Below are 115,343 nucleotides of genomic sequence, written 5' to 3' on the forward strand. Positions count from 1 at the left end.
TCACGGCGCGGCGGCCGGAGAAATACGGCAGTTCGGAGGACCAGTCCTGTCCGAATGCGACCACCACGCCCTGCGCCGTCGTACCGGCGCGGATGGCATCGGCGATCTGCGAAACCGGTGTCTGCTGGCGTGCTTCCTTGATGTCCTTCAGCGACTTCACCAGGCCAAAGCCCACCGACAGCACGCACAGGAAGATCGCCAGCGCGACGCCACGGCCCGGCTTGCCCGCCGCTTGGGCCGCCAGCACCGTCGACCACAGCACCAGGCCGATGATCGAAGTGGCGAACACGATGTTGGCCGCCTGGTAGTAGGGATGGGCGATGTGCAGGTTGGTGAAGACCAGGAACGGCGCCAGGTAGGCCAGCAGCAGGATGCCCACCGCCGCGCGCGTGCGCTTCTGCCACAGCCCGGCGATGACGAAGATCAGGAAGATCCAGTTGGAGCCGATCGCACCGGAGAAGCGCTTCTTGAACACGGTGCCCCACCAGGTGGCCGGATCCAGGCGCTGCTGCAGGGTGCCGTAATTCCACGCGGACAGCGCATCGGAGGTGATCTGCCGGCCCAGCGCCGACTGCGCCTTCAGCGCGTCGGCATGCTGCAGCCACAGGCTGAGCGTGGCCAGCACGGCAAGCGCGGACAGGCCACCCCAGAACATCAGGCGCCAATGCTGCTGCAGCCACTGCGGACGCCAGCCATGCTCGCGCAGGGCCAGCCACAGGAAGGCCAGCGCAACGAACGCGGCAAAGCCGAAGAACGAGGTGACCTTGATGGCCGCCGACAGCACCGCTGCGACAATGGCGACCAGGCCCACCCAGACGCGCGGCTGGCTGCGCAGGCGCGCCATCGCCCAGACAAAGAGCAGGCCGAAGAACACGGCGCTGGACTCCATCATCACCGAGCGCCCCCAGAACTGCGCGTACGGCGAGACGGCAAAGGCGCCGGCCACGCACAGCGCCAGCGTGCGGTCGGGGCGCCACGCCAGCAGTGTGCGGTAGACCAGCCAGACGCAGCCGACGTGGAAGACGGTGGAAACCAGCCGCCCGCTGTTGTCGGCACTCATGCCGGTGAGGCTGGACAGCAGCGCCGCCAACCACTGGTAGAACGGGAACTCGAAGGGAATCGACCAGGGCGCGCCCAGCACCGGGGTCACGTAGTCCAGCCAGGGGCCACCGCGCAGCAACCAGTCGATCGACAGTGCAGTCTGCGTCTGCCGGAAACCGGAAGCATCGACCGGTGGCATCGACCAGCTGCAGACCAGCAGGATCAGCAGCGCGATCGCCGAAAACCACAACAGGATCTTGCCCGGCAACAGGCCGCGGTCTGGGTTGCTTTCCTGGGTCACGCCTGTTGCTCCTGACTGTGGCCGCCCACGACAGGGCGCGCTTCACGGGCGCGCAGTGTCTGTGTTGACGCACGCGAGTGCAAGCCGCTGCGCGCGACTGCGGCTCAGCCCTGCGGTGGCAGCGACGCCTTCAGCGGCGCGGCGTGGATGGCTTCGGTGGCCGCTACCGGTGCGGACTCGCCCTCGCCCGCCGGTTCCTGCTCCACCGGATCGACGTCGAATGGTGTGCGGAACACCAGCGACGGCAGCAGCGTGGTCAGTGCGGCGTACAGCAGCAGCGCGCCGAACAGTACCGCCGGAATCTGGAAACGCTCGCGCATGATCGCCGCCAGCACCAGGGTGAAGATCAGGGTCGGGGCCAGCGCCAGCGAGACCCGCAGGCTGCTGCGGAAGCTCTCGCCGAACATCACCCGGCGTTGCAGCCAGACCACGCCGATGCGCAGCGGCAGCACCACCAGGGTGATCACGATGCCCAGCCCCAGCGCCTCGAAGCTCAGTGCTTCGCTGGGCACCTTGGTGCCGGCGTTGAAGAAGTAGAACGGCACGAAGAACGAGGCGAACAGGCGCAGCGCGTGCAGGTTCTCATGCGAGGCCAGCAGCGGCATGCGCTGGTGCAGCAGGCGCGCGACCAGGCCGGCAATGAACGCACCGACCAGGTAGTACACGCCCAGCAGGTAGGTGATGTAGGCCGCCACCATGCCGACCATCACCAGCAGCGAGAACTCCGAGCCCGGCGCGTGCGGCGCCACCCAACGGCCCAGCGCAATGAACAGCAGCGGCAGGCCGACCATCATCGCCAGCAGCGCCAGGCTGGACAGCGCCATGTGCCCCGGATCGCCCGCCTGCAGCACGATGAACAAGGCGGCCAGCGCCAGCAGTTCACCGGCGATGGCCTTGCTGGTGACCCAGAACCGTTCATCCTCGCTCAGGCCCAGACGCGACAGCGAATCCATGATGAAACCGGTGGACGGCGTCAGAAGCGCCAACGCCAGCAGCCCGGCGGCCTGCCACGGCAATCCCGCGTAGCGCCAGGCCAACCAGCCGACGCCGAACAGTGTGGCGCTGCGGATCACCAGATGCGCCAGCAGCGGCCACATGCCACGCCGCAGCGCCTGCAGGTCCACTTCCAGGCCGGCGAACAGGAACAATGAGGAAATCCCCAGCGTGGCCAGCAGGCCGATCACCGCGTCGTGCGCCTGGTCGCCCAGCCACAGCATGCCGATGATGCCGAACAGCAGGCAGGTCAGCGGCGCAGGCAGGCTGAAGCGCTGCAGCGCGCGCGGGATCACCAGCAGCGCGAAGATCAGCAGCAGGTAGATCAACTCATGGCTCATCGGGGTCTTCCGTGGGGTTCGAACGCGCGCAGGATGCGCGCGCCGAACCGATCCGGCAAGCCGTTTCCGGATGACTCCCGGTTACCTCATCCGATCAGGCGGTCGGCGATGCGCCCGACCTGTGCCAGTACCACGGCACGCTGTTCGTTGCTGATCGCCCCGGCCTGCAGGTAGGCGGTCAGCACCCATGGCGCGCCGCCGGCCAGTGGCCACAGCACCGCGATGTCGTTGCGCGCGTCCTCACCGTTGCTGCCGGTCTTGTCGCCCACCCGCCAGCGCTTGCCGAGGCCCGCACGCAGGCAGGCATCACCGGTTTCATTGTCGATCAGCCAGTCGGCCAGCTGCTGCCGCGAGGCCGGTTGCAGTACCTCGCCCAGCACTACGCGCTGCAGGGTCGTGGCCATTGCCGCCGGCGTGGTGGTATCGCGCGGATCGCCCTCGGCGAAGCTGTTCAATTCCGGCTCCAGGCGGTCACTGCGGCTCACCGGATCGCCGCTGGCACGCAGGAACGCGGTTACTGCCGGCGGACCGCCGACCACACCGAACAGCAGGTTGGCGGCGGTGTTGTCACTGGTGATCAGCGTGGCCCGGCACAGGTCACGCACGGTCATGTCCTTGCCGGCGTGGCGACGGGTCACCGGTGCGTGCGAGAGCAGATCGGCGTCGCGCACCGGCACGCGCGTATCCAGCAATGCCGGCGCGCGCTCGGCCTGGCTGAGCACGGTGGCCGCCAGCATGCTCTTGAAGGTGCTGCACATCGGGAAGCGCTCGTCCTGGCGATGACCGAAACGACGGCCGCTGGCGGTGTCGAGCAGGGTCACGCCAAGGCGGCCGGCACAGGCCTTCTCCAGCGCTGCGAAATCGCTGGCAGCAGTGATGGCAGCCTCGGTCGGCGTGGCCGCGCTGGCCTTGCCTGCTGCACGTGCCAGCAACGGCAGCGCAAGCGAGGAAGCGACGGCGGCACCACTGAACTGCAGGAATCGGCGACGGGCGAGCATGCGGGTTCTCCTGAGGGACGGCTCGATTATCGGGGCCTCCCATGGAGTCGACCAGCGCAAAAAATCAGCATCAGGCATCAATTTAATTCATGCCTGTCGCATTCAACTCCTTATTTTCCCTAAGTTATGCGTTGACGGGTTAGGATCATCCATCATTCCAGCTCACGACTTCGCGATGCTGCACCCTACCCTGCCACTGAACGCGCTGCGTGCCTTCGAAGCGGCTGCGCGCCACCAGAACTTCACCCGTGCCGCGCTCGAGCTGTGCGTCAGCCAGGCCGCGCTGAGCCACCAGATCCGGGGCCTGGAAGACCGGCTCGGGATCCGCCTGTTCCATCGCCTGCCGCGCGGCGTGGCGCTGACCGACGAAGGCGCGGCGCTGTATCCGGTGCTCAACGAATCGTTCGAGCGCATCTCGGCCAGCATTGCGCGCTACACCGGCGGGCCGGCCCGCGAAGTACTGACGCTGGGGGTGGTCGGCACCTTCGCCACCGGCTGGCTGCTGCCACGGCTGGCCGCATTCGAGGCGGCGCATCCGGACATCGAGCTGCGCCTGCAGACCCACAACAACCGCATCGACCTCGCTGGCGAAGGGCTGGACCTGGCGATCCGATTCGGTGATGGCGACTGGCAGGGCCAGGCCTGCACGGCGATCCTCGATGCGCCTTTCGCACCACTGTGCGCACCGGCATTGGCGCGACGGCTGAAGCAGCCGCGCGACCTCGCCACATTGCCGTTGTTGCGCTCCTACCGCAGCGACGAATGGCCGCGCTGGCTGCAGGCAGCCGGCGTCAGCGGCGTGGAAGCCCGCGGGCCGGTGTTCGATTCCTCGCTGACGGTGGCGATGGCCGCCGCCGGTGGTGCCGGCGTGGCCTTGCTGCCCTTGCGCATGTTCGAGCAGGAACTGGCCGAAGGCCGCCTGCTGCAGCCCTTCGGCACCACGCTGGAGCTGGGCCGCTACTGGCTCACGCGACTGCGCTCGCGCGCCGAACGCGAGCCGGCCAAGCGCTTCCGCGAGTGGCTGCAGGCGCAGGCATGAAAAAAGGGGACGGAGGGGATTAAGTCGTTTGTGCACAAACGACTTAATCCCCTCCGTCCCCTTTTTTCGCGTCCCCTTTTTTCGCGGAGTCAGGACTCCAGCAGCTCCATCCAGGCGGCTTCGGCCTTTTCCAGCTGCGCGGCGACGGTTTCGCGGTCGCGGCCGATCACTGCCATGCGGGTGGCGTCGGCGTAGTTGGCCGGGTCGGCGAGTTGGCGGTCGAGCTCGGCCACTGCGCCTTCCAGCTCGGCCACCTTGGCTTCGGCGGCAGCCAGCTTGTGCGGGTTCACCGGCTTCTTCTGCACCACCTGCACCACCGGGGCGGTCTTGACCACCACCGGCTCTTCCACCTGTTCCATGCGCGCCTTGGTGCCCTGCGCCTGCGGACGGGTACGCAGCCACGCGGCGTACGCATCCAGGTCGCCGTCGAACGGCTCGACCACGCCATCGGCCACGCGCCAGTAGGTATCGCAGACCAGGCCGATCAGATGGCGGTCATGCGAGACCATCACGATCGCGCCTTCGAAGGTGGCCAGTGCTTCGGCCAGCGCTTCGCGCATTTCCAGGTCAAGGTGGTTGGTCGGTTCGTCCAGCAGCAGCACGTTCGGCTGCTGCCAGGCGATCAGCGCCAGCGCCAGGCGCGCGCGCTCGCCACCGGAGAACCCATCAACCGGCTCGAATGCGCGGTCGCCCGGGAAGTTCCACTTGCCCAGGAAATCGCGGAACGACTGATTCCGTGCGTCCGGGGCGATCTCGCGGAAATGCTCCATCGGCGACTGGCCCTCGTGCAGCGACTCCACCGTGTGCTGGGCGAAGTAGCCGATTTTCAGGTCCGGATGCGCCATGCGCTCGCCGACGATCGGCGCCAGTTCGCCCACCAGGGTCTTCACCAGGGTGGTCTTACCCGCACCGTTCGGGCCGAGCAGGCCGATGCGCTGGCCCGCTTCCAGGCCGAAGCCGACGTTGTGCAGGATCACCGCGTCCTTGCCGTAGCCGGCCTCGACGTGGTTCAGGCGGATCAGCGAGAACGGCAGCTTGGCCGGCGGTGCGAACTCGATACGGAACTCGCGCTCGGCACGCACCGCTTCGGTACCGGCCAGCTTGGCCAGGCGCTTCATGCGGCTCTGCGCCTGCGCCGCCTTGCTGGCCTGCGCCTTGAAGCGGTCGATGAAGCTCTGCAGGTGGGCGCGCTCGGCCTGCTCCTTCTCGTGCGCGATCTGCTGCTGGCGCAGCTGTTCGGCACGCTGGCGCTCGAAGTCGGTGTAGCCGCCCGGGTAGAGCTTGGCGCCGCCACCATGCAGGTGCAGGGTGTGGGTGGCCACGTTGTCGAGGAACTCGCGATCATGCGAGATCAGCAGCAGGGTGCCCGGATACTTCAGCAGCCACTGTTCCAGCCAGTACACCGCGTCCAGATCCAGGTGGTTGGTCGGTTCGTCCAGCAGCAGCAGGTCGCTGGGCATCATCAGCGCGCGCGCCAGGTTCAGGCGCACGCGCCAGCCGCCGGAGAACGAGGACACCGCACGGTGGTGGGTCTCTGCCGGGAAACCGAGGCCGTGCAGCAGCTTGCCGGCGCGCGCTTCGGCGTCGTAGGCATTGAGCTCGGCCATCTTGGTGTGCGCCTCGGCCACCGCCTCCCAGTCTTCGCGGGCGGTCGCCTCGGCCTCGGCGGCCAGCACCGCGGCCACCTCGATGTCACCGCCGAGCACGAAGCTCAGCGCCGGGTCGGGCAGCGACGGGGTTTCTTGGGCAACGCTGGCGATGCGCACCTTGCCGGGCAGGTCGACATCGCCCTTGTCCGCCTCCAGCTCGCCCTTCACCGCCGCGAACAGGCTGGACTTGCCAGCACCGTTGCGGCCGACCACACCCACCCGGTAACCGGCATGCAGGGTCAGGTCGACATTGGACAACAGCAGCCGCTCGCCGCGGCGCAAGGCGAAATTACGAAGCGAAATCATGGGGGAAGGCGTCCATATAACCGAATGGAATGTGCTGGTGAGCACTGTTCCTGCGACGCAATTCTAGCGTTAACGAATACTTGACGCGCCCCGGGATGCGCGGCGGCCGGCGTTCCTCTCTCCCACGTCCTCGCCGCGCGCCTCCCGGGCCCCCTCCCCACGAGTGCCGATCCGGGCTAAATGGTTGCTGCTGCAACGTTTTTCCCGATGACCGGCATTTGACAGACACTGAATATCCCGTTAATTCCTGCTTTGCGCACCGCAACAACCGCCGTCCGCCTCACCCCCGTGATGTCGATTCCGGTGCCGCCCCCGCCAACCGGAGCCCCATCCCGATGACCCGCAAGACCAGCCTGATCGCCGCCGCCGTCGCTGTCGCACTCGGTGGCTCTCCGTTCGTCGCCGCTGCCCAGCAAGCCGGCACCGCCGCCAATACCCTGGACACGGTGATCGTCACCGGCACCCGCGTGGCCGACCGTACGGTCGCCGAATCGCAGTCGCCGATCGACATCATCACCCCCGAAGCCCTGCAGTCCACCGGCACCAGCGAACTGGCCACCGCGCTGTCGCGCGCGCTGCCCTCGCTGAACTTCCCGCGCCCGGCCCTGACCGACGGCACCAGCGGCGTGCGCCCGGCGCAGCTGCGTGGCCTGTCGCCGGACCAGGTGCTGGTGCTGGTCAATGGCAAGCGCCGCCACACCTCGGCGATGATCAACGTCAACGGCAGCATTGGCCGTGGCTCGTCGGCAGTGGACATCAACGCGATCCCGATCGCCGCCATCGAGCGCGTGGAAGTGCTGCGCGACGGCGCGTCGGCGCAGTACGGCTCGGACGCCATCGCCGGCGTCATCAACATCGTGCTCAAGGGCAGTGGCAGTGGCGGCAGCCTGGCGGTGGACTACGGCCAGTACTCGGCCGGTGACGGCAACAAGTACCAGCTCTCCGGCGATACCGGCGTCGAGTTCGGCAACGGCCGTGGCCGCGTGCACGTGGCCGGCCAGATCAGCCAGCAGGATGAAAGCAACCGCGCCGGCCCGTACCGCGGCACCACGCCGAACACCGGCAACTACCCGAGCATCGGTGAGAAGACCTTCATCGTCGGCGACCCGCGCGTGGATGCCACGGCCGCCTCGGTCAATGCCAGCTTCGACTTCAGCGACCGCGTGACCGGCTACGCCAGCGCGCTGCTCAGCAACCGCGACATCACCTCCTTTGCGTTCTACCGCTCGCGCAACCACAACGGGCAGAGCGCGCTGCTGGCGCAGACCTACCCGGACGGCTTCGTGCCGGAGATCAACCAGTACTCCAAGGACCGCTCGCTGGTGGCCGGGGTCAAGGGCAACACCGACAACGGCTGGACCTGGGACCTGAGCCTGAACCATGGCGAGAACACCCTGGACTTCCACACCCGCAACAGCATCAACTACAGCCTGGGCGCGACCAGCCCGCGCTCGTTCTACGACGGCACGCTGAAGTACCAGCAGGACATCTTCAATGCCGACCTGACCAAGTCGCTGGACTGGGGCCTGGCCTACCCTGTCACGCTGTCCTTCGGCGGTGAGTACCGCAAGGAGAAGTGGGACCAGAAGCCGGGCGAACTGAACTCGTACACCGGCAGCGGCGCACAGGGCTTCGGCGGCTTCACCCCGACCAACGAAGTGCATGCCGACCGCCACAACTACGCGGTCTACGCCGGCCTGGAAGCGGACCTGACCGAGAAGTTCTCGGCCGGCATCACCGGCCGCTACGAGGACTACTCGGACTTCGGCGACCGCTTCTCCGGCAAGCTGTCGGCGCGCTACGCGTTTACGGACAAGGTCGCGCTGCGGGCCACCGCCTCCAGCGGCTTCCGTGCACCGTCGCTGGCGCAGCAGGGCTACCAGGCGGTGACCAGCCAGTTCACCAACGGCGTGTTCGTCGAGCGCGGTACCTTCCCGACCACCAGCCAGGCCGCGCAGGCACTGGGCGCCTCGCCGCTGAAGGCCGAGACCTCCACCTCCTACAGCGTGGGTCTGGTGCTGCAGCCTGTCGACCGCCTGTACATCACCGTCGACGCCTACCAGATCGACATCGATGACCGCATCGCACTGTCGTCCAGCATCACCACCAATGCGGCCAGCAGCGCGCTGCTGACCAGCTTGGGCCTGCCGCAGGTGACTGCGTTCTCGTACTTCACCAACGGCCTGGATACGCGCACCCGTGGCGTCGACTTCGTCTCCAGCTACACGGTGCCGTTCAGTGCCAGCAGCCTGGAGCTGACCGCTGCGTACAGCTACAACGACACAGAAGTGCGCCGCGTCGGCGGCACGCCGGCGGTGTTCGGCTCGCTGGGCCTGAACCAGTCGCTGATCGGTCGCGATGAAATCGGCCGCATCGAGGACAGCTACCCGCGTGACAAGACCATCCTGAGCGGCACCTGGCGTTCGGATCACTGGGAACTGGGCCTGGCCGCAACCCGCTACGGCAAGTTCACCGTGCGCAACTCGGCCACCGCGCTGCGCGACCAGACCTACGGCGACAAGTGGGTGCTGGATGCCTCGGCCAGCTACAAGCCGAGCAGCAACTGGACGCTGACCGTGGGTGCCGACAACCTGCTGAACGAGTACCCGGACCGCACCGAAGACCTGCAGAACTCCACCTTCGGCATGCTGCCGTACAGCAACTACTCGCCGTTCGGCTTCAACGGCGCGTATGTGTACGGGCGGGTCAAGTACACCTGGTAAGCGGTAGCGCTGGCCGCTGGCCGGCTGTGCTCTGGTAGTGCCGGCCGCTGGCCGGCAACTCCGGGCGGGGTCAGATCCCTTTTCCTGCGGGAAAAGGGATCTGACCCCATTCGCATTTAAAGGTTTGCCGTATCTGGCCTCATCGGTGAAAATCGGGATACCCCCGATTTCCTGCGAGTGCCGATGCACCATGACACCGACCTGATCAACATCGTGGCCGTTGGCCTGGGGCTCGCCTTCATCTTCGGCGCGCTGGCCAACAAGCTCCGCTTGTCTCCCTTGGTCGGTTACCTGGTTGCTGGCATCTGCGTAGGCCCGTTCACCCCCGGCTTCGTCGCCGACCAGGCGCTGGCCAACCAGCTGGCCGAGCTGGGCGTGATGCTGCTGATGTTCGGCGTCGGCCTGCACTTCTCGCTGAAGGACCTGATGGCGGTCAAGGCCATCGCCATCCCCGGTGCCATCGGCCAGATCGCGGTCGCCACCCTGCTCGGCTGGGGCGTGGCCTCGCTGATGGGCTGGCCGGCCATCCATGGCGTCATCTTCGGTTTCTCGCTGGCCACCGCCAGCACCGTGGTGCTGCTGCGGGCGATGGAGGAACGCCGCCTGCTGGAAACGATGCGCGGCAAGATCGCGGTCGGCTGGCTGATCGTGGAAGACCTGGCCTGTGTGCTGGCACTGGTGATGATGCCGGTGATGGCCGGTGTGTTCGGCCCCGACGCGGCCAAGGAATCGCACTCGCTGGGCAGCGTGCTGGCCGACATCGGCTGGACCTTCGTGCAGCTGGGCCTGTTCGTGGCGGTGATGCTGGTGGTCGGGCGCCGGGTCATCCCGTGGATCCTGGAACGTATCGCCGGTACCGGTTCGCGCGAGCTGTTCACCCTCTCGGTGCTGGCGATCGCGCTGGGCGTGGCGTTCGGCTCGGCCATGTTGTTCGGCGTCTCGTTCGCACTGGGCGCGTTCTTCGCCGGCATGCTGCTCAACGAATCGGAACTGAGCCACAAGGCCGCACACGATTCGCTGCCGCTGCGTGATGCGTTCGCAGTACTGTTCTTCGTCTCGGTCGGCATGCTGTTCGACCCGAACATCCTCATCCAGCACCCGTGGCAGGTGCTGGCCACCGTGCTGATCATCATGTTCGGCAAATCGGCCGCCGCGTTCTTCATCGTGCGCGCGTTCGGGCACCCGACCAGCACTGCACTGACCATCTCTGCCAGCCTGGCGCAGATCGGCGAGTTCGCCTTCATCATCGCCGGCCTCGGCGTGGCGCTGCAGATCCTGCCGAAGGAAGGCCAGTCGCTGGTCCTGGCCGGTGCGCTGGTGTCGATCATGCTCAACCCGCTGGTATTCGGCCTGCTCGACCGTTGGCAGGCCAAGCAGGAGCAGTCGCCCCAGGCCGCCGAGCCCGAAGAGGCCACCGGTCCCTCGCGTGACCTGCATGACCACGCCATCGTCATTGGTTACGGCCGGGTCGGCAGCGAGCTTGCGCAGGTACTGCGCGACCGTGGCGTGCCGGTGCTGGTGATCGATGACAACAAGGAACACGTCGAGCAGGCGCACGCCAAGGGCCTGGCGGCGATCCGCGGCAGCGCCGCCGCCGACCGGGTACTGGCCGAGGCCCATCCGGAGCGCGCCAAGATCGCGGTGCTGGCGATTCCGCAGCCGCTGGAAGCCGGTGAGGCGCTGGCCAAGCTGCGGGCGATCAACCCGGACCTGACCCTGCTGGCGCGTGCACACAGCGATGCGGAAGTGAAGCATCTGCTGGAACACGGTGCGGATGGCACGGTGATGGCCGAACGTGAGCTGGCGTATTCGCTGGCGGAGATGGTGATGGCCACGCCGCCGTATCGCGGGTTGGGTCAGCACAGTATTCCGGTGGTGTGAGGGGTGTGCGTGCGGCAGGGCTTGCAGCCCTGCCCCTGCCGAAACAACGGCAACGGCAACGGCAAAAGCTGGCATAGCGTGGGATGGCGGGGTGGGTCCGGTTGCGGGGGCCGCTGCAAGTACGTCCATGTAAGCTCGGTCGCCGCATCCATGCGGCTCCCGCCCCCGCAACCGGCCCCCCCCCGCCTTCGACAGATTCCTGCGATCTGTCGGAACGGCGCCCTGCTCTGGTAGGTGTCGACCTTGGTCGACACGGCGACGCATGGGGTCAGATCCGTTTTCCACAGGAAATCGGATCTGACCCCGGAAACAAAAAATCCCCGGTCGACCCGCATCGACCGGGGATCTGGATCGCCACGTTGCCACGCCTTGGAGAGGCAGTTCCACCGTAGCGCATCGCGGCGCCGGTGGTGATCGCCTGTGGCGATGACGACCAAGCGCGTGGCTATCAGGCGCCGGCCAGGGCCTGCTCCAGGTCCGCGCGCAGGTCGCCGATGTGTTCGATGCCGATCGACAGCCGCACGGTGTCCTCGCTGACGCCGGCCTTGGCCAGCTCCGCAGCATCCAGCTGGCGATGGGTGGTCGAGGCCGGATGGGTGGCCAGTGACTTCGCATCGCCCAGGTTGACCAGGCGGGTGAACAGCTTCAGTGCATCGAGGAAGCGCGCGCCGGCCTCGCGCCCACCCGGCAGGCCGAAGGTCAACACGCCCGAGCCGTGCCCACCCAGGTAGCGCTGCGCGGCGGCATGCTCCGGGTCGTCGGCCAGTCCGGCGTAGCGCACCCAGGCCACCTTGGCATGCGCCTTCAGGAACTGCGCGACGGCCAGCGCATTGGCATTGATGCGTTCCATGCGCAGGGCCAGGGTCTCGATGCCCTGCAGGATCAGGAAGGCATTGAACGGCGACAGCGCCGCGCCGGTATTGCGCAGTGGCACCACGCGCGCGCGGCCGATGTAGGCCGCCGGTCCCAGTGCTTCGGTATAGACCACGCCGTGGTAACTGGGGTCTGGCTGGTTGAGGCGCGCGAAGCGGTTGGGTTGCGCGGCCCAGTCGAAGCGGCCGGAATCGATGATCGCGCCGCCCAGGCTGGTGCCGTGGCCGCCGAGGTACTTGGTCAGCGAATGCACCACGATGTCGGCACCGTGCTCGAACGGGCGCAGCAGGAACGGGGTGGCCACCGTGTTGTCGACGATCAGTGGCACGCCGGCGGCATGCGCGACCTCGGCGATGGCCGCGATGTCGGTGACGTTGCCGCGCGGGTTGCCGATCGATTCGACGAACACCGCCTTGGTGCGGTCGTCGATCAGCGCGGCGAACGCAGCTGGATCGGCAGGATCGGCGAAACGCGCCTGGATGCCGTACTGCGGCAGCGTGTGCGCCAGCAGGTTGAGGCTGCCGCCGTACAGCGCGCTGGAGGCGACGATGTTGTCGCCGGCTTCGGCGATGGTCTGGATGGCATAGGTGATCGCGGCCTGTCCCGAGGCCAGCGCCAGCGCGCCGATGCCGCCTTCCAGCGCGGCAAGGCGCTGCTCCAGCACGTCGGTAGTGGGGTTCATGATGCGGGTGTAGATGTTGCCCGGCACCTTCAGGTCGAACAGGTCGGCGCCGTGTTGGGTGTCATCGAACGCATACGCCACGGTCTGGTAGATCGGCACCGCCACCGCGCGCGTGGTCGGGTCGGGACGGTAGCCGCCGTGCACGGCCAGGGTTTCCAGTTGCCACTGCGGGTCGCTCATTGCACCAGGCTCCATCCGGGGAAACCGCCACCATAGGCCAGCCGGGGCCGGACGCTGAAAGCCGCTGGCGATGACGTCCGTACCCGCGGTTATCAGGTTGGCCGCGATTCAGGCAGCCGTCATGGGCCGTTGCTAGGCTTCGCCGCCGGGCGCTCCTGCCCGGGCACGGAGGCCCCACGCATGCAGCCATCCCCCTGGACTCCCCCTGCCAGCAGTTCGCCCACGTCGGTCCTGCTGGTGGAGGACGACCGTCGCCTGGCCGAACTGGTGAGCGACTACCTGCACGAACATGGCTTCGCCGTGCAGCACGTGCCCCGTGGTGACCTTGCCGGTGCGGCCTGCCGCCAGCATGCCCCGGAACTGGTGGTGCTGGACCTGATGCTGCCCGGCCTCGGGGGCATCGATGTGTGCCGGCAGATCCGCAGCTTCTCCGATGTGCCGATCCTGATGCTGACCGCTTGCGAGGACGACATCGAACAGGTGCTGGGCCTGGAATCGGGTGCCGATGACTATGTGCACAAGCCGATCGAACCACGCCTGCTGCTGGCCCGCCTGCGCGCCCTGCTGCGCCGCCGCCATGGCAGCAGCAACACCGGCACGCCCAGCCGGCTGATGCATGGGCAACTGCTGATCGATCGCATGCAGCGTGAAGTGCATCTGCACGGTGCGGCGGTGGACGTGGGCACCACCGAATTCGAGATCCTGTGGCTGCTGGCCAGCCAACCCGGGCAGATCCTGTCGCGTGACCAGATCCTGCAGTCGGTGCGCGGCATCGGCTTCGACGGTCTGGACCGCAGCGTTGACGTCTGCATCGGCAAGCTGCGCCGCAAGCTCGGCGACGATGCGCGCGAACCACGACGGATCAAGACCGTGTGGGGCCGTGGCTACCAGTTCAATCCGTCGGCCTGGACGGCATGAAGCGGCTGTTCCTGTGGTTGTGGTTCGTCACCGGCGCCTGCTTCCTGGCCTCGGTGTTCTTCCTCAACCACATCCTGGATGGCATCTACACGCCCGTGCAGGATCGCGTGTTCGTGGAGCAGGTACGCGGGCAGGTGTACGCCCTGCGCAGGGACCTTGCGGGCCTGGACGCCGGCCAGCAGCGTGAGCGCCTGCAGCAGTTGCAACCACACTACGGCATCACCCTGACCCTGCTCGACAATCCTCCCGCGCTCGACCGGCAGGAACAGGCGGCCGTGCAGGCCGATGGCTTCATCGTGCGCGATCAGTACCAGCAGGTCCTGCTGCCCATCGAGGGCATCGGCGGCCGCTGGCTGCACCTGCGCCTGCCCGGCGCGGTGCAGATGACGATGTACATGACCATCGCGGCCTACCTCAGCATCCTGCTGCTGGTCGGCGCCAGCCTGTATGCCTGGGTGCGCCTGCTGTGGCGCGACCTCGAGGCATTGCGCCGGCACGCCGACCGCATCGGTGCCGGTGATCTGCAGGCACGCGCGCAGGTTTCGCCTCGCTCGCAGATCCGGGTCATCGTCGACCACTCCAACCGCATGGCCGCACGCGTGGCCGAGCTGGTGCAGCGTCAGCGCGACCTCACCCATGCCATTTCGCACGAACTGCGCACGCCCATCGCGCGCGTGGCCTTCGGCCTGGACCTGATGCAGGACAGCGATGACGCCGAGCGCCGCGCGCGCCTGGCGCAAGGCCTGCACGGTGACCTCGCCGAGCTCAATCGGCTGGTCAGCGAACTGCTGGCCTACGAACGGCTGGAGCATCCCAGCGAGGGCGAACCGATGCAGCGGATGGAAGCCAACGACTGGCTGCAGGCCTGCCTGGCCGATGCCCGCCGCGATGCCGAACGTGCCGGCCTGGTGCTGCGCGTGCAGCCCAGTGCCCTGCCGCGGGTGGATGCCGAGCCACGCCTGCTGCAGCTGGCACTGAGCAACCTGGTTGGCAATGCACTGCGCCACGCCCGCTCGCAGGTGGAAGTGTCGCTGGTGGGCGTGGGCGGGCGCGCCTGCCTGCGGGTGGACGACGACGGACCCGGCATCGCCGAGGCTGACCGCGAGAAGGTGGTCCGCCCGTTCACCCGCCTGGATGACAGCCGCAGCCGTGACACCGGCGGCTTCGGCCTGGGCCTGGCGATCGTCGGCCGCATTGCCGCACGCCACCACGGCGAGCTGCGCATCAGTCGCGCCACGCTGGGCGGCGCACGCCTGGAAATGCACTGGCCGCTGGCTGCCAGCTGAACGCGCTGGGCCGCGATTACAGTTGATTACAACTCCCGCACAACTGCGGACGGATCGGTCGCCGGCGTATCGCCACGCTGGCGACCCTGCAGCACTCGCCGGATGCGCGCGCTGCTTTCCTTCCTTTGTCGAGAGTCTCCATGTCCAAGCTTCGCCGTTCCCCCGCCCTGCTCTGCCTGGCCCTGTTGCCGCTGTTCGCCGCACCGATCGCCCACGCCAAGGATGACCACTGGACCTTCGAGCTCGCCGCCGGTGGTGGCGTGACGCCTCGCTACAGCGGCAGCGAGGAGTACCGAGCGACGCCTTCGCTGTCCTTCGATGTCACCTCGCCGGGGGGCTGGTTTCTGGGCACCAGTGGCATCGGCTGGGGCACGACCCTCGGCGAGCACACCCGCGTGCGGGCCTATGTCGGTGCCAGCGGCATCCGCAAGGACAAGGATTCGCTGCTCGGCGGTTCGGACTTCCTGCGCGGCATGGGCGATATCGATACCCGTCCCCTGGTCGGTGTCTCGGCTGGATATACGCTGGGCGAAGCCGTGCTGAGCGGCTCCTGGCAGTTCACCCGCAAGGACGAGGACAAGGCTGAGAACGGACTGGCTACCCAGCAGATCCACCTGAACCTGACCCTGCCGCTGTTCGACCTGGCCGGTGGCGTTGTCAGCGGCAGCGTCTCCACCGACTACGGCAACCGTGGCTACATGCAGACCTGGTACGGCGTCAGTCCGGAACAGGCCGCGCGCACCGGCTTTGCCGAGCACAAACCGAAGGCCGGCCTGGTCAGCGCCGGTGTGGGCCTGAAGTGGAGCCACCGCGCGGGCCGCAACGGCAACTGGTACATCTCTGCCGAAGGCACGCGCCTGCTCGGCGATGCGGCCAACAGCCCGATCGTTCAGAAACCCAACCAGTTCGGGCTGATGAGCGGGTATACGCACCGCTTCTGACTGATCGCCGGGCATATCCCGGCGTACCTCGCAGGAAACGGGGCGCTGCGGACATGCAGCGCCCCGTGAGGACTCACGCCTTGGCGAACACCAGATGGCCACCGTCGTTGCCGACTTCGATGGTGTCGCCGTTGACGAAGGCGCCGGACAGGATCTTCTGCGCCAACGGATTCTCCAGCTGTGCCTGGATCGCCCGCTTCAACGGGCGCGCGCCATACACCGGATCGAAGCCAACGTTGCCGAGCAGGTCGAACGCTGCATCGGACACCGCCAGCTTCAGCCCGCGCTCGCCCAGGCGCTTTTCCAGACCACGCATCTGGATGCGTGCGATCTGCTTGATCTGCTGCTTGTCCAGCGGGTGGAACACCACGATGTCGTCCAGGCGGTTGATGAACTCCGGGCGGAAGTGCGCCTGCACCACGCCCATCACCGCCGCCTTCATCTGCGTGTAGGCCTCCGGGCTGTCGTCGGCGCTCATGTCCTGGATCTGGTGCGAGCCCAGGTTCGAGGTCATCACGATGACAGTGTTGCGGAAGTCCACGGTACGGCCCTGGCCATCGGTCAGGCGGCCATCGTCCAGCACCTGCAGCAGGATGTTGAACACATCCGGATGCGCCTTCTCCACTTCGTCCAGCAGGATCAGCGAATACGGACGGCGACGCACCGCCTCGGTCAGGTAGCCACCCTCTTCGTAACCGACGTAGCCCGGGGGCGCACCGATCAGGCGGGCGACGCTGTGCTTCTCCATGAACTCGCTCATGTCGATGCGGATCATCGCGTCGGCACTGTCGAACAGGAACTCGGCCAGCGACTTGCACAGCTCGGTCTTGCCGACGCCGGTCGGGCCGAGGAACAGGAACGAACCGGCCGGGCGATTCGGATCGGACAGGCCCGCACGCGAACGACGCACGGCATCGGAGACCACCTTGATCGCTTCCTCCTGGCCGACCACGCGGTTGTGCAGCACCTCTTCCATGCGCAGCAGCTTGTCGCGCTCACCTTCGAGCATCTTGTTGACCGGAATGCCGGTCCAGCGCGAGACGACCTCGGCGATCTCCTCGTCGGTGACCCGGTCCTGCACCAGCTTGAAGTCCTTGTGTTCGGCTTCCTGGGCGGCGGCCAGCTGCTTTTCCAGCTGCGGCAGCAGGCCGTACTGGATCTCGCTCATGCGCGCGAAATCCTGGCGGCGCTGCGCGGCTTCCAGTTCCAGCTTGGCCTGCTCGACCTGCTCCTTGATCTTCGTCGCGCCCTGCAGCGTGGCCTTCTCCGACTTCCAGATTTCATTGAGGTCGGAGAACTCGCGCTCCAGCGCATCGATGTCGTTCTCCAGATCGGCCAGGCGTTGCCGCGAGGCTTCGTCCTTTTCCTTCTTCAGCATCTCGCGCTGGATCTTCAACTGGATCACACGACGTTCCAGGCGGTCCAGTTCCTCCGGCTTGGAGTCGATCTCCATGCGCAGGCGCGAGGCCGCCTCGTCCATCAGGTCGATGGCCTTGTCCGGCAGCTGGCGATCGGTGATGTAGCGGTTGGACAGCGTCGCCGCGGCCACGATGGCCGGGTCGGTGATCTCCACCCCGTGGTGCACCGCATACTTTTCCTTCAGCCCGCGCAGGATCGCGATGGTGTCCTCCACCGACGGCTCACCCACGAACACCTTCTGGAAGCGGCGCTCCAGCGCAGCATCCTTTTCGATGTACTTGCGGTACTCATCCAGCGTGGTGGCGCCCACGCAGTGCAGTTCGCCACGTGCCAGCGCCGGCTTGAGCATGTTGCCGGCATCCATCGCGCCGTCGGCCTTGCCGGCGCCAACCATGGTGTGCAGCTCATCGATGAACAGGATGATCTGCCCTTCGCTCTTGGCGAGGTCGTTGAGCACGCCCTTCAGGCGTTCCTCGAATTCGCCACGGAACTTGGCGCCAGCGATCAGCGCGCCCATGTCCAGCGACAGCACGCGCTTGCCGCGCAGGCCCTCGGGCACTTCGTCGTTGATGATGCGCTGGGCCAGGCCTTCGACGATCGCGGTCTTGCCAACGCCAGGTTCGCCGATCAGCACCGGGTTGTTCTTGGTCCGGCGCTGCAGCACCTGGATCGTGCGGCGGATTTCCTCGTCACGGCCGATCACCGGATCGAGCTTGCCGCTCTCGGCGCGCGCGGTCAGGTCGATGGTGTACTTCTCCAGCGCCTGCCGCTGTTCCTCGGCGTTCTCCGACTGCACGTTCTCGCCGCCACGCAGCTTGTCGATCGCAGCCTGCAGGCGGGTCTTGTCGGCACCGGCAGCGCGCAGCGCCATGCCCAGCGTGCCGCCGTCGTCCAGCGCCGCCAGCACGAACCACTCGCTGGCAATGAAGGCATCGCCATTCTGCTGGGCCAGCTTGTCGGTCTGGTTCAGCAGGCGCCCCAGGTCATTGCCCATCGAGACGTTGCCGGCCTGGCCGGACACCTTCGGCAGTGCATCCAGCGCCTCGGTCAGGCGCTCGCGCAGCACCGGCACGTTCACCCCGGCCTGGGCCAGCAGCGGGCGCGTGCTGCCGCCCTGCTGGTCCAGCAGGGCGCTGAACAGGTGAACCGGTTCGATGATGCTGTTGTCGCGGCCCACGGCCAGCGACTGTGCGTCTGCCAGCGCCTGCTGGAAACGCGAGGTGAGCTTGTCCATCCGCATTGCGAATCCTCATCGGTCATCAGGGCCGGCCCGCGCCGGCGATGCTGGAAAGATGCGGTTGCCCCCCCCCGTTTCAAGGGTGGCTGCGACTGCACCCCGAGGCCAGTCAGCCTGCGGCCAGCATGCCGGAGCGGGTGTGGTCGGCGCGTTGATCCCGATCAGTTCCGCGCAATGGGCGGACTCAGCGGGTGATCGCGCTGCGGATCGCCCGCAGCTGCTGCTTGACCGCCCGCGCCTGCGCCGGGTCCATGCGCAGCAGGGCCTTCTGCCCGATCGAGCGTGACTGCAGGGTGGGATCGACGAATCGATAGCGGCCGCGTTCATCGCGCTGCACCAGTGGCGCCTGGGCCAGTTCCGGGGTCTCCAGCAGGTGGTCGATCACCGTGACCAGGCGGTCGTTGAAATAGCCCTCGGGCCGCCCAAGGTCGACATAGGCCTGCTGGATCAGCGGATAGAAGCGTTTGTAAGCGGTAGCCGTTGCTGCCGGGTCCAGCGCAGTGAACGCCTGCACGTAGGGCGCATAGCGCGCCGCGTTGCTGGCGGCGATGTGTTCGCCACCCTCGCCCAGCTCGACCTGCAGGTTGCCCGGCAGCGGGCGCGCGGCCAACGCGGTCGGCGGCACGCTGGGCTTGTCCAGGTTGTCGACCTGGGTGACCAGGCGCTGGATCAGATGATCACGCAGCAGCAGGGTCAGCGGCCCCTCGCCCTGGAACAGCTGGCCCAGCGCACCCCAGGCCGCGGCATCGCTGTCAGCCAGCTTCGGCAGCGCCGGATCGGCCGCGGCCTCGGTATCCAGCGGATGCCTGATCGGCGGTGGTGCCGGCACGGGTTCCGCAGCCGCCTTCGGCTGTGGCGGTGCGCCGGTACTGGCGGGGGTCGATTGCACCGGCACCGAAACACCGTCTGCCAGGCTCTTCAGCTGATCGCGGAACAACCAACCACCCGCGCCACCAATCACCACCACGCCCAACACCCAGGGCCAAACCGCCTTTCCACTCTGCATGATGCAGCACCTCGTTTCACACGCATGGAGAAGGTGTGACCCCACCGATTGCAGCCGGTTCCCCGCCTGTTCCGCTGCCGTTCGGGTTCAGGCCTGCATGAAAGCCCCGCTCACGCCTGCTTTGCATGCCGCGCGCGAGGCTGTGGACCTTGTCCTGCGGAGACACTGTCATGCAGTACGCGTTGTATTACTGGACCGGCATCCAGGGTCGTGGCGAGTTCGTGCGGCTGGCGCTGGAAGACGCCGGCGCCGACTACATCGACATGGCGCGGGTGCACGGCGATGCGGTGATGCAGCCATTCCTGGATGGGAGCAGCGAGGGCGCGCAGCCCTTCGCACCCCCATTCCTGAAGGCGGGCCGGCAGGTCATCGCACAGGTCGCGACGATCCTGGATTTCCTCGGCCCAACCTTGGACCTGGTGCCGCAGGCAGCCTCGCGGCGAATGCAGGCGTTGCAGCTGCAGCTGACCATCGCCGACCTGGTGGCCGAGGTGCATGACACCCACCATCCGATCGCTGCATCGAAGTACTACGAAGAGCAGAAGACCGAAGCCAAGGCCCGGGCCATGTCGCTGCGCAGCGAGCGGCTGCCGAAGTTCCTCGGTTACTTCGAGCAGGTACTGGCCGCCAATGGTGGCCGCCATGCACTGCGCGAGCATTCGTACGTGGATCTGTCACTGTTCCAGCTGCTGAGCGGGCTGGACTACATGTTCCCGCGCCGCATGCAGGCGCTCGGCCCCACCCTGCCCCTGCTGCGCGGGCTGCAGGAGCGGGTGGCGAAGCGGCCGAACATCGCCGCCTATCTGGGCTCGGAACGGCGCCTGGCGTTCAACACGAATGGCATCTTCCGCCATTACCCGGAGCTGGACGCCGAACGGTAGTGCCGGCGGCTGGCCGGCAGCTGCACGATCCAACCGAAGCCCATGAGGATGCCGGCCAGCGGCCGGCACTACCACGGGTCAGCTGTTTTCACCCAGCGGCTGCACCGGCTGCTTCTGCAGCGACAGCAAGCCCAGCAGTAGCGCCAGTGCCACGTAGGCACCGGCGAACTGCAAACTGATGATGCGCGCCAGGCCGTCAAGGTCCCACGGCAGGTAGATGCCGCCGCGCGGATCCACCGAGTGGATCAACCCGAACAGGGTCAGCACCGCCGCCACCAGCAGGAAGCCGCAGGCACGGCGCAGGCGCCCATCGACCATCGCCGCCACCGCCGAAATCCACAGCATCGAGGTGATGATGAAGCCGTTGCCGAGCGTGAAGATCACCGCCAGCTCAGGCAGGCCGTGGCCGTCGAGCTTGGTCAGCAGCTGCGGCAGCTGGTCCGGTGCAATCCAGCCGGGTGCCTTGATCGCCAGCAGGTAGGCCACCGACGGCAGGAAGCCGAACACCATCGCGCCGGTATGGTGGCGCGGCGTGGCCTGGAATGCCTGCGTGGTGATGTCGATGGCCACGTACACGATGATCGGTGCCAGCACCGCCAGCGGCAGCCATTGCACCAGCCCGGAGATGATGCCGAGCATGCCGCCAATGCCGACGAACAGGCCGGTCAGCAGCGTGTAGCCGCTGCGCGCGCCCATGTGCTTGTAGGCCGGCTGGCCGATGTAGGGCGTGGTCTGCGCCACGCCGCCACAGACACCCGCCACCAGCGTGGCCACCGCTTCCACCAGCAGGATGTCGCGGGTGCGGTAGTCATCACCGGCCGCGCGCGCACTTTCAGACACGTTGATGCCACCGACCACCATCAGCAGGCCGAACGGCAACAGCAGCGGCAGGTAGGTCATCGCGGTGGGCAGGCCGTCGAGGAAGCCCAGCGTCGGCAGCGGCAGCACCACCTGCGGCGGCACCCACTCCGGTACATGGAAGCCGGGTGCGCCCAGCCCGGCCAGGCCAAGGCCGTAATACAGCACGGTGCCGAACACGAAGGCCAGCAGCACGCCCGGGCCACGCACCGGCAGCTTGCCCTTGGCGATCAGCACATACAGCAGCAGGCCCAGCGTGGTGAAGCCGACCAGCGGCGAGCGCAGCGTTTCCAGCAACGGCAGCAGGCCCATCAGCACCAGCGCGATGCCGGCGATGGAACCCAGCAGCGCGGCACGCGGCAGCGCGCGGGTGACCGCTTCGCCGAAGAACGACAGCACGAACTTGAGCACGCCCATGATGACCAGCGCCGCCATGCCCAGCTGCCAGGTGGCGATGCCCGCAGCGTGCGGGTCCATGCCCTGCTGCTTGAACGCGATGAAGGCCGGGCCGAGCACCAGCAGCGCCATGCCGATGCTGGTCGGTGCATCCAGGCCCAGCGGCATGGCGGTGACGTCGTCGCGGCCGGTACGTGCCGCCAGCCGGCGCGCCATCAGGGTGTACAGCAGGTTGCCGACCAGCACGCCGAAGGCGGTGCCGGGGAACATGCGGCCGAACACCACGTCGGCGGGGAACTGGAAGATCCCGACCAGGGCCATGGCGATGAAGCCGAGGATGGAGAGGTTGTCGACGACCAGGCCGAAGAAGCCGTTGAAGTCGCCGGCGACGAACCAGCGACGCGGTGCGGCGGAAGCGGGAGCGGACATGGAAGGGGCGGTGGGGGTGGGGACCGCCGATGGTAGGCCCAGCGGGGCCGGCGCGCCAATTCCGTCGTGGAATGATGGGTTCCAGCCAACGGCGGGGCCCCTCGTGGCTGGGTTGGTCGCGGACAGCGGGTTTATCGGAGTGGGCCGGGCGGGATGGGCTGTGCAGGACACGCCGTAAACCCGTCCATGGGGGCTCGATGGCGCCATCCATGGCGCCAACGGTCCTGCGCAGCCCATCCCGACCGGCCCCTGACAATTTCCTGCGCGTGCCAGCCACGGAAGAGAATCAAAAGATCAAAAGCAAAGGCAGGCGCTCGTTGTTGCGCCAAGCCCATGCTCGGCTGCTGTACGCGAGGCATCTGAGCCGAGCATGGCTCGGCTCTACAGGAGATCATTCCGATCATTCTTTCGTTCATCCACGCATGGCGTGGATCTACTGCAGATCGCAGGAGTCTGTCGAAGGCGGGGTGGGGCCGGTTGCGGGGGCGTGAGCCGCATGGATGCGGCGACCGAGCTTACATGGACGTACTTGCAGCGCCCCCCCGCAACCGGCCCCACCCCGCCATCCCCCAGGAAAGCAGCTTCTGCTCTGGGTCTGGCTCGTAGCGGGTGCAGGGCGCAGCCCTGCATCGACCAACCCCCTACTTCTTCAGGAAGTTGTCCACCAGCAGATGCTTCACGTCGTCGAAGCGGCCGTTCAACACGGCCTTGGCTGCGTACAACGCCGTACCGGCCACCTGCTTGGCCTCGATCTGCGGCGGCATCACCAGTTCGGCGCGGCTGGTATGCACGTCCAGCAGTGCCGGGCCGCGTTGGGACAGGAAGTCCAGCACCGCTTCCTCCAGGTCCTCGCTGCGCGTCACCGTGCGGCCGTGGAAGCCGATCACTTCGGCCAGGCGGCCAAAGTCCGGGTTCTTCAGGTCGGTGTAGTTGTCCAGCAGGCCCTCCACCTTCTGCTCCAGCTCGACGAAATTCAGCGAGCCGTTGTTGAACACCACCACCTTGATCGGCAGATTCTCCTGTACCGCCGTCAGCAGGTCGCCCAACAGCATCGCCAGGCCACCGTCACCGGACAGCGAAATCACCTGTCGGCCGGGGAACGCCTTCTGCAGGCCGAGTGCCTGCGGCATCGCGTTGGCCATCGTGCCGTGCAGCAGGCTGGTCAGCGTACGGCGGCGACCGTTGACGCGGATATGCCGCAGCACCCATACCATCGGCGAGCCGCCGTCGGCGGTGAACAGCGCATCGTCGCTGGCGTGCTTCGACAGCAGCGCGGTCAGGTGCTGCGGATGGATCAATTCGCCTTCGCCCGGTTGTTCTTCCTGCTCGCGCTTCTTCAGTGCCTTGTCGCGACGCCCGATGCACTCGTCCAGGAAGCTGCTGTCCTCGCGCGGCGGCAGCATCGGCAGCAACGCATCCAGCGTCGGTGTGATATCACCGACCACGCCAAGATTCACCGGGTGGCGGCGGCCGAGATGGCTGCCATCGCGGTCGACCTGGATGATCGTGGCCTTGTCCGGATAGAACTGGCCCCAGGCGAAATCGGCGCCGAGCAGCAGCAGCGTGTCGCACTCCATCAACGTGTGGAAGCCGGACTCGATGCCGAAGATGCCGGTCATGCCCATGTTGTACGGGTTGTCCGGCTCGACGAAGTCCTTCGCGCGCGAGGTGTGCGCGATCGGTGCCTGCAGGCGCCGGGCCAGTTCCAGCAACTGCGCGTGCGCGCCCTGGCAACCGGCGCCGGCATAGATGCCGATGCGCTTGCCCTGCCCCAGCAGCTCGGCGATGCGCTGCAGTTCAGCGTCGGAAGGACGCAGCACCGGCTGGGTGTAGTGCACCGAGAACGGCACATCGTGCTTCACCTCGGCCTGGCTGATATCGGCCGGCAGGATCACCACCGCCACGCCGCGGCGGCTGATCGCCGCCTGGCAGGCCAACGTGACCACGCGGCGGGCCTGTTCGGCGCTGTGCACCTGCTCGCAGAACACCGAACAACTGGCGTACACCGCCTTGAAGTCCACTTCCTGCGGGAATTCCATGCCCAGTTCGCTGGTCACCACCTGGCTGGCGATCAGCACCATCGGCGCGCGGTTGCGGTTGCTCTCGAACACGCCGTTGATGAAATGCAGGCTGCCGGGGCCGCAGGAACCGGCGCAGGCGGTCAGCTCGCCGCTCACCAGTGAATCGGCGCCGGCGGCGAATGCGGCCACTTCCTCATGGCGCACGTGCACCCAGGCAATCTCGCTGCCATGCATCGCATCGGTCACATGGTTGAGCGTATCGCCCACGATGCCGTAGCAACGGCGGACACCGGCCTGCTGCAGGGCGTCCACCACGATTTCGGCCACGCGCTTGCTCATCGGATACATCCTCGAACGGGGGAACATCAGAGGCTAGACCCGATGAAGTGATGCCTCCGCAAAAAAAAGGGGACGGAGGGAATTAAGTCGTTTGCGGCACATACGACTTAATTCCCTCCGTCCCCTTTTTCAATCGTTGACGTTGATCCAGCCCTCCACTGCGCCGCTTTTCGGGTTGCGGTAGCGCAGCTTCACCCAACCGTCCTGTTCATCCAGCATTTCCACGCGGTCGCCCTGCACCAGGTAACGCTTGGTGCTGGACGCACCGGGCCGATCAAACAGGAACAGCCGCGCGGGCACCACGGTGGTCTGCTGTCCGCGCAGCGGCCCGTCCGGCGGTGCGCCCAGGCCATCGGCGATGGCACTTTCCAGCACACGGCCGGCGGGATCATAGGTACGCCAGACCGCCAACGGGCCCTGCTCGTCGGTCTGTTCCCAATGCAGGGCGGCATTCAGCGTATCGCCCAGCATCAGCACGCTCTCGGCGCGGTACAGATAGAGTTCCGCGCCTGCAAACCGGTACTGGTCGGCGTACCACATCGGGCCGCTGCGGCAGCTGCTGGTCAGGGTGCGGCTCGGACGGTCGACGCTCAGCCCCATCAGGTCACCGCAGCTGTCCTTGCCATGGGTGTCGGCCTGCAGCGCGCGGAACCCGGCACTGGCCGGATCGAAGCGGTACACCGCCACCGCCTCGTTGACCATGCCTACCGAGGCGCGCGCGACCAGTTCCGGGTAGCCATCGAAATCGACGTCTTCCAGCGACCATTGCGAATTGCCGTCGGCGTCCGCCGCACCCGCCAGCGTCTGGCGCTTGCCCGACGGTGACAGCTGCACCACGATGCTGCCGTCCTGCTGGGGATCCGCGTGCGCCTGCACGTGAGCGGCCACCTGGAACCGCAGCGTTTCGCCGTCATCCCCACTTGCCTGCGCCGACGGTGCCAGCACGCCGGCCAACACGAGGCCCAGCAGGCATTCCCTGTAATTCATCATTGCTCCCTGCGGCACCGCGGCGGCACCTTCATCTCAGAACGATACCTCGACCGGCTGCCGCGACCACAGCACCGACTGATGCTTGGTCTGCTGCTTCCACGCCAGGCGGATCGCTTCGATGTCGGCGCGGCGCTGCGGGGTGTCCTCGTGCAGCACCACCAGCACCTTGGTGCGCAGGCGATTGGGCGCGGCGTCACCACGGAACAGCCACTGGCCGTAGGCATCGAACACGGTCAGGCCATCCGGGAAGCGCGGAGTCACTTCCTTGTCCAGGAAGGTGCGCCACTGCGCCTCGCTGATGGTGTCGGCCTGCGGGCGGTTGCCGGCGCCCTGTTCCTCGCCCACGCCGAAATACAGCTCGCTGCGCACCCAGCCATGGCCGGCGGACGGGCGTGCGGCATCGCCCTTCAGTTCGGCGGTGGTGGCCGTGGCATAGGCGCTGGGCGCCTGCGAAGAGAGGCTGGCGCAGCCGCTGGTGGCCAGCAGCACGGCGAAGACGAGGCCAAGGTGTTTCATCGGTACAGCTCCGGGGAAGGGGGACAAGGCGAGCCGGCAGCGTACAGCGCCACCGGCCCGGCGTGCTGATGCCAGCAAGGCATCAACTCATGCCGGACCGGCAGGGGCTTGCATCCGCACCGGTCGTCACGCGAAGATAATATATCGCTTCATCCGGATGGATGTAAGTGAAACTATCTCCCCCTTCCCCGTCGTCGTTGTTGCTGGAGCCCCCATGTCCGCCCGCCTGCCTGCGTCGCCGCTCGGCCTCGCCATTGCCCTCTCGCTTTCCTCCGCTGCCGTCCCGGCCCTCGCCCAGGACGCCACCAACCTGGACACGGTGATCGTCACCGGCACCCGTGCCGCCGACCGCACCGTGCTCGAATCCACCTCGCCGGTAGACGTGCTCAGCGCCGAGGACATCCGCAAGGCCGGCGTGGTCAACGGTGAGCTGGGCAGCGCGCTGCAGGCGCTGCTGCCGTCGTTCAACTTCCCGCGCCAGTCCAACTCCGGTGGCGCCGACCATGTGCGCGCCGCACAGTTGCGCGGCCTGTCGCCGGACCAGGTACTGGTGCTGGTCAACGGCAAGCGCCGCCACCACACCGCGCTGGTCAACACCGACAGCAAGATCGGCAAGGGCACCACGCCGGTCGATTTCAATTCGATCCCGGTCAGCGCGATCAAGCGCATCGAAGTGCTGCGCGACGGCGCCGGCGCGCTGTACGGCTCGGACGCGGTGGCCGGTGTGATCAACGTGATCCTCGACAACGGCGGCGACGGCGGTGAGATCGAGGCCAGCTACGGTGCCAATCACACCGACCTCAAGCCGATCGGGCGTACCCTCACCGACGGCCAGACCGGCAACATCAGCGCCAAGGTCGGTACCTCGCTGGGCGAGGACGGTGGCTTCCTGCGCGTGGGCCTGGAGTACAAGCACCGCAATGGCACCAACCGCGCCGGCTTCGACCAGATTCCGCCGTGGGACCAGACCCCGGACAACCTGGCGCTGCAGGGCAAGCGCAACTATGTGCTGGGCGATGGCAAGAGCAAGGACATCAATCTGTGGCTGAACACCGAGATCCCGGTGGGCCAGACCTCGACGTTCTACGCGTTCGGTACCTTCAACCAGCGGGATACCGAAGGCGCGAACTACTTCCGCTATCCCGATGGCGATGCCAACTGGAAGCAGGTCTATCCGAACGGCTACCGGCCGATCTCCGAAGGCGAGAACCGCGACGTGCAGACCGTGGCCGGCGTGCGCGGGCAGTGGGGCGAGTGGAGCTACGACGGCAGCCTGGACTACGGCCAGAACGACTTCACCTACCGCCTGCGTGATTCGCTCAACGCGTCGCTGGGCCCGACCAGCCCTACCCGCTTCAAGACCGCTGACTACGAATACGCGCAGACCGTGGGCAACCTCGACCTGAGCCGCGTGTTCACCCAGAGCGACAGCATCAGCCACACCCTGGGCCTGGGCGCGGAAGCACGCCACGAGCGCTACCAGACCCGTCCCGGCGATCCGGCCAGCTATGCCGCCGGCCCCTACACCGACCGTCCGACCGGCTCGCAGGCCGGTGGCGGCCTGACCCCGCAGGACGCGGCGCGCCTGTCGCGCGACGTGGCCAGCGCCTATGCCAGCCTGTCCAGCCAGTTCGGCGAGAAGTTCTCCACCGATCTGGCCGCGCGCTACGAGCACAACGACGACTTCGGCGGTGAACTGACCGGCAAGCTCGGCCTGCGCTACGAATTCACCCCGGCGTTCGCGCTGCGCGGAGCCATCTCCAACAACTTCCGTGCGCCGTCGCTGGCACAGATCGGCTACGAGTCCACCTCCACCGGCTACAACGCCGGCGGCCAGCTGGTGCAGGGCCGCCTGCTGTCGGTCAATAATCCCATCGCGCGTGGCCTGGGTTCGCAGAATCTGAAGCCGGAGAAATCGCTGAATACCTCGCTGGGCTTCACCAGCCGCATCGGCGAGCATTTCGACCTGTCGCTGGACTTCTTCCAGATCGACATCGACGACCGCATCGCGCTGTCGGAAAGCATCACCGGTGATGCGCTCACCGATTACGTGGCGGCCAACTACGGCGTCAGCGGCCTGCAAAGCGCCAGCTTCTTCGTCAACGCGGCCGATACCCGCACCCGTGGCGCCGAGCTGGTGAGCAACTGGCGCCAATCGCTGGGCGATGGCCAGCTGCTGCTGACTGGCACCTACGCCTACACCAAGACCACGCTGAAGAACGTACTGGCCACACCGGCGCAGCTGCGCGCGCTGAACCCGGACTACGTGCTGTTCGGCATCGAAGAGACCAACACGCTTACCGATGCCACGCCGCGCACGCGTGGCAGCTTCTCGGCCGCCTGGAGCAACGACCGCTGGTCGCTGAGCACCCGCGTGAACCGCTATGGCAGCGCCACCCGCGTGTTCAACTTCGGTGATGGCTACATCCCGCGCCAGACCTACCAGGCCGAATGGCAGCTGGATGCGGAAGTGGAGTACCGCATTACCCCGCGCTGGAGCGTGGCCATCGGCGGCCAGAACCTGACCGACAACTACCCGGATCGATCCAACAGCGATATCCACTACTTCGGCAATCTGCCGTACGACGTGTTGTCGCCGATCGGCAGCAACGGCGCGTACTACTACGGTCGGGTCCGCTATACGTTCTGATTTCGCCAGTCCGGTAGTGCCGGCCGCTGGCCGGCAACCTCAGGGTGCATCCGGGGACCATGACGTTGCCGGCCAGCGGCCGGCACTATCCAATCCGTAGCCTGCCCTCGACCCCACGTACACGCCCACGCTGGCAAGCTGGGCGTCATGGCTGAACCGCTCCCCCTGCGTCCGCCACCGCCATTGCTGGACGACGCCTGCGCGTTGTTCCTCGATGTCGACGGCACCCTGATCGAATTCGCTGCACGCCCGGATGCCGTGCAGCTGCTGCCGGATGTGCGCGAAGTCATCGGCCGCATCAGCGACCGTCTGGAAGGTGCCGTGGCACTGGTCAGTGGTCGCCCACTTGAACAGCTGGATCAACTGTTCGCGCCTTTGAAGCTGCCCGCCGCCGGCCTGCATGGCCACGAACTGCGCGGCCACGATGGGCGTGTGCTGCGCGACGAACACGACGACGACACCGCCGAGTGGCTGCACGCACTGCACCAGCAGGCGATGCGCTTCGCCCACGGCCATCCCGGCGTGCTGGTGGAAGACAAGGGCGTCGGCCTGGCCCTGCACTGGCGCGGCGCGCCGCATGCCGCCAGCGATGTCCGCGCCTTCGCCGACCGCCACGTGCGCGGTCGTGCCAGCTACCGCCTGCAACCCGGCGACCATGTGGTCGAGTTCGTGCCCGTCGGCACCGACAAAGGTCGTGCCGTGCGCCGGATGATGCAGTACCTGCCCTTCCGCGGCCGCCTTCCCGTGTTCCTCGGCGATGACCTCACCGATGAATTCGGCTTCGACGCTGCCAACGTCCAGCATGGCTGGAGCGTGCTGGTGGGTGAACGTGAACCGAGCGCGGCGGTGTTCGCGCTGCCCGACATACGCAGCGTGCACGCCTGGCTGCGTGAGAATGCCTATTGACCCGGCCAACCCCCACGGCCGCAACCGAGATGTACCGCGTGATGACCCAACCCGATCTTGATCTGGGCGTGGTCGGCAACGGCAGCTTCGGCGCCCTGGTCGACAAACATGCCCGCGTTGTCTGGAGCTGCCTGCCCACCTTCGACGGCGACCCCACCTTCTGTGCCCTGCTCGGCCCCAACCAGCAGACCGGTGGCGACTTCGCCATCGAGCTGGAGGACTTCGCCGGCAGCGAACAGGAGTACCTCACCAACACGGCGATCCTGCGCACCGTACTGCGCGACGCGCACGGCGGCGAACTGGAAATCCTCGATTTCGCCCCACGCTGGCGGCAGAACGACCGCTTCTACCGCCCGGTCAGCCTGATCCGCCAGGTGCGTCCGCTGGCCGGCAGTCCACGCATCACCGTGCGCGCACGGCCGCTGGCGGACTGGGGCGCGCGCGTGCCGGAGTCCACCTGGGGCAGCAACCATGTGCGCTGGATCCTGCCCGAGCACGTGCTGCGGCTGACCACCGATGTGCCGGTGCGCTTCATCCGCGATGGCCTGCCGTTCGTGCTCAACCACCCCATCCACCTGATCCTGGGCGTGGATGAATCGCTCAACCGTTCGATCAGTGGCTACGTGCAGGAAGCCTTCCAGCGCACCCGCGATTACTGGCGCGAATGGGTGCGCTACCTGTCCATTCCGCTGGAATGGCAGGACGCGGTGATCCGCAGTGCGATCACCCTGAAGCTGTGCCAGTACGAGGACAGCGGCGCGATCATCGCGGCAATGACCACCTCCATCCCGGAAGCTCCCGGCAGCGTGCGCAACTGGGACTACCGTTACTGTTGGCTGCGTGATGCGGCGTTCGTGGTGCGTGCGCTGAACCGCCTCGGCGCAACGCGCACGATGGAACAGTTCCTAGGCTACATCTTCAACCTGGCCACCACCGACGGCACGCTGCAGCCGCTGTATGGCATCGGCTTTGAAGCCAAGCTGGACGAAGACGAAGTGCCCAGCCTGTCCGGCTATCGCGGCATGGGCCCGGTGCGCCGCGGCAATCTGGCCTGGGTGCAACGCCAGCACGATGTCTACGGCAGCGTGGTGCTGGCGTCCACGCAGTTGTTCTTCGACCGGCGCCTGCAGGACCCGGGTGATGCGCACACCTTCGCCCGCCTCGAACCCCTCGGCGAACAGGCCTTCGCCCTGCACGACGTACCCGATGCCGGCCTGTGGGAGTTCCGCGGCCGCACCGAAGTGCACACCTACACCAGTGCGATGTGCTGGGCCGCCTGCGACCGCCTGTGCAAGATCGCCGTGCGCCTCAAGCGCGACGACCGCGCACGCTACTGGCGCGAGCGCGCCGACACCATCCACGCGCGCATCATGGCCGAATCCTGGAGCGAAGAACGAGGTCACTTCACCGATACGTTCGGCGGTCAGCGACTGGATGCCTCGCTGCTGCTGCTGGCCGACATCGGCTTCATCGATGCGCTGGACGCGCGCTTCATCGCCACCGTCGAAGCCATCGGCCGTGACCTCAAGCATGGCAATTCGCTGTACCGCTACGTTGCTCCGGATGACTTCGGCGAACCGGAAACCAGCTTCACCATCTGCACCTTCTGGTACATCGACGCACTGGCCGCCATCGGGCACATGGACGAAGCACGCGGGATGTTCGAACTGCTGTTGAAGCAGCGCAACCACCTGGGCCTGCTGTCGGAGGATCTGGCCTTCGACACTGGCGAAGCCTGGGGCAATTTCCCGCAGACCTATTCGCACGTCGGCCTGATCACCGCCGCGATGCGCCTGTCGCGGTCCTGGCAGGAGGCATCGTGAGTCGTCTGGTCGTGGTTTCAAACCGGGTGGCCGTGCCGGGCGAGAATCGTGCGGGCGGCCTGGCCGTCGGTCTGCTCGCTGCGCTGAAGGAACGTGGCGGCATGTGGTTCGGCTGGAGTGGAAAAAGCGTGCGTGACGGCAGCGGCACGCTGCACCGGCAGCAGGATGGCGACATCGAGTTCGTCACCCTCGACCTGAGCAAGCGCGAGGTCGATGGCTACTACAACGGCTTCGCCAATCGCACCTTGTGGCCGCTGCTGCACTTCCGCCTGGACCTGGTCGACTACGACCGTGGCACCCGCGAGACCTACCACAAGGTCAACGCGCTGTTCGCCGACAAGCTCGCGCCGCTGCTGCGCGAGGATGACATCGTCTGGATCCACGACTACCACCTGATCCCGCTCGGCGCACTGCTGCGCGAGCGGGGCATCGGCTGCCGCATCGGCTTCTTCCTGCACATCCCGATGCCGTCGGCCGACCTGCTGCAGGCCATGCCCGACCATCTGCGGCTGTTCTCCGCGCTGTACGCCTACGACCTGGTCGGCTTCCAGACCCAGCGCGACACCGATCGCTTCCAGACCTACCTGCGCCTGTTCGGGGGCGGACGCGTGCTCGACAACGGCGAGCTGGAAGCACCGGGTGGGCGCCGTTTCCGCGCGGCGGCCTTCCCGATCGGCATCGACACCGAACTGATCGCGCGCCAGGCCGGCACCGCCGCCACGAAGGCCGCGGTGAAGAATCTGCGCAACAGCCTGCGTGACCGCCAGCTGGCGATCGGCGTCGACCGCCTGGATTATTCCAAGGGCCTGCCCGAGCGCTTCCTCGGCTTCGAGCGCTACCTGCAGCGCCACCCGGACCAGCGCGGCTCGCTGACCTACCTGCAGATCGCGCCGGTCTCGCGCGGCGATGTCACCGAGTACCGGCAACTGCGCAGCCAGCTGGAGCAGATCGCCGGCCACATCAACGGCGGCCACGCCGAGCCGGACTGGACACCACTGCGCTACGTCAATCAGAACTTCACCCATGCCACCCTCACCGGCTTCTACCGGGCGGCGGCGGTCGGCCTGGTTACGCCACTACGCGATGGCATGAACCTGGTGGCCAAGGAATACGTGGCCTCGCAGGACCCGGAGGATCCCGGCGTGCTGGTGCTGTCACTGCTGGCCGGCGCTGCCGACGAACTCAAGCAGGCACTGCTGGTGAACCCGCACGACCTGGATGGCGTAGCCGACGCCATCGCCACCGCAGCCACGATGTCGCTGCGCAGGCGCAAGGAGCGCTGGCACGCGATGATGGAGCACCTGCGCACCTACGACATCAACCACTGGCGCCGCAGCTACCTCGACGCACTCGAAGGCTGACGAAAAAGGGGACGGAGGGGATTAAGTCGTTTATGCATAAGCGACTTAATCCCCTCCGTCCCCTTTTTCGTCAATCCAGGAACCGCGCGGCCTGTTCCGGTGCGGGCAGATGGCAGGCGTCATGCCGCCCGAACCAGCGGTAGCGGTTGCGCGCCAGCGCGCGGTACGCCGCATCACGCCAGCCGCGCGGCACCGTCCGCAGCACGCCGGTCAGGCGCCAGACGCCACCCAGCCCAGCCAGTACGCGCAGAATCGCATCGGTATCGGTCCAGGCGCCCTGTGCGTCCAGCAGCAGGAACGACATTGGGTCCTGCGGGTCCAGCCCGTGCGCGCGCAACATCGCGCTGCCCTGCTGCCCCTGCATCGCCGCAAAGCGGTAGCGCCCCCTGCGGTCGAAACGCAGCAGGAAGCGCACCCAGCGGTTGCACAGCGCGCATACGCCATCGAACACGATCACCGCGCTGCCCGCCTCGGCGGCAGCCTCACTGCGGTTCGAGCCAGCCTTCATAGCGGATCAGGGCTCCGGCCCAGGGCAGCGTCACATCGACCAGGAAAGTGTAACGCTCGCCCTGCCAGGCTTCACGGCAGCGCACACCGCCAAACCAGCGCGTCGGCAGCGGCAGCAGCCCGAAGGCCCAGACCCGCCGCACCGACCAGTCGATGCCACCGTCGCGGGCCTGCAGGTCGAACTCGAAGCGCACCGCGCCCAGTTGCTCGCGCAGATGCCCTTCATGCGCCCACAGCCGCGACACCATCGGCCAGCGGCCAAACCGCCGCGCCCATTGCTCGCCCTGCCCGCGTGCACTGAACGCCACTTCGGTGGGCAGCGCGTCACCGTCCTTCGGCAACCGCGCCAGCGCGGCCAGCAGCGGCACCAGCCAGTGCCGCCCCCTCACGATGCGGGCCTGCCCCACGTAGCGGCAGGGCAACGGCGCGGCGTGCAGCGCCTGCACCGGCCCTGCCAGGGTGGCGAAGGCCGGCCCCAGCACGCGCGCGAACAGCGGCGTAGTCAGGGCGCGATCCAGGCCAGGGTCGCCATGCGCCCGGTGCGACGGTCGCGCCGGTGCGAATACAGGTCAGGATCGGCCATGGTCGACACCGTGCCGCCATACACCTGCGCCGGGTCCATCCCCGCCGCCTGCAATCGCTGCCGCGCCAGCGCGAACAGGTCGACCTTCCAGTGGCCTGCGCGGGTGGCCACGAACGCCGCCTCAGCGGCCGGATCATGGCCGACGAAGGCGTGGTAGACCTCCTCGCCGATCTCATAGTCGGCCGGCCCGGCGGCCGGGCCCAGCCAGGCCCGCAGCTGCGCCGGCGGCGTCTGCATGGCGGCCACCGTGGCCTCCAGCATGCCGTCGGCCAGCCCACGCCAGCCGGCATGGGCCGCGCCCACCTCGCTGCCATCGGCCGCGGCAAACACCACGGGCAGGCAGTCAGCGGTCAGGATCGCCAGCACCACGCCCGGCACCGGGGTCACTGCGGCGTCGGCCACCGGTTCGCTGGCGCCAGGCACCGGCGGCGCGGTGAAGCGCAGCACGGTGCTGCTATGCACCTGGCGCAGCCAGTGCGGTGCCGAGGGCAGTGCCAGCCCCTGCTGCAGCAGCTGGCGGTTGTGCTCCACGTTGGCCGGGGTATCACCATCGGCCGCGTGCCGGTTGCCCAGATTGAACTGCGCGAACGGCGCCGGCGAGATGCCCGCGCCATGCCGGCGCGTGGTCAGCGCATGGACGCCTGCCGGCGCCGGCCAGTCCGCCTGCAGCAACGGCAGCGCGGCGGCCATCACCAGCGATCCCGCTCGCGGGCGGCGAAGGCGTCGCTGTCTTCGCGCAGCACCTTCATCAGGTGCAGCATGTCCTCCGGCACCGGCGCGGTATTGCGCACCGGCTCACCGGTGATCGGATGCATGAACTCCAGGGTCTCGGCGTGCAGGGCCTGTCGCTTGAAGCCGCGCAGCGCAGCCACCAGCTCGTCGCTGGCGCCCTTGGGCAGCTTCAGCGCGCCGCCGTACAGCGGGTCGCCGATGATCGGATGGCGCACGTGCGCCATGTGCACGCGGATCTGGTGAGTACGGCCGGTTTCCAGGCGGCACTCCAGCGCGGTGTGCGCACGGAAGCGCTCGCGCAGGCGGTAATGGGTCACCGCTTCCTTGCCGTCTTCGCGCACCGCCATCTTCAGGCGGTCGCGCGGGTGGCGATCGATCGGGGCATCGGCGGTACCGCCCGCCACCAGCGCACCCATCACGATGGCCAGGTACTGGCGGTGCACGTCGCGTGCGGCCAGCTGCTCGACCAGCGCGGTCTGCGCTTCCAGGGTCTTGGCCACCACCATCACACCGCTGGTGTCCTTGTCCAGGCGGTGCACGATGCCCGCGCGCGGCAGCACCGCCACCGACGGGTCGCGGAACAGCAGGGCGTTCACCAGGGTGCCGCTGTGGTTGCCGGCACCGGGGTGGACCACCAGGCCGACCGGCTTGTTGATCACCAGCACGTGCTCGTCCTCGAACAGCACGTCCAGCGGAATGTCCTCCGGCTGGGCATCGGTCTGGGTTTCAAGCACCACGGTGAGGGTGACCACCTCGCCGCCGCGCAGCGGATCGCGCGGGCGCGCCTGGGCGCCGTCCAGCAGCACATCGCCGGACTTGATCCACTCGGTCAGGCGTGAACGCGAGTATTCGGGGAACAGTTCGGCCACGACGGCGTCGAAACGACGGCCGGCAGCGGTGTCGGGGACGATGGCCTGGCGGGCCGATTCAGAGGGTTGTTCAGACATGGCAGGGGGCATTCTTTGAAATTTTGGGGTCCCGGCGGCCGGTTTCAGTCGCTGGACAGGACACTAGGCTATCATCGACCCTTCGTATTCCAGCCGCGTCCCGCCTCGACCCCATGATCCGACGCTCCGCCATGCTCTCCGCGCCCGTCCGCCTCACCGCCCTGCTGCTGGTGCTGGTCATCGCCGCAACCGGCTGCCATCGCGGCGCCAAGAAGGGTGATCGCCCCGATGAAGGGACGCCGGTCGAACAGCTGTACGAGAAAAGCCACAAGCTGATGCAGGGCGGCAACTGGAGCGGCGCCGAAGCCAGCTTCCGCCGCCTGGTGGCCCAGTATCCCTACGGTCCCTACACCGAGCAGGCGATGATCGAAACCGCCTACGCCCAGTACAAGGCCGGCAAGCACGATGACGCGGTGTCCAGCATCGACCGCTTCATCCGTACCTACCCGACGCACCGCAACATCGCCTACCTGTACTACCTGCGCGGCCTGGCCAACTCCAACCGCAGTACGGTTTTCCTGCGCCGCGTATGGTCGTTGGATGCCAGCCGCCGCGATCTGTCCACGCCGCACCAGGCGTACTCGGACTTCAACATCGTGGTTGATCGTTATCCGAACAGCCGCTACGCCGCCGATGCGCGCCAGCGCATGCTGGAGCTGCGTGACGTATTCGCCCAGCACGAGCTGGACAACGCCCTGTACTACATGCGCCGCGGCGCCTGGGTCTCGGCCGTGGGCCGCGCCAACTACCTGCTGGAAACCTACCCGCAGAGCGCCTTCCAGTACGACGCCGTGGCCGTCCTGGCCGATTCCTACACCCACCTGGGCAACAAGACCCTGGCCGACGACGCCCGTCGCGTCCTGCAGCTGAACCAGCCGGACCACCCGTGGCTGGAAGGCAAGTGGCCGAAGTACCCATGGATGGTCCGCAAGCTGAACCCATTCGCCGGCGAGAAGTCCGCCAGCACCGGCCAGCGCAACGCGCGACTGGAAAAGAAGTAAGAGAGGGCCCCGAAAGGGGCCCTTCTTCATTTGTAGCGGTAGTGCCGGCCGCTGGCCGGCAGACCGGCAGCCTGTCCGGGGGCCGAAACAGCCGGCCAGCGGCCGGCTCTACCGTAGATCCACGCCATGCGTGGTGAGCGCCAAGGGGAGCCAAGCCCCCCGGTAGCGGCGGGCCACAAGGCCCACCGCTGCCTCAGCCCTTGTAGCCGTTGCTGATCGGGTAGCGGCGCTCGCGGCCAAAGGCGCGGCGCGAGACCTTCGGCCCCGGCGCGGCCTGGTGTCGCTTCCACTCGCTGATGCGCACCAGGCGCAGCACACGGTCGACCACGGCCGCGTCGTAGCCGGCAGCCACGATCTCCCCGCGCGACTGCTCCTGGTCGATGTAGCGGTACAGGATGCCGTCCAGCACGTCGTAGGCCGGCAGCGAGTCCTGGTCCAGCTGGTTCTCGCGCAGCTCGGCCGACGGCGGGCGGCTGATCACCGCCGGCGGGATCACCGGCGCGCCGCCCACCGTGTTGCGCCACTTGGACAGGCCGAACACCTCGGTCTTGTACAGATCCTTCAGCGGCGCGTAGCCACCGCACATGTCGCCGTAGATGGTGGCGTAGCCGACCGCGTACTCGCTCTTGTTGCCGGTGGTCAGCAGCAGGCCGCCGAACTTGTTGGCCAGCGCCATCAGGATCACGCCACGGCTGCGCGACTGCAGGTTCTCTTCGGTCACGTCCGGCGCGGTGCCTTCGAACATCGGCGCCAATGCTTCCATCAGCCCCTTGAATGCCGGCTCGATCGACACTGCCTCCAGCTTCACGCCCAACGCCTGGCACTGCTCGGCCGCCAGGTCGTTGGACAGGCCCGCGGTATAGCGCGACGGCAGGCGCACGGCGGTCACGTTCTCCGCGCCCATCGCGTCCACCGCCATGGCCAGCACGATCGCCGAGTCGATGCCGCCGGACAGGCCCAGCCACACCTTCTTGAAGCCGTTCTTGCGGCAGTAGTCCTGGATGCCACGGGTTACCGCACGCCAGGCCAGCGCGTCCATGCTCTCGTCGCCGTCGTCCATCCACACGTGCGGCATGAAGCGGCGGGTTTCACCGTCGTACTCCACCACCAGCCACTGGTCGACGAAGGCAGCAGCGGCCGGGTGCACCGTGCCGTCACCGTCGGCCACCACCGAAGCGCCGTCGAACACCAGCGCATCCTGGCCGCCAACCACGTTGAGGTAGGCGATGGCCGCCCCGCTCTCGCGGGTCCGTGCAGCCAGCACGGCGTCGCGCTGGGCATGCTTGCCACGCTCGTAGGGCGAGGCATTCGGCACCACCACCAGCTGCGCACCGGCGCGCATGGTGTCGGCCAGCGGCTCGGCAAACCACAGGTCCTCGCAGATCAGCAGGCCGACCGGAATGCCATTGACCTCGAACACGCAGCTGCCACCGTCCGGATCGACATCGAAATAGCGGCGCTCGTCGAACACCGCGTAGTTGGGCAGTTCGCGCTTGCGGTAGGTCTGCTCGACCAGGCCGTCACGCAGCACGCTGGCGGCGTTGTAGACCACCGCGCCGGCGGCCTGCGGCCAACCAACCACGGCGGTGATGCCGCGGCAGGCGGTGGCGATGCGGGCCATCGCCTGCTCGCACTCGTACAGGAAGCCCGGGCGCAGCAGCAGGTCCTCCGGCGGGTAGCCGCTCACCGCCAACTCGGGGAACATCACCAGCTCGGCGCCGTACTCGTCGCGCGCCTGGCCGATCATCTCGATGATGCGCTCGGTGTTGCCGGCGACATCGCCGACCGGGAAGTCGAACTGCGCCATCGCGATGCGGATCGAAGCCATGGGAATCCAGCCTGTGGTTGCAATGCCGCCATTGTAGCGCCGCGCCATGCGCTCGCCGGGCGCACGCACTGCATGGACAGCCCCGGCTCAGTAGATCCACGCCATGCGTGGATGGGGTTGCCAGGACGGCCAGGGCACCAGACGCAGAAAGGCCGCCCGGAGGCGGCCTTTCTGTTTCAGCAGCCGGCCAGCGGCCGGCTCTACAGCATCGTCTGCCGGAGGCAGTCGATCTTATTTCACCAGCTTGGCGATGGCAGCGCCCAGGTCGCCCGGCGAACGGACGGTGACCACGCCAGCGGCTTCCATCGCGGCGAACTTGCCTTCCGCGGTGCCCTTGCCGCCCGAGGCGATCGCGCCCGCGTGGCCCATGCGCTTGCCGGCCGGAGCCGACGCACCGGCGATGAAACCGACGACCGGCTTCTTCACGTGGTTCTTGATGTACTCGGCGCCGGCTTCTTCAGCGTCACCGCCGATTTCGCCAACCATGATGATGCCTTCGGTCTGCGGATCTTCGTTGAACAGCTTCAGGCAGTCGACGAAGTTCAGGCCGTTGATCGGGTCACCACCGATGCCGATGCAGGTGGACTGGCCCAGGCCGACTTCCGTGGTCTGCTTGACCGCTTCATAGGTCAGGGTGCCCGAACGCGACACGATGCCGATCTTGCCCGGCTGGTGGATGTGGCCCGGCATGATGCCGATCTTGCACTCACCCGGGGTGATGACGCCCGGGCAGTTCGGCCCGATCAGCACGGTGTCCGGATGCGAACGGGTCAGCACGTTCTTGACGCGCAGCATGTCCAGCACCGGGATGCCTTCGGTGATGCAGACGATGACCTTGATGCCGGCAGCAGCGGCTTCCAGGATCGCGTCGGCCGCGTACGGCGGCGGCACGTAGATGACCGAAGCGTTGGCGCCGGTGCTCTGCACGGCGTCGGCAACGGTGTTGAAGACCGGCAGGTCGATGTGGGTGGTGCCACCCTTGCCCGGGGTCACGCCGCCAACAACCTGGGTGCCGTACTCGATCATCTGAGTGGCGTGGAAGGTGCCCTGCTGGCCGGTGAAGCCCTGCACGATCACCTTGGTGTTCTTGTTAATCAAAACAGACATGGGAATTCCTTGGTGTCGAATCAGGCAGCGTTCTTGACAGCTTCAACGATCTTCTTGGCGCCATCGTTGATGTTGTCAGCCGGGATGATGGCCATGCCGCTGTCGCGCAGCAGCTGCTTGCCTTCTTCCACGTTGGTGCCTTCCAGGCGCACCACGACCGGAACCTTGACGCCCACTTCCTTCACGGCGGCGATGATGCCTTCGGCAATCATGTCGCAGCGGACGATGCCGCCGAAGATGTTGACGAAGATGCCTTCAACCTTGTCCGAGGACAGGATCAGCTTGAACGCTTCGATGACGCGCTGCTTGTTGGCACCGCCGCCCACGTCCAGGAAGTTCGCCGGCTCGCCGCCGTTGAGCTTGATGACGTCCATGGTGGCCATGGCCAGGCCGGCGCCGTTCACCATGCAGCCGATGTTGCCGTCCATGGTGACGTAGTTGATGTCCAGCTCCGAAGCGATCACTTCGGTCGGATCTTCCTGGGTCTTGTCGCGCATGGCGACCAGGGCCTTCTGGCGGAACGCGGCGTTGTCGTCGCTGTCGAACTTGCCGTCCAGCGCGTACAGGTTGCCGTCGTCCAGGATGGCCAGCGGGTTGATTTCAACCAGGGCCAGGTCCTTTTCGTTGAACAGGCGGTACAGGTTCACCATGATGCTGGCGAACTGGCCGGCCTGCTTGGCGGTCAGGCCCAGCTTGAAGCCGAAATCACGGCCGTGGTAACCCTGCACGCCTTCGACGAAGTCGACGTTCAGCGAGTGGATCAGCTCCGGGGTTTCAGCAGCAACCTGCTCGATTTCCACGCCGCCTTCCGAAGAGGCGATGTAGGTGATGGTCTTGGTGCCACGGTCGACCAGCACCGACAGGTACAGTTCCTTGACGATCTCGCCGGCGGTGGTCACCAGCACCAGGTTGACCGGCAGTTCAACGCCTGCGGTCTGGTAGGTGGCCATCTTGGTGCCGAGCATCTTGGCCGCAGCGGCCTTCACGTCGTCGGTGGTCTTGCAGAACTTGACGCCGCCAGCCTTGCCGCGGCCGCCAGCGTGGATCTGCGCCTTGACCATCCAGGGGCCCTGGCCCAGGGAGTTGGCAGCGGCAACCGCTTCGTCCGGGGTCGCAGCGACCTTGCCGGCCGGGACCGGGATGCCGTACTCGGCAAGCAGTTGTTTTGACTGGTATTCGTGGAAATTCATGCGTCACCGTGGGAATAGGAACGACCGCACGCAATTCCTCAGGGCCCCGGCGGGGCGCCGGCATGGACCGCGGCGGGCCCACTATTGTGGCCGAGCCAGCGCCGGGGCGCAAAGAAGTCTGTACAAAACGCCAGACCCGGCCAGATTTCCACCGCCATTCAGGCAGTTGCGCCCGGGGGCGCACTGGCCACCGGTATCCATCCCGGGCCAAATGCGCGATCCGGGCCGCTCCGGCGGCGCCGGGCCGGGCGCCCTATACTGGTCAACCAAGGTGTGTAGAGTCGGGTGTGCTCGACGGCTTCCACCGCAGGCCACATCGAAGCGACGTGCCGGACCGGCTTCAGGGGACGCCGAGCAGGCCCGCCGCAGATTCCAGACCCAGGCAGCCAGAAGGGGAGTTCCGGCGTGTCACCCAGTGCTTCATTGATCGACCGCATCGAATCGATTCCGCGGCGTGAGCTGTATTTCTTCGCGCTGTACCGGGTGCTGATCGCCTCGGTCATCGCCGCCCTGCTCTACAGCCCCCTGTCGGCCATGGTCGGCGAAGCCCACCATCCACGGCTCGCCGACACCGTCGCCGCCATCTACCTGGTGCTCTCGCTGCTGGCCCTGGTGATCGGCCGCAACGAACGCTGGCTGCGCCCGATCGTGGTCAGCGGCGTGCTGGTGGACATCGTCGCCGCCACCCTGTTGTCGCATGCCCTGCCGGGTGCCAGCGCCGGCATCTCGATGTCACTGCTGTTCAACATCGCCGCCGCCGCCACCCTGCTGCCGCTCAGCCTGGGGCTGGGCCTGGCGCTGGCCGCCAGCCTCGCCACCGGCGTGGAATACACCTGGAAGCTGCTGGAAGGTGGTGACCCCACCCGTACCCTGGCCGAACTGGCGATGTTCGCCACCAGCTACCTGGCGCTGGCCTTCATCAGCTACCAGGTCGGCAGCCGCGCGCGCCGCAACCAGCAGCTGGCCAACCAGCGCGGCGATGAAGTGGCCAACCTGTTCCAGATCAACGAGTTGATCATCCGCCGCATGCGTACCGGCGTGCTGGTGGTCGACGCCGACAACCGCGTCACCCTGGCCAACGAAGCTGCCTCGATGCTGCTCGGTGACAGCGACGGCAGCGGCGAAAGCGGCCGCCTGGACCTGGCCAGCGCCGCCCCGGAGCTCGCCCGTCGCCTGCAGCGCTGGCGCAACGGCTGGGCGCAGGACGAACTGCCGCTGCAGCTCAACCCCGACCAGCCTGAAGTGCAGCCGCGCTTTGCACGCCTGCTGGCCGGCAGCGACCTGGCCCTGGTGTTCCTGGACGATTCCAGCGTGGTCTCGCGTCGCGCCGAATCGCTCACCCTGTCGGCGATGGGGCGCTTCTCGGCCAGTCTCGCCCACGAGATCCGCAATCCGCTGGCCGCGATCAACTACGCGGTGCAGCTGCTGGAGGAAGGGACCGGCTTCAACGAAAGCGACCGCCGCCTGCTGCAGATCATCCGCCAGCAGTGCCAGCGCACCAACGGCATCGTCGAAAGCGTGCTGGGCCTGGCCCGGCGCGAGCGCGCCACGCCCGAGAACGTCGACCTGGCCGCCTTCGTGCGCCGCTTCGTGCTGGAGTACAAGCAGGGGCAGACGCTGGAGACCGACAGCATCGAACCGATCATCAACGACACCTCGGTGCTGGCCCAGGTCGACACCAAGCATCTCTACCAGGTGCTTACCGTGCTGGTGCACAACGCACTCAAGTACGGGCGCATCGGCCAGCAGCCGGCACGGGTGCGCCTGCGCGTGGCCCAGCACGAGCGCAGTGCGGTCATCGACGTGATGGACCGTGGCCCCGGCATTCCCGAAAGCGTGGCCGCGCAGTTGTTCCGGCCGTTCTTCACCACGTCCGAGCATGGCACCGGGCTGGGCCTGTACATCGCCCGCGAGCTGTGCCGCGCCAACCAGGCACGGCTCGACTACATCCCGGTGCCCGCCGGTGGCTCCTGCTTCCGCCTGGTGCTGCCCGGCCCGCATACGTTGTTGCCCACCTGATCTCGATTCTGTGCGTCAAACATTTGTCGCTTCCAGCCCCCTCGTTTATCTTTCACGCCCATGAACGAAACCCGCAGCGCCCTCGTCGTCGACGATGAACGCGACATCCGCGAACTGCTGGTACTGACGCTCGGCCGCATGGGGCTGCGCATCAGTACGGCAGCCAACCTTGCCGAAGCGCGCGAACTGCTGGCCAGCAATCCGTACGACCTGTGCATCACCGACATGCGCCTGCCGGACGGCAACGGCATCGAGCTGGTCAGCGAGATCGCGCAGCACTATCCGCGCACGCCGGTGGCGATGATCACCGCCTTCGGCAGCATGGACCTGGCCGTGGAAGCGCTGAAGGCCGGCGCCTTCGACTTCGTCAGCAAGCCGGTGGACATCGCCGTGCTGCGTGGCCTGGTCAAGCATGCGCTGGAGCTCAACAACACTGAACGCCCCGCGCCCGGCCCCGCCGCCGAACAGGGCGCGCGCCTGCTTGGTGACTCGCCGGCCATGGACGTGCTGCGCACCACCATCGGCAAGGTCGCGCGCAGCCAGGCGCCGGTCTACATCCTCGGTGAATCCGGCGTGGGCAAGGAGCTGGTCGCGCGCACCATCCATGCCCAGGGCGCCCGTGCGGCCGGCCCGTTCGTGCCGGTCAACTGCGGCGCCATTCCCGGCGAGCTGATGGAGAGCGAATTCTTTGGCCACCGCAAGGGCAGCTTCAGCGGCGCCCACGCCGACAAGCCCGGGCTGTTCCAGGCCGCGCATGGCGGCACCCTGTTCCTCGACGAAGTGGCCGAACTGCCGCTGCAGATGCAGGTGAAGCTGCTGCGCGCGATCCAGGAAAAGTCGGTGCGCGCGGTCGGCGCCGCCAACGAGGAGCCGGTGGACGTGCGCATCCTCTCGGCCACCCACAAGGACCTGGCCGAGCTGGTCGAGGACGGGCGCTTCCGCCATGACCTCTACTACCGCATCAACGTGATCGAACTGAGGGTGCCACCGCTGCGCGAGCGTCGCCAGGACCTGCCGGAACTGGCCGCGTCGGTGCTGGCACGGCTGGCCCGCAGCCATGGCCGCCCGACGCCGTTGCTGGCACCGTCGGCATTGGACGCACTGGCCCAGTACGCCTTCCCCGGCAACGTGCGCGAACTGGAGAACATCCTGGAACGCGCGCTGGCGCTGGCCGAAGAAGACCGCATCGGCGCCGACGACCTGCGCCTGCCGCAGCACGCCCCGCGCACGCCCGGCAGCGCAGCGCACGCCGAAGCCGTGGTGGACCTGCAGCCCGGCAGCGCCGCCCTGCCCTCATACATCGAACAGCTCGAGCGCAGCGCCATCCAGCGCGCGCTGGAAGAGAACCGCTGGAACAAGACCCGCACCGCCGCGCAGCTGGGCATCACCTTCCGCGCGCTGCGCTACAAGCTGAAGAAGCTGGGGATGGAGTAAGGACAGGGTCGGATCCCTTTCCGCAGGAAAGGGCTCTGACCCGGCGCGGGCCACCCAACCGGGTAGTGCCGGCCGCTGGCCGGCAACCTCACGCATCGCGGCATCCACGCACGGCGTGGATCTACCTCAATCCTTCGTAACGCGATTGATCTCGGCCAGGCTGGTGACGCCCGCAGCCGCCTTCTTCAACGCCGACTGGCGCAGATCGTTCACCCCGATCTGCTGCGCGGCCTCGGCAATCTGCAACGCATTGCCACCGGCCAGCACGATCGTGGCGATCTCATCCGTCATCGGCATCACCTGGTAGAGGCCGGTACGGCCCTTGTAGCCCTCGGTGCACTCATCACAGCCGACCGCCTCATACAGCTCGATACCCGCGTCCAGCTGTGCCTGGGTGAAGCCTTCGGCCAGCAACGCATGCTCGGGCAGATTGGACGGGCGCTTGCAGTTGCTGCACAACCGGCGCGCCAGGCGCTGGGCGATCACCAGGGTCACCGAGCTGGTGATGTTGTACGGCGCAATGCCCATGTTCATCAGACGCGCGATGGTCTGCGGCGCATCGTTGGTGTGCAGCGTGGACAGCACCATGTGGCCGGTCTGCGCCGCCTTGATCGCGATCTCGGCCGTCTCCAGGTCGCGGATTTCGCCGACCATGATGATGTCCGGATCCTGTCGCAGGAACGAGCGCAACGCTGCGGCGAAGGTCATGCCGCGCTTGTTGTTCTGCTGCACCTGGTTGACGCCGGGCAGACGGATTTCCACTGGGTCTTCGGCGGTGGAGATGTTGCGCGTCTCGTCGTTGAGGATGCCCAGCGCGGTGTACAGCGACACCGTCTTGCCCGAACCGGTCGGGCCGGTCACCAGCACCATGCCATATGGCTTGTGGATGGCTTCCAGGAACAGCTTCTGCTGGTCCGGCTCGTAACCCAGCTTGTCGATGCCCAGCTTGGCCGCGCTGCCGTCCAGGATACGCAGCACCACCTTCTCGCCGAACAGGGTCGGCAGCGTGCTCACGCGGAAGTCGATCTGCTTGGTCTTGGACAGGTTGAGCTTGATGCGTCCGTCCTGCGGCACGCGCTTTTCGGCGATATCCAGCTGCGCCATCACCTTCAGGCGTGCGGCGATGCGCTGGTTCAACTTCACCGGCGCGCGCGCCACCATCTTCAGCAGACCGTCGATGCGCAGACGCACGCGGTAATCATCTTCGTAGGGCTCGAAGTGGATGTCCGAGGCGCCCTTGCGGATCGCGTCCACCAGCACCTTGTTGACGAACTTCACCACCGGGGTGTCATCGCCCTTGGCATCGATACCGGAGTCGCCACCGGCGCCGAGATCCTCGTCTCCGGCCGCGACGTCCAGGTTGCCCATGCCATCGTCGTCACCGCCCAGCGCGTCGCCCAGCGTGTCATGGCTGGCATGCCACTGCTCGAATGTGCGGCGGATCTGATCCTCGTCCACCAGGATCGGCTCCACCACCAGATTGGTGTGGAACTTGATCTCGTCCAGCGAATGGGTCGGGTTGCTGGTGCCCACGAACAGTTTGCCGCCGCGTTTGAACAGCGGCAGCACGTTGTGCTTGCGCAGCAGCTCCTCGCTGACCAGGCTCATCGCGTTCTGGCTGGCGTCGAACGTGGACACGTCGAACAGCGGCATGCCGAACTCGACCGCGTTGGCGGCCGCCAACTGGGCCGCCCCAACCACCTTGTTCTGCGCGAACCAGGTCGGCAGCGGCTGCCGGGCGGCAGCGGCCTTGGCCATGGCATCGCGGGCGGAAGCCTCGTCCAGCGCACCATCCTGGACCAGGCGACGGGCCAGGCCGGTGATGCCGACGAGATTGGCGGTGGTTACGGCATTCATATGGATCCTTGGCTCATCATGGGTCAGGCAGTGCGGCGCGCCTTCCAGGGGCACCGCACAGGGCAGCAGAACCTGCCGCGACCCGATGGCCGACGACGACGCCAATCCTTCAGCATGACTGCCTCGCCCGGCACTCCCAGCCCGGCAGGCACGATCCTGACTCCCCCGGGGATGATAGCCCCGTCAACGGCCCGCCAACATCCCATTGGCAGACCGAAGTGTGATCAACAGCCGGTTGGGCGATAGCGCGCTTCGAAGGCGCTGCCGTCGCAGGTCCAGGTGCCGTCAGCTGCGCGGCGGAGGATGAGGTCTTTGCCATTGATAGGCGGAGCTCCTCCGACGGTACACGTCACGTTGCCCACGCCCGAGGATGCAACTGCCGCATCAAGAGCGGTGCAGCGCTCAGAAACCCTCAAGCCAATGTAGTCGGCAGTAATCAAACTGGCGTCACGGCTATCTTGGACGACCGTCTCAATCGTGGTCTTGCCTGGCCTGATTTCGGCAAGAGCGGACGTCAATTGGGACTTCGCCACGTAGTCCTGATACATCGGCAAAGCGATCGCCGCCAAGATCGCGATGATCGCAACTACGATCATCAATTCAATCAATGTGAAACCTCGAATTCTACGCATTCCTCACTCCCCCTGAGTGCGATGAGCCCCGTGGCGCCGTCAACGCCACCAAAAAAGAGGCCCCGACTTAGCGGGGCCTCTGTACAGCTGTGAGCTACCTAATTAGGCGCTCTTGCAGCCGCTCGGAATGTACTTGGCTTCCGTGATCGAGGTGGTGCAAGTCCAGGTGCCGTCGGTATCAGCACGCTTCAGGGTGATGGTTGCGTCCTTGATCTTCGGGCTGCCTGCCAGCTTGCAGGCGATGCTGCCATCTGCACCGTCGGTGACAGTGATAGCGGTGCAACGATCCGAAATCTTCAGGCCGATAGCAGCTGCGTTAGCAACAGCCTTGCCTTCGTTGATGGCGACTTCGAACTGGGTCTTGCCCGGGGTGATTTCAGCCAGGCCAGCAGTGACCTGCGACTTGGCCACATAGTCTTGGTACATCGGCAGGGCGATGGCGGCCAGGATGGCGATGATCGCAACGACGATCATCAGTTCGATAAGGGTGAAGCCCTTCTGGTTCTTCATTTTGGTACATCCCCAAGATAAGTGGTGGTTGATTTCAGAGCACAGGATCGGTCTGGCCGGCGGCCAGCTGAGCGGGTCCTGTACCCTGCGGGTGGATCAACGCAGGTTGCGTGCCAACCCCGGCACGCCTCCCCCTGGATTTCCCCGCGCCCATGATGGCAGCTATTTCACGGATGGGAACCCCCCGGATGCGAATCTGCGATGGACGCGGCAATGTGACGCAGTGCGTCACCTTTGGTCGGCACCCGGCACGAATTCGCATGATGGCACCCCCAACAACTGCCCAGACGAGCATGAACCCGCTACCATCGACGACTAGACGCCCGCCTGGGGATGGCGGGTCTTGGGGAGCCGATATGTCTGTCAGTCGCAGTGCGATCAAGAAGGAGCCCGTGGCGCGCAGCACCACGGAGCTGCAGCCGTTTGTCTGGGAGGGGACCGACAAGCGGGGCGTGAAGATGAAGGGAGAGCAGGCCGCGAAGAACGCGAACCTGCTGCGGGCTGAGTTGCGCCGCCAGGGAATTACCCCCGGCGCCGTCAAGCCAAAGCCCAAGCCGTTGTTCGGTGCGGCCGGCAGCAAGATCTCACCGAAGGACATCGCGTTCTTCAGCCGACAGATGGCCACAATGATGAAGTCCGGCGTGCCGATCGTTGGTGCACTCGACATCATCGCCAGCGGGCACAAGAACCCGCGCATGAAAAAGATGGTGGAGTCGGTCCGCACCGACATTGAAGGCGGCTCGTCGTTGTACGAGGCCGTCAGCAAGCACCCTGTCCAGTTTGACGAGCTCTACCGCAACCTAGTACGGGCTGGTGAAGGCGCCGGCGTGCTTGAAACGGTACTTGATACCGTTGCCACCTATAAAGAGAACATCGAAGCCCTGAAGGGCAAGATCAAGAAGGCGATGTTCTATCCCGCCATGGTGCTGGCGGTTGCCCTGCTGGTCAGTGGCATCCTGCTGGTCTGGGTAGTCCCGCAGTTCGAGGACGTATTCAAGGGCTTCGGCGCGGACCTGCCCGCCTTCACCCAGATGATCGTGAACATGTCTCGGTTCATGGTCTCGTGGTGGTGGCTGATCCTGCTGGTCATCATTGGTTCGATCGTCGGCTTCATCGCGGCCTATAAACGGTCGCCCAAGATGCAGCACGGCATGGACCGGTTGGTCCTGAAGCTGCCAGTCATCGGGCAGATCATGCACAACAGCTCGATCGCCCGCTTTGCCCGTACGACCGCCGTGACCTTCAAGGCCGGCGTGCCGCTGGTGGAGGCCCTGGGCATCGTGGCCGGCGCCACCGGCAATACGGTTTACGAGCATGCCGTATTGCGCATGCGCGACGACGTGTCGGTCGGTTACCCGGTCAACATGGCCATGAAGCAGACCGCCCTGTTCCCGCACATGGTCATCCAGATGACTGGCATCGGTGAAGAGGCGGGTGCCCTGGACGCCATGCTGTTCAAGGTGGCCGAGTACTATGAGCAGGAGGTCAACAATGCCGTTGACGCCCTCAGCAGCCTGCTGGAGCCGATCATCATGGTGATCATTGGTACCATCGTCGGCGGCATGGTCATCGGCATGTACCTGCCGATCTTCAAGCTCGCTTCCGTCGTCGGATAATCACTACATGGCATTTCTCGACCAGCATCCCGGCCTCGGCTACCCCGCCGCGGCCGCCCTGGGGCTGCTGCTGGGCAGTTTCCTCAACGTCGTCATCCTGCGCCTGCCCAAGCGGCTGGAGTGGCAGTGGAAGCGCGATGCGCGCGAGGTCCTGGAAGAACCGGACTTCTACGAGCCCCCGCCACCGGGGATCGTGGTCGAGCCCTCGCACTGCCCGCACTGCAAGCACAAGCTGAGCTGGTACGAGAACATCCCGCTGTTCAGCTGGATCATCCAGGGCGGCAAGTGCCGCCACTGCAAGGCGCCGATCTCGCTGCAGTACCCGCTGGTCGAGGCCCTGACCTCGGTACTGGTACTAGCCTGTGTCTGGCAGTTCGGCTTCGGCTGGCAGGGCTTCGGCGCCATCGTGCTGACCTGCTTCCTGATCGCCCTGTCCGGCATCGACCTGCGCACCCAGCTGCTGCCCGACCAGTTGACCCTGCCACTGATGTGGCTGGGCCTGATAGGCAACATCGACAACCTGTACATGCCGGCCAAGCCTGCCTTGGTTGGCGCGGCGGTGGGCTATCTGTCGCTGTGGATGGTCTGGTGGCTGTTCAAGCAGCTGACCGGCAAGGAAGGCATGGGCCACGGCGATTTCAAGCTGCTGGCCGCCCTCGGCGCCTGGTGCGGGTTGAAGGGCATCCTGCCTATCATCCTGCTGTCGTCGGTGCTGGGTGCCATCATCGGCTCGATCTGGCTGTACTCCCGGGGCCGTGACCGCGCCACGCCCATCCCGTTCGGCCCCTACCTGGCCATCGCAGGCTGGCTGTACTTCATGTGGGGTGCGCCTGTGGTGGAGCAGTACCTGGTGTTGAGCGGACTGCGCTGAGGGGAGCCCCCATGAGCCGGTATGTGGTTGGCCTGACCGGCGGCATTGCCGCCGGCAAGAGCGAGGTGACCCGGCGCTTCGAGGCGCTGGGCATCGTGGTGGCCGACGCCGATCTGGCCGCCCGCGCAGTGGTCGCTACCGGCAGCCCCGCCCTGGGTCGTATCGCCGAGCGCTTCGGCGCCGACATGCTGCAGGTGGACGGCAGCCTGGACCGGGCGCGCCTGCGTGCCCACGTATTCGCCGACCCGACCGAACGGGCGGCACTGGAAGCGATCACCCACCCGGCCATCCGCCTGCTGATGCAACAGCAGTGCGAGCAGGCCGCCAGCCCCTATGCGATTGCCGCCATTCCACTGCTGACCGAGGTCGGTGGGCGGCAGGCCTACCCGTGGTTGAACCGGGTACTGCTGGTGGATGCACCCGAAGCCGTGCAGCACGCCCGGCTGATGCAGCGCGACGGCATCGACGCCGCGCTGGCTGACAGGATGATCGCCGCCCAGGCCAGCCGCGCGCAGCGGTTGGCACTGGCTGATGATGTGGTGGTCAACGATGGTCACCCCGAGGACCTGCAGGCGCAGGTGGAAGCGCTGCATGAGCGGTATCTGGGGTTGGCTGGGGGCTGAGGCGTCCGCATTGTTGGGGGGGGGGCACTCAGGCACTGATTGGATCGACTGAGACATTTCATCTTTTCATCTCGATCGACTTCGGCGTCCCTTTTTCCGCTTACGCCTATCCGCCAATCCTTTTCTGCGCCAAACCACAACGGAAGCAAAAATAAACATCACTCCCGCGACAACCCAAGAAAAGCCCATCAGTTTGTTATAGGCCGACTGCCCGAACAAACGAATCAAGGCGCTATACAGACTGCAGTTCGCTCGGCAAGGCCCCGTTCCAATTAATGCGTCGTCCATGACCGCCACGCCATAGACGACCATCAGCACACCCACGAGACATCCGAAAATACGCACGGCAAGCATCTGTCTTCCTGTGTGGGCGCCAAAGACTCTGCAACGGGCGCAAAGAACTCCAATCTCTTGGCGGATGAATCAAGCTCCTAAGCTCTACGACTCAGGACTTCCTGATCGACCGCGCTCGATCAAAGTGAAGTCGTGCTCTGTATCTATACAATGCAGTAGACCGAATCCAGGCGCTCGCAACAACGCACCTCGTCCGAGGTGCCGCCATTCTTCCGCGGAAAAGCCAACTGCATAAGAATCATCATCGATCACGGCAACCACGATCCCGCGCGTTCCGCCACCAAGATCAACGGTGTCGCCAAGCAGCACCTTTTCCCCAGCCGGGTAGTTCATAGGAAGCACTCAGGGAAGTCCATGAACGCCGACGAGATCAGAGCGGGCTACGAGCTCATGCATGCCTTCGGATAGCGTCATACGGGGCGGTCGATTCGGATTCCCAATTGTCGGCCACCAACAGGACCGAGCTAGACATACGGATCGAAATCCAATGAGACTCCACCAGACGCCATCAGTCTGATCACGTCACAAGAAAGATTAAAACCCGGCCACACCCCGCGCTGACTCGATAGGCGTACTCCCACCTGCAACGCCCACAGCTTTGCCTCTCCCTCCACCTTCTCAAGGCCGCGCTGCAACGCTTCATGAACCCCCCCCTCGATGTCGCCAGTTCTGTATTGCTGGCGCTCGACTCTTGAAAGGATGACTTCTTCATCACTTGCAGGAGAGTCACCAACGAGAACGACAACCAGCTCAGGTCGCGTCGATGGAGCACTTTCCTCCTCCAATTCCAATCCGTCTGCGCCACCGTCTCCAGTCAACTCGGGATCAAAATTCAATGAGGCAGATATAGACGCCATCTTTTCAAGGGTTGCAGAAGAGAGATTTAGACACGCCCTATCCCCCTCGCCTGCCCGAACTCGCACGGTGATCTCAGGAGCCCTACTAATCAACTCAATCAAACCTACTGCCAATTGATCATCAACAATACTGCTGATTAATTCATCCGCCATAGCTATTTCATTCACCTCACGCGACAGCTGCGCCATCACGCCATAACCCGAACTTCCGGGGACCGAAACCCTCAATGCCACAAGAATCTCAGCAGGCATCACTTCCACCGATAATTGGTAACTTCCACGATAGGTCCTCTGCAGCCGCGCGGCTTGAGCACAACGCGCCCATCATCGCAGCCGCACAGGTCATACAAAGAAATATTCTTGTTGGTTCCAAGCCAGTCGATCTTCACATCATGCTCGCTGCCCGCGATCCCTGCTTTACGGAGCATTCTCGCGTCCAACTTTTTATCGCATTTATCGTCGTCTTCCGGGCAAAGCGCTTCCGCTGCCGCGCGGCCAGCACGCTGTCCAAGGAGCGATCCCGCAAACCCGCCGGCAGCTGCTCCGGACAAGCCTCCAGCACCAGCACATGCAAGTGCCCCCGGCCCTGTAGGACTGCACGCAGCTCCGCCACCCGCGGTTCCAAGCATGCCTCCGACGTATCCCCCGGCAAGTGCACCACAAGCTGCGCCTGCGTATTCACCAATTGCCAAACACTGCTGCCTCTTTTCGAGGCCTAAAGGATCGTAAAACATCAGCGGAGACGAATCTATGTATGAATAGCTGCTAATGCTTGGTGCCAGTCCCAGCGGGTCACTCTGCGAATATCGCCCCACAGCCGGGTCATACTCGCGCTGATAGTTGTAGAACAACCCACTCGCATCCGTCGCCTGCTGGCCCGGGAAGCGCAGCGCCAGCTCGAACGCCACACCATCCCCATCCGGATCGGCGCTCGGAATCTGGTTACCGAACACCTCGCTCTTGTTGCTCCACTCCCAGATCGCCACATCCCGTGCCGGGTCGATCACCACACGCGGGGTGCCCAGATGATCCGGCTGGACATAGGCCAACTCCGGCACTCCAGTGCCTGGCGCGTTGATCAGCGCCACCGGGTAGTTGTCCAGCCAGATCGCCTGCTGCCGCGCCTGGCCCGTGGCCGAATAGCTGCCAAGCCACTGCCCTGCTTCGTCATACAGAGTGATCTGCGCCGCGCCACCCATCGGAGTACGCAGTACGCGCTCGCCGCGATGGTTGTAGGCGTAGCTTTCCAGCACAGCATCACCCTGCTTCACCGCATTCATGCGGTTGGCATCGTTGTAGATGAACGTCTTGCTGCCGATGCTGGTGGTATTGCCCACTGCGTCATGACTGCGCACTTCGCCATCCACCGCGGTCAGCCGGTGGCTGGTCGCTGGATAGGTATAGCTGGCGGTACCCGCCGACGTGGTCAGCGAGGTGCGATTTCCGGTCGCGTCGTACACATAGGTTTCAATCGGCGTGCCGGTTGCACCGTCCCGGGTCTGAGTCAGTCGGCCCAGCGCGTCGTAGCTATATCGCGCCAGCGTGGTCGTCCCGGCGCCATCCTTGACTTCAACAATATTCCCATCCGCGTCGTAGCCGAATCCGATGGACAAGCCTCCCGGCGCCGCGTCATACACCCGCGCCGGACGGTAATCGGCATCCAACTCCCGAAGCAGATGGCGGCCGTTACCGTACGTCCAACCCGTCATCGGGCCAAACGGTGCGTACGTGATATTGGTGACGACCACCTTCCGAGCCTGCCCTGGAAGCGTCAATCCCACCTCACTGGTACGGCCCAGATTGTCGTAGGCATAGTCGGTGATAGCGCCATCCGGATAGGTCAACCGCTCCAGCCTCCCCGCCTTGGTGTAGGCGTAGCGCAGAGTCAAACCAACCCCATCGACCGTCTGTACCTTGCGTACCAACTGACCGAAACGGTCATAGCAGTATGCCGTACTGCCACCCGCATGCAGCGCCTGACCCACGCGCCCCTCGCCGAAGCGCCCACCGGCTGGGCAGACCGCAGGAGCAGCATCATAGGCGTAGACCACATCAAGATTCGGGTCCGCATAAGTGATGCTCTTGAGGCGGTTAAGCTCATCGTAGCTGTAGGCCGCTTTCACACCACGGGCATCGGTGCGCGTGGTGCGGTTGCCCATAGCATCCACCGTGAAGCCGTCACTGCCAGTATCCGGACTGAGCTGGTGCTGGGGAGCACCAAAGCCATCGTATGCGTAATCAGTGGCAAGGCCCTTGGGATCGACGACCTGCTCTACCTGTCCGTTAGCGGAATAGGCATACCGAACTTCGGCATTGATCCCACCCACGTCTTGAATCTGCACTTTGGGGCGATCTGCACCATCATAGGTACTCTTTGAGATGACACCCAGCGGACTCTCGGTCTCCAGCACGTTGCCGTTGGCATCATGACGGAAGAGGAAAGGCTGTCCGCCAGCACCCGCCTGTCGGGTCATCTGGCTATGGGCGTCGAACTGACGATCCCCGAACCGCTTCAACGCACCACTACTGTCCCGAACCTCTTCGCGGATACGGTTGCCAGCAGCGTCCAAGGTGTAGGTGACACGATTGCCGGCCGCGTCCTCGATGGCCACCAGTCGATCGGCCGTGTCATAGACCATGCGAACCCACACACCATCTGGCCCGGTGACACGAGTCCGCTTGCCCGTTGAGCTGTACTCATAAAGGCTGATGCGATCACTGGCCGGCACATCGCCCTTGAGCGTCTCCGTCAGAACGCGCCCCATCGAATCGAACAACCGCTCGACTACAGAACCATCGATGCCTCGGATCTGAACCGGGTTACCGAGCGCGTCATACTCCAGCAACTCGGTGCGCTGACCCAACGCATTGACGATTGCCCGTAGATCACCCTTGCGATGGGAACATGCGCCCCCTGCGTCACAGCCCGGATCATTTACGGCGAAGTACTCAAACTGCGTGACATTGCCCGCCGGATCCTTGATCGAGCGCTGAAGGCCCACGAGGGGGCATAGCAGTGCATTGGCGGCCACATCTGCATCCGTGCAATACGCATGTGCTGTCTGCCGGACATTGCCAGGCGCAACGGGTAGGGAGCCGCATACGTAATCCGTGCCCTGCGTTGCATCGTACTGGCATGAATAGAGAGCACGCCCCGCTGTATCCAGCACGTCTCTATCAAGCGAAACGAGCTGTTCGTTGCCAGCGTTCTTCTGGCTCACACGTTGCTCAATCACCCTGTTGCCCGAATCACGGACTGTCCGCGTCACCCGCCCCAATGATTCCTCTGTCGTCGTCAACACCTGCGAAACCGGGCCACTGCTTGAGTCAGCGTAGGCGTACGAAGTGCGATTCCCCAGCGCGTCCTGCGTATAGGAGGGTCGGCCATTTGGCGTAAACCCGAACGACTTGCTCCCCTTGGAGTCCGTGGTTTGGGTGATCTGTCGGAACTTCTCGCCGCCAATCAAGTTCTGACGGACCTCACCCAGGCTGTTCACCGTCGTCGCCGAGCCATCGCTGTTGTAGCTGATGGTGATGGCGTCCACAGACTGCCCCGCCGACCAAAGATGACTTCCCGTGACCTTGGCTTTCTCGTTGTACGAGAACGTTGCGTACCGCGCGCCGCCTTCGACGATGCCAGTCAACAGGTTACGGCCACCCGTTGGGGCAAGCCCAGGCTCCGCGTACAGATACTGCCGGGAGGTGCCATCGGGCCTCACGACCCCTGTGAGGTTATCGAAGCCATCGTAGGTGTATGTAGCCGCTGAGCCGTCGGGGAGCGTAATTGAGATCAGCCTGCCACGTTCGTAGGCAAAGACCAGCGACCGGCCCACCCCATCAACGGCTCGCTGCAGCCTGCCATTCGCATCGTAGTGAAGCGAGACGGCATTCTGAGGATTCGGATCACCGACTGCAATCAAGCGTCTCTGCGCATCGAAACGCCGTGTTGATCCTGACGCCTCAATGAGCTCGAAGCCACCGTCAGGAAGCTTCCTGAGCATCTCTGCAGAAGCGCGATCCCCGCGCCCGGACAGATACGTCTCCAGGTAACCTCTTTCTGTGAAGCGCCCGGTGCCATAAGCAGTCGTCAGCATCCCCATATAAGTATGGGACCAGTTCACGCCCAAATCGGGCGAGATCTGAATCTGCCCCAGCGAGTGATAGGAACGGACGAAGTCCTTCCCTGCAAACTGGAAATCCACTTCAAACCGTGCTTTATCGCCCGTGGCGGGAAAGCACGGATTGCAGTTTCCAGGCGCCGATTCAGTCTGCGTCATGTTGTATACATAGATTGCCTGCGCCGGCATAGTCGGCTCGCACAGCAGAGGCCAATCCAAGCCAAGCCCGCCCGGCACGTACGCTGGATTGTCAGCATGCTTCGGTTGAAAACCCGCTTGGCAATCAAAATGTTGAATCTTCGCCAGCGAGAAGTTGCGCCGGGAAGGAGGCTCGTTACCATTACCCCAACCCGGGCACCAAACGGTGTAGTTGTACTTTCGATTCGTTGCTCCTGGCAGAGCCGACGAGAACGAGATTGAGCCGTAGCCATAAGTTCGACGAACACTCGCATAATCCGATGCGTAGCTCCCCTCGAAACCTTCCTCAACGTGGGGACAAGCTGGCCAAGTTGCTCTAAAGTTCGCCAACATTCCCTTGACCGCTTCTTCCTCATTAGCGCATTTTGTGGCGTTGTAAGGATCGACCGCTGCGGAGCAGATGCCTTGACGTGAGTCCCAACCCGATATTACGTAGCCGGGCGCGTACAGGACACTAGGAGAATGATCATCTACGGTATATCGGATCATGAATACCGGACCATTCGCAGAATCCATGTACTGATGTGTCTCGCGCCTACGCCAGAGGTTGCCATACGAACCGGCCTTTTCCCGAAGCTCGGCCTCCGCCTCATAAAGGCTTGAGAAACACCTTTCGTAGCAGTATCTCGTTACCCGCTCTTGAGCGTTAGCATTGAGGGAGAAGATCCCACCTAGCATCAGGATCAAGACAGGAAATCCGAAAGCCGTTGCAGCCCGGCATAGATGCGCAACCCGATCTTTCAATGAGGTGACCGAGGTGGTCTGCCGCGTTGCGGCCAGCGCGCATCTGGTCGAATCCAAACACAGAACACCCACAACCACCTCCTTGTGGAAAAAGCGAAAGAAAGCAATGCTATAGGGGCGCACCCAATTCCAAGCATCAGCCTTGTGATGGCCTGTACACGGCTTCCTTCTGACTCTACACAGGAGACGCTTCCTGTGAAACCTTGGCGGTGCATCCAGACGCAGAGCATTGGATTGTGGCAATTGAGCTGCAATCCGTTCCTGCCTCATCGTAGCAAGCGAGTTCATCGCATGCCCCCATCGTTAGGGGTAGCAAGACGTAACAGCAGTTTGTGGCCACCCGGCCGCCCCGAGGCAGCGCGCGAAACAGCTATAAACGGGCCACAAAAAGCGTACTCGCGACCCGAGGCAGTTGCGGCGGCGGATCGCGCATCCACGCATGGCGTGGACTACTCCAGCTGGAGGCGGGCATAACGGGCCAGTTCTCGTGCGCCGAGTAGCAGGCCGTCGACGACATCCGGGCTGAGCTGCTGGTGCGCACCGCCCTGCTCGCGGGCGGCTTCGGCGGCGTGCAGGACCTGCATGAGTGCATTCAAGCCGGCCAGAGTGCGGCTGAGGCCGGCCATGGTGGCCGCCTGTGCCGGACTGAGGCCCTGCGCTTCCAGTCGCCGGCCGTCCGCGGCATCGCGACCGTCCATGCGGGCAAGCAGCGCAGGCAGCAGATCTTTGGGATCATCGAGCAGGGTTTCGACACGCTCGGCGACGTCGGCCGGCAGCAGGTCGGCGGCTTCGCCGATCAGGGCGTGCAGTTGGGGGAACAAGGGGCGTGCGGACATGGTGAATCTCCTCGCAGACGACGAGCCACCTGCGGATGCAAGGTGGCGGACGGTGCGGGTTGGCGTACCGGAGACCCAACAACTCAAGCGCGAGGAAAAAGACTCCAGCGGATTCTGATGAATCCCCACGCACCATCCGCCGAAACGAGGCAGGCGATGCATTTTCCATGATGAGCCGCAGCACACCCGGAGCGCTTGAGTTGAAGGTTTTTTTCAGGACGCCAATCCCGGCCAGGGCACCTGCCCCGGCCGCCCCATCTGGCCATCACGCAGCGCTGTGATCTGTAAGGAAATTCTCAAGCCGCGGCGGACGGTACGAATGCGTGCATGCGGACACGCACGCGGCGTGGTGGCGATCACGGTGATGTCGTGTTGGGCTTCTGGCCCATCATTCCTGGGAAGTTAATTCGATGGCACAAGCGACACAGGGCGCGATGCGAGGTCGGCAGGATTTGTGCCGACCAAGGTCGGCACCCACCCAAGCAGGGACCCTTACAACGGCTTCGGCGAGAACGTCAGGGTGGCGATCACGCCACGCTCGCCGCCGGGGCGCACGCTGACCTGCCAGCCGTACAGATCGCACAGGCGGCTGACGATCGACAGGCCGATGCCGCCGCCCTGCGAGTGGCCAGCGTGCGTGCCGCGATAGCCACGCTGGAACAGCTTGGCGGCGTCTTCTTCGCTCAGGCCCGGGCCGCTGTCGGTGACCGACACCGCGTTGGCGCCCACGTGCACGCGCACTTCGCCATCCTGCGAATACTTCACCGCGTTGCCGATCAGGTTGCCCAGCGCCACCGACAACGCGGCTTCCGGCGCATCAATGACCAGGTCGCGCTCACCTTCCAGCGCCAATTCCAGCGGCTTGCCACCCAGCTGGGCGCGGTGTGCGTCCAACAGCTGTTCGGCCACGCGGGCAACGTTGCTGGTGCCCTGCCCGCGCTCGTTGCGCGACAGCAGCAGCAGCGCGCCGATCAGGTCGCTGCACTGCTGTTCGGCACGCTGGATGCGCTGCAGGCGCTGCAGCACCTTCTCATCCAGGCCGGGCCGGGTCAGCAGCAGTTCGGTGGCGCCACGGATCACCGCCAGCGGCGTGCGCAGCTCGTGGCTGACGTCGGCATTGAACTCACGGTCGCGCTGCACCACTTCGGTCAGCCGCGACGAGTAATCATCCAGCGCCTGCGCCAGCTGTCCCACTTCGTCATCGGGGAAGCGCGGCGCCAGCGGCTCAGGATCACTGGTGCCGCCGCGATAGGCGCGCAGCCGCGCAGCCAGGTCCGAGACCGGCTTCATCACCTTTGATGCCGACCACCAGCCCAGCACCAGCGACAACAGGCTGAACACCAGCACCGACAGCACCAGTGCGCGGTTGAGCTGCTGCCCGCCGCGCACGCTGTCGGTCATGTCGTAGGCCAGGAACGCCCAGGCGTCGGGCGTCTTGCGCACGGCCAGCTTGTAGGCGTACGGCTGCCCACGTTCGTCGGTGCCCGAGATATTGTGGTTGCCGTCGGGCAACGCTGCCCAATCAGGTTCTTCCTCACGCAGCGCATCGAACTTGTCGGGTTTGACGAGGCGCGCACGCATCTGCTGCACTGGCAGGTCGGGGTTGCGATCCGGGCTCTCGTAGAACCGCCGCACATACTCGTTGATGTTGCGGTTCATCACGTCTTCCACCAGCTGGTTTTCCACGCGCATGCGGGCCCAGTTGGTGGCGAACGCGAACAGTGTCGTCAGGCAGAAGCCCAACAACACGAACGAGACGATGATGCGGCTGCGCAGGCGCCGCCGATACGGCGAACGCCGGCGCTCCCCCTTGGTTGCCACGGAATCAGGCTTCCGGGGTGGCGATGCGGTATCCGATGCCATGGCGGGTCTGGATCAGCGGCACTTCAAACGGCTTGTCGACCACCGCACGCAGGCCGTGGATGTGGACGCGCAGCGAATCCGAATCGGGCAGCTCCTCGCCCCAGACGCGGGTTTCCAGCTCCTGGCGGGTGACCACGGCCGGCGCGGCCTCCATCAGGGCCTGCAGGATCTTCAGCGCGGTCGGGTTGAGCTGCAGCAGCTTGCCCTGGCGGCGCACTTCCAGCGTGTCCAGGTTGTATTCCAGATCGCCGGTTTCCAGCACGCGGGTCTGCACGCCCTTGCCGCGGCGCGACAGCGCGTTCAAGCGCACTTCCACTTCCTGCAGCGCGAACGGCTTGATCAGGTAGTCATCGGCACCGGAATCGAAACCGGCCAGCTTGTTGTCCAGCGAGTCGCGGGCGGTCAGCATCAGCACCGGGGTCTGCTTGCGCGCTTCGTTGCGCAGCTTGCGGCACACTTCGATGCCATCCATGCCCGGCAGGTTCAAGTCCAGAACGATGGCGTCGAACTCGTGGACCACGGCCAGGTGCAGGCCGGTCACGCCGTCGGCGGCGAAGTCCACGGTGTGGCCACGATCCTCAAGGTAGTCGCCAAGGTTGGCGGCGATGTCGCTGTTGTCTTCGATTACGAGAATGCGCACTGGGACCTCTGGTTCTTGAAGGGTCGTCGGGGGGCCAGGCCCACCCGCTCAGGATGCCCCTGTGCGGGTGGACGCGACGTCTACCTGCTGAACGATACAGGTTCCATTCTTAACATTTCGTACCGAAGGGACGACACCGGCAAAAGCCCTCGCGTCAGCCGGTCAGCGGCTGATGCGCTGCTGGTCGGTCAGCGCCCGGCGGCTGTCTTCCTGGGCCTTGCGACGCTGGGCCACGGTCAGGCAGACGCTGGTCGGCATGTTGCTGCCGGTAAGGCGCTCTCGGCGGCAGATCATGCGGCTGTCGGCCTGGGCGCGGGTCATGATGGTGTTGACGATCTCCTGCTCGTTGAACAGGTCGTTGCGCTCCTGCGGCGCCAGCTCATCCACCTTCTCGCGGCCATTCATCTTGATCCGGATCCGGTTCAGTGCCTGCTGCACGCGACTCTTGTCCTCCAGCCCGATCTCGCTGTAGTCCTCGCTGCCCATGGCCGTTTCAACGCGGCGGATCTGTTCGGACACCGGGGTGAAGGCATCCATCTGCACGGTGTCCTTCTGCGCCTTGGCCTGCACGGTGGCCACCAGGCCCAGCGACAGCATCAGGGCGAGCGTAGTGTTGCGGTACATGACGAGCTCCATGTTCGTCCATGAATAGGGTCTCGACTTTACGGTTCTGCCGATGCGTCCACAAGGGACGCACGGCAGGGTGACCGATGGCGGCATGCGATCGGTCCGGCAGCGATCAGGGCTTGTAGTTGTTGAAGCGCTGGTTGTCGTTGAGCGCCTTGCGGCTGTCTTCCTGCGCCTTGCGGCGCTGGGCCACGGTGAGGCAGACGCTCTGCGGCATGTTGCTGCCGGTGGTGCGTTCGCGGCGGCAGACCATGCGGCTGTCGGCGTGGGCGCGGGTCATGATCGTGTTGATCACTTCCTGGTCGTTGAAGATCTCGGTGCGGTCGTGCGGGCTCAGCTGCTCCACGCGCTCGTGGTCGCCCATCTTGATCTTGATGCGGCCCAGCGCCTGCTGCACGCGGCTTTTGTCTTCCAGCCCGATCTCGCTGTAGTCCTCGGTGTTGATTGCCGTCTCAACGCTGCGGATCTGTTCGGCCACCGGTGCGTTGGCGTCGAACTTCACCTGCCCTTTCTCGGGCTTGGCGTGAGCGGTGGTGGCCAGGGCCAGGCCCAGCATCAGGGCGAAGGGGGTCATGCGCTGCATCGTTACCTCCAGGTTCTTCCATGAGTGGAACATCGACCCTGCGGTGCCACCGATACGCCGCTACGGCACGTTCGGTGGGCCGAAAGGCGGTGCGGTCAACGCCCGGCGGGCGGTGGGCTGAGCGTGTTGTAGCTGCGCTGGTCGTTGATCAGCGCCTTGCCTTTCTCTTCGATCCGGCGCCGTTCGGCCACGGTCAGGCAGCGGCTCTTGGGCATGTTGCTGCCAGTGGTGCGTTCGTACTTGCAGATCTGCCGGCTGTCTTCATGGCCACGCGCCAACAGCGTGTTGATGCGTTCCTGCTCGTTGAAGACCTCGGCCTGCAGCTGCGGCGGCAGCTCCTGCACGGTCTGGCGCTCGCCCATGTGCTGGCGGATACGCGACAGCGACTGCTGTACCTGGACGCGATCCTCGGCAGACAGTTCGGCATAGTCGGGGGCGGCCAGGGCAGTTTCCACCTGGCGCATCTGCTCGGCGACCGAGCCCTGCCGGTCCATCTGTACAGCGACTTTCTCCGGCTTGGCGGCAACAGCGCCAGACAGGCCCAGCAGCAACGCGATCGTCATGATGCGGTACATCGCCAACCTCCCGATCCATCCCGGAACGAAGGGCCAACTCTACGACCGTCACGCGGCCTCCACAAGAGACCTTGGGCACGGGGCCGACAGGCATAAAAAAGGCCCAGGCGGTGCACCCGCCTGGGCCTGAAGTCGTATCCCGATACCGATCCTGCTGAGAGGCAGAGCTGCGGTTCGCTGAAGCCTACGCCGGGGCCGATTAAAGCCTCGTTAAAGCCCCGGATCATTTACCCATGAGAATCGCAACGCCATGAATAATCAGGGCTTTTTGATCTTCTCTACGTGCTCGATGATGCGTGTGGCCACGTCGACCCCGCAAGCCGCTTCGATGCCTTCCAGCCCGGGCGTGGAGTTGACCTCCAGCACCAGCGGGCCGCGCGCGGAGCGGATCAGGTCCACGCCGCAGACCGACAGGCCCAGCGCCTTGGCCGAGCGCACCGCCACCTGCTGCTCGGCGCGGCTGGCCTTGGCCGCCACGGCGGTACCGCCGGCATGCAGGTTGGAGCGGAAGTCGCCCTCTGGCGCCTGCCGCTGCATCGACGCCACCACCTGGTCGCCCACCACGAAGCAGCGCAGGTCGGCACCCTTGGCCTCGCCGATGAACTCCTGCATCAGGAAGTTGGCGTACAGGCCGCGCAGCGCTTCGACGATGCCGCGCGAGGCACTGGCCTTTTCGGTCAGGATCACGCCGCGCCCCTGGGTGCCTTCATTGAGCTTCACTACATGCGGCGGCGGGCCGAGCATGGACAGCAGATCGACGGTGTCGTCGGGGTTGTCGCCGAACACGGTGACCGGCATGTCGATGCCCTTGGCCGCCAGCAGCTGGTGCGCGCGCAGCTTGTCGCGCGAACGCAGGATGGCATCGGACGGATTGGGCGTGCGCGCGCCCATCAGCTCGAACTGGCGCAGCACCGCGGTGCCGTAGCGGGTGATCGAGGCACCGATGCGCGGGATCACCATGTCCACGCCGGTCATCGGCCGGCCCTTGTAGTGCATGGAAAAGCCGTCGGCGGCGATGCGCATGTAGCAGCGCAACGGGTCCAGGATGCGCACGGTGTGGCCGCGCGCGCGCGCCGCCTCGACCAGCCGACGGGTGGAATACAGGGAGCTGTTGCGGGACAGGATGGCGAGCTTCATCGCAGTGGGTTCGGTCGGCAGGCGCGAAGCATAGCGCGGGCGTGTGGCGGGTGGATGATGCCTGGCCCATGCTGCCTGCACCGCCGGTGGTCGGCTCCTGCGGCGACGATTCCGGCGAGGGAGTAACCGCCGCCGGATACACCACACGCCCGCATTACCATGCGGGCTGATTCTGCTTCAGAACCCGCGCGCGGATTCACCCAGCGCCGCGATGCAGGTCATCTGCGTGGCCGATCCGGCCGAGGTGCTCTTGTAGATCTGCCACAGCAGCTGCGCGGCCTTCGGCCCACCGGCGCGACCCAATGCACGCAGCGCTTCCAGCTGCCGGGAGGTGCCGGCACCGGAGTTCTTGTAGATCTCGTGAATACTGCCGACGACGTCGTCCTTCGTTTCCATGCGCTGCTTCCCGTGTAGAAAATGCGGCAACGCTAACCGGGCGCGGATGGCCGTGGATATGAAACTAATCAGAAATGAAGAAGGCCGCAGATGAGCGGCCTTGCTGGGCACGCCAAGCGCCTGTGCACACGCACACTGTCATTCGATCGCGAATCCCGCAACACGTCCTTTCTCGTCCAGCCGTACCGTGTAACCGATGAACGCCCCCGGGCCGAACTCGGCCACATAGCTGTACATCGTTCCTTTTTCGCCCTGGCGTGTTCCCTTGAACACCATGGCGGTCGGTGCGCCGTAGGGGCCCAGGGAACGCATCATGCCGGCACCGATGCCGGCCACCAGCTTGCCACGCAGATCGTCGCTGAAGGCGCTGTAGTCGGTGCCGTCCTGCAGCTGGCGGAACGATGCCTTCGCGCTTTCGCCAACCGCGGCAACCTCGCCGGCAACAGGGCGTTCCCAGGCCGCGACGATGTCAGGATGCAGTGCCGCGAACACCAGATTGGTCATGGTGATGCCGGCCTCGGGCTTCTTGTCGCCCAGATTGCTGAAGGCCACGATGCGCAGGCCAAGATCCGGGAAGTACATATCGGCGGTGGTGAAGCCCTGCGTGCCGCCGGTGTGTCCGACCCGCGCCTGCCCATATACCGAATCCACGAACAGGCCGAGGCCGTAGCCCACGGGCTTGCCATCGGCGGTGGCGAAGGAGGTCTTCATCTGCGCGTAGCCGGCTGCGGGCACCACCTTGCCACTGCCCAGGCCGGCGTCCCAGCGCGCCAGGTCGTCCAGGGTGCTGACCAGGAAGCCGGCCGCGCCGCTCCAGTCCGGGTGGAAGTACGGCGCGCGCTGTAGCGTGCCTTGCTCATGCCGGTAGCCAACGGCCATGCCGGCCAGGCGGTCGGTGTCGGCCAGGGTAAAGGTGTGCGTCATGCCCAGCGGCGCGAGCAGGTGCCGCTCCAGGTAGTCACGGTAGCGCTCGCCCGATACGGTTTCGATCACCTTGCCGAGCAGTGCGTAGCCGGTATTGGAGTACGACCAGCGCGTGCCCGGCGGGAAATCCAGCGGCTGGTCGGCGATGCGCGCGATCAGGTGGTCGAAGTCGATGGATTGGGTCACCAGAGCGTCGACTTCCGCATCCGGCCCGTCGAAGTAGTCGTGCAACCCGCTGGTGTGGGTCAACAACTGGCGCAGGGTCACCTCGCTGGCGTGCGGCGCATGCGGCAGATAGCGCGCCAGCGGGTCGTCCAGCTGCAGCTTGCCCGCTTCCTGCAGCTGCACGATGGCTGCGGCGGTGAACTGCTTGGTGATCGAGCCGATCTCGAATGGTGTATCGGTACGCGCCGGCAGCGCGCGCTCGCGATCGCGCAGGCCGTAGGCGTTGGAATAGACAGGCTTGCCGTCAACGGTCACCGCGATGGCCGCGCCAGGCACCTGGAAGCGCTGCATGACCTGCTGCATGTCGGCATCGATGCGCCGTGCCATGGCGGGGTCGATGGCGGTGGCATGAATGCCACTGCCGCCGGCAGGTCTGGACGCCATCGGGGGCGAGGCCGAGGCGCCACCGGAAGTGACGATAGCGGCAGCAAGGCCGCTGACGAGGATCCACAGGTATCCAGTACGCATGTCCAGGCCGCCATTTATTCAATTTTGATCTATAGTTTGAATTATGAGCAGATCCCCAGCAAGCCCCCCTGCCCCGCGCGGACTGAAGCTGACCCCGGACCAGCTGGGCGCCATGGCGTCTTCGCCGCGGTTGGCGATCCTGCAGCGCCTGGATGTCGACGGCCAGGCCACCGCGCGGGAGCTGAGCGAGCGCCTCGGGCGCCCGATCACCGCGCTCTATCACCACCTGGAGCGGCTGGAAGCGGCGGGCCTGGTGCAGGTGGTTGAACGGCGCAGCACCGGCCGCCGGCCCGAAGCGGTCTATGCCGTGGTATCGCGGCAGCTGTCTTCGGCCGACGCACTGCGCACGCCGGGTGGGCGCAGGAACCTGATCAAGGTGGCCAGCAGCGTGGTGGGCGCCAGCCTGCGCGCGTTCGCGGCGGCCGCCACGCAGGCGGCGGCGTGCTTCGAGGGAAGCCAGCGCAACTGCACCGTGCGCCATCTCGCTTTCCGTGCCGACGTTGCCCAGTTGGCGCGCATCAACGCGCTGATAGGCGAACTCGAACAGGCCAGCCTGGAAGGCAGTGAAGCGGCCGGGGATGGCCAACCCCTGCTGCTGACGGTGGTGCTGGCCTCGGTGCCGGATAAGCGCAAGAGCTGAGTCATGTTCGGCGGGGGCCCGCCGGATGAGCGCGAATCCATCAATCGGCCTGAATCTTCAATCCGGTCAATTCGTTGCGAACGGGGAGATTGAAGTGGAGCGGGCGATGGGAATCGAACCCACGTCAAACGCCTCGCGCGCGATCGACACAACGCAGCAGCAGGCGTTGGCGGAATTGTTTACCGAGGGCTATGCGCAGCGACTGGCGCAGAAGATGCCGTGATGCGTTTCATTCCGGCACTGGCAGACGTGATGTCAGCCGAATCGATTCTCTTCTTCGCTGCCCGGAAGCAGCATGACGGGGAACAGAACGAACACACCCAATGGAATGAAGGCAATGACGACGTACCAGCCGGACTCGTCGATGTCGTGCAGTCTACGCACGGCCAATGCCAGCATCGGGGGAAGGAAGACGAGGACCGCGATGATCGCCAACACCTGTCCCAGTATCCCAAGTTGCCGGGACAGCTCCCAATCGAACAGATCAGTGCCGATCAGCCAGTAGCCGATGTTCATCAGGCTGTAGCTGAGCCCTGCCACCAGAAGGCCCAGCAGGGAAAACGACCAGAATTCGATGCGGTCGGAGCGCCCTGAAAAATCAAGGCACCGCCTGAGTGGCGCAAGTGCAGCGATCATTGACGCTCCAGTCAACGTGGTGATGGAAACCAGCAGCTAACGATCTTTTAGCACTTTCAAACCCAGCCACGACTGAACCTGACGGCGGGGTAGAACGGCGAATACGGCAAGCCATCCATCAGCCACTACAACCGGGATGCATGTATGAAAGAAGAGCGCTTGCAACGCCACTGCCATGCGATGGACTGTGAAGCGGCGCAGAGGGAACGGAGCGCCTGAGACGGCGCAAACCGTTGGGAGACATGGAGCGGGCGATGGGAATCGAACCCACGTCAGTAGCTTGGGAAGCTACAGCTCTACCATTGAGCTACGCCCGCAGCGCGGGTGAAAGTCTATGCGGAGCGGCCGGTACAGCGCAATGGTGGCCACCGTATCCGCGAGGGGTCAGAGCCCTTTCCTTGCGGAAAGGGATCCGACCCCGGCGGGCATTGCTTAGAACGTGCCGCTGAAGTTGGCGAACAGGGTAGCGTCCTGCGCACGCTTCTGGCCGGTCGAAGCACTCAGGCCGAAGTTGCTCTGCAGGCCGAACAGTTCGGTACGGGCACCCAGCACGACGGTGGCGTAGTTCTTGTCGAAGTTCAGGCCCGGCACGCGGTAGTTGCCCAGTTCCGGCAGGGTCTGCAGCCAGGCGCTGGCCTGCTTGGTGTCCTCGAACTCATGATCGTAGGTCACCTGCGCGTACGGCTTGACGGCGCCGCCATCGAAGCGGGCCTGCCAGCCGAGGCGGCCGACGGTCGAATCGACGTTCTGGCGGTCGTAGCCCAGTGCGGTGGCCAGGGTGCCAGCCGCGGCGCTTTCGGTGTAGCCGTCGATCTTCACCTTCTGCCAGATCACCGAGGCGATCGGGCCGTGGCGGAAGCCGCCTTCAGTGCCGAACTCGTAACCGGCGTTCAGGGCCGCGGTCAGGTTGCTGCCGTCCGGCGAACCACCGTGCTCGCGGGTGGCCGGGCCCAGCTGGACCTTGCGATTCACGTCATAGGACAGCCAGGTGTAGCTGACCTGGCCGTTCACCCAGATGCGATCGCCATACCAGCCGGCGAACAGACCGGCGGTGGTGTCCTTCTGGGTGAAGTCGCCACGGCTGTTGCCGAAGTCGGCGTTGAGGCGACCGAAGCCGGCGAAGCCGCCGAACACCATACCGTCGCGTGCCCAGTCGATACCGAACAGGCCAGCCGGGGCCAGGCCGTCGTACAGGTCGGCGTGATCGTAGCGCTGCAGGTCACCACGCACGCCACCCCACCAGGACAGCCCGTCAGCCGGACGACCACCCAGGTGCATGCTGACCTGGTCGGCGCGCGAGCGGCCGATGGTCTGTGCCGAGTGGCTCAGCACCTGCTGCAGGCGCGGTGCTTCCAGCACCGAGACCGCGTACTGGCCCAGCAGCTGATGGCCGGCGGTGGTCGGGTGCACGCCATCGGCGAACAGGTAGGTATTGGCCGCATCCGGGCTGACGTAGCTGGTCGGGTTGCAGGTCAGGATGCTCTGCGTCGAGTTGGCCGGGTCGATCTTGCAGCCGGTGCTGGTGACGTTGGTGAAGCCGTACATGCCCGGGTTGGCTGCGACTTCGCCCAGCACGGTGAAGGTATCGAGCGGGATGAACTCGATGCCGGCCTGCTTCAGGCCGCCGTACAGCGCCTTGTTGTAACCGGCCGACAGTGCGGTGGCGGTGGCGGCATTCGGGCCGCGGAAGGCCGGGGTCAGGCCGACGTTGGGCAGGTTCGGCACCAGCACGTACTCGGCACCGGCCTGCTTCAGCGCGCCCACCAGGGTGATCTGGTCGGTGACGGCCGCGCCGATGATGGCCTGTGCCTGCGCCGGCGCAGCAGCGGCTGCAAACAGGTCGTTGGCACCGCCCCACACCGTGTACAGGACGTTGGCGTCAGCCTTGCCGCCATTCGCGGCCAGGTAACGGGCCGCCTGCGACTTCAGCGACGGGATGGTGCCCATCGCGCTCGGCACGTCCACGCCGACGCGTGCGCCGCCGACCGCATAGTTGTCACCGCTCTGGCCGTTGCCGTTTGCGGCGCCGTTGACGCCGTAGTAATTGGCGACCTGCTGCGACCACACCCAGCCCGGGTTGGTGGTGAACTGGCCGGTGACCGGCTGCACGCCGGCCGGCAGCAGCGGGCGGAAATAGCCGGCATCGGTGAGGCTGTCACCGAAGAACACGGCCTTGGAATACGGGGATTCGCCTGCCATGGCCGGAAGCGCGGCCAGCGCGATCGCGGCCGCCATCAGGGAGCGGATCGGGCGTTTGCTGAGCAGCATGTAAAAAACTCCTGTGGGGATATCGTTGAGGACCCGGCGGACGTACGCCGGCGCACGGTGAATGGTTTCACTGCGCCGCGTTTTGCTCACGCTGCGCCGCCGCATGGATTGTCGCCCGGCCCACGGCTGCGGAGTGTGCCGACAGTCGCGTCCTGGACGGATTGCAGCGGTTCTGACGGCAATTGCGACGATCGGCGACAATACCGGCATGAACATCCAGCTCAACGGCGAACCCCGTACCCTGCCCGCTTCGGCGACCCTCCACGACCTGCTGCTGGCCGAGCAGCTGTTGCAGCGCCGGGTGGCGGTCGAGGTCAACGGCGAGATCGTCAGCCGCAGCCGCCATGGCGAGCACGTGCTGGCCGAAGGTGACGTGGTGGAGATCGTGCACGCGCTGGGTGGGGGCTGAGGCCTGCCTTGGTAGTGCCGGCCGCTGGCCGGCAATCCGACGCTGTGAGGCACCCTGCATCTGCCGGCCAGCGGCCGGCACTACCCTCACCCTCCCGCGGACAGCAGCACCTCTGCGTGACCCCATCTTCAGGCGGATAAGCGATAATCGCGCCATGAACGTTCATGTCTCCCCCGATTCGCTGGTGATCGCCGGCAAGACCTATGGCTCGCGGCTGCTGACCGGCACCGGCAAGTTCAAGGACCTGGAAGAAACCCGCCTGGCCACCGAGGCCGCTGGCGCCCAGATCGTCACCGTGGCCATCCGCCGCACCAACATCGGGCAGAACCCGGGCGAGCCGAACCTGCTGGACGTGCTGCCGCCGGAGCGCTTCACCATCCTGCCCAACACCGCCGGCTGCTACACCGCCGAGGACGCCGTGCGTACCTGCCGCCTGGCCCGTGAGCTGCTGGACGGCCACAACCTGACCAAGCTGGAAGTACTGGGCGACCAGAAGACCCTGTACCCGGACGTGATGCAGACCCTCAAGGCCGCCGAACAGCTGGTCAAGGACGGCTTCGAGGTGATGGTCTACACCTCCGACGACCCGATCCTGGCCAAGCGCCTGGAAGAGATCGGCTGCGCTGCGGTGATGCCGCTGGCCGCGCCGATCGGCTCGGGCCTGGGCATCCAGAACAAGTACAACCTGCTGCAGATCATCGAAGACGCCAAGGTGCCGATCATCGTTGATGCCGGCGTGGGCACCGCGTCGGACGCGGCGATTGCGATGGAGCTGGGCTGCGACGGCGTGCTGATGAATACCGCCATCGCCGGTGCACGCAGCCCGGTGCTGATGGCCAGTGCGATGCGCAAGGCGGTCGAGGCCGGCCGCGAGGCCTTCCTGGCCGGGCGCATTCCGCGCAAGCGCTACGCCAGCGCCTCCTCCCCGGTGGATGGGCTGATCGGCTGATGACCAATCCTTTCGACAGCGCCGGTTCCAAGGCCCCGCCCAAGCCCTTCACCGTAAGCGAGGGCCGCCGCGAGGTGCGCAGCTTCGTGTTGCGCCAGGGTCGCTTCACCCCTGCCCAGCAGCGCGCGTTCGACGAACGCTGGCCGCGCTTCGGCATCGATTACAACGGCCAGCCGCGTGACCTGGACGCCACCTTCGGCCGCCCGGCACACAAGGTGCTGGAAATCGGCTTCGGCAATGGTGCCGCGCTGCGCTTCGCCGCCCAGCACGACCCGTCGCGGGACTACATCGGCATCGAGGTGCACGCCCCGGGCGTGGGCCGGCTGCTGAACGCGCTGGCCGACGACAACGCCGACCATGTGCGCCTGTACCACCACGATGCGGTGGAAGTGCTGCAGAACGAGATCGCCGACGGCGCGCTCGATGAAGTGCGCATCTACTTCCCGGACCCGTGGCACAAGAAGCGCCACAACAAGCGCCGTCTGCTGCAGCCGGCGTTCGCCGACCTGCTGGTGCGCAAGCTGCGCCCGGGTGGCCGCCTGCACTGCGCGACCGACTGGGAAGACTACGCCGAACAGATGTGGGACGTGCTCGATGCCACCGCCGGCCTGGTCAACCGCGCCGGCCCGCGTGGCAGCGTGCCGCGCCCGGACTGGCGCCCGCAGACCCACTTCGAGACCCGCGGCCAGAAGCTCGGCCACGGCGTCTGGGACCTGCTGTACGACCGCACCTGACGATCGCCTGAGGACACTGCGCCCCACATGGATACCGCGCTGACGCTGACCAACGACATGAAGCTCGTGCTCGGGCTGGTCGGCTTCACGATGGCGATGTTCCTGTTCGAGCGCATCCGCGCCGACGTGGTCGCGCTGGTGGTGCTGGTGGTGCTCGGCGTCACCGGCCTGATCGCGCCGGAGGAGATCTTCGGCGGTTTCTCCGGTAACGCGGTGATGAGCATCATCGCCACCACCATCCTCGGTGCGGGCCTGGACCGCACCGGGGCGCTGAACCGGCTGGCCGCCTGGCTGCTGCGGCGCGGCCACGGTGTCGAGCAGCGGCTGCTGATGATGACCACGGCCATCGCTGGCCTGAACTCGTCCTTCATGCAGAACCCGTCGGTGATGGCGTTGTACCTGCCGGTCGCCTCGCGACTGGCGGCGCGCACCGGGCTGACGATGCAGCGCCTGCTGCTGCCGATCTCGGCGGCCATCGTAATGGGCGGCGCGCTGACCATGGTCGGCAACTCGCCGCTGATCCTGCTGAACGATCTGCTGGCCTCGGCCAACAACAACCTGCCCTCCGGCCTGGCCACCATCGAGCCGCTGCGCATGTTCGCGCCGTTGCCGATCGGCGTGGCGCTGCTGATCGCCTCGCTGCTGTACTTCCGCTACTACGGCGACCGCAAGCTGATCGAAGAGGAAAGCCTGGTCAACGACGGGGTCACCCCGGCGCGCACCGAGAGCTACTTCGCCAAGACCTATGGCATCGAAGGCGATGTATTCGAGCTGGTGGTGACCGCCGAAAGCCCGCTGGTGGGCATGACCCTGGGCGAGGCCGAGACCCTGCACGACGCGCCGCTGCTGCTGGCGTTGAAGACCGGCAACGACACCCGCTTGGCGCCGCCGGCGGAGATGCGCATCTGGGTCGGCAGCGTGCTGGGCGCGATGGGCCCGCGCGAGCAGATCAACGACTTCGCGCAGAACCAGTTCCTGCGCATGTCCTCGCGCCTGAAGCACCTGGGCGATCTGTTCAACCCCAGCCGCGCCGGCATTTCCGAGGCGGTGGTGCCGCCGACCTCGAACGTGATCGGCAAGAGCGCGGCCGACCTGCGCCTGCGCAAGGAACGCGGCATCAGCCTGCTGGCGATCAACCGCGACAAGCAGGTGATCCGCGAGGATGTGCGCGACGTGCAGCTGCGCGCCGGCGACATGCTGGTGTTCCACAGCATCTGGACCGATCTGGCGCAGGCCGCCCGCAGTCGCGACTTCGTGGTGGTGACCGACTACCCGACCGGCGAGCAGCGCCCGCACAAGTTCAAGATCGCGATGGCGATCTTCGCGCTGACCATCCTGATCGCGCTGACCAGCAAGCTGCCGGTGGCGCTGACGCTGATGACCGGCGTGGCCGGCATGCTGCTGACCGGCGTGCTGCGCATGGACGAGGCCTATGCCTCGATCAACTGGAAGACGGTGTTCATGATGGCCGGGCTGATCCCGCTCGGCTGGGCGATGGACTCCAGCGGCGCGGCCGCGTGGGTGGCCGGCCATACCATCGACAAGCTGCCGACCGGCATTCCGGTGTGGGTGCTGGAGGTGGCCCTTGCGCTGCTGACCACGGCGTTCTCCCTGGTGATCAGCCATGTGGGTGCGACCATCGTGATGGTGCCGATCGCGGTGAACCTGGCGCTGGCGGCGGGCGGCAACCCGACCGCGTTCGCGCTGATCGTGGCGCTGTCGGCCTCCAACAACCTGATGACGGCCTCCAACCCGGTGATCTCGATGATCACCGGCCCGGCCAACTACACTCCGCGCGAGATGTGGCGGGTCGGCGGCCCGCTGTCGCTGATCTACACGCTGGTGGTGGTGTCGATGATCAACCTGATGTTCTGAGGTTGGAGTTTGTTGGCAGGGCTGCGCCCTGCACCCGCAGAGGCCGAAGCAACAGCAACAGCGGGCATTCCGTGGGATGGCGAGGCACTGTGGGTTTGCGGGGACGCCGTAAACCCCCCTCCGGGGTCCGGCCCAGCCGCTGGCGGCTGTGCGTTCGGGCGCTTGCGAAGCGGTGCTTCGCAAGCAAAGCACCCTCACCCATGGGGGCTTGGTCGCGGCATCCATGCCGCTCACACCCCGCAAACCCACAGTGCCCCGCCTTCGACAGTTTCACGCGGCTGGTGGTGGGTGCCGACCGTTGGTCGGCACGGATCTCGCTCTGGTAGCTGTCGACCTTGGTCGACACGGCTTTTGTAGAGTCGAGCCGTGCTCGACTGCTTCTGGCCTCAGGCCAGATAGACCTGCCCATCACGCACGTCCACCGGCACCGCACGCAGGCGGTCGCCCTTGCACGGGCCGGCGATGCAGTCACCACTGTCCAGCGCGAACGAGGCGCCGTGCGCGGCGCACACCAGATGACCCTCGCGGCTCTTCAGGAATTGCCCCGGCGCCCAGTCCAGACGGCGGCCAGCGTGCGGGCAGATGTTCAGGAACGCGCGCACCTGCTCGCCGTCGCGGTACAGCACCAGCGATTCGGCATCGCCATCGACCACCGCTTCGACCTCGGCAAACGTGCCATCGGCAATGGCATCAAGGGCGATCAGGGCAGCAGCGGCAGTCATGGCGAAGGCTCGGACAGTAAACCGGCATTGTCGCACGCCCACTCAGGTGACTGGCTGCGACATGAACACAAGTCATTGATCCGTAATAAGCACAGGCTATATTTAACGAGTTTTTCACTCAATGACAGTGGCGCGTCCCGATACTCTGGTTTCGCTGATCCCAGCCTATCGAGCCGCCATGTTCAATCGCGCATCCGCCTTCAACCAGTTCCGCACCCTGTTCGCGCCGCGCAAGCCGCGTCACCCGCTGGTGCGCGTTGCCGTGGGCCTGCTTGGCCTGGCGATCCTGGCGGCGATGGTGTTCATCGGTGTGTTCGTCGGTGCGGCGATGATCCTGGTCGGCCTGGCGTGGAAGCTGCTGGCCTCGCGCAAGCCGGGCGTTGCCCGTCCGGTCGACCCGACCGTGGTCGAAGGCGAGTACCGCGTGGTGCGCAAGCCGGTGTTGCCGGCCTCGCGTTGATCCAGGCCTTCCGCGCCCGCTGACGGCGGGCGCCATGCGTTCTAGACTGCCGGCATGCCCTTCCTGGATGCCCGCATGTCCGATGTCTCCGATGTGATTCCTGCCGTAGCCCTGCCGCGTGTGCCGGTAGCCGGCGGCGGCAGTTTCCCCGTACACCGCATCTACTGTGTCGGCCGCAACTTTGCCGACCACGCCCGCGAAATGGGCGCGGCGGTGCCGGCAGCCGATGACCGCGGCCGCCCGATGTTCTTCAGCAAGCCGGCCGACGCCATCGTGGTCGGCCACGACGATGCCATCCCTTACCCGCCGGCGACTGCCAACCTGCACCACGAAGTGGAGCTGGTGGTGGCGATCGGCCGCGATGCGCCCGCGGGCGAGCTGGCCGTGGCCGACGCCGATGCGCTGGTCTACGGCTACGCCGTCGGCCTGGACCTGACCCGCCGCGACCTGCAGGCAGCGGCCAAGGACAAGGGCCACCCGTGGGACGCGGCCAAGGGCTTCGATGCCTCCGCGCCGATCAGCGAAATCGTCCACGCCGAGGAAGTCGGCGACCTGGCCGCGCTGAACCTGTCGCTGGAGGTCAACGGCGAGGTGCGCCAGCAGGCACTGCTCGACCAGATGATCTGGAACGTACCGGAGATCCTGCATGAGCTGTCCAAACTGTGGCAGCTGCGTGCCGGCGACCTGGTGTTCATGGGCACCCCGTCCGGGGTGGCTGCACTGAAGCCCGGCGACCGCTTCAGTGCCCGCCTGGAAAACGTGGCCGAGCGCCACGGCGTGATCGCCGGCTGACATCACCTGCGCTACCCTGCGCGCTGTCCACTTCCCCACCGGAGAAAAACAACAATGGGAATGCTCACCGAGTTCAAGGAATTCGCGATGCGCGGCAACGTCATCGACCTCGCCGTCGGCGTGGTGATCGGCGCGGCCTTCGGCAAGATCGTGACGGCGCTGGTCGAGAAGATCATCATGCCGCCGCTGGGCTACCTGATCGGCCGCGTGGACTTCTCCAGCCTGGCCTGGACCCTGTCGCCGGCCCACCTGGGTCCGGATGGCAAGGAGATTCCAGCCGTGGTGGTTGGCTACGGCGACTTCATCAATACCATCATCCAGTTCGTGATCGTGGCCTTCGCCATCTTCATCGTGGTCAAGGCGATCAACCGCCTGTCGCGCAAGCAGGAAGCCGCCCCGGCCGCCCCCGCCGAGGAAGTGGTGCTGCTGCGCGAGATCCGCGACAGCCTGAAGAAATAAGGCCGCAGAACGGTAGTGCCGGCCGCTGGCCGGCAACATCGGGACATGCGGGAGCCGGCCAGCGGCCGGCACTACCGCGACTGCACGAAAGCCCCGCCCCGGCGGGGCTTTCGCTTTGCCGGACATGGCGGAAAACAGCGTTCGCGCCAGCCATGACCTCCCGCCCATGCGCCGGGCTGAACGACTGTTAAGCTCCAAGGCTTAGGTCCCTTCCCGGAGTTGTCCATGCGTCGCCGCATCCTTGCCATCGCATCCTCCCTCGCCCTGCTGGCCGCCCCGGCCTTCGCGGCGCCGCACACCACCACCCTGCCCCCGGCATCGCTGGCCACCGCCGCACAGCTGCGCGACCAGGCGCTGGCCGATTACACCGGCTGGAAGGTGGTCGAATCGCTCACCACCGAGATCGGCCCGCGCATCGCCGGCGGCGAAGCCGACGCCCGCGCCGTGGCCTGGGCCGAAGCCAAGTTCAAGGCCCTGGGCTTCGACAAGGTGTGGAAGGAGCCGGTGACGTTCCCGAAGTGGGAGCGCCGCAGTGAACACGCTGCCGTGACCGGCAAGAATCCGCAGCCGCTGCAGATCACTGCACTGGGTGGCAGCCCCGGCGGCACCGTGGAGGCCGAAGTGGTTCGCTTCGCCGACCTGGCCGCGCTGCAGGCCGCACCGGCGGGTTCGCTGAAGGGCAAGATCGCCTTCGTCGATTACCAGATGCTGCCCTTCCGCGATGGCCGCGATTATGGCCGCGGCGGTGCGATCCGCAGCAAGGGCCCGTCCGAAGCGATCCGCAAGGGCGCGGTCGGTTTCCTGATGCGCTCGGCCGGTACCGACTCGCACCGCGTGCCGCACACCGGCATCACCCGCTTCGATGACGGCCTGACCCCGGTGCCATCGGCCGCGCTGTCGGTGCCCGATGCCGACCAGCTGGCGCGCCTGCTGGCGCGTGGCAGCACCACGGTGAAGGTGGCGCTGGATTGCGGCTGGGATGGCACCGCCACCTCGTACAACGTGATCGGCGAGATCACCGGCCGCAGCCTGCCGAAGGAAGTGGTGGTGATCGGTGGTCACCTGGATTCGTGGGACCTGGGCACTGGCGCGGTGGATGACGGCGCGGGCGTGGGCATCACCATGGCCGCAGGCCACCTGATCGGCCAGCTCAAGCAGGCACCGAAGCGCACCATCCGCGTGATCGCCTTCGCCAACGAGGAACAGGGCCTGTATGGCGGCAAGGCCTATGCCGAAGCGCACGCAAAGGACGTGGCCCTGCACCAGCTGGCCGCCGAGAGCGACTTCGGCGCAGGCCGCATCTACGCCTTCAATACCGGTTCGCCGAACCCGGAAGGCTCGCGCGAAGCGACGAAGCAGATTGCCGAAGTGATGAAGCCGCTGGGCATCGAGTACCAGGCCGACAAGGGTGGCCCGGGCCCGGACGTCGGCCCGCTGGCCGCCAAGGGCGGTGCGTGGGCGTGGCTGGCGCAGGATGGCTCGGACTACTTCCACCTGCACCACACCGCCGACGACACGCTGGACAAGATCGACCCGAAGGCACTGGCACAGAACGTGGCCGCATACACCGTGTTCGCGTATCTGGCCGCGGAGGCTGATGGCAACTTCGGCAGCGAAGCCAAGGCGACCACGCCGCCGAACGAGTGATGCGGTGACACAGGGGGTCAGAGCCCTCGCCCTTGGCGAGGGGTCTGACCCCTGATCGTATTAGCTCTCCCAGACCCGGGTGTTGCTTACCCCGATCGTCTGCGGCTTGAACAGCGGATCACGCTGCTTGCGCTTCTGCGCCTCGTAGTCGCGCAGTGCGGCCAGGGCAGGCCTTTGCAACAGCAGGATGGCGATGATGTTCAACCAGCTCATCAGGCCGACGCCGATATCGCCCAACGACCACGCGATCGTTGCACTGTTCACCGCCGAGTAGCCGGTCGCTGCCAGGAACAGCAGCTGGAATCCGCCCATCACCCACGGCGTCGGCCGATCGCGGCACAGGTAGCTGATGTTGGTCTCCGCCATGTAGTACAGCGCCAGGATGGTGGTGAACGCGAACGGCAGGATCGCCAGCGCCACGAACGAACGGCCGAAGCCCGGCAGCGCGGATTCCACCGCATGCTGCACGAAGCGTGGCCCTGCTTCGACGCCCGGCAGGTTGCCCAGCAGCAGGCGCGCCTCATCCGGAATGCCATTCACTACCGGGTCGTAGACGTTGTACAGGCCCGTGGACAGGATCAGGAACGCGGTCGCGCTGCACACCACCATCGTGTCGATGTAAACCGAGAATGACTGCACCAGGCCCTGCTTGACCGGATGCGAAACTTCGGCGGCTGCGGCCGGATGCGCACCGCTGCCCATGCCGGCCTCGTTGGACAGCACGCCACGGCGCACGCCCCACTGGATGGCGGTGCCGATCATTGCACCGAACGCTGCATCCACACCGAAGGCACTACGCAGCACCAGCATGATCACCTCCGGCACTTTCTCTGCATTGAGCACCATCACCAGCGCCGCCACCAGCAGATACGCCACCGCCATCAGCGGCACCACCCATTCGGCAACCCGCGCAATGCGCCGCACACCGCCGATCAGGATCGCGCCCAGCACCACCAGCAATACCGCAGTAGTGGTCATCACCGGCACGTTCCAGGCTTCGTTCACCGCACTGGTGATGGCGTTGGACTGCGTGCCGGCCAGCATCGCGCCGGCCAGCACGGTCACCAGTGCGAACAGCACCGCGTACCAGCGCTGGCCGAGGCCTTTTTCGATGTAGTAGGCCGGGCCGCCGCGGTACTGGCCCTTGGCATCGCGATCCTTGTAGATCTGCGCCAGCGTGGATTCGATGAAGGCACTGGACGCACCGAGGAAGGCAACGATCCACATCCAGAAGATCGCGCCGGGGCCGCCGAAGGCGATGGCCATGGCGACGCCGGCGATGTTGCCGACGCCCACGCGGCTGGACAGCGAAAGCGACAACGCCTGGAACGGCGAGACGCCGGCATCGGAGCGCTCATGTCGGAACATCAGGCGCAGCATGTCGGGCAACGCACGCAACTGGATGAAGCGCGTGCGCACGCTGAAGTACAGCCCGGTGAGCAGGCACAGCACCACCAGGTAGGGGCTCCAGACGACGCCGAGAATCGTGTTGACGATGGATTCGATGTTCATCGGCGGCCCCTCAGAAGAACATGCCCAGGGCGACCTGGGGGCTGATGATGCGGCCGGTGTTGCGACCGGCCACGCTGAACTCCACGCCCGCGATCAGGCCCAGTGACGGGCTGAAGTGGTACTCCACGGCCGGCGCCAGGGTGACGCTGCGGCTGGCCGGGCGATGCTCCTCGATCCGTTCGATCGCACCGCTGCCGTTGCGTGCAAAGCCACTCAGGCGCTGGCCGGTTTCGCGGCTGGCGGCCACCTCCATCACGCCCACCCAGCGCGAATTGAAGCTGTACTCGGCGCCGACCGACAGGCCCAACACCGACCCACGGGAGATATGTCCCTGGAAGCTGTCATCGGTGCCGTAGACGCTGCTGCCGGAAATGGCGGTGCGCGACGGCGCCGGCCCGGCACTGAGCTGAGCACGCCAGCGCACGGGGCGGTCATTGCCCAGCCACACGACCTGCTGCACGCCCAGCGCTGCGGTGGTGCGCTGCGCACCGTCGCCCTGCGCATCGAGCGGATTGCCGGTGATGCGATCGTGGCTGCCGGTGCTGAAACGCTGCACCAGCGCGACCGAGATGACCGGACGGGTGCCATCGGCATTCGGCGCCTGCAGCAGGTACTGCAGCCGCGCGGTGGTGTCACCGGCACGGAAGCCGCTGCTGCGCGCACTACCGGACTCCGAGCGCGAGGCGCTGAGATTGACCTGCCCCATCACGCGGTCGCTGAAGCCATAGATGATCGGCACCACCGTGGCCCATGCGCCGCTGTGCTCGGCACTGCGGCGGCGATCACCGTTGTTGTCGTAGTGGTCGCGACTGTCGACCCGCACCAGATAGGGTTCGATGTACCAGTTGCCCTGCGGCAGTCCGGCCGGGTTGGGGGTGATCAACGGCCCGGTGAAGTTGACGCCGTCCAGGCTGCGCTCTTCGGCCTGCACCGCGGGGGCCGCAAGCGCGCACAGCACCAGCAGCAGGGATGCGCGCATCGCGTTGGGTTGGATTCGATGCATGGGAACCACTCCTGTTCGACGTTGGATGGACGTCCACCGTGCGATGCAGGATGCGGCTCAACAATGAGACAAATTCTAAAAGCGCGTACTCATGCATCAAGCATGCTTGATGCATCGTGATCGGTCGCAATCAGCACGCTTTGCAGGCGGCATCCCGCGTGCGATCCGCACGGTCACGCTGACGTCTCGCAGGATCCGCGCAAAAAACCCGGCCACGAGGGCCGGGTTCCAGGTCGCAACGCGATGAAACAGCTGCGTCAATCGTCGCGGCGACTGGCCCACTGCGCCAGCAGCACCGCCGTAGCCGAGGCCACGTTCAGGCTCTCCACCGCGCCGCTGCCGGGAATCGAGACCTGCAGGTCGCACTGTCCCGCCAGATTGCGGTCCATGCCCTCGCCTTCAGCGCCCATCACGTACACAAGACGCGACGGCAACGACGCACGGAACACGTCGTCGCCCCCCTCAACGAGGGTCGCCGCCAGCCCGAAGCCGGCTGCACGCAGCTGCGCCATCGCCTGGGCAGGCTCCGGCAACTGCACCAGCGGCACCGATTCCGCACCGCCTTCTGCCACGCGTGCGGCGGCGCCGGACAGCGCCAGTGTGCTGCCAGCCGGCAGCAGCAACGCCTTGACGCCGAAATGCGCGGCCGAGCGCAGGATCGCACCGAAGTTGTGCGGATTGCCGACACCGTCCAGCCACAGCGCCAACGCCGGGCCTTCGTCCAGTTCCTCCAGCCACTGCGCCAGCGGCACGACCGGCGCGCGCAGCACGTCGGCCACCAGGCCTTCGTGATGGGTGGTAGCGGCCAGCTTGTTGAGGTCGCCCTCCTCCACCACGCGATAGCCCACGCGGTTGGCCACGCACCACTTCAACACCGGCTGCATACGCGGAATCAGCGCGTCCACCAGGTACAGCTTGCGCAACGCCTGCGGGCGCTTGGCGAACAGGGCCTGCACGGCGTTCCAGCCATACAGGCGCAGTTCGTCGTTGCCGCGCCCCGGTGGCGGCGGGGTGCCGCCCTCACGCGGAGGCAGCGGGGTGGCCCGCGGCGGACGCGATGAAGGGCGGCGGGCGTTCTTCCAGGGATCATTCACTACGGGACAACTCCAGCTTGCGTTGACGCCAGAAATCGGCGTTCTTGATGCCCAGGGCATCGGGGTCGAAGGTCGGATCGAGGCCGAGCTTCTTCTGTCGTTCGTAATCACGCAGGGCCAGCATCGCCGGCTTCTGGATGATGAGGATGGCAATGATGTTCAGCCAGGCCATCAGGCCGACGCCGATGTCACCCAGCGCCCAGGCCAGGGTCGCATTATGGAACGCGCCGAACACCACCATGCCGATGATGCCCAGGCGCAGCACCAGCACGGTCAACGGGCGCTTCTTGTTGTGGTTCACATAGCTGAGGTTGGTCTCGGCCATGTAGTAGTACGCCATGATGGTGGTGAAGGCGAAGAAGAAGATGGCGATGGACACGAACGCCGAGCCCCAGCCCGGCAGCACGGCTTCCACACCGGCCTGGGCGTAGCCCGCACCTTCCGGAATACCGGCCAGGCCCTGGAAGATCGGCGGGGCACTGGCGCCTGCCGCCGAATACACGTTGTAGGTACCGCTGGCCAGGATCAGGAACGCGGTGGCGGTGCACACCATCATGGTGTCGAAGTAGATCGCGAAGGCCTGCACGTAACCCTGCTTGGCCGGGTGCGAGACTTCCGAGGCGGCCGCTGCATGCGGGCCCGAGCCCTGGCCGGCTTCGTTGGCATAGATGCCGCGCTTGATGCCCCACTCCACCGCCAGGCCCATCATCGCGCCGAACGCGGCGTGGGTGCCGAACGCGCTGCTGAAGATGATGTTGAACATCTCCGGCACGCGGTCGTAATTGATGATCATGATGACGATGGCCATCAGGATGAAACCGGCGGCCATGAACGGCACCACCACTTCGGCGAAATTGGCGATGCGCTTGACGCCGCCGAAGATCACCACGCCCAGCAGCAGCGCGACCACGATGCCGATGCCCAGCTTCAGCGCCTGCACCGACTCCATGCCGAAGGCCTGGCCATCAAGCGGGCCGCACAGCGCGGTGCCGCGGCAGGCGTTGATGATGCTGTCGGCGATGGCGTTGGCCTGCACGCCCGGCATCAGGAAGCCGGCGGCGATGATCGTGGCGAAGGCGAAGGCCAGCGCGTACCACTTCAGGCCCATGGCCTTTTCGATGTAGTACGCCGGGCCACCGCGATAGCGGCCTTCGGCGTCCTTGGTCTTGTAGATCTGCGCCAGGGTGCATTCCACGTACGAGGTGGACGCGCCGAGGAAGCCCATCACCCACATCCAGAAGATCGCACCCGGGCCGCCGAAGGCGATGGCGGTGGCCACACCGGCGATGTTGCCGATACCCATGCGGCCGGCCATCGACATGGCCAGCGCCTGGAACGAGGACACGCCAGCGTCGGATTTCTCACCCTTGACGGTGAGGCGGCACATCTCGAAGAAGCCGCGGATCTGCATGAAGCGCGTGCGCAGGCTGAAGAACAGGCCGGCGCCCAGGCACACGAAGATCAGTGCCTTGCTCCAGATGATGCTGTTGATGAAGTGTACGGTTGCTTCCACGCGCGCTCTCTCCAGTCGGCGGGTTGTAAGGACGTCCCGTCGGCTGGAGGGGACTGGTCGATTCTCCCTGATCGAAGGCCGCTGCGGTAGCGCCATTGGTCGCGCCGGGCCATACCCGGAGAGCGGAGAAGGGGTCAGATCCCTATTCCACTGGAAAAGGGATCTGACCCCGGGCCGTTCAAGGCAGCTGCGTGCGCACCCGGGCGAAACGGCGCAGGTCGTGCAGCAGGCCGCGCTTGTAGACCGCGCAGCGCTCCACGCCCTCCTCCTGGAACCCGCTCTTTTCCAGCACCCGGGCCGAGCCAAGGTTGAAGTCGACCACCGTGGCCTGCAGCCTGAACAGGCGCAGCTCATCCATCACCCATGGCGCGAACAGGCCGACCACGCGGGTCATCAGGCCCTGCCCCCAATAGGCCTGGCCCAGCCAGTAGCCCAGTTCGGCGGTGTGCCCACGCTCGGCCACGCCCTGCTGGGCACCGACGCTGCCGCAGGCCTGGCCGTCGATCTCGATGGCCAGGTTCAGGGTGCCGGGGGCCAGTACGCGGCCCGCGAGGAAGGCCTCGCCATCCTCTCGCGTGTACGGATACGGGAAGCGGTCGCGCAGGCCGCGCGACACCTCGGCGTCGTTGGCGTGGCGCAGCAGGGATTCCAGGTCTTCATTGCGCCAGGGACGCAGTCGGAAACCTTCACCCTGTAGTGGCGGGGTCAGAGCCCTTTCCGTTCCGGAAAGGGATCCGACCCCAGGTCCGACCCCGTCGGCAGGCCGGTCAGGCATGACCACCCACCGAGGGCGATTCCGCTTCCTGCTTCTCCAGCTCGCGCTTCACCGCTTCCGGCGAACGGGTGTACGGGGCCAGCCGCGCGTAGAACGCCGGCACCACGAACAGCGACAGGAAGGTCGAGAGGGTCACGCCGAAGATGATCACGATACCGATCGTGCCACGGCTGGCCGAACCGGGGCCACCGGCCACCACCAGCGGAATGGCGCCGACCACGGTGGCGATCGAGGTCATCAGGATCGGGCGCAGGCGCACCATCGCCGATTCGATGATCGCCTCGCGCACGCTGCGCCCATCGTCGCGCAGCTGGTTGGCGAATTCGACGATGAGGATGCCGTTCTTTGCGGCCAGGCCGACCAGCATCACGATGCCGATCTGGCTGAACAGGTTCACGGTGCCGCCACTCACCCACAACCCGACCAGCGCGCCGAGCACGCCCAGCGGCACGGTCAGCATGATGGTGAGCGGATGGATGAAGCTCTCGAACTGCGCGGCCAGCACCAGGTAGACCACCAGCAGGGCCATGGCGAAAGTGAGCAGCACGGCGCCACCGGCGCTCTGGTACTCGCGCGATTCACCCTTCCAGTTCACCTGCGCGTACTGCGGCAGTTCTTCCTGGGCCACGTTCTGTGCCCAGGCAATGGCCTCGCCCAGCGGATAGCCCGGCGCCAGGCCGGCACTGATGGTGATCGAGCGCAGTCGGTTGAAGCGGTTCAGGGTGCCGGCCTCGGCCACTTCACTCAGCGTGACCAGGTTGGACAGCGGCACCAGCTCGCCGGAGGTGGCGCGCACGCGGATCGCGGCCAGGTCGGCCGGGCTGGCACGGCCGTCACGTCCGGCCTGCACCAGCACGTCGTACTCCTCGCCGTTGTCGACGAAGGTGGTGACGCGTCGCGAGCCCATCATGGTTTCCAGCGCCGAACCGATCGCGGTGACCGGCACGCCGAGATCGGCCGCACGCTGGCGGTCGATGTTCACCCGCATCTGCGGCCGGGTTTCCTTGTAGTCCGAGTCCGGGCCGACCAGGCCGGGGTTGTCGGCCATGCGCAGCAGGATGCGGTCGCGCCACTGCGCGATCTCTGCATATTCCGGGCCGCCCAGCACGATCTGGAACGGCTGCCCGCCACTGCGCACCAGGCCGCCACCGACCTGGGTACGCACGCGCACGCCTCGGATGGTGTCCAGTTCCTTCTGCAGCTCATTGGCCACCGCCGGCGTGCCCTCGCTGCGCTGGCGCCACGGCTGCAGGAAGATGCTGACGCGGCCGGTATGCATCTCTTCGCTCGCGCCGAAGCCACCGGGCACGCGCGGGTTGGCACGCACGATCGGCTTGTCCGGGCCGACATGTGGTGCCAGCAGCGCTTCCACCTGCTGCACCTGCTGCACGGTGTAGTCGTAGCCGGCGCCTTCCGGGCCGTCGATCATGATCTGGAACGAACCGCGGTCTTCGGCCGGCGCCAGTTCCGACGGCAGCAGCTTGAGCAGGCCCCAGCTGGCAGCCAGTGCGGCGACCATCACCAGCAGGTAGATCCAGGTGCGGTCGACATGGTGATCGAGCACCCGCCCATAGGCACCCGCCAGGCGTTCCAGGTTGCGGTTGATGAAGCCGTGCAGGCCCCGCGGGGCCTGACCGGTGTGCGGCTTGAGCAGCTTGGAGGCCATCATCGGCGTCAGTGTGAGCGCCACGAACGCGGACAACGCCACCGCGGCGGCCAGCGCCACTGCCAATTCGCGGAACAGGCGCCCGGTGTTGCCTTCCAGGAAGCCGACCGGCAGGAACACTGCCACCAGCACGGCGGTGGTGGCGATCACGGCGAAGGCGACCTGCGCGGTACCGCGCTTGGAGGCCACCAGCGGTGGTTCGCCCAGGTCGATGCGGCGCTGTACGTTTTCCACCACCACGATCGCATCGTCCACCACCAGGCCGATGCACAGCACCAGCGCCAGCAGGGTCAGCAGGTTGATCGAGAAGTCGAATGCATACAGCGCGATGAACGCCGCGACCAGGCAGACCGGCACCGTCACCGCCGGAATCAACGCGGCGCGGAAACTGCCGAGGAACAGCCAGATCACCGCCAGCACCAGGATCATCGCTTCCACCAGCGTGGCGTAGACGCGGTCCACCGCGGCTTCGATGAAGGTGGTGTTGTCGAAGGCGACGAAGATCTGCGTGCCCTTGGGCAGGGTCAGCGCCACCCGCTCGGCTTCAGCGCGCGCGGTACGCGCCACGTCCAGCGAGTTGGCGGTGGAGGTCTTGACGATGCCCAGGCCGATGCCCGGCTCGCCGTTGCTGCGGTAGTACGCGCGGCGTTCGGCCGAGGCCAGCTCGATCTTCGCCACGTCGCCCATGCGCACTACGTAGCCATCGCGGCCCTTGCCCAGCGGGATGGTCGCGAAGTCTTCGGGCTTGATGTAGTTGCGCTCCACGCGCAGGGTGAAATCGCGGTCGGTCGACTCAATGCGGCCGGCCGGCAGTTCCACGTTCTCGTTGCGCAGCGCGGTTTCCACGTCGCCGGTGGTCAGGCCGCGTGCGGCCAGCTGGTCACGGTCCAGCCAGATGCGCATCGCATAGCGCTGGCGGCCGCCGATGCGGACCTGGGCCACGCCATCGAGGCTGGAAAAGCGATCGACCACGTAACGGTCGGCGTAGTCGCTCAGCTCCAGCGTGTCCATGGTCGAGGAGACCATGTTGAACCAGATGATGGGGTCGGCATCGCTCTCGACCTTGGCGATCTCCGGTGGCCGCGCCTCCTCCGGCATGCGGTCGGCCACGCGGCTGACCGCATCGCGCACGTCGTTGGCGGCTGCTTCGATATCGCGGTTGGAGGTGAACTCGATGCTGACCTGCGAGCGGCCGTTGGTGCTGCGCGCGTTGATCGTATCGATGCCTTCGATGCCGGCCAGCGCGTCTTCCAGCACCTGGGTGATGCGGCTTTCGATGACCGCCGCCGAGGCGCCGGTGTAGTCCACCGACACCGACACGATCGGCGGGTCGATGGCCGGCAGTTCGCGCAGGGTCAGGCGGGTGAAGGACATCACGCCCAGCACCAGCAGCAACAGGCTCATCACCACGGCGAACACCGGCCGCTGGATGGAGATATCGGACAGCTTCATCCGCCGTGGCCCTCGGCCGCGACCGGCGCCGGCGCATCAGCCGGCTTGGCACCACTGGCTGGCGCCGCGTCCTTGGCGGCGACCTTCAGACCCGGGCGCAGCTTGCCGGTGCCATCGACCACGATGCGCTGACCCGCTTCCAGGCCCTGCCTGATCTCGACCACGCCGGCACGGCGCGCGCCGGTGACCACGTCCACACGCTCGACGCTGTCGTCGGCCTTGATGCGGTACACGAAGGTATCGCGACCGACCTGCACCACGGCGATTTCCGGAACCACCAGTGCCGGGCGCTCGGGGCGGAACAGGCGCACGTCCAGCAGCATGCCCGGGCGCAGCGCGTGGTCGCCATTGGCGAAGTCGGCGCGCACGGTCACCGCACGGGTGGCCGGATCGATGCGCGCATCGATGGTGCTGACCACGCCTTCGAAGGTGCGGCCCGGCCACGCCACGCTGGTGGCACTGACCTTGTCACCGACGCCGAGCGCGGCCAGTTCCACTTCCGGCACCTGGAAATCGATGTGCATGTGCTCGATGTCATCGAGCGTGGCAATCACGGTGGTCGGCGTCAGCAGCGTGCCTGGGCTGACCTGGCGGATGCCGAGCACACCGGCGAACGGCGCACGCACGCGGCGGTCACCGATGTCCGACTGCATCTGCGCCACGCGCGCTTCGGCGGCATCGCGGATCGACTTCTGCGTATCCAGCGTGGCGCTGGACACCAGCCGCTGGGTAGCCAGTTCGCGCTGGCGCTTGTACAGCTGATCAGCTTCATGGAAGGTGGCCTGCGCCTGCACCAGCGCGGCCTCCTGGGCCTGCCCGCGCAGGGTCACGATCGGTGCACCAGCGGCGATGTGCTGGCCGCTTTCGAAGTGCACTTTCTCGACGATCTCGCTGACCTTGGCGGTCACGCTGATCGATTCGCGCGCCTTGGCCGTGCCCAGCGCCTGCAGGGTGTCGCTCCACTGCCGGGACTGCACGACCTGCGCGGTGACCGGCACCGCTTCTCCCTGCCGACGTGCGGCGGCCTCCTGTTTGCCTGCGCACCCGGCCAGCACGGCCAGGCTGAGGCCAAGGGCCAGGGTCGAAGCGATACGAGCCAACATGAACGGTCCTGATTGATCCACGGCCGCCGAGTGTAGGCAAGTGCCCATAAAAGCGGTATGTGCCAAGCGTTTACCGGCGTGGAACCAAGGCCGCGATAGCGCCTTGAACCCGTTCCGTGCAAGGCTGCCACGGGCGGTGTCGGCGTGTGTCGGGGTGTATCCAGCCGTGCGCCGCCGGAGCTGTCATCGTAGAGTCGAATCTGCCCGACGGAGGGCGTCGGGCGGGGACGGATCTTGGCGGGGATCCGGCCCCGTTTTTTTTACCCCCGGCAGATCAATACCGGTAGTTCAGCTTCATCCACACGCTGCGCCCCGGCTCATTGATGCGCACCGGGTCGGCCGGGAAACCGAAGTCGGCGCTGCCGGCCAGGTTCAGGTGCTCGCTGTAGGCGCGGTCGAACAGATTGTCGACGCCTGCGCTGAGCTGCAGCTGCGAACTGAAACGGTACGCCGTGTTGAGCGCGAAGGTAGCAAAGCCAGCGCTCGGCCCGAGGTCCTGTGCGACCACATTGCCCTGGCCATCTGCGACACGATGCTGGTGGGTCACCGCACGCAGCAGCGCACCGGCGCTCCAGCGCTGGCCTTCCCAGTTCGCACTCAGGCGCGCTTCCAGCGGCGGCATCTGCGGCAGCGGACGCTGCTGGTCGCGGTTCCCGCCCCAGGCATAGGCCAGCGTGCCGCCCAGCTTCCACTGTTCGGCCACGCTCATTTCCAGCCCCGCTTCGGCACCGGCAATGCGCGCATCGACGTTGCTGGCCTGGCTCATCCCCATCATGCCGCTGCCGTGATAGGTGAACAGGATGTAGTCCTGGATCTGCCCGGCGTACGCCGAAACCCATGCCTGCACGCGCGGCCCCTTGTACTGCAGGCCGACGTCAAGCTGGGTCGTACGCTCGGGCTGGATGCCGGCAAACGCGTTCACCGCACCGGCCGGGCCGTGGTCGGGCGAGAACAGCTCCCAGTAGTCCGGCATGCGCTCACTGTGGCCGAGGCCGGCATACCAGGTCAGGCCATCGGCCAGGTCCTGCTCGTAGCGCAGGAAACCGCTGCCGAGCCATTCCTTGCGACGCTCGCCTGCGGTCGGATTGGGCATGTTCCCCATCATCCCGCGGATCGATTGCCGCTCGTCGCGCACGCTGGCACGGTCGATGCGCAGGCCGCTGATCCAGCGCTGGTCGGTGCCGGCGCCAAGGGTCAACTCGGTGAACACGCCATAGCGACGGAAGTTGGCATCGGTCTCCCACGCCGCCTGGCGGTAGGTGCCGCGGCCCATGCCCATGCGTCCGCGGTGCCGGCTGTCTTCGCCATCCACGCCCGCCACCAGCTGCACGTCCTGCCAGCGCCACTCGGAACTGACCCGGCCGCCCTGGGTGCGTCGGTCCACGTTCGATGCCATCGGCATCGGCATCATGCTGTGCGGGTTCGGCGTGCGCAGCGTGTAGTTGTCCATCACGTGGTCGGCCTCGTTGTAGTACACGTTGGCCTGCAACGTGTCCCACGCACCCGGCAGGTTGCGCTTCTCGAAGCGCGCGGCGTAGCTGGTGCGTTCGAACGCGGCCCCGTCCATGCCACGCCCGGCGTACCGCGCGATGGCATCGCCGGCACCGGCGGAGATTTCCAGCAGCGTGTCGGCATCCGGCGTCCAGCCGATGGCCACGTCACCGTTCCACTTGCGCCACTTCGACGGCACCACATCACCGTGGCCGTCCTTGTAGTCATCGGCTTCGGAACGGTTGCCGCTGGCGCGCACATAGCCGGTCGGGTTGCCCAGGGTCAGGTCCAGCACCTGATCGTTGCGGTTGCGCGAACCGACCAGCGCACTGGCGTCGGCGCGCAGGCCCGGTTCCTCGAAGCGCGGCGTATCGCGCTCGAAGCGCACGGTGCCGGCCGAGGCACCGGCGCCCCAGCGCACGCTCTGCGGCCCCTTGATGATGGTCAACCGGTCGAAGCTTTCGGGTGAGATGTAGGACAACGGATTGTCCATGCGCGACGGGCAGGCACCGATCAGGTTGCCGTCATTGCTGAGGATGTTCAGGCGTGAACCGAACATGCCGCGCAGCACCGGGTCGCCGTTGGTGCCGCCGTTGCGGATGGCGGAGAAGCCGGGAACGGTCTTCAGGTAATCGGCGCCGTCGCTGGCGGGTACCGGCTGCCGCGGCAGGCGCGGATCGGTCACCCAGTGCAACGGCGAGGACGGTGCGGCAGCGGTGACCACCAGGGTGTCGAGGGTGCGCGCCTCTTCGGCGGGCGCAGCATGGGCGAGAGTTGCAGCTACGGCCAGGCCAAGGGCAACCGGCAGGCGCGCAGAGGCGCCCACAGGGCGGGAAGTCATTTTCATCGGAACAGCTCCAAGGTACGCACGCGCGCACGGCGCCGGTCAGGCGTCGTGCGGCAGATTCGATAGGGACATCAGCGAACGATGGAGAAATGCGGCGGGCCACGCGCAGCATGCGCCGGCCAGCGCAGCGCGGGCAGCACCCGCTGTGACCACGGGAACACCAGACGCGGCCGCCACAGCAGCGGCAACAGCAGCACCAGTACCGCCAGCCATGGCAGCAGGCGCATCGCCAGCACGCAGTATTCGCAGGCTTCGCCGTGCATGGCGTGGGGATCGGCCGGGCGGTCAGGCGCTGCCGGCGCGGCCCCGTGCTGACCGTGCCCGGCCATGGCCATGCCGTGCATGTCATGGCCCATCGCGGCGTGATCCATGCCCGCCATCGCTGCTGGGGCCATCGGCGACGCCTGCAGCGCGCGGCTGACCAGTGGCGCAAGCACCATCAGCAGCGTCGCCAGGACGGCGAGCTGGAGCAGGAGGCGCTGCGGGCGGGACAGGCGGGTCACCCCTCTAGTGTAGAGCCGGGTCCAGGGTTGCCCGTGCGACGAACCGTCGCAGGAGGGGGTTTATCGGCAGGGCTGCGCCCTGCACCCGCAGAGACCACGTCCACGGCAAGAGCCGAAGCAACAGCAAAAGCAAAAGCTGGCTTCCTGTGGGATGGCGGGGTGGGTCCGGTTGCGGGGGACGCCGTAAATACGTCCATGTAGGCTCGGTCGCGCCATCCATGGCGCTCACGCCCCCGCACCCGGCCCCACCCCGCCTTCGACAGTTTTCCGCGACCTGCAGTAGATCCACGCCATGCGTGGATGAATCTCCATCGAAATCGAATATTTCGAATTGGAATCGAAAAGCATCCACGCATGGCGTGGATCTACCGTGTCGACCAAGGTCGACACCTACCAACAGCCATCGGAATCTGTCAGAGGTGGGGCGGTGTGGGCAGGCAGGACCGTTGGCGCCATGGATGGCGCCATCGAGCCCCCATGGATGGGTTTACGGCGTGTCCTGCCTGCCCACACCGCCCCGCCATCCCACGGAATGCCGCTTCTGCTGTTGCTGTTGCTGTTGCTGTTGCTGTTGCTTGCGCGCCGCAGCAGGTGCAGGGCTGCAAGCCCTGCCCGACCCACCTCACACCGTGATGGTCTGGGTCAGTGACTCCCAGGTCGGTGGCACCGGCCACGCCGCCGCCTGGTTGCCATCCAGCACCCTGCGCAGATCGCGCGGATCGATCTGCGGTGCCAGCACATGCACCAGCTCCAGTGCGTAGTCACGCAGCACGCGATCGCGCGGCAGCACCGCCCAGGCGATGCACTCGGCGATGGGGGCGGGCGCCGGCCACGCCTTCAGGTCTTCGTCGTTGGAACTGACCGCCATCTCGGCCAGTAGGCCCACGCCCAGTCCAGTGCGCACATAGGTTTTGATCAGGTCGGCATCGAGCGCGGTCAAGGCCAGGTCGGGCACCAGGCCCTGTGCGGCAAAGGCGCGCTGCAGCGACGAATTCGGGCGGGTCGAGGATTCATAGCTGATCAACGGCTGGCGGGCCAACGCGGCCAGGTCCGGTGCGCGGCCCGCGCGGTCCAACGGGTGGCCCTTGGGTACCACCACCAGGCGTCGCCAGCGGAACAGCGGCACCGCGATGCCATCGGTCGGCTCACCGCCCGCGGTGCTGATGATGGCGATATCCGCGTCACCCTGGTTCAGGCGATCCAGCGCGTCGGCTTCACCGGCCTGCTGCAGATGCACGCTGACCTGCGGGTAGGCCTGCTTGATCGCCGCCACCGCCGGCGGCAGCACGAAGCGCGCCTGGGTGTGGGTGGTGGTCAGGATCAGCTGGCCCTGGCTCTCGCGCCGCTGGTTGGCCGCGTAGGTACGGATGTTGTTGGCTTCGGCCAGCACCGCGCGGGCACGGGCGATCACCTCGGTGCCAGCCGGGGTGACCGACTCCAGGCTGCGGCCCTTGCGCACGAACAACAGGAAGCCGAGCTCGTCTTCCAGCTGCTTGAGCTGCTTGGACAGGCCGGGCTGGGTGGCATGCACGCGCGAGGCGGCCAGCGTGATGTTCAGCTCGGCGTCGGCGATGGCAACCAGGTAGCGCAGCTGGGTCAGCGTCATGGGCAGGCAGGCGGCGTGGGGCGGAGGTCCACTCTAGGGTCAATTGCCGTCACCAGCTTATAACCAAAGGTTGTTTAAGAAAGGTATCTGGTCATTTCCGGGCGTCATATGCCGGCGCTACGGTCAGCCGGCAGCCGCTGGCCTGAACAGCCAGCCCTCCCCCTTCGCCCGCCGAAGCCCGGCGCGGCCCCGTTTCCGGAGCGCTTCCATGGCCCTGTACGACTCCATTCTCGATACCGTCGGCAACACCCCCATCGTCAGGCTGCAGCGCCTGGCGCCGCCACAGGTCAGCGTCTACGCCAAGGTCGAGTCGTTCAACCCCGGTGGCTCGGTGAAGGACCGCCTTGCGCTGGCGATCATCCTCGACGCCGAAGCACGCGGCCTGCTCACGCCGGGCGACACCATCGTGGAGGCCACCTCGGGCAACACCGGCGTGGCACTGGCGATGGTCGCCGCCGCGCGCGGCTACAAGTTCGTGGCGACCATGGTCGAGACCTTCTCGGTCGAGCGCCGCAAGCTGATGCGCGCCTATGGTGCCAAGGTGATCCTGACCCCGGCCGCCGAGCGCGGTAGCGGCATGGTGCGCAAGGCGGCCGAACTGGCCGAGCAGCACGGCTGGTTCCTGGCCAGCCAGTTCGCCAACCCGGCCAACCCGGCGTATCACCGCAACACCACCGCCGCGGAAATCCTGCGCGACTTCGCCGGCAAGCGGCTGGACTACTTCGTCAGCGGCTGGGGCACCGGTGGCACGCTCACCGGCGTGGGCGAAGTGCTGAAGGTGGCACGTCCGCAGACCCGCATCATCGCCACCGAGCCGGCCGGCGCCGCCCTGCTCAAGGGTGATGACTGGAAACCGCACAAGATCCAGGGCTGGACCCCGGACTTCGTGCCGGATGTGCTCAACCGCGATGTGGTGGACGAACTGGTCTCGGTCGAAGATGACCGCGCGATCGCCACCGCGCGCCGCCTGGCTGCCGAGGAAGGCATCTTCGTCGGCATCTCCGCCGGTGCCACCGTGGCCAGCGCACTGGACGTCGCCGCCCGCGCTGAACCGGGCTCGGTGATCCTGGCGATGCTGCCGGACACCGGTGAACGCTATTTCTCCACGCCGCTGTTCGCCGATGTGAACGAAGGGTCCGACGACGACTGGCTGGCCGGCCTGCCGTGATCCACAGGGTCGGATCCCTTTCCGTCGGGAAAGGGCTCTGACCCTGCCAGTTCACCCTGGAACACGGGGGTCAGAGCCTTTTCGCGCGGAAAAGGATCTGACCCCCTTCCGCTTCAGCCTGCGTGAAGGCGTCGCCCGCCATCGTGCGTGAAGACCGTTGAATCGCAGCGCGTGAGACGGTCATGACGCAGTATCGATGCCCTGTCCCCTACCGTGGGAACAGCCGGCGCAGATGCTGCGCGGATCACCTCACAGGCAGGAGACGGACGCATGAAGATCGAGGTTTGGCAGGGCGACATCACGACCCTGGCGGTGGATGCGATCGTCAACGCGGCCAATGAAACGCTGCTCGGTGGCGGCGGTGTCGACGGCGCGATCCACCGCGCGGCCGGCCCCGCATTGCTGGCCGAGTGCGAGCAGTTGCCGGAGCTGCGCCCGGGCGTGCGTTGCCCGACCGGCGAAGTGCGCGCCACCGACGCCCATGCGTTGCCGGCACGCCATGTACTGCATACGGTGGGCCCGGTCTGGCACGACGGCCAGCGCGATGAACCGGCGTTGCTCGCCAACTGCTACTGGAAGTCGCTGCAGCTGGCCGAATCGCTGGGCGTGCAGTCGATCGCCTTCCCGGCGATCAGCTGTGGCGTGTACGGCTATCCGCTGTACCAGGCGGCGCAGATCGCCGTCACCGAAACACTGGCCTGGCAGCGCAGCCATGCGCAACCGATGCGGATCGTGCTGGTGGCGTTCAATACCGCTACGGCCAAGGCCTACCAGCAGGCGTTGAGCGCCGCAGGGCAAAGCACTGACAGCGAACCGCGCGGGTCGATGCTGCCGCCCCTGGGTGATGCGGGTTTCGCCGCCGCGCACTGAATCCCGGTGCGCGACGTAAAGAAAAAGGCCGGGCATTGCCCGGCCTTTTCTGTTGCACCGTTGTCCTCATCCACGCGTGGCGTGGATCACGCTCAACGACTGGCGGCTTCCACCGCGGCGGCGTCATCGGCCACGGCGGCCGCGTCGGCTGCCGCACGTGCCGCGGAGGCCGCAGCCCCATCGGCGCTGGCGCCATCCACCTGCACACGCACTTCCACCATGCCCGCGCCATTGTTCAGGCTGGACACGTCGACCGTGTAGTGACCGGCCGGCAGGGTCTCTTCCAGGCGCGAGTTGGTACCGTTGCCACCGTCGTCGTCGGTCAGTTCGACATCACCACCGACCACGCGCAGCACGGTATCGACCTGGCTGGAGATCGCATCCAGCCGCACATCGGCCGGGCGGTCCAGCGACAGCAGGAAGCGGCGGCGGCCATCGTTGTCGAGCATCGTGTACACACTGCCCGACTTCGGCAGCGCCGTGCCATCGCGCTCGACCAGATTACCGGGCAGCTCGATGCGGTTGGCCGACAGGGTGAACATGCCCGTGACACCGTCGCCGAGGCCACGCGCGGTCAGGGTGTACTTGCCCGGCTTCAGCGACAAGGTCAGGCGCGAGTTGGTGCTGTCGCCACCGTCGTCATTCTCGGCATCCACGCCCTGGCCCGACAGCTTCAGCACTGGATCGAAGACGTCCGACACCAGGCGGATCTCGTACAGGCCCGCCTTGTCCACCTGCAGGGTGTAGTCCTGGGAACCACCGGCCAGCATGTCGACGATCTCGCCACCGCCCGCCAGCGGCCTGCCGTCATACGGCACCAGCTTCTCGGCGCGCAGGCGGTACGGACCGTAATCGGTCGAGCCGTTGGCGTTGACCGCCACCTGATAGGTGCCGCCACCGTTGGCACGGAAGGCCAGCGAGACGTCGCCTTCGCGCTCGTAGCCGGTGTTGCTGCTGGCCACCAGGCTGCCGTTGTTGAACACGGCGATCGAGCCGCTCAGCGAACCGGTCAGCTTCAGCCCGACCAGCTGCTTGTCTTCCAGCTTGATCTGGTAGAGCTGGTGGTGGCTGCCGTCGTTGTAGTTGATGCCGCTGCGCGAGGTGATCTCGCCGGACACCGGCTTGTCGAAATCGAGTGACGCGGCCTTGCCCGCATCCGCGCCGCCGCCGATGCGGTTGCAACCGCCGGCGACCAGGACCGTGGCAACGGCCAGTGTGATTGCTGCCAAACGCATGTTGTTTCTCCTTGGCCTTCCATGTGGTTCCCGCATGCCGGCCGGGCACGCGGGGGCGGAAAAGATACCCGCAAAAGCAAACGCCGGCGTAAAGCCGGCGTTGCCCTGTTCATCCTGCAAGGGAACGGATCAACCGTTCCACTTGCCCAGCGCGGCCAGGCCGTTGTCCTTGGCGCGCTCGTACACGGTCTTCTGGGCGGCAGCGTAGTTGCCCTTCATGTCCTTGGCCCACAGCTTCAGCGCGGCCTGCTGCATGGCGCGGCCGTAGGAGAAGCTCAGCGGCCACGGCAGGTTGCCCAGCTGGTTCATCGCGTTCAGGTGCTCGGTGGACTGCTCGTCGCTCTGGCCACCGGACAGGAACACCACGCCCGGCAGGATCGCCGGCACGGTGCTCTTCAGGCACATCACGGTCGACTCGGCCACTTCCTCGACGTCGGCCTGCTCATCGCAGCCCTTGCCGGAGATGACCATCGACGCCTTCAGGATGGTGCCTTCCAGCAGCACGTTCTGCTGGTACAGGGCGTCGAACAGCGAACGCAGGGTGGCTTCGGTGACTTCGTAGCAGGTCTCGATGTCGTGGTCGCCGTCCATGATCACTTCCGGCTCGACCATCGGCACCAGGCCGCATTCCTGGCACAGGGCGGCATAGCGGGCCAGCGCATGGGCGTTGGACTCGATGCAGGTACCCGACGGGATGCTCTCGCCGATGTTGATGACCGCACGCCACTTGGCGAAGCGCGCGCCCAGCTTGTAGTACTCCTGCAGGCGCTCGCGCAGGCCATCGAGGCCTTCGGTCACCAGCTCGCCCGGGCAGCCGGCCAGCGGGTGCGCACCCTTGTCCACCTTGATGCCCGGAATCATGCCGTGGTCGGCCATGTACTTGGCGAACGGCACGCCGTCCTTGGTCGACTGGCGGATGGTTTCGTCGTACAGGATGGCGCCGGAAATGTGCTCGTTGAGCTTCGGCGTGGTCAGCAGCAGCTCGCGGTAGGCGCGACGGTTCTCCTCGGTGTTCTCGATACCGACGCCGGCGAAACGCTTGGCGATGGTAGCGGTGGATTCGTCGATCGCGATGATGCCCTTGCCCGGGGCGACCATGGCCTGGGCGGTTTCAGCCAGCTGTTCGATGCTCATGTATTTCCTGTGGCGGGTGCGGGAAAAACGTAAGTATAGCCCCGCGGCCCGTTGCCTCGCCGTGGAGGACAGGATGGAAACGCTTCCACGCCGGCGCAGGACAAAAGATGTCCTGCGGCATGGGGTCAGAGCCCCTGCGGGGATCTGACCCTGGGGTCGGATCCGCAACGCGGCTCCGACCCCGGGCCAACACTCCTTACAGATCGCCGAGGCCGCCGGCGCGGCCGTCTTCGCCCACTTCCAGCAGGCGCAGGGTGTTGGTCGCACCCAGGGTTTCCATGTGCTCGCCGCTGGTGAACACGACGCGGTCACCGGCCTGCAGCAGTTCGGATTCGACCAGCAGGCGGATGCTGCCGCGTGCGGCTTCGCGCGGGGTCAGCCCGCGGCTGTCGAAGTTGATCGGGTAGACATCGCGCATCAGCGCCATCTGGCGACGCGCGCCGTCATGGCGGGTCACCGCGAACACCGGCGCCTTGGCGCGGAAACGCGACAGGTAACGCGCGGTGCCACCGGATTCGGTCATGGCCACGATCGCACGCACACCCACGTGCTGCGACAGGAACATGGTGGCCATGGCAATCGCCTGGTCGGCACGTTCCAGGTTGCGCGGCGAAGCGTTGAAGTCGGTCTCGGTCTGGAACTGGCGCTCGGCGCCCAGGCAGATGCGTGCCATCGCTTCCACCGCCTTGACCGGGTAGGCACCGGCGGCGGTTTCCGCCGACAGCATCACCGCATCGGTGCCGTCGATGACCGAGTTGGCCACGTCCAGCACTTCCGCACGCGTCGGGATCGGGCTTTCCACCATCGACTGCAGCATCTGCGTGGCGGTGATCACCACCTTGTTCTGCGCCAGCGAGGCCTTGATGATCTTCTTCTGCAGGCCCGGCAGCTCGGCATCGCCGATTTCCACGCCAAGGTCGCCACGGGCGACCATCACCACGTCGCTGGCCTCGACGATTTCTTCCAGGTTCTCGATCGCCTCGGTGCGCTCGATCTTCGACACCAGCGCGGCATCACAGCCGTGCGAGCGGGCGATGTCACGCGCGTCGTTCATGTCCTGCGCGTTGCGGCAGAACGACACGGCGATGAAGTCGACGCCGATCTTGGCAACGATGCCGATCAGTTCCTTGTCACGCTCGGTCAGCGCACCCAGCGAGAGGCCACCGCCCTGCTTGTTCAGGCCCTTGCGGTCGGACAGCACGCCATCGTTGAGCACGGTGTTGACGATGCGGTCGCCCTGCACTTCCACCACCTGCAACTGCATCAGGCCGTCGTCGAGCAGCAGCACATCACCCGGGCCCACGTCCTGCGGCAGGCCGAGGTAGCTCACGCCCACCTGGCTGGCAGTACCCGGGCCGGCGTTCTCGCTGGCGATCAGGTCGAAGCGGTCGCCCGCCTTCAGCTGCACCTTGCCTTCGGCGAAGCGCTCGATGCGGATCTTCGGGCCCGGCAGGTCGGCCAGGATGCCCACTTCCACGCCCACGCGGGCCGCAGCAGCACGCACTTCGGCGGCACGCTTGGCCTGGCCGGACGGATCGCCATGGCTGAAGTTCAGGCGCACCACATTGACGCCGGCGCGGAACAGATCCTCCAGCACGCCCGGCGGATCAGTGGCCGGACCGAGGGTGGCAAGGATCTTGGTGCGACGCTGACGCTCGAACATGGTGGATGGGCCTCTCCCGTTAAAGAACGGAAATTAGCACATCCTTCACGCCGCATGTATACGGTTACAGCCTTGTGCTGCCTGACTCCGCGGGTCATGGAACGGACATCGTCCGGACATACGCTGGCGCAGGGGGGGCGGTTCTGCAGAGCCGGGCATGGGCTCGGCTCTGCAGGGGACTACGCCAACAGCGTTTCCAGCTGCGCCGGCTCACGTGCCAGCTGGCTGGCACCGGCTTCGGTCAATTCCACCTCACCGCCAAAGCCCCACAGCACACCGACACTGCGCAGGCCGTGGTGGCGCGCGCCTTCAATGTCCATGCGGCGGTCGCCGATCATCCAGCACTGCGCGGGCTGCACCTGCAGCCGGCGCAGTGCCTCGCCGACCAGTTCCGGCTTGTGGCTGCGCGAGCCATCCAGGGTCGAACCGACGATCTCCTCGAACAGCCCACCGAACGGCAGGTGGGCGAGGATGCGGCGCGCGTGCGGCTCGTTCTTGGCGGTGACCACCGCCAGCCGATGGCCACGCCCATGCAGCGTGCGCAGCGTGTCTTCCACCTGCGGGTACACCGTGTGTTCGCGCCAGCCTTCGACGTCGAAGCGCTCGCGGTAGTAGCCCACTGCCTGTTCCACCCGCGCCGGTTCGACGAACAACGGCGCGAAGGTGGTGCGCAGCGACGGACCGATCCAGCCCAGCAGCGTCTCCTGCGGCGGCACCGGATGGTCCATCTTCTGCAGCGCATAGGCGATGCAGGCAGTGATGCCCACCTGCGAATCGATCAACGTGCCATCGAGGTCGAAGAACAGGACATCCTTGCTGCGGTCGGCACTCATGCGCCGCGCGCGTCGAGCGCGGCGACGGCCGGCAGGGTCTTGCCTTCCAGGAACTCCAGGAACGCACCACCGCCGGTGGAGATGTAGCTGACCTGCCTGGCGATATCGAACTTGTCGACCGCGGCCAGGGTGTCACCACCGCCGGCGATGGAGAACGCCGGCGAGCTGGCGATGGCGCGGGCCAGCGCTTCGGTGCCCTTGCTGAAGGCTTCGAACTCGAACACACCGACCGGGCCGTTCCAGACCACGGTGCCGGCCTTCTCGATCAGCTGCGCGTACTGCGCGGCGGTCTGCGGGCCGATGTCCAGGATCAGATCGTCTTCGGCAACAGCGTCGACCGCCTTCACTTCAGCAACAGCGTCCGGCATGAACTGCTTGGCGGTGACCACGTCGACCGGCAGCGGGATATCGGCGCCACGCGCCTTGGCGTCGGCCACGATCTTCTTCGCGGTGTCCAGCAGGTCCGGCTCGTACAGCGACTTGCCGACGTTGTAGCCGGCGGCAGCGATGAAGGTGTTGGCGATGCCACCACCGACGATCAGCTGGTCGACCTTGCCGACCAGGTTGGCCAGCAGTTCCAGCTTGGTGCTGACCTTGCTGCCGGCGACGATGGCCAGCAGCGGCTTGGCCGGCGCGTCCAGCGCCTGCGCCAGCGCATCCAGTTCGGCCATCAGCAGCGGGCCACCGGCTGCGACCGGTGCGAAGCGGATGACACCGTGGGTGGAGGCCTGCGCACGGTGCGCGGTACCGAAGGCATCCATCACGAACACATCGCACAGCGCCGCGTACTTCTTCGACAGGGCTTCATCGTCCTTGCCCTCGCCGACGTTCATGCGGCAGTTTTCCAGCAGCACCAACTGGCCCGGCTGCACGTCGACGCCGTCGACCCAGTCACGCACCAGCGGGACCTCGCGGCCGAGCAGCTCGGACAGGCGCTGGGCGACCGGCGCCAGCGACTCCGCTTCGCTCCACACGCCTTCCTTCGGGCGCCCCAGGTGCGAGGTGACCATCACCGCCGCGCCCTGCTCCAGCGCGCGCTTGAGCGTCGGCAGCGAAGCGGTGATGCGCTGTTCGGAGGTGATGCGGCCATTCTCGATCGGCACGTTCAGATCCTGGCGGATCAGCACGCGCTTGCCGGAGAGGTCGAGGTCGGTCATGCGGACGATGGACATGGGCAACTCTTTGGCTCAGGGACGGGATGCCGGGTACGGCAGACGGCCATTGTATCGGGTGCGGGTGGTGGGAGGGCCGATGCCTGCGGCAGGCAGAGGCGCACAGCAACTGCAACAGCAACTGCAACGGCAACGGCCAAAGCGCTGGCGCTTCGTGATGCTGGGGCTGGGCCGGGGTGGTGTGGGCTGGCAGGGGACGCCGTGAATCCGTCCTTGGAGGCTTGGCAGCCGCATCCATGCGGCTGACACCCCTGCCAGCCCACACCACCCCGGCCTCGACAGGTTCATGTGGCGGAGCGGATGGCAAAGGCAGAAGCGGTTTCTGATGTCGGTTGGAAAAGGAAGGGGTCAGATCCGTTTTCCTGCGGAAAACGGATCTGACCCCGAGGGCCGTCGAGCGAAGCGACCCGTTTCCGCTCTTGCTCTTCTTCTTTCTCTTCCGTGGGGGGACGCACACGGAAACTGTCAGAGGCCGGGCGGGGTGGGTTCGCGGGGGTGTCAGCCGCATGGATGCGGCTGCCAAGCCTACAAGGACGTACTTGCGGCGTCCCCCGCGAACCCACCCCGCCCGGCCAAGCGCGGCTTTTGCATTTGCTTTAGACGACCAACCCCACCCACGAGGGGCTGCGCCGTTCGCTGGAACCTATTCCGAAGGCGCAGGCTTCTGCCGAAGCAGGCTGAGCGCCAGGCCACCCACCACCAGCACACCCAGACCCAGCAGCGCCCACAACAGCCACGCCTTCCAATCGTGCTGCGGCTTCAGCGCCGCGTCTCCCGCCAGCGGTTCCGGGCTGCCTTCCAGTCGTGCCAGTGTCGGCTGCCACGACGGATCGTTGCGCTGCCGCAGTTCCTCGATCAGCACCCCGATCGGCGCGTCCGTGCGGCGCGCGGTCGAACTGCCCACCGCCAGTGCGTAGGGCGCCGCACCCTGGCTCAGGAACACCAGCACTTCCGGTTGGTAGCCCAGGCGCAGCGTCGGCGCGGTGGCGGATTCCGCCGGATTCGCCACCAGCTTCCAGTAGCGGTCGCGATGCACGCCGCCCAGCGGCTGTGCCGCCGATTGCTGGCGCTGGCCCTGCGTGCCCTGCTGCACCTGGTAGGCGATCCACGGCGCACTGCGACGCTGCCACTCCGCACTCTCGTCATCGCGACTGAACAACGTCCATTGCACCAGGCTGTTGTCGGTGCTGGCCACGTCGGCACGCGCCACCGGGAACCGGCCATCCATCTCGAAGGTGTACTCGCCCTTGCCCTTCGACGTCGGCTCCAGCGACAGCCATTCCCACGGCAGCGTGGCCGGCGCTGGCGGCAGTTCCGCCAGTACGCCGCGCAGGGTCGGCAGGCGCGAATCGCCCTGCGCCAGGATGCGCAGGTAGCGTGCGGTGCCGTCCACCTGCAGGCGGCGCTGCAGCAGGCGCTTGCCGGCGCGCTGCAGATCCACCAGCGGCACGTCACGGCCAATCGAGCGCCAGTGCTGCAGGTCGTCACTGGCATCCAGCTGCACCTGCGCCTGCAGCGGCTGGCCGCTGTCGGTCCAGTCCAGCACCAGTGCCGCCAGCGGCTGCTGGTCAAGCATGCTGGCGTCGATCAGCCAGCCGCCCTGCCCGTTCGCCGCCGCCCCGCCACTCACCCGTGCTTCGACCCGGCGCACGCGTCCATCGGTATCGCGCTCGGTCAGCAGCTGCAGATCGTTGCGCTGTGCATCGGCCAGCGGCGGCAGCACGAACCACGGCAGTTCACGCTGCACGGGCGGCTGCGCCAGCGGCTGGTCCGGCGCCAGCAGCGCCGACGGCAACAACTGGCTGGCCGCGTTGAACACCTGCAGATCGCTGAGGTCAGCGCTCACGGCACGGCGGTAGATCGCCGGCTCCAGCACGATCCGGTAGGCGCCGGACTGCGCACTGGACAATGTCAGCGGCCACTGCTCGGCATACTGCGTGCGGTAATCGGCTGCCTGCGCCACGACGGCGGCCAGCATGCCGAACATCGCCGGCAGCAGCGCCCTGCTCCACTTCCTCATTGCTTTTCCTCCACGCTCGACGCCGCGCTCGGCGGTGCCGGTGCCAGATAACCCACGACCGTGCACAGCAGGCCGTAGGCGATGAACGATGCGATGCCCAGCAGGTTGCCCAGATGCTGGCGATCGACAACAACCAGCTTGGCCAGCACCACGCCCATCAGCACGGCACCGACCATCCACAACACACGCTGGCCACGACGCGAACCCCACACCCAGGCAATCACGCCCAGCACGCTCCACAGCACGGTCAGGCTGGTCTGCGCCAGGCTGAAGCGCATCATCGACGCGTTCCACGCCAGCCCACCCCACTGGTGCACGCCATGCAGCACCAGGCTGGTCAGCGCGACGAAGGCCGCCAGTGCCAGCAACGGCATGCGGATGTTCAGCAATGCCCGCGGTGCCTGCGGTCCCTCACTGCTGTACAGCCAGCGCGCCAGCAGAAGCAGGCTCAACCACTGGCCGATCTCGGCCGGATTCAGCACCGGGAGCCACAACAGCGGCGCGGCGTCGCCCGGCAGCAGCTGGCCGAACAGCCAACCGATCGACAGCAGGCCGAACAGCACGCATTGCAGCGGCACGCGCACGCTGTCGAAGGCCTGCCCCAGCGGCCAGCGCAGCGCGTTCCAGCGCCACAGCGACAGCGCCGCCATCAGCAGCCACGGCAAGGTCACCAGCAGGGTGGTCCAGCCCTGCGCCAGATCGGCTTCGCCACCGCCCCACAGGGCCAGCAGCGAAAGCAGCGACGGCCACAGCAGCCACCACAGGAACTGCGCGATGCGGGCCACGGTGTCACCGCCCTGGCGCAAGCACAGCAGGGTACGCACGCCCAGCACCGCGAACACCGCCCAGGCCAGCGCGCCGTAACCGGCAAACGGCTGGTGGTGCGCATCGCTCTGCATCAGCGCCAGCGGGAAGCCCAGCGCGAGCATGGCCAGTGCGGTCACGCCCAGCGCACGCGCCGGCTGGCGGCGCTGCACTTCGGCGGCCAGCCAGGCAGTGACCGCAGCCAGCACCAGCAACGCGTCCACTTCGGTGCGATAGGGGAAGAAGCGGGTGATCTCATGGACCAGGCCGCCCAGCCACCACAGCAGGCCCCACAGGTAGTACACCAGTGCGACCTCATGACGCGGCCTGCGCTGGTAGCTCCACGCCGACGCGAAGCCGGCCAGGGCCAGCAACAGCGCGCCAATGGCGGTCGGGTTGATCAGGAAGCGCAGGTCTTCGTGCCAGTGGTCACCGCCGGCAACGAAGGCGAACGCGGCGCCGATCTGCAGCAACGCGCCGGACACCTGCGGCAGCCAGCGCTTCTGGCGCAGCCCCAACCAGGCCAGGCCTGCACCTTCCAGTGCAAACACGGCACCGGTGGCACGCGCCGACAATGCCAGCGGCACCGCCAGCGTGGCGAAGCCCACCGCAAGCACGGCATGCGACTGCGCCAGCATGGTGTACGACGCGCGTGCGATCAGCGCCCGTGCCAGTACCGCGTAGATCGCGGCCAGGCCCAGCGCGCACAGTGCCAGCGTCATCGGTTGTTCGTGCAGCATGCCCGCCTGCAGCGAGAACGCGACCAGCGGCGTGCCGAACACCAGGCTGCCATCGATCAGGTCGCGTCGGCCGGCCGGCTGGCGGCGCGCGTACAGCAGCGGAATCAACAGGTAGAACACGAAGAACAGCACCAGGAACGGCTCGGTGCTGCTGAACTTGTCCGGTGCGTACTGCAGTACGCCCCAGAAGGTGCCGATGCCGAAGGTGAAGGCGAAGCCCAGCAGGTTCAGCGCGCGCCATGGGCGGAACCAGGCAATGGCGAAGATGCCCGCATTGAGCACGGCGTAATAGCTGAACAGCCCCACGTGGTTGCCACTGCCGGTGGACAGCCACAGCGGTGCCATGAAGCCGGCCAGGATGCCCAGCACGGCCAGCGTGCGCGAGTTCTGCACCACCGCCAGCACACACAGCCCGGCCACCAGTGCAATGGAGCTGACGAAGGCAAAGCCCGGGGGAATCAGGTCAAAGCGCTTGAACGCCGCGAAGATGGTCAGCAGCAGCACGCCGACGGCACCGCCCTGCAACGCCAGCGCAAACAGGCGCCGGCGCTCGCGCTGGTGCCAGCCGAACGCCAGCAGGCCCAGCGCACCCACGGTGATGCCGGCCAGGCGCAGTTCGATCGGCAACACCAGCCAGCCCTGGTCGCTGACGTACTTCAACAGTGCCGCGACACCGGCCAGCAGCACCAGCATGCCGATCTTGACCGGCACGTTGCCTTCGGTGAACCAGCGCTTGACCGCACCGATGCCACGCTCGATGACGTTGGGCAGTGCCGGTTCGGAAGGCAGCGGCGGCTGCACCGGCACCGGTGGTACCGGCGGTGGCGCGGCAGGACGGGGAACCGGCGCCTCGGTCGGCGCTGCGTCGCGCACCGGTGGCTGCGGGGGTTGCGGCGCAGCAGCGGCGACCGGCCGCAGGAACGGTGGATCGGCGCCGGCCGCAGGCGTGGCCACAGGCCGTTCAGGCGCGGGCGCGGTAGCGGCCGGCCTGGCGGTGGCAGGCGCGGCGGCCATGGCGCTTTCCAGCGCAGCGACGCGGCGGCGCAGGCCGGCGATCATCACCAGCGCCACCACCAGCAGCAGCGGGATGGCCAACAGGACCAGTACGACCAGGGCGATCAGTGCTTCCATTGCGTGCTTCCATTGCGTTCCCGCGCCCCAGCGGCAGCGGTCGACCGCCCCATGCTACGACAGGGCGGCCTCCATAAACGACGAACCCCGGCCAGGCCGGGGTCCGTCTGCGATCTGCGCCGGCCTTACTTGGCGGCGATGACCTTGGCCATTTCCAGGCACTTGTTCGAGTAGCCCCACTCGTTGTCGTACCAGGTCACCAGCTTGACGAAGGTGCCGTCCAGGGCGATGCCGGCATCGGCGTCGAACACCGAGGTGCAGGTTTCGCCGCGGAAATCGGTGGCCACGACCTTGTCTTCGGTGTAGCCCAGGATGCCCTTCAGCGGGCCTTCGCTCTGTGCCTTCACTTCCGCGCAGATCTCGGCGTAGGTGGCTTCCTTTTCCAGCTCGACGGTCAGGTCGACCACCGACACGTCCGAGGTCGGGACGCGGAAGCTCATGCCGGTCAGCTTCTTGTTCAGTTCCGGGATGACCACGCCGACGGCCTTGGCCGCACCGGTGGACGAGGGAATGATGTTTTCCAGGATGCCACGGCCGCCGCGCCAGTCCTTGTTGGACGGGCCGTCGACGGTCTTCTGGGTGGCGGTGGCCGCGTGCACGGTGGTCATCAGGCCGCGTTTGATGCCCCACTTGTCGTTGATGACCTTGGCCAGCGGGGCCAGGCAGTTGGTGGTGCACGAGGCGTTGGAGATGATCGCCTGGCCGGCGTAGGTCTTGTCGTTCACGCCGAACACGAACATCGGCGTGTCGTCCTTCGACGGGGCCGACATGATGACCTTCTTGGCACCGGCATCGATGTGCTTCTGCGCGGTTTCCTTGGTCAGGAACAGGCCGGTGGCTTCCAGCACCACGTCGGCGCCGACTTCATCCCACTTCAGGTTGGCCGGGTCGCGTTCCTGGGTCAGGCGGATCTTCTTGCCATTGACCAGCAGATCGTTGCCCTGCACCGCCACGTCGGCCTTGAAACGGCCGTGCACGGAGTCGTACTTGAGCATGTACGCCAGATAGTCCGGCTCCAGCAGATCGTTGATGGCCACGATTTCGATGTCGTCGCCGAAGTTCAGCACCGCCGAGCGCAGGACGTTACGCCCGATGCGACCGAAACCGTTGATACCAACCTTGATTGCCATGTTCTCAAGCTCCTGCGGCCGCGACAGGTGCGGCGGGATGGATAGGGCCCACAAGTCTAGCAAACCGGGGCTGGCCACCGTGGGCCCGCCGGGGCCGGCAGCAGGCCGGCGGACAGGATTTGATCCGGATCAAAGCGTTAGCGCGGCGTGAGGCCGACACTGGCCCCATCCACCCAGCAACGAGAACACCCCCATGCGCAAGAGCTCCCCCCTGATCGTGGCCAGCCTGGCCGCCGCCCTGTCGCTCGCCGCCGCCCCGGCCATGGCCCAGTCCAAGGGCGACTGGACCGTCTCGGCCGGCGTCCACCAGGTGGCGCCGAAGTCGAACAACGGCTGGCTGGCCGGCGGCACCCTGAAGGTCGACGTCGACAATGACGTCAAGCCGACCATCACCGGTGAGTACTTCATCGCCGACAACCTGGGCATCGAAGTGCTGGCCGCGCTGCCGTTCAAGCACGACATCAACATCAACGGCCTGGGCCGCGTGGGCAGCACCAAGCAGCTGCCGCCGGTGGTGACCCTGCAGTACCACTTCAACAGCAAGGGCAAGGTGTCGCCGTTTGTGGGCGTGGGTGTGAACTACACGACCTTCTTCAGCGAAGACACCACCGGTGCGCTGGCTGGCAGCAAGCTGAAGCTGCAGGATTCGTGGGGCCTGGCCGCACACGCCGGCGTGGACTTCGCGATCGGCGAGAAGGGTGCCCTGCGCGTGGACATGCGCTGGATCGACATCGACAGCAAGGTGAAGTTGAACGGCGAGAAGATCGGCACGGTCAACATCGATCCGCTGGTCTACGGCGCGTCCTACGTCTTCAAGTTCTAAGCGGTGTGTTGAGCGCGGGGGCTTCGCCCCCGCTCCCCCGTTACACGCAAAACCCTCGCAGCATGTTGCCCCGGTGATTGCCGGGGCTTTTTTTTGTTTGTGCGAAAAGCACCGGCTTCTGGAACTGGGCGGAGAGGGTGAGGTGATCGGGACACGCCGTAAATACGTCCCTGTAGGCTCGATCGCCGCATCCATGCGGCGAACGGTCCCGATCACCTCACCCTCTCCACCCCTCCGATCTGCGCGCGCGTGCCAGCTCAAGCAAAGGTAAGAGCAGAAGCAGAACCTGTGCATCCGAGGCGTAGTGGTTGCCTGCAATTGCAGGAGGCAGGTTTTGATCCTGCATTTGATTTTGATGTTGCCTTTGACCTTTGCATCCGCCTCTGCGGCACTGTCTGGAGGGGAGCGCAGCGGGAGGGGCGGTGGGACCGTTGGCGCCATGGATGGCGCCATCGAGCCCCCATGGATGGGTTTACGGCGTGTCCCGCTGCCCCTCCCGCTGTGCTCCCACTTCGGAACAGGAACGCGCCGCTCTTCAATCCACCTACCCCGCTAGAATGTGCGCATGAAAGCCCTGCACTCCCTCTTCCTCGCCGCCGCCCTGGCGCCGGCCCTGCTGTCCGTCTCCGCCCCCGCCCATGCCTGGGGCGCGCAAGGCCACCGCCTGGTTGCCGAAGTCGCCGACGCCCGCCTCAATCCCACCGCCCGCGCCGAGGTGGACCGCCTGCTGGCCACCGAACCGGACGCCACGCTGGCCAGCATCGCGCCGTGGGCGGACCAGCTGCGCGCCAAGGACCCGGGCCTGGGCCGTCGTTCGGCCGGCTGGCACTACGTCAACATCGCCGAGGACAACTGCCATTACGAAGCACCGAAGCACTGCAGGAATGGCAACTGCATCGTCGAGGCCCTGAAGGCCCAGAGTGCCATCCTCGGCGACCGCAGCCTGACCGACGGCGAGCGCCTGCAGGCACTGAAGTTCGTCGTGCATCTGGTCGGCGACATCCACCAGCCGATGCACGCCGGTTACGCCCACGACAAGGGCGGCAACGATTTCCAGCTGCAGTTCGGCAACCGTGGTACCAACCTGCATTCACTGTGGGACAGCGGCATGCTCAACACCCGTAAGCTGGACGATGCCGGCTACCTGCCGGTGCTGCAGAGCCAGCGCGCGCCGAAGCTGGCGCGCCAGTCCAACCCGCAGCGCGACCCGCAGACGTGGGCCGAAGCCAGCTGCCGCATCTCCATGCAAGCTGGCGTTTATCCGGCGTCGCATAAAATCGGTGACGAATACACCGAGCGCTACCGGCCGCTGGCCGAAGCGCAGCTGCGACTGGCCGGTGAAAACCTGGCGCAGTTGCTGAACCGCGTGCTCGGCACGCGCTGAGGAGAGTTCCGATGCCGGTCCAGGTGCAGTCGTTCTTCCACCGTGACAGCAATACCTTCAGCTACCTGGTCAGCGACCCGGCCAGCGGCGAGGCGGCGCTGATCGACCCGGTCCTGGACTACGACCCGGACACCGACGCCAGCAGCGAATCACCGCTGCGCGCGGCATTGCAGGCCATCGAGCAACAAGGCCTGCAGCTGCGCTGGCTGCTGGAGACGCATGCCCACGCCGACCATGTGTCGGCCGGGCGCCGGCTCAAGCAGCGCTTTCCGCAGGCCACGCTGGCCATCGGTGAAGGCATCCGCGCGGTACAGGCGACCTTCGCACCGCGCTATGGCCTGCAGCTTCCAGGTGCGGATGAGATCTTCGACCACCTGTTCAGCGATGGGGAAACCTTTGCCGTTGGCGGACTGCATGGCCAGGTGATCGCCGTGCCCGGCCACACCAGCGACAGCATCGCCTACCTGATCGGCGATGCGCTGTTCACCGGCGACTCGCTGTTCATGCCCGACGGCGGCACTGCCCGCTGCGACTTCCCGGGCGGTGATGCCGCACAGCTATACCGCTCGATCCAGCGCCTGCTGGCCCTGCCCGATGCCACCCGCGTGTTCGTCTGCCACGACTACGGCCCGGGCGGCCGCGACTTCGCCAACGAAACCACCATCGGCGAGCAGCGCGCGCACAACATCCACGTGCACGACGGCGTGGCCGAGGCGGAGTTCGTCAGCGTGCGCCAGGCCCGCGATGCTACGTTGGAAGAACCGAAGCTGATGCAACCGGCGGTGAAGGCCAACATCCAGGGCGGGGCCTGACGCAGGCCGCTTTGCTCGCCGGGCAAGGCCCGGCGCTACCCGGGCATCGCGAGCGATCATTTCCCCTGCGTGCGCACCACATGCTGGCCCTTCACGATCTCGAAGGTGAAGGCGTACTGCAGGGTGACCGCCACCGGCTCGACGCGCTCGGCGCCGCGGCAGTCGCCGCGATCAGCGGGCACCTTGCCAGCCGCAAAGTGGCAGACCGCTGCGGACGAGTACTTCCACATCGCCACCGCCTCCTGCGCAGCCTGCAGCAGGGGCGCATTCTCGCGTGCAGCGCCCGCAGCGCAGTCCTGGCGATCGGTCAGCGGCATGCTGCGTTCGACGCTGCCCTGCGCATCAACCACCACCTGCAGGCAGATGGTGGTCGGCGCCAGTTCCGCGCGCGGATCACGATCGCCGACCTCCGGATCCGGTGCCGCGTACAGCTGCGGCATCCGGTAGCCTTCGGTCGCACCCAGCGAATACACCTGCAGTTGCCCACTGCCGCCGCCTGCCTGCGGCTGCAGGCGCTGGTGGCCGACATTCTCACTGCGGGTATCGACCGTAGTCAGGCGCTCCTGGCTCGCGCATCCTGCAAACAGCGCCACCGTCATGAGCAGCGGCGCACACTTCACTTCGCGTCCTCAGCGTCGTCCATGGCGAAGGTGATCGGAATCTTCACCGCCCCTGCAACCGGCTGGCCATGCTTGATCGCCGGCCGATAGGTCCAGCTGCGCGCCGCAGCAATCGAGACCGCATCAAACACACCCGGATTGGTGGCACTGAGCACCTGGACGTCAGTGGGATGGCCCTTGGCGTCCACTTCCACACGCAGGTTCACCACGCCTACCTGGCGCTGCTCGACCGCAGACTTCGGGTAGGACGGCGGTGGCATCTTGTCGACCTGGATCGGACGATCCAGTCCAGCCTTGGCCGCATCTTCTTCCGCAGTCGCGTACGGCTCGACACCGATCCTCGGACTCCCGGCCGTGCCGCCCTGGCTCGCCCACGCCACCGCTCCCATGCCCACGCACAACCCGACCACCAGCACCTGCCCGGACACCCACGGCAATGCCTTCCGCTTGGACTGCTTCAACATGGCAATACGCTCCTTCAACACGGGTTGGCTGCGCCAATGGCAGACCGCGGGCGCAACCGGATGGACCAGCTGCGCCTTCAGCAGCGTGCTGGCGTAGAGGCCGCGCAGCGCCGGCTGCGGGGCCATGGTGCGGGCGTCGCAGGCCAGTTCCTGGTCGCGCAGGAAGCGGCACGCGGCCCACGACAGAAGTGGATGGAACCAGAACACCGCGCGCACCAGCAGCAGCGCCCCATTGGCCCAGTGATCGCCATTGCGCCGGTGGCTGTGCTCGTGCTGCAGGATCAGGCCCTGTTCCTGCGCAGTGAACTGCTGGTCGAAGTCGGGACCGACCACGATCCGTGGGCGCCACAGGCCAACCAGCGCGGGCAGGCCAGGATCGCCGCTGGCCTGCCAGCTGCCATCGGTGCGCGGCTTCAGTGGGCCCATGCATCGTTCGAAACGACGCTGTGCGCGCAGGTCGCGCAGCAGGCAGAGGCCCATGCCCAGCGCCCAGGCCAGCAGCAACAGTCCAGCCCCAGGCACCGACCCACCCGCTCCACCGTCGGTGGCCCCCGGCATCACTTTCAGCGGCAGCGTGGGTACCTGCTGCAACAACGCAACCTGTGGCAACGGCAGCATCAGTGCCACCAGCAGCATCGGCAGCAGCCACCAGCTGCGGTAGGCCAACCCAGCGCCCCCCATCCGCACCAGCAATGGCCGCAGCATCGCCAGCAGGACCACCCCCACTGCCAGCCACAGGCTGGCCTGCCACAGTCCGTCGAGCAGCTCAGTCATGGTCCAGCTCCTGGATAAGCTTCTTCAGTTCGGCGATGTCCTGCGCGCTCAATTGGCCGCGCTCGCTGAAGTGCGCCACCAACGGCGCCACGCGTCCTTCGAACACACGGCCAATGAAGTCCTGGCTCTGCGCCTCCACCCACGCCTGGCGCTGCAGCAGCGGCCGGTACAGGTAGCGTCGGCCATCGCGCTCGGCGGCGATCGCGCCCTTGGTCAGCAGGCGGTTGAGCAGGGTCTTGATGGTCGGCTCGGCCCAGTCACGATGGGCCAGCGCGGCCACTACCTCGTCGGCGCTACGCGGTGCCTGCTGCCACAGCACCTCCATCACAACGGCTTCGGCTTCGCTGATCGGGGTCATGGTTTACATCCGTAATCGACGGTTCGATTACGCGCGTAATCAAATCTCCTGTCAAGCCCCTCGACTCCGGGTTCATCCCGGCTGCGCGAGCATCGATTCCTCCCGCCCCAGGCATCGGATGAAGGCGCTGCCCAAGAAGGAGTTCCCGGTCGAGCAGGCCCGTCGCTTCCTCGAACCCGGCCCGATCGTGCTGGTCAGCACCGCCTGGCGCGGCCAGCGCAACCTGATGACGATGGGCTGGCACATGGTGATGGGCTTCTCGCCTTCGCTGGTCGCCACCTACCTGTGGGACGCGAACCACAGCCACGCGCTGGCCCGTGGCAGCGGCGAGTGCGTGATCAACGTGCCCGGCGTGGAGCTGCTGGATACGGTGGTGGACATCGGCAACTGCAGCGGACGCGAGGTCGACAAGTTCGCCCGTTTCAAGCTCGACGCGCTGCCCGCGCGCGAGGTCGGCGCGCCGCTGGTCGGCCAATGCCATTCGAGCTTCGAATGCCGCTTGTACGACGACAGCCAGGTGGCGTCGAGCAACCTGTTCATCTGGGAAATCGTGTGCGCCCATGTTGCGCCCCGGCCGAAACTGCCGCGCACGGTGCATTACCGCGGCGATGGGCAGTTCATGGTGTCCGGCACGGAAGTCTCGCGTCGACGGCGGTTCAAGCCCGACATGCTGTAATGCCAGCACTCCCCCACACGCAGGACCGCCGCGCATGACCGAACACCTCACCGACCTGGACGCCGCCGTCGACTGGTTGTTTGCGCGCGTGGACGGGCCGCTGCGGATCGGGGCACCGCTGGCGCTTGGCAAGCCGCATCGGCTGCTCAATGCCCTGTATGCACGCGTAGAGCACGATCCGGCGCGGCCGCTGCAGCTGTACACCGCACTCTCGCTGAATCCGCCGAAGCCACGCGGCAACGGCCTGGAAGCGCGCTTCCTGGCGCCGTTCGCGCAGCGCCATTTCGGCGATGATTTCCCGCGCCTGGCCTATGCCGATGCGATCGCGCGCGATGCGCTGCCAGCCCATGTGCAGGTGGAAGAGTTCTACATGCAGTCCGGTGCCCTGCTTGGCTCACGACAAGCGCAGTCCAGCTATACCAGCCTGAACTACACCCACGCCGCCGACGCGGTGGCGCAGCGCGCACCGCAGGTGATCGTGCAGAAGGTGGCGATGCGACCGAACGACCGCCGGCTTTCGCTGTCGTGCAACAACGACATCACCCAGGACACGCTGGATGCAATGACCGCGCGCGGCCTGCCGCGCCCATTGATGATTGCCGAGATCGATCCGCAACTGCCCTATATGGGTGGCTCGGCCACGGTCGATGTGTCGTTCTTCGATCTGGTGATCACCCCGCCGCCGCCGTATCCGGCGCTGTTCGGGCTGCCGCGGCAGCCGGTCGGCGATGCCGACTACGCCATCGGCCTGTACGCCAGCACGCTGGTGCGCGACGGCGGCACCCTGCAGATCGGCATCGGCACGTTGGCTGATGCACTCAGCCATGCGCTGGTGCTGCGCCACACCGACAACGCGCGCTACCGCCGCGTGCTGCATGCGCTGGATCCGCAGCTGGCCAGCCATCCGCTGGTGCAGGAAATCGGTGGTGTGGACCCGTTCGAAGTGGGACTGTACGGCTGCAGCGAGATGCTCAACGAAGGCTTCCGCAGGCTGGTGCAGACCGGGGTGATCAAGCGCAAGGTGCACGACGACCTGGCGCTGATGCAGCGCATCGAGAATGGCAGCACGCTGTCGATCGACCACGCCACCCTGGCTGCCGAAGGCGAGTACCTGCACGGCGCGTTCTACCTGGGTTCGCCGGAATTCTACGAATGGCTGCGCACGCTGCCGGAAGACGAGTGCCGTGCGATCGGCATGCGCCGGATCAGCGAGATCAACCAGCTGTACGGCGGCAACGAAACACTGGAGCGCCTGCAGCGCCGCCATGCGCGCTTCTTCAACTCCTGCATGATGGCCACCGCGTTGGGCGCGGCGGTGTCGGATGCGCTGGACGATGGACGCGTGGTGTCCGGTGTGGGTGGCCAGTACAACTTCGTGGCGATGGCACATGCGCTGCCGGAGGCCCGCAGCGTGCTGATGTTCCGTGCCGCGCGCGATGACCAGGGCCGGCGCGAATCGAACGTGCGCTGGAACTACGGTCACACCACCATCCCGCGCCACCTGCGCGACATCTACCTCAACGAGTACGGCATCGCCGACCTGCGTGGGCTGACCGACGAGGACTGCGTGCATGCGATGACCGCAGTCACCGAAGCCCCGTTCCAGAGCGATCTGCTGCAGCAGGCACATGCCTCGCGCAAGTTGCTGGCGGCCGCGCAACCGGATCCGGAGCGTCAGCGGCGCAACACGCCACAGGCGCTGGCGGCGGCACTGGCGCCGTTCCGCGCTGATGGCAGCCTGCCGGACTATCCGCTGGGCAGCGATTTCAACGAGATCGAGCAGGTGCTGGTGAAAGCGCTGGCCTGGCTGAAGGCCAACACGCAGACCCGCGGCGACAAGCTGCGTACGGTCTGGGCAGCGCTGCGCCAACCCGCTGGCGACGGCGATGCGGTGTACCTGCAGCGCATGGGCCTGCAAGCACCGAAGGATTTCGCAGAACGCCTGGACGCGCGACTGCTGCGGCTGGCACTGGCGCGTACCGCCTGAGAAATGGGGACGGAGGGGATTAAGTCGTTTGTGCACAAACGACTTAATCCCCTCCGTCCCCTTTTTCTTGCGGCAAAGAAAAGGCCGGCATGCGCCGGCCTTTCCTTCATTGCACCGCGAGGCTGCTTACAGCGCCTTGGCGGCTTCCACCACGTGGGCGGTGGTGATGCCGAAGTGCTTGTACAGCTGGTCGGCCGGGGCCGAGGCACCGAAGGTGTCGATACCGATCACCGCACCGTCCAGGCCAACGAACTGGCGCCAGAAACCGGTGACGCCGGCTTCCACGGCCACGCGCTTGCGCACGGCGTTCGGCAGCACCGATTCACGGTAGGCCGCATCCTGGCGCAGGAACACGTCGGTGGACGGCATCGAGACCACGCGGGTCTTGAGGCCAGCCGCGTCCAACTGGGCCTTGGCTTCGGTAGCCAGCGAGACTTCCGAACCGGTGGCGATCAGGATCACGTCCGGGGTACCGGCCGCATCGGCCAGCACGTAGCCACCGCGCTCGATCTGGGCGATCTGCTCAGCGTTGCGGGGCTGGTGCGGCAGGTTCTGGCGGCTGAACACCAGGCAGCTCGGGCCGTCCTGGCGGGTGATCGCAGCCTTCCAGCTCACCGCCGACTCGACCGCATCGCACGGACGCCACACGTCGTTGTTCGGGATGTAGCGCAGCGAAGCCAGGTGCTCCACCGGCTGGTGGGTCGGGCCGTCTTCGCCCAGGCCGATCGAGTCGTGGGTATAGACGTGGATGGCGTGGGCCGGGATCAGGGCGCTCATGCGCACGCCATTGCGGGCGTAGTCGCTGAACACCAGGAAGGTGGCGTCGAACGGAATGAAACCACCGTGCAGGGCCAGGCCGTTGGCAATCGCGGTCATGCCGAACTCGCGCACGCCGTAGTACACGTAGTTGGCGTTGGCGTCGTCGCTGGCGACCGACTTGCTGCCCTTCCACAGGGTCAGGTTGGAGTGCGCCAGATCAGCCGAGCCGCCTACGATTTCCGGCAGCAGTGGGGCATAGGCTTCGATGGCCAGCTGCGAGGCCTTGCGCGAAGCGATCGTCGGGCCTTCCGCCGCCACCTGGGCGATGTAGGCATCGGCCTTGGCAACGAAGTCGGCCGGCAGATCGCCGTGCGAACGGCGGGTCAGCTCGGCGGCTTCGCCCGGATACTGGCTGGCGTACTTGTCGAACAGCTGTTCCCACTCGGCCTGGCGCAGAGTGCCGGCGCCATTGGCGCGCCAGCCGTCATAGATCGCCTGCGGGATCTCGAACGGGCCGTACTCCCAGCCCAGCTGCTTGCGGGTGGCTTCCAGCTCGTCCTTGCCCAGCGGTGCGCCGTGGCTGGATTCCTTGCCCGCCTTGTTCGGCGAACCAAAACCAATGGTGGTGCGGCAGCAGATCAGGGTCGGCTTGTCGCTCTGCGACAGCGCGGCCTCGATGCCGGCCTTGATGCTTTCCGGGTCGTGGCCATCGACGTCGCGGACCACGTTCCAGCCGTAGGCCTCGAAACGCTCCGGGGTGTTGTCGGTGAACCAGCCCTCGACGTTGCCGTCGATGGAGATGTGGTTGTTGTCCCAGAAGCAGACCAGCTTGTGCAGGCCCCAGGTGCCGGCCAGCGAGGCGGCTTCATGCGACACGCCTTCCATCAGGCAGCCATCACCCATGAACACCCAGGTGCGGTGGTCGACCACTTCCAGCTCCGGGCGGTTGAAGCGCTGTGCCAGCAGCTTCTCGGCCAGGGCGAAGCCCACGGCGTTGGCGAAACCCTGGCCCAGCGGGCCGGTGGTGGTTTCCACGCCCGGGGTCTCGTGGCGTTCCGGGTGGCCGGCGGTGTGGCTGCCCAGCTGGCGGAACAGCTTCAGCTGCTCGATCGGCAGGTCGTAACCGCTCAGGTGCAGCAGCGCGTACTGCAGCATCGAACCGTGGCCGTTGGACAGCACGAAACGGTCGCGGTTGAACCAGTGCGGGTTGCTCGGGTTATGGCGGAGGTAGTCGTTCCAGAGGACTTCGGCGATGTCGGCCATGCCCATGGGCATGCCGGGGTGGCCGGACTTTGCGGTTTCAACCGCATCGGCGGCAAGGAAGCGGATGGCGTTGGCCAACTGGCGACGGGTAGGCTGCGTCATGGTTCTGTCGGAATCGGGAGGCGGCCGCGGACGTGCGGGCGGCCTATTGTCCCATAGTCGTCGGGCGGGGGTCAGTCCAACGTGCCTGGCAGGTGCCGGCCGTTGGCCGGCACGTCATGATCTCCGCCGGATTCCGCATGTGAAAAAGGGGTCGGAGCCCTTTCCCTGCGGAAAGGAATCCGACCCCGATCAGGTCGCCAGCAGTGGCGTTGGACTCAGTCCTGCTGCGGCCCCAGCGCCGGGCCATCGTGCGACTCGCCCTTGGCCACCAGCGTGGTC

At 66.3% G+C, this 115,343-nt stretch carries 92 protein-coding genes and 1 tRNA gene (2 of these 93 only partly in view); 34 read left to right on the forward strand and 59 right to left on the reverse strand.

Features of this window, described 5'->3' with window-relative positions:
• The 3 genes from EGM71_RS16075 to blaL2 form a co-directional block, all read right to left on the reverse strand.
• Positions 1-1,342: the 5' portion of an ArnT family glycosyltransferase gene (locus EGM71_RS16075; RefSeq protein ID WP_188485666.1), read on the reverse strand. 215 nt of this gene lie to the left of the window's left edge; only the first 1,342 of its 1,557 coding nucleotides appear in the window; its start codon is at positions 1,340-1,342; its stop codon lies beyond the left edge, outside the window.
• Between the two features lie 104 nt (positions 1,343-1,446).
• Positions 1,447-2,676 carry a cation:proton antiporter gene (locus EGM71_RS16080; RefSeq protein WP_188485667.1) on the reverse strand — a complete coding sequence of 410 codons (1,230 nt, stop codon included), beginning with the start codon at positions 2,674-2,676 and terminating at the stop codon, positions 1,447-1,449.
• An 86-nt stretch (positions 2,677-2,762) separates the two neighbouring features.
• Entirely contained in the window at positions 2,763-3,674 is a 912-nt protein-coding gene (gene blaL2, locus EGM71_RS16085) for a L2 family extended-spectrum class A beta-lactamase (protein ID WP_188485668.1), read from the reverse strand.
• Positions 3,675-3,849: 175 nt separating this feature from the next.
• Between blaL2 and ampR the strand changes: the two genes are divergently transcribed.
• Positions 3,850-4,713 (forward strand): LysR family transcriptional regulator AmpR, encoded by an 864-nt coding sequence (gene ampR / locus EGM71_RS16090; protein WP_088496740.1) that lies wholly within the window; start codon positions 3,850-3,852, stop codon positions 4,711-4,713.
• A gap of 89 nt (positions 4,714-4,802) precedes the next feature.
• Here the strand turns inward: ampR and EGM71_RS16095 are convergent, their stop codons facing one another.
• Positions 4,803-6,668 (reverse strand): ABC-F family ATP-binding cassette domain-containing protein, encoded by a 1,866-nt coding sequence (locus tag EGM71_RS16095; RefSeq protein WP_188485669.1) that lies wholly within the window; start codon positions 6,666-6,668, stop codon positions 4,803-4,805.
• 335 nt (positions 6,669-7,003) lie between these two features.
• Here EGM71_RS16095 and EGM71_RS16100 point away from each other — a divergent pair, with 335 nt between their 5' ends.
• Together EGM71_RS16100 and ybaL are read left to right on the forward strand one after the other, a co-directional pair.
• Positions 7,004-9,391, forward strand: a complete 2,388-nt coding sequence (locus EGM71_RS16100; RefSeq protein WP_188485670.1) for a TonB-dependent receptor plug domain-containing protein — start codon at positions 7,004-7,006, stop codon at positions 9,389-9,391.
• 183 nt (positions 9,392-9,574) lie between these two features.
• A complete protein-coding gene (gene ybaL / locus EGM71_RS16105; RefSeq protein ID WP_188485671.1) occupies positions 9,575-11,272 on the forward strand; it encodes a YbaL family putative K(+) efflux transporter in 1,698 nt (565 codons plus the stop codon).
• A gap of 448 nt (positions 11,273-11,720) precedes the next feature.
• Here ybaL and EGM71_RS16110 read toward each other — a convergent pair whose 3' ends face one another.
• Positions 11,721-13,007 (reverse strand): O-acetylhomoserine aminocarboxypropyltransferase/cysteine synthase family protein, encoded by a 1,287-nt coding sequence (locus EGM71_RS16110; protein ID WP_188485672.1) that lies wholly within the window; start codon positions 13,005-13,007, stop codon positions 11,721-11,723.
• 180 nt (positions 13,008-13,187) lie between these two features.
• Here EGM71_RS16110 and EGM71_RS16115 point away from each other — a divergent pair, with 180 nt between their 5' ends.
• The 3 genes from EGM71_RS16115 (at position 13,188) to EGM71_RS16125 (ending at position 16,152) form a co-directional block, all read left to right on the forward strand.
• A complete protein-coding gene (locus EGM71_RS16115) occupies positions 13,188-13,925 on the forward strand; it encodes a response regulator transcription factor (RefSeq protein WP_188485673.1) in 738 nt (245 codons plus the stop codon).
• Positions 13,922-15,211, forward strand: coding sequence for an ATP-binding protein (locus EGM71_RS16120; RefSeq protein WP_188485674.1), 1,290 nt, complete (start codon positions 13,922-13,924; stop codon positions 15,209-15,211). The genes EGM71_RS16115 and EGM71_RS16120 overlap by 4 nt, the downstream gene beginning before the upstream one ends.
• A gap of 140 nt (positions 15,212-15,351) precedes the next feature.
• A complete protein-coding gene (locus EGM71_RS16125) occupies positions 15,352-16,152 on the forward strand; it encodes a MipA/OmpV family protein (RefSeq protein WP_188485675.1) in 801 nt (266 codons plus the stop codon).
• A gap of 73 nt (positions 16,153-16,225) precedes the next feature.
• Here the strand turns inward: EGM71_RS16125 and clpB are convergent, their stop codons facing one another.
• Both clpB and EGM71_RS16135 read right to left on the reverse strand, forming a co-directional pair.
• Positions 16,226-18,811, reverse strand: coding sequence for an ATP-dependent chaperone ClpB (gene clpB / locus EGM71_RS16130; protein ID WP_188485676.1), 2,586 nt, complete (start codon positions 18,809-18,811; stop codon positions 16,226-16,228).
• Between the two features lie 181 nt (positions 18,812-18,992).
• Positions 18,993-19,814, reverse strand: a complete 822-nt coding sequence (locus EGM71_RS16135; protein WP_188485677.1) for a DUF3014 domain-containing protein — start codon at positions 19,812-19,814, stop codon at positions 18,993-18,995.
• Positions 19,815-19,984: 170 nt separating this feature from the next.
• Between EGM71_RS16135 and EGM71_RS16140 the strand changes: the two genes are divergently transcribed.
• Positions 19,985-20,695: a glutathione S-transferase gene (locus tag EGM71_RS16140; protein WP_188485678.1), complete on the forward strand. Its 711-nt coding sequence runs from the start codon at positions 19,985-19,987 to the stop codon at positions 20,693-20,695.
• Between the two features lie 78 nt (positions 20,696-20,773).
• Here EGM71_RS16140 and EGM71_RS16145 read toward each other — a convergent pair whose 3' ends face one another.
• The 4 genes from EGM71_RS16145 to EGM71_RS16160 form a co-directional block, all read right to left on the reverse strand.
• A complete protein-coding gene (locus tag EGM71_RS16145; protein ID WP_188485679.1) occupies positions 20,774-22,378 on the reverse strand; it encodes a hypothetical protein in 1,605 nt (534 codons plus the stop codon).
• A 641-nt stretch (positions 22,379-23,019) separates the two neighbouring features.
• Positions 23,020-24,738, reverse strand: a complete 1,719-nt coding sequence (locus EGM71_RS16150) for a thiamine pyrophosphate-dependent enzyme (RefSeq protein ID WP_188485680.1) — start codon at positions 24,736-24,738, stop codon at positions 23,020-23,022.
• 129 nt (positions 24,739-24,867) lie between these two features.
• Positions 24,868-25,725 carry an SH3 domain-containing protein gene (locus EGM71_RS16155; RefSeq protein WP_188485681.1) on the reverse strand — a complete coding sequence of 286 codons (858 nt, stop codon included), beginning with the start codon at positions 25,723-25,725 and terminating at the stop codon, positions 24,868-24,870.
• A 36-nt stretch (positions 25,726-25,761) separates the two neighbouring features.
• Positions 25,762-26,244 (reverse strand): DUF3574 domain-containing protein, encoded by a 483-nt coding sequence (locus EGM71_RS16160; protein ID WP_010481551.1) that lies wholly within the window; start codon positions 26,242-26,244, stop codon positions 25,762-25,764.
• Between the two features lie 214 nt (positions 26,245-26,458).
• Between EGM71_RS16160 and EGM71_RS16165 the strand changes: the two genes are divergently transcribed.
• From EGM71_RS16165 to otsA, 4 genes are all read left to right on the forward strand, one after another.
• Entirely contained in the window at positions 26,459-28,894 is a 2,436-nt protein-coding gene (locus EGM71_RS16165) for a TonB-dependent receptor plug domain-containing protein (protein WP_188485682.1), read from the forward strand.
• A gap of 147 nt (positions 28,895-29,041) precedes the next feature.
• On the forward strand, positions 29,042-29,800 hold the full coding sequence (gene otsB, locus EGM71_RS16170; RefSeq protein WP_188485683.1) for a trehalose-phosphatase: 759 nt from the start codon (positions 29,042-29,044) through the stop codon (positions 29,798-29,800).
• 41 nt (positions 29,801-29,841) lie between these two features.
• Positions 29,842-31,623, forward strand: coding sequence for a glycoside hydrolase family 15 protein (locus EGM71_RS16175; RefSeq protein ID WP_188485684.1), 1,782 nt, complete (start codon positions 29,842-29,844; stop codon positions 31,621-31,623).
• Positions 31,620-32,984: an alpha,alpha-trehalose-phosphate synthase (UDP-forming) gene (gene otsA / locus EGM71_RS16180; RefSeq protein WP_188485685.1), complete on the forward strand. Its 1,365-nt coding sequence runs from the start codon at positions 31,620-31,622 to the stop codon at positions 32,982-32,984. The genes EGM71_RS16175 and otsA overlap by 4 nt, the downstream gene beginning before the upstream one ends.
• 70 nt (positions 32,985-33,054) lie before the next feature.
• Here otsA and EGM71_RS16185 read toward each other — a convergent pair whose 3' ends face one another.
• From EGM71_RS16185 to rluD, 4 genes are read right to left on the reverse strand one after another with little or no spacing between them, the layout of a single operon-like run.
• The gene (locus EGM71_RS16185; protein WP_188485686.1) at positions 33,055-33,492 is read right to left on the reverse strand and encodes a thiol-disulfide oxidoreductase DCC family protein; all 438 of its coding nucleotides are present in this window, start codon (positions 33,490-33,492) and stop codon (positions 33,055-33,057) included.
• On the reverse strand, positions 33,467-33,973 hold the full coding sequence (locus EGM71_RS16190) for a DUF4166 domain-containing protein (RefSeq protein ID WP_188485687.1): 507 nt from the start codon (positions 33,971-33,973) through the stop codon (positions 33,467-33,469). The genes EGM71_RS16185 and EGM71_RS16190 overlap by 26 nt, the downstream gene beginning before the upstream one ends.
• A gap of 20 nt (positions 33,974-33,993) precedes the next feature.
• Entirely contained in the window at positions 33,994-34,764 is a 771-nt protein-coding gene (gene pgeF / locus EGM71_RS16195) for a peptidoglycan editing factor PgeF (RefSeq protein ID WP_188485688.1), read from the reverse strand.
• Positions 34,764-35,753 carry a 23S rRNA pseudouridine(1911/1915/1917) synthase RluD gene (gene rluD, locus EGM71_RS16200; protein ID WP_188485689.1) on the reverse strand — a complete coding sequence of 330 codons (990 nt, stop codon included), beginning with the start codon at positions 35,751-35,753 and terminating at the stop codon, positions 34,764-34,766. The genes pgeF and rluD overlap by 1 nt, the downstream gene beginning before the upstream one ends.
• 113 nt (positions 35,754-35,866) lie before the next feature.
• Here rluD and EGM71_RS16205 point away from each other — a divergent pair, with 113 nt between their 5' ends.
• Positions 35,867-36,754: an outer membrane protein assembly factor BamD gene (locus EGM71_RS16205; RefSeq protein ID WP_101765979.1), complete on the forward strand. Its 888-nt coding sequence runs from the start codon at positions 35,867-35,869 to the stop codon at positions 36,752-36,754.
• A 193-nt stretch (positions 36,755-36,947) separates the two neighbouring features.
• On the opposite strand, the gene EGM71_RS16210 is transcribed toward EGM71_RS16205, so the two are convergent.
• The 3 genes from EGM71_RS16210 to sucC all read right to left on the reverse strand — a co-directional run bounded on the left by EGM71_RS16210 (position 36,948) and on the right by sucC (position 40,879).
• Positions 36,948-38,582 (reverse strand): NAD+ synthase, encoded by a 1,635-nt coding sequence (locus EGM71_RS16210; protein WP_188485690.1) that lies wholly within the window; start codon positions 38,580-38,582, stop codon positions 36,948-36,950.
• Between the two features lie 231 nt (positions 38,583-38,813).
• Complete coding sequence (gene sucD, locus EGM71_RS16215; RefSeq protein WP_005410793.1) at positions 38,814-39,689, reverse strand: succinate--CoA ligase subunit alpha; 876 nt, start codon at positions 39,687-39,689, stop codon at positions 38,814-38,816.
• A 20-nt stretch (positions 39,690-39,709) separates the two neighbouring features.
• On the reverse strand, positions 39,710-40,879 hold the full coding sequence (sucC, locus tag EGM71_RS16220; RefSeq protein WP_004154430.1) for an ADP-forming succinate--CoA ligase subunit beta: 1,170 nt from the start codon (positions 40,877-40,879) through the stop codon (positions 39,710-39,712).
• Positions 40,880-41,284: 405 nt separating this feature from the next.
• Between sucC and EGM71_RS16225 the strand changes: the two genes are divergently transcribed.
• Both EGM71_RS16225 and EGM71_RS16230 read left to right on the forward strand, forming a co-directional pair.
• Positions 41,285-42,898 (forward strand): sensor histidine kinase, encoded by a 1,614-nt coding sequence (locus tag EGM71_RS16225; protein ID WP_014648198.1) that lies wholly within the window; start codon positions 41,285-41,287, stop codon positions 42,896-42,898.
• Positions 42,899-42,958: 60 nt separating this feature from the next.
• Positions 42,959-44,332, forward strand: coding sequence for a sigma-54-dependent transcriptional regulator (locus tag EGM71_RS16230; protein ID WP_075676419.1), 1,374 nt, complete (start codon positions 42,959-42,961; stop codon positions 44,330-44,332).
• 126 nt (positions 44,333-44,458) lie between these two features.
• Here the strand turns inward: EGM71_RS16230 and pilB are convergent, their stop codons facing one another.
• The 3 genes from pilB to EGM71_RS16245 all read right to left on the reverse strand — a co-directional run bounded on the left by pilB (position 44,459) and on the right by EGM71_RS16245 (position 47,331).
• Positions 44,459-46,189 (reverse strand): type IV-A pilus assembly ATPase PilB, encoded by a 1,731-nt coding sequence (pilB, locus tag EGM71_RS16235; RefSeq protein ID WP_188485691.1) that lies wholly within the window; start codon positions 46,187-46,189, stop codon positions 44,459-44,461.
• A 224-nt stretch (positions 46,190-46,413) separates the two neighbouring features.
• Entirely contained in the window at positions 46,414-46,821 is a 408-nt protein-coding gene (locus tag EGM71_RS16240; RefSeq protein WP_188485692.1) for a pilin, read from the reverse strand.
• A gap of 102 nt (positions 46,822-46,923) precedes the next feature.
• Positions 46,924-47,331: a pilin gene (locus EGM71_RS16245; RefSeq protein ID WP_188485693.1), complete on the reverse strand. Its 408-nt coding sequence runs from the start codon at positions 47,329-47,331 to the stop codon at positions 46,924-46,926.
• Between the two features lie 356 nt (positions 47,332-47,687).
• On the opposite strand from EGM71_RS16245, the gene EGM71_RS16250 reads away from it, so the two are divergent.
• The 3 genes from EGM71_RS16250 to coaE are packed head-to-tail and all read left to right on the forward strand — an operon-like array spanning position 47,688 to position 50,441.
• Positions 47,688-48,947, forward strand: coding sequence for a type II secretion system F family protein (locus tag EGM71_RS16250; RefSeq protein WP_188485694.1), 1,260 nt, complete (start codon positions 47,688-47,690; stop codon positions 48,945-48,947).
• Between the two features lie 7 nt (positions 48,948-48,954).
• On the forward strand, positions 48,955-49,818 hold the full coding sequence (locus tag EGM71_RS16255; RefSeq protein ID WP_100473726.1) for a prepilin peptidase: 864 nt from the start codon (positions 48,955-48,957) through the stop codon (positions 49,816-49,818).
• Positions 49,819-49,829: 11 nt separating this feature from the next.
• Complete coding sequence (coaE, locus tag EGM71_RS16260; RefSeq protein WP_188485695.1) at positions 49,830-50,441, forward strand: dephospho-CoA kinase; 612 nt, start codon at positions 49,830-49,832, stop codon at positions 50,439-50,441.
• Positions 50,442-51,259: 818 nt separating this feature from the next.
• On the opposite strand, the gene EGM71_RS16265 is transcribed toward coaE, so the two are convergent.
• The 11 genes from EGM71_RS16265 to EGM71_RS16315 all read right to left on the reverse strand — a co-directional run bounded on the left by EGM71_RS16265 (position 51,260) and on the right by EGM71_RS16315 (position 64,986).
• Positions 51,260-51,904 carry a hypothetical protein gene (locus tag EGM71_RS16265; protein ID WP_188485696.1) on the reverse strand — a complete coding sequence of 215 codons (645 nt, stop codon included), beginning with the start codon at positions 51,902-51,904 and terminating at the stop codon, positions 51,260-51,262.
• The gene (locus EGM71_RS16270; protein WP_223224486.1) at positions 51,904-56,457 is read right to left on the reverse strand and encodes an RHS repeat-associated core domain-containing protein; all 4,554 of its coding nucleotides are present in this window, start codon (positions 56,455-56,457) and stop codon (positions 51,904-51,906) included. The genes EGM71_RS16265 and EGM71_RS16270 overlap by 1 nt, the downstream gene beginning before the upstream one ends.
• Positions 56,458-57,161: 704 nt before the next feature.
• Positions 57,162-57,548 (reverse strand): hypothetical protein, encoded by a 387-nt coding sequence (locus EGM71_RS16275; protein WP_100473728.1) that lies wholly within the window; start codon positions 57,546-57,548, stop codon positions 57,162-57,164.
• A gap of 492 nt (positions 57,549-58,040) precedes the next feature.
• Positions 58,041-59,411 carry a sensor histidine kinase gene (locus EGM71_RS16280; protein ID WP_188485697.1) on the reverse strand — a complete coding sequence of 457 codons (1,371 nt, stop codon included), beginning with the start codon at positions 59,409-59,411 and terminating at the stop codon, positions 58,041-58,043.
• A complete protein-coding gene (locus EGM71_RS16285; RefSeq protein ID WP_005410804.1) occupies positions 59,374-60,051 on the reverse strand; it encodes a response regulator transcription factor in 678 nt (225 codons plus the stop codon). The genes EGM71_RS16280 and EGM71_RS16285 overlap by 38 nt, the downstream gene beginning before the upstream one ends.
• A gap of 162 nt (positions 60,052-60,213) precedes the next feature.
• Complete coding sequence (locus EGM71_RS16290; RefSeq protein ID WP_014648206.1) at positions 60,214-60,675, reverse strand: hypothetical protein; 462 nt, start codon at positions 60,673-60,675, stop codon at positions 60,214-60,216.
• A gap of 115 nt (positions 60,676-60,790) precedes the next feature.
• Positions 60,791-61,261: a hypothetical protein gene (locus EGM71_RS16295; protein ID WP_188485698.1), complete on the reverse strand. Its 471-nt coding sequence runs from the start codon at positions 61,259-61,261 to the stop codon at positions 60,791-60,793.
• Between the two features lie 95 nt (positions 61,262-61,356).
• The gene (locus tag EGM71_RS16300) at positions 61,357-61,836 is read right to left on the reverse strand and encodes a hypothetical protein (protein WP_188485699.1); all 480 of its coding nucleotides are present in this window, start codon (positions 61,834-61,836) and stop codon (positions 61,357-61,359) included.
• 258 nt (positions 61,837-62,094) lie between these two features.
• Positions 62,095-62,973, reverse strand: coding sequence for a 30S ribosomal protein S6--L-glutamate ligase (gene rimK, locus EGM71_RS16305; RefSeq protein WP_005418651.1), 879 nt, complete (start codon positions 62,971-62,973; stop codon positions 62,095-62,097).
• A gap of 177 nt (positions 62,974-63,150) precedes the next feature.
• Positions 63,151-63,369, reverse strand: coding sequence for a hypothetical protein (locus EGM71_RS16310; protein ID WP_041863763.1), 219 nt, complete (start codon positions 63,367-63,369; stop codon positions 63,151-63,153).
• A gap of 138 nt (positions 63,370-63,507) precedes the next feature.
• A complete protein-coding gene (locus EGM71_RS16315) occupies positions 63,508-64,986 on the reverse strand; it encodes a serine hydrolase domain-containing protein (RefSeq protein WP_188485700.1) in 1,479 nt (492 codons plus the stop codon).
• A gap of 43 nt (positions 64,987-65,029) precedes the next feature.
• Between EGM71_RS16315 and EGM71_RS16320 the strand changes: the two genes are divergently transcribed.
• A complete protein-coding gene (locus EGM71_RS16320; protein WP_188485701.1) occupies positions 65,030-65,626 on the forward strand; it encodes an ArsR/SmtB family transcription factor in 597 nt (198 codons plus the stop codon).
• Positions 65,627-65,651: 25 nt separating this feature from the next.
• Complete coding sequence (locus tag EGM71_RS16325) at positions 65,652-65,849, forward strand: hypothetical protein (RefSeq protein WP_188485702.1); 198 nt, start codon at positions 65,652-65,654, stop codon at positions 65,847-65,849.
• A 32-nt stretch (positions 65,850-65,881) separates the two neighbouring features.
• On the opposite strand, the gene EGM71_RS16330 is transcribed toward EGM71_RS16325, so the two are convergent.
• The 3 genes from EGM71_RS16330 to EGM71_RS16340 form a co-directional block, all read right to left on the reverse strand.
• Entirely contained in the window at positions 65,882-66,262 is a 381-nt protein-coding gene (locus EGM71_RS16330; protein ID WP_188485703.1) for a DUF805 domain-containing protein, read from the reverse strand.
• Between the two features lie 243 nt (positions 66,263-66,505).
• Positions 66,506-66,579: transfer RNA gene (locus tag EGM71_RS16335), tRNA-Gly, on the reverse strand.
• A gap of 115 nt (positions 66,580-66,694) precedes the next feature.
• Complete coding sequence (locus EGM71_RS16340; RefSeq protein ID WP_188485704.1) at positions 66,695-68,530, reverse strand: autotransporter outer membrane beta-barrel domain-containing protein; 1,836 nt, start codon at positions 68,528-68,530, stop codon at positions 66,695-66,697.
• Between the two features lie 208 nt (positions 68,531-68,738).
• On the opposite strand from EGM71_RS16340, the gene thiS reads away from it, so the two are divergent.
• From thiS to EGM71_RS16360, 4 genes are all read left to right on the forward strand, one after another.
• Positions 68,739-68,939: a sulfur carrier protein ThiS gene (gene thiS, locus EGM71_RS16345; RefSeq protein WP_014038278.1), complete on the forward strand. Its 201-nt coding sequence runs from the start codon at positions 68,739-68,741 to the stop codon at positions 68,937-68,939.
• Between the two features lie 154 nt (positions 68,940-69,093).
• Entirely contained in the window at positions 69,094-69,888 is a 795-nt protein-coding gene (locus tag EGM71_RS16350; RefSeq protein ID WP_005418798.1) for a thiazole synthase, read from the forward strand.
• A complete protein-coding gene (gene trmB / locus EGM71_RS16355; protein ID WP_008268324.1) occupies positions 69,888-70,622 on the forward strand; it encodes a tRNA (guanosine(46)-N7)-methyltransferase TrmB in 735 nt (244 codons plus the stop codon). The genes EGM71_RS16350 and trmB overlap by 1 nt, the downstream gene beginning before the upstream one ends.
• A 27-nt stretch (positions 70,623-70,649) precedes the next feature.
• On the forward strand, positions 70,650-72,497 hold the full coding sequence (locus tag EGM71_RS16360) for an SLC13 family permease (RefSeq protein ID WP_188485705.1): 1,848 nt from the start codon (positions 70,650-70,652) through the stop codon (positions 72,495-72,497).
• Positions 72,498-72,883: 386 nt separating this feature from the next.
• On the opposite strand, the gene EGM71_RS16365 is transcribed toward EGM71_RS16360, so the two are convergent.
• Positions 72,884-73,219 carry a Rieske (2Fe-2S) protein gene (locus EGM71_RS16365; RefSeq protein WP_188485706.1) on the reverse strand — a complete coding sequence of 112 codons (336 nt, stop codon included), beginning with the start codon at positions 73,217-73,219 and terminating at the stop codon, positions 72,884-72,886.
• Positions 73,220-73,397: 178 nt separating this feature from the next.
• Here EGM71_RS16365 and EGM71_RS16370 point away from each other — a divergent pair, with 178 nt between their 5' ends.
• From EGM71_RS16370 to EGM71_RS16385, 4 genes are all read left to right on the forward strand, one after another.
• Positions 73,398-73,679 (forward strand): hypothetical protein, encoded by a 282-nt coding sequence (locus tag EGM71_RS16370; protein WP_005410817.1) that lies wholly within the window; start codon positions 73,398-73,400, stop codon positions 73,677-73,679.
• 75 nt (positions 73,680-73,754) lie between these two features.
• Positions 73,755-74,471, forward strand: coding sequence for a fumarylacetoacetate hydrolase family protein (locus EGM71_RS16375; RefSeq protein WP_019660190.1), 717 nt, complete (start codon positions 73,755-73,757; stop codon positions 74,469-74,471).
• A gap of 54 nt (positions 74,472-74,525) precedes the next feature.
• Positions 74,526-74,930, forward strand: a complete 405-nt coding sequence (gene mscL, locus EGM71_RS16380) for a large-conductance mechanosensitive channel protein MscL (RefSeq protein ID WP_014038282.1) — start codon at positions 74,526-74,528, stop codon at positions 74,928-74,930.
• A gap of 225 nt (positions 74,931-75,155) precedes the next feature.
• Positions 75,156-76,577 carry a M28 family peptidase gene (locus EGM71_RS16385; RefSeq protein ID WP_188485707.1) on the forward strand — a complete coding sequence of 474 codons (1,422 nt, stop codon included), beginning with the start codon at positions 75,156-75,158 and terminating at the stop codon, positions 76,575-76,577.
• A 60-nt stretch (positions 76,578-76,637) separates the two neighbouring features.
• On the opposite strand, the gene EGM71_RS16390 is transcribed toward EGM71_RS16385, so the two are convergent.
• The 10 genes from EGM71_RS16390 to EGM71_RS16435 form a co-directional block, all read right to left on the reverse strand.
• Positions 76,638-78,089, reverse strand: a complete 1,452-nt coding sequence (locus tag EGM71_RS16390; protein WP_188485708.1) for an alanine/glycine:cation symporter family protein — start codon at positions 78,087-78,089, stop codon at positions 76,638-76,640.
• A 10-nt stretch (positions 78,090-78,099) separates the two neighbouring features.
• Positions 78,100-79,092, reverse strand: a complete 993-nt coding sequence (locus EGM71_RS16395) for a hypothetical protein (protein WP_188485709.1) — start codon at positions 79,090-79,092, stop codon at positions 78,100-78,102.
• 257 nt (positions 79,093-79,349) lie between these two features.
• Positions 79,350-80,186, reverse strand: a complete 837-nt coding sequence (locus tag EGM71_RS16400) for a TrmH family RNA methyltransferase (RefSeq protein WP_188485710.1) — start codon at positions 80,184-80,186, stop codon at positions 79,350-79,352.
• Positions 80,179-81,699 carry an alanine/glycine:cation symporter family protein gene (locus EGM71_RS16405; protein ID WP_188485711.1) on the reverse strand — a complete coding sequence of 507 codons (1,521 nt, stop codon included), beginning with the start codon at positions 81,697-81,699 and terminating at the stop codon, positions 80,179-80,181. Before EGM71_RS16405 ends, EGM71_RS16400 begins: the two co-directional genes overlap by 8 nt.
• Positions 81,700-81,877: 178 nt before the next feature.
• Complete coding sequence (locus tag EGM71_RS16410) at positions 81,878-82,474, reverse strand: GNAT family N-acetyltransferase (RefSeq protein ID WP_188485712.1); 597 nt, start codon at positions 82,472-82,474, stop codon at positions 81,878-81,880.
• On the reverse strand, positions 82,467-85,592 hold the full coding sequence (locus EGM71_RS16415; protein ID WP_075676395.1) for an efflux RND transporter permease subunit: 3,126 nt from the start codon (positions 85,590-85,592) through the stop codon (positions 82,467-82,469). The genes EGM71_RS16410 and EGM71_RS16415 overlap by 8 nt, the downstream gene beginning before the upstream one ends.
• Positions 85,589-86,695 (reverse strand): efflux RND transporter periplasmic adaptor subunit, encoded by a 1,107-nt coding sequence (locus tag EGM71_RS16420; RefSeq protein WP_188485713.1) that lies wholly within the window; start codon positions 86,693-86,695, stop codon positions 85,589-85,591. Before EGM71_RS16420 ends, EGM71_RS16415 begins: the two co-directional genes overlap by 4 nt.
• Before the next feature lie 274 nt (positions 86,696-86,969).
• Positions 86,970-89,033: a TonB-dependent copper receptor gene (locus tag EGM71_RS16425; protein ID WP_188485714.1), complete on the reverse strand. Its 2,064-nt coding sequence runs from the start codon at positions 89,031-89,033 to the stop codon at positions 86,970-86,972.
• Between the two features lie 71 nt (positions 89,034-89,104).
• Positions 89,105-89,536, reverse strand: coding sequence for a DUF2946 family protein (locus EGM71_RS16430; protein ID WP_188485715.1), 432 nt, complete (start codon positions 89,534-89,536; stop codon positions 89,105-89,107).
• Positions 89,537-90,158: 622 nt separating this feature from the next.
• A complete protein-coding gene (locus EGM71_RS16435; protein WP_188485716.1) occupies positions 90,159-91,142 on the reverse strand; it encodes a LysR family transcriptional regulator in 984 nt (327 codons plus the stop codon).
• Positions 91,143-91,350: 208 nt separating this feature from the next.
• Here EGM71_RS16435 and cysK point away from each other — a divergent pair, with 208 nt between their 5' ends.
• Both cysK and EGM71_RS16445 read left to right on the forward strand, forming a co-directional pair.
• On the forward strand, positions 91,351-92,310 hold the full coding sequence (gene cysK, locus EGM71_RS16440; protein WP_188485718.1) for a cysteine synthase A: 960 nt from the start codon (positions 91,351-91,353) through the stop codon (positions 92,308-92,310).
• A gap of 270 nt (positions 92,311-92,580) precedes the next feature.
• Entirely contained in the window at positions 92,581-93,180 is a 600-nt protein-coding gene (locus EGM71_RS16445) for an O-acetyl-ADP-ribose deacetylase (protein ID WP_188485720.1), read from the forward strand.
• Between the two features lie 92 nt (positions 93,181-93,272).
• Here the strand turns inward: EGM71_RS16445 and EGM71_RS16450 are convergent, their stop codons facing one another.
• The 8 genes from EGM71_RS16450 to gap form a co-directional block, all read right to left on the reverse strand.
• Positions 93,273-94,415, reverse strand: a complete 1,143-nt coding sequence (locus EGM71_RS16450; protein ID WP_188485721.1) for an ABC transporter substrate-binding protein — start codon at positions 94,413-94,415, stop codon at positions 93,273-93,275.
• 129 nt (positions 94,416-94,544) lie between these two features.
• Positions 94,545-95,549, reverse strand: coding sequence for a class I fructose-bisphosphate aldolase (locus EGM71_RS16455; protein WP_006465625.1), 1,005 nt, complete (start codon positions 95,547-95,549; stop codon positions 94,545-94,547).
• Positions 95,550-95,745: 196 nt separating this feature from the next.
• Complete coding sequence (pyk, locus tag EGM71_RS16460; RefSeq protein ID WP_188485723.1) at positions 95,746-97,212, reverse strand: pyruvate kinase; 1,467 nt, start codon at positions 97,210-97,212, stop codon at positions 95,746-95,748.
• A 179-nt stretch (positions 97,213-97,391) separates the two neighbouring features.
• On the reverse strand, positions 97,392-98,045 hold the full coding sequence (locus EGM71_RS16465) for an HAD hydrolase-like protein (RefSeq protein ID WP_188485725.1): 654 nt from the start codon (positions 98,043-98,045) through the stop codon (positions 97,392-97,394).
• A complete protein-coding gene (locus EGM71_RS16470; RefSeq protein WP_188485726.1) occupies positions 98,042-99,217 on the reverse strand; it encodes a phosphoglycerate kinase in 1,176 nt (391 codons plus the stop codon). The genes EGM71_RS16465 and EGM71_RS16470 overlap by 4 nt, the downstream gene beginning before the upstream one ends.
• A gap of 643 nt (positions 99,218-99,860) precedes the next feature.
• The gene (locus tag EGM71_RS16475; protein ID WP_188485727.1) at positions 99,861-101,237 is read right to left on the reverse strand and encodes a DUF3999 domain-containing protein; all 1,377 of its coding nucleotides are present in this window, start codon (positions 101,235-101,237) and stop codon (positions 99,861-99,863) included.
• Entirely contained in the window at positions 101,234-103,912 is a 2,679-nt protein-coding gene (locus EGM71_RS16480) for a DUF2339 domain-containing protein (RefSeq protein WP_188485728.1), read from the reverse strand. Before EGM71_RS16480 ends, EGM71_RS16475 begins: the two co-directional genes overlap by 4 nt.
• Before the next feature lie 125 nt (positions 103,913-104,037).
• The gene (gap, locus tag EGM71_RS16485) at positions 104,038-105,042 is read right to left on the reverse strand and encodes a type I glyceraldehyde-3-phosphate dehydrogenase (protein ID WP_049465610.1); all 1,005 of its coding nucleotides are present in this window, start codon (positions 105,040-105,042) and stop codon (positions 104,038-104,040) included.
• 193 nt (positions 105,043-105,235) lie between these two features.
• On the opposite strand from gap, the gene EGM71_RS16490 reads away from it, so the two are divergent.
• The 3 genes from EGM71_RS16490 to EGM71_RS16500 all read left to right on the forward strand — a co-directional run bounded on the left by EGM71_RS16490 (position 105,236) and on the right by EGM71_RS16500 (position 108,061).
• Positions 105,236-105,865 (forward strand): OmpW/AlkL family protein, encoded by a 630-nt coding sequence (locus EGM71_RS16490; RefSeq protein ID WP_188485729.1) that lies wholly within the window; start codon positions 105,236-105,238, stop codon positions 105,863-105,865.
• A 565-nt stretch (positions 105,866-106,430) separates the two neighbouring features.
• Positions 106,431-107,249, forward strand: a complete 819-nt coding sequence (locus tag EGM71_RS16495; protein WP_188485730.1) for a S1/P1 nuclease — start codon at positions 106,431-106,433, stop codon at positions 107,247-107,249.
• An 11-nt stretch (positions 107,250-107,260) separates the two neighbouring features.
• Complete coding sequence (locus EGM71_RS16500) at positions 107,261-108,061, forward strand: MBL fold metallo-hydrolase (RefSeq protein WP_188485731.1); 801 nt, start codon at positions 107,261-107,263, stop codon at positions 108,059-108,061.
• Positions 108,062-108,117: 56 nt separating this feature from the next.
• Here EGM71_RS16500 and EGM71_RS16505 read toward each other — a convergent pair whose 3' ends face one another.
• The 3 genes from EGM71_RS16505 to EGM71_RS16515 are packed head-to-tail and all read right to left on the reverse strand — an operon-like array spanning position 108,118 to position 110,277.
• A complete protein-coding gene (locus EGM71_RS16505; protein WP_188485733.1) occupies positions 108,118-108,681 on the reverse strand; it encodes a hypothetical protein in 564 nt (187 codons plus the stop codon).
• Positions 108,678-109,919 (reverse strand): M56 family metallopeptidase, encoded by a 1,242-nt coding sequence (locus tag EGM71_RS16510; RefSeq protein WP_188485735.1) that lies wholly within the window; start codon positions 109,917-109,919, stop codon positions 108,678-108,680. The genes EGM71_RS16505 and EGM71_RS16510 overlap by 4 nt, the downstream gene beginning before the upstream one ends.
• Positions 109,912-110,277 carry a BlaI/MecI/CopY family transcriptional regulator gene (locus EGM71_RS16515; protein ID WP_012481135.1) on the reverse strand — a complete coding sequence of 122 codons (366 nt, stop codon included), beginning with the start codon at positions 110,275-110,277 and terminating at the stop codon, positions 109,912-109,914. The genes EGM71_RS16510 and EGM71_RS16515 overlap by 8 nt, the downstream gene beginning before the upstream one ends.
• Positions 110,278-110,395: 118 nt before the next feature.
• On the opposite strand from EGM71_RS16515, the gene EGM71_RS16520 reads away from it, so the two are divergent.
• The gene (locus tag EGM71_RS16520) at positions 110,396-110,953 is read left to right on the forward strand and encodes a flavin reductase family protein (protein ID WP_188485737.1); all 558 of its coding nucleotides are present in this window, start codon (positions 110,396-110,398) and stop codon (positions 110,951-110,953) included.
• A gap of 34 nt (positions 110,954-110,987) precedes the next feature.
• Positions 110,988-112,940, forward strand: coding sequence for an acetyl-CoA hydrolase/transferase C-terminal domain-containing protein (locus EGM71_RS16525; protein ID WP_188485739.1), 1,953 nt, complete (start codon positions 110,988-110,990; stop codon positions 112,938-112,940).
• 126 nt (positions 112,941-113,066) lie between these two features.
• On the opposite strand, the gene tkt is transcribed toward EGM71_RS16525, so the two are convergent.
• Both tkt and EGM71_RS16535 read right to left on the reverse strand, forming a co-directional pair.
• Entirely contained in the window at positions 113,067-115,064 is a 1,998-nt protein-coding gene (gene tkt / locus EGM71_RS16530; protein ID WP_188485741.1) for a transketolase, read from the reverse strand.
• A 215-nt stretch (positions 115,065-115,279) separates the two neighbouring features.
• A protein-coding gene (locus EGM71_RS16535) for a dicarboxylate/amino acid:cation symporter (RefSeq protein WP_188485743.1) crosses the window boundary here: on the reverse strand, positions 115,280-115,343 show its end. Its footprint extends 1,256 nt past the window's final position; only the last 64 of its 1,320 coding nucleotides appear in the window; the start codon falls outside the window, past its right edge — the gene reads right to left on this strand; it ends in the stop codon at positions 115,280-115,282.

It is taken from the genome of Stenotrophomonas maltophilia (assembly GCF_006970445.1).
GTDB lineage: Bacteria > Pseudomonadota > Gammaproteobacteria > Xanthomonadales > Xanthomonadaceae > Stenotrophomonas > Stenotrophomonas maltophilia_AU.

Bases quoted from the DNA above. Each gene is read 5' to 3' on its own strand.
- EGM71_RS16080 (WP_188485667.1), bottom strand. From the start codon at position 2,676: ATGAGCCATGAGTTGATCTACCTGCTGCTGATCTTCGCGCTGCTGGTG.
- blaL2 (WP_188485668.1), bottom strand. From the start codon at position 3,674: ATGCTCGCCCGTCGCCGATTCCTGCAGTTCAGTGGTGCCGCCGTCGCT.
- ampR (WP_088496740.1), top strand. From the start codon at position 3,850: ATGCTGCACCCTACCCTGCCACTGAACGCGCTGCGTGCCTTCGAAGCG.
- EGM71_RS16095 (WP_188485669.1), bottom strand. From the start codon at position 6,668: ATGATTTCGCTTCGTAATTTCGCCTTGCGCCGCGGCGAGCGGCTGCTG.
- EGM71_RS16100 (WP_188485670.1), top strand. From the start codon at position 7,004: ATGACCCGCAAGACCAGCCTGATCGCCGCCGCCGTCGCTGTCGCACTC.
- ybaL (WP_188485671.1), top strand. From the start codon at position 9,575: ATGCACCATGACACCGACCTGATCAACATCGTGGCCGTTGGCCTGGGG.
- EGM71_RS16110 (WP_188485672.1), bottom strand. From the start codon at position 13,007: ATGAGCGACCCGCAGTGGCAACTGGAAACCCTGGCCGTGCACGGCGGC.
- EGM71_RS16115 (WP_188485673.1), top strand. From the start codon at position 13,188: ATGCAGCCATCCCCCTGGACTCCCCCTGCCAGCAGTTCGCCCACGTCG.
- EGM71_RS16120 (WP_188485674.1), top strand. From the start codon at position 13,922: ATGAAGCGGCTGTTCCTGTGGTTGTGGTTCGTCACCGGCGCCTGCTTC.
- EGM71_RS16125 (WP_188485675.1), top strand. From the start codon at position 15,352: ATGTCCAAGCTTCGCCGTTCCCCCGCCCTGCTCTGCCTGGCCCTGTTG.
- clpB (WP_188485676.1), bottom strand. From the start codon at position 18,811: ATGCGGATGGACAAGCTCACCTCGCGTTTCCAGCAGGCGCTGGCAGAC.
- EGM71_RS16135 (WP_188485677.1), bottom strand. From the start codon at position 19,814: ATGCAGAGTGGAAAGGCGGTTTGGCCCTGGGTGTTGGGCGTGGTGGTG.
- EGM71_RS16140 (WP_188485678.1), top strand. From the start codon at position 19,985: ATGCAGTACGCGTTGTATTACTGGACCGGCATCCAGGGTCGTGGCGAG.
- EGM71_RS16145 (WP_188485679.1), bottom strand. From the start codon at position 22,378: ATGTCCGCTCCCGCTTCCGCCGCACCGCGTCGCTGGTTCGTCGCCGGC.
- EGM71_RS16150 (WP_188485680.1), bottom strand. From the start codon at position 24,738: ATGAGCAAGCGCGTGGCCGAAATCGTGGTGGACGCCCTGCAGCAGGCC.
- EGM71_RS16155 (WP_188485681.1), bottom strand. From the start codon at position 25,725: ATGAATTACAGGGAATGCCTGCTGGGCCTCGTGTTGGCCGGCGTGCTG.
- EGM71_RS16160 (WP_010481551.1), bottom strand. From the start codon at position 26,244: ATGAAACACCTTGGCCTCGTCTTCGCCGTGCTGCTGGCCACCAGCGGC.
- EGM71_RS16165 (WP_188485682.1), top strand. From the start codon at position 26,459: ATGTCCGCCCGCCTGCCTGCGTCGCCGCTCGGCCTCGCCATTGCCCTC.
- otsB (WP_188485683.1), top strand. From the start codon at position 29,042: ATGGCTGAACCGCTCCCCCTGCGTCCGCCACCGCCATTGCTGGACGAC.
- EGM71_RS16175 (WP_188485684.1), top strand. From the start codon at position 29,842: ATGACCCAACCCGATCTTGATCTGGGCGTGGTCGGCAACGGCAGCTTC.
- EGM71_RS16185 (WP_188485686.1), bottom strand. From the start codon at position 33,492: ATGAAGGCTGGCTCGAACCGCAGTGAGGCTGCCGCCGAGGCGGGCAGC.
- pgeF (WP_188485688.1), bottom strand. From the start codon at position 34,764: ATGGCCGCCGCGCTGCCGTTGCTGCAGGCGGACTGGCCGGCGCCGGCA.
- rluD (WP_188485689.1), bottom strand. From the start codon at position 35,753: ATGTCTGAACAACCCTCTGAATCGGCCCGCCAGGCCATCGTCCCCGAC.
- EGM71_RS16205 (WP_101765979.1), top strand. From the start codon at position 35,867: ATGATCCGACGCTCCGCCATGCTCTCCGCGCCCGTCCGCCTCACCGCC.
- EGM71_RS16210 (WP_188485690.1), bottom strand. From the start codon at position 38,582: ATGGCTTCGATCCGCATCGCGATGGCGCAGTTCGACTTCCCGGTCGGC.
- sucD (WP_005410793.1), bottom strand. From the start codon at position 39,689: ATGTCTGTTTTGATTAACAAGAACACCAAGGTGATCGTGCAGGGCTTC.
- sucC (WP_004154430.1), bottom strand. From the start codon at position 40,879: ATGAATTTCCACGAATACCAGTCAAAACAACTGCTTGCCGAGTACGGC.
- EGM71_RS16230 (WP_075676419.1), top strand. From the start codon at position 42,959: ATGAACGAAACCCGCAGCGCCCTCGTCGTCGACGATGAACGCGACATC.
- pilB (WP_188485691.1), bottom strand. From the start codon at position 46,189: ATGAATGCCGTAACCACCGCCAATCTCGTCGGCATCACCGGCCTGGCC.
- EGM71_RS16240 (WP_188485692.1), bottom strand. From the start codon at position 46,821: ATGCGTAGAATTCGAGGTTTCACATTGATTGAATTGATGATCGTAGTT.
- EGM71_RS16245 (WP_188485693.1), bottom strand. From the start codon at position 47,331: ATGAAGAACCAGAAGGGCTTCACCCTTATCGAACTGATGATCGTCGTT.
- EGM71_RS16250 (WP_188485694.1), top strand. From the start codon at position 47,688: ATGTCTGTCAGTCGCAGTGCGATCAAGAAGGAGCCCGTGGCGCGCAGC.
- EGM71_RS16255 (WP_100473726.1), top strand. From the start codon at position 48,955: ATGGCATTTCTCGACCAGCATCCCGGCCTCGGCTACCCCGCCGCGGCC.
- coaE (WP_188485695.1), top strand. From the start codon at position 49,830: ATGAGCCGGTATGTGGTTGGCCTGACCGGCGGCATTGCCGCCGGCAAG.
- EGM71_RS16265 (WP_188485696.1), bottom strand. From the start codon at position 51,904: ATGCCTGCTGAGATTCTTGTGGCATTGAGGGTTTCGGTCCCCGGAAGT.
- EGM71_RS16270 (WP_223224486.1), bottom strand. From the start codon at position 56,457: ATGATCCGATATACCGTAGATGATCATTCTCCTAGTGTCCTGTACGCG.
- EGM71_RS16275 (WP_100473728.1), bottom strand. From the start codon at position 57,548: ATGTCCGCACGCCCCTTGTTCCCCCAACTGCACGCCCTGATCGGCGAA.
- EGM71_RS16280 (WP_188485697.1), bottom strand. From the start codon at position 59,411: ATGGCATCGGATACCGCATCGCCACCCCGGAAGCCTGATTCCGTGGCA.
- EGM71_RS16290 (WP_014648206.1), bottom strand. From the start codon at position 60,675: ATGTACCGCAACACTACGCTCGCCCTGATGCTGTCGCTGGGCCTGGTG.
- EGM71_RS16295 (WP_188485698.1), bottom strand. From the start codon at position 61,261: ATGCAGCGCATGACCCCCTTCGCCCTGATGCTGGGCCTGGCCCTGGCC.
- EGM71_RS16300 (WP_188485699.1), bottom strand. From the start codon at position 61,836: ATGTACCGCATCATGACGATCGCGTTGCTGCTGGGCCTGTCTGGCGCT.
- rimK (WP_005418651.1), bottom strand. From the start codon at position 62,973: ATGAAGCTCGCCATCCTGTCCCGCAACAGCTCCCTGTATTCCACCCGT.
- EGM71_RS16310 (WP_041863763.1), bottom strand. From the start codon at position 63,369: ATGGAAACGAAGGACGACGTCGTCGGCAGTATTCACGAGATCTACAAG.
- EGM71_RS16315 (WP_188485700.1), bottom strand. From the start codon at position 64,986: ATGCGTACTGGATACCTGTGGATCCTCGTCAGCGGCCTTGCTGCCGCT.
- EGM71_RS16320 (WP_188485701.1), top strand. From the start codon at position 65,030: ATGAGCAGATCCCCAGCAAGCCCCCCTGCCCCGCGCGGACTGAAGCTG.
- EGM71_RS16325 (WP_188485702.1), top strand. From the start codon at position 65,652: ATGAGCGCGAATCCATCAATCGGCCTGAATCTTCAATCCGGTCAATTC.
- EGM71_RS16330 (WP_188485703.1), bottom strand. From the start codon at position 66,262: ATGATCGCTGCACTTGCGCCACTCAGGCGGTGCCTTGATTTTTCAGGG.
- EGM71_RS16340 (WP_188485704.1), bottom strand. From the start codon at position 68,530: ATGCTGCTCAGCAAACGCCCGATCCGCTCCCTGATGGCGGCCGCGATC.
- thiS (WP_014038278.1), top strand. From the start codon at position 68,739: ATGAACATCCAGCTCAACGGCGAACCCCGTACCCTGCCCGCTTCGGCG.
- EGM71_RS16350 (WP_005418798.1), top strand. From the start codon at position 69,094: ATGAACGTTCATGTCTCCCCCGATTCGCTGGTGATCGCCGGCAAGACC.
- trmB (WP_008268324.1), top strand. From the start codon at position 69,888: ATGACCAATCCTTTCGACAGCGCCGGTTCCAAGGCCCCGCCCAAGCCC.
- EGM71_RS16360 (WP_188485705.1), top strand. From the start codon at position 70,650: ATGGATACCGCGCTGACGCTGACCAACGACATGAAGCTCGTGCTCGGG.
- EGM71_RS16365 (WP_188485706.1), bottom strand. From the start codon at position 73,219: ATGACTGCCGCTGCTGCCCTGATCGCCCTTGATGCCATTGCCGATGGC.
- EGM71_RS16370 (WP_005410817.1), top strand. From the start codon at position 73,398: ATGTTCAATCGCGCATCCGCCTTCAACCAGTTCCGCACCCTGTTCGCG.
- EGM71_RS16375 (WP_019660190.1), top strand. From the start codon at position 73,755: ATGTCCGATGTCTCCGATGTGATTCCTGCCGTAGCCCTGCCGCGTGTG.
- mscL (WP_014038282.1), top strand. From the start codon at position 74,526: ATGGGAATGCTCACCGAGTTCAAGGAATTCGCGATGCGCGGCAACGTC.
- EGM71_RS16385 (WP_188485707.1), top strand. From the start codon at position 75,156: ATGCGTCGCCGCATCCTTGCCATCGCATCCTCCCTCGCCCTGCTGGCC.
- EGM71_RS16390 (WP_188485708.1), bottom strand. From the start codon at position 78,089: ATGAACATCGAATCCATCGTCAACACGATTCTCGGCGTCGTCTGGAGC.
- EGM71_RS16395 (WP_188485709.1), bottom strand. From the start codon at position 79,092: ATGCATCGAATCCAACCCAACGCGATGCGCGCATCCCTGCTGCTGGTG.
- EGM71_RS16410 (WP_188485712.1), bottom strand. From the start codon at position 82,474: ATGCCTGACCGGCCTGCCGACGGGGTCGGACCTGGGGTCGGATCCCTT.
- EGM71_RS16415 (WP_075676395.1), bottom strand. From the start codon at position 85,592: ATGAAGCTGTCCGATATCTCCATCCAGCGGCCGGTGTTCGCCGTGGTG.
- EGM71_RS16420 (WP_188485713.1), bottom strand. From the start codon at position 86,695: ATGTTGGCTCGTATCGCTTCGACCCTGGCCCTTGGCCTCAGCCTGGCC.
- EGM71_RS16425 (WP_188485714.1), bottom strand. From the start codon at position 89,033: ATGAAAATGACTTCCCGCCCTGTGGGCGCCTCTGCGCGCCTGCCGGTT.
- EGM71_RS16435 (WP_188485716.1), bottom strand. From the start codon at position 91,142: ATGACGCTGACCCAGCTGCGCTACCTGGTTGCCATCGCCGACGCCGAG.
- cysK (WP_188485718.1), top strand. From the start codon at position 91,351: ATGGCCCTGTACGACTCCATTCTCGATACCGTCGGCAACACCCCCATC.
- EGM71_RS16445 (WP_188485720.1), top strand. From the start codon at position 92,581: ATGAAGATCGAGGTTTGGCAGGGCGACATCACGACCCTGGCGGTGGAT.
- EGM71_RS16450 (WP_188485721.1), bottom strand. From the start codon at position 94,415: ATGCGTTTGGCAGCAATCACACTGGCCGTTGCCACGGTCCTGGTCGCC.
- EGM71_RS16455 (WP_006465625.1), bottom strand. From the start codon at position 95,549: ATGAGCATCGAACAGCTGGCTGAAACCGCCCAGGCCATGGTCGCCCCG.
- pyk (WP_188485723.1), bottom strand. From the start codon at position 97,212: ATGTTCGAGCGTCAGCGTCGCACCAAGATCCTTGCCACCCTCGGTCCG.
- EGM71_RS16465 (WP_188485725.1), bottom strand. From the start codon at position 98,045: ATGAGTGCCGACCGCAGCAAGGATGTCCTGTTCTTCGACCTCGATGGC.
- EGM71_RS16470 (WP_188485726.1), bottom strand. From the start codon at position 99,217: ATGTCCATCGTCCGCATGACCGACCTCGACCTCTCCGGCAAGCGCGTG.
- EGM71_RS16475 (WP_188485727.1), bottom strand. From the start codon at position 101,237: ATGAGGAAGTGGAGCAGGGCGCTGCTGCCGGCGATGTTCGGCATGCTG.
- EGM71_RS16480 (WP_188485728.1), bottom strand. From the start codon at position 103,912: ATGGAAGCACTGATCGCCCTGGTCGTACTGGTCCTGTTGGCCATCCCG.
- gap (WP_049465610.1), bottom strand. From the start codon at position 105,042: ATGGCAATCAAGGTTGGTATCAACGGTTTCGGTCGCATCGGGCGTAAC.
- EGM71_RS16490 (WP_188485729.1), top strand. From the start codon at position 105,236: ATGCGCAAGAGCTCCCCCCTGATCGTGGCCAGCCTGGCCGCCGCCCTG.
- EGM71_RS16495 (WP_188485730.1), top strand. From the start codon at position 106,431: ATGAAAGCCCTGCACTCCCTCTTCCTCGCCGCCGCCCTGGCGCCGGCC.
- EGM71_RS16500 (WP_188485731.1), top strand. From the start codon at position 107,261: ATGCCGGTCCAGGTGCAGTCGTTCTTCCACCGTGACAGCAATACCTTC.
- EGM71_RS16510 (WP_188485735.1), bottom strand. From the start codon at position 109,919: ATGACTGAGCTGCTCGACGGACTGTGGCAGGCCAGCCTGTGGCTGGCA.
- EGM71_RS16515 (WP_012481135.1), bottom strand. From the start codon at position 110,277: ATGACCCCGATCAGCGAAGCCGAAGCCGTTGTGATGGAGGTGCTGTGG.
- EGM71_RS16520 (WP_188485737.1), top strand. From the start codon at position 110,396: ATGAAGGCGCTGCCCAAGAAGGAGTTCCCGGTCGAGCAGGCCCGTCGC.
- EGM71_RS16525 (WP_188485739.1), top strand. From the start codon at position 110,988: ATGACCGAACACCTCACCGACCTGGACGCCGCCGTCGACTGGTTGTTT.
- tkt (WP_188485741.1), bottom strand. From the start codon at position 115,064: ATGACGCAGCCTACCCGTCGCCAGTTGGCCAACGCCATCCGCTTCCTT.